We start from the raw sequence: 115343 nt of genomic DNA, 5'->3' as shown, positions 1-115343 counted from the left end.
TCATGCGCGACAGCCGGGAGCAGATTCTCTATATCGGCAAATCTAAGCGGCTGCGGAACCGGGTGCGGTCCTACTTTCGCGATACCCACCGCCACATGCCCCGCATTGCCCTGATGGTGATGCAGGTGGTGGATATTGAGTTCATTGTCACCGATACCGAAGCCGAAGCCCTGGCCCTAGAGGCTAACCTCATTAAGCAGCACCAGCCCCACTTCAATGTGCTGCTGAAGGACGACAAAAAATACCCCTACCTCTGTATCACCTGGTCCGAGGACTATCCCCGTATCTTTGTCACGCGCAAGCGGCGCAAGGGCAATTCTAAGGATCGCTACTATGGACCCTATGTGGACACTGGGTTGCTACGGCGCACCCTTAGCATCGCTAAGCGCATCTTTCCCCTGCGGCAGCGACCCCAACCCCTGTTCAAAGACCGTCCCTGCCTCAACTACGACATTGGTCGCTGTCCAGGGGTCTGCCAGCAGCTCATTACCCCAGAGGAGTACCAAAGGACGGTGCAGCGGGTAGCGATGGTGTTCCAGGGTCGCACGACGGAATTGGTGGATATTTTGACGGGCCAGATGGAGCAGGCTGCCGAAGCCCTGAAGTTTGAACTGGCGGCGCACCTACGGGATCAAATTCAGGGATTGGATCGGCTGACGGCCAATCAAAAGGTGGCGCTGCCGGATGACACTGTCTCTCGGGATGCGATCGCAATGGCCAGCGACGACCAGTTCGCCTGCATTCAGCTTTTCCAGATCCGCGCCGGACGGCTAGTGGGACGACTGGGATTCAACGCCGACGCCCAGGCAGGCACACCAGGGGAAATCCTTCAGCGGGTACTGGAGGAACATTACCAAACGGTAGATGCCGTAGAGGTTCCAGCGGAAATCTTAGTGCAGTATGAGCTGCCCGAAGCAGAAATTCTGGCGGAGTACCTCACCCAACGGCGGAGTCGGAAAGTAACGATCGAAATGCCCCAGCGCCAAACCAAGGCGGAGTTGCTAGACATGGTGGAGCGCAACGCCCAGTATGAGCTAGCCCGTACCCAAAGGGTGGCAGATCGCAATCTCCAAGCCCTGCAAGATCTAGCGGAAATTCTAGACCTACCAGACCTGCCAAAGCGCATCGAGGGCTACGACATCTCCCACATCCAGGGCTCCGACGCCGTCGCCTCCCAGGTGGTCTTTGTGGATGGAATGCCCGCAAAACAGCACTATCGCCACTACAAGATCAAAAACCCCGAGGTGCGAGCGGGGCACTCCGATGACTTTGCCAGCATGGCCGAGGTAATCCGCCGTCGTTTTCGTCGCTACGCTGCCGATCCCGATCTCCAGCGAGTGGGCAATCCTGACTGGCCCGATGTGGTCATGATCGACGGCGGCAAGGGGCAGCTCTCCGCCGTGGTGGCGGAGCTGCGGGAGATGAACCTGTTGGGGGATGTCTTCGTGGTCAGCTTGGCCAAAAAGCGGGAGGAAATCTTTCTCCCCGGCGAGTCCCATCCCTTAGCAACAGAAACAGAGCAGCCCGGAGTGCAAGTACTGCGACGATTGCGAGATGAAGCCCATCGCTTTGCGATCAGCTTCCACCGACAAAAACGCAGCGCTCGAATGCGGCGATCGCGCCTCTCCGAAATTCCTGGTCTGGGGCAGCATCGCCAAAAGGAACTCCTGGCTGCTTTTCGCTCCATCGACTACATCCGGGAAGCCAGCCCCGATCAGCTTGCATCGGTCCCCGGCATCGGCCCCCACCTAGCCCAACAGATCTACGACTATTTCCACCCCAGCGATGAGGCGGTCAGTCCTGCCCCTGAATCTGCGACTACGGGATAGAAGAACAGCCCTGGATCCACAACCCATAATCCAAATCCGCGCATTAATTCACTAGTCATAGGAAAATCTAATTGCTCTGGGGATCGCAGGAAAGATTTCGCAACATCCCTCAAGAATTATATTTTTATCTATCAAGGCTATTATTCGGGGATCAAGATACATAATTGCTTAATATTTCTAGCCATAAACTCTCCCTAGTCGTCTAAAACTCTTGCTACATATAGACTCAGTGGAGTTCGGGACCAGTGGGGATCAAGGAATCTGAGGGGGAATTCCAGAAAAATAAGCCCTATAGATGGTTGCACGCCTCCTTTTTTTTGAAATACCATTTTGAAGTGTTGACTGTTGTTTCCAATCGTTAATACTGTTGCGATCCCTCAGCCATTACCCCGCTCAGGTCGGAGTTGCAATGGCTGCGAGCGATCGCTTTTCTTATGGTTCGTCACCTTGTCTCAGAGGCCCAAGTTATGGAACGTGCTACCCACTCTACCTACACCGTGAATTGTCCCAACTGTGGCGGCGATGCTGAGCGCCACCATCTCGCTGAGAGTGGCGTGGTCCGCACCCAATGCCCCCACTGCGACTACTTGATGATCACCTGCCACCATACGGGCAAGGTGATTGAAGCCTACGCCCCCGGCATTTTTGCCTGCCGATAATGCACGGTTCTACACCCTGCCTCTCACCTTCCAAGAAAGGTGAGAGATTTTTCCATGTCCGAGCCGACACCCTTAAACGCAGGTCGCAGCGACTCCCTTGGGATCAGGGTTAAAATTGTATCTTGGAAGACTAAGGTTTTGCTCCTGCCTGCGACTCTCCGCTGCCCACACCAACCAGTTACAATCCTTGGGCGACGCTGACTTGTGAGGTCGCTTGCGATTGACATTGGGCACTTATGGTAGACCATCTTCCTTGCATTCCCCCTTGCACCTGGCACCACCCTATCGGTCAGGGCTGGGAACACCACTACATCGTTCGCTATGCCAGTAATCTAGATGACGGTCCCCACCATGGTGCTCCCCTGGGAGGCTTCGGCGCGGGCTGCATCGGGCGATCGCCCCACGGCGACTTCAATCTGTGGCACCTAGACGGCGGTGAACACACCTTTCAGACCTTTCCCGCCTGCCAGTTCAGTGTGTTTGAACAATGGGGCGACCAGCGCCAAGCCTATGCCCTGTCCACAGAAGCACCCACGGATGGAACCTTGGGGCAATGGCAATGGTATCCCGCAACACTTCAAAATTCAAATCAAAATTCAAAATTCAAAATTCAAAATTCAGAACTCCCCGCCTCTCCCCCACTCTCCACTGGCACCTACCACGCCCTCTACCCCCGCAGTTGGTATGTCTATGAGAACGTGTTCCAGGCGCAGCTCACCTGTGAACAGTTCTCCCCCATCTGGGCTCGAAACTACCAGGAAGCCAGCTATCCAGTGGCGGTGTTCCTGTGGACAGCCCATAATCCGACGGATCAGCCCATTACCCTCAGTATTCTGCTGAGTTGGCAGAACATGGTGGGCTGGTTTACTAATACTGCAAAGTCGCCCCAGGTGTTGCAGCGGGATGACGGCAGCCCCTATTACGACTATGTGTCGGCTATTGGTCAGAGTGCGGGCAATGCTAACCGGTTGGTGCAAACAGGGGCGGCGGTTGGGTATGTGATGAATGGGGCGATCTCACCGGGGATTACTCCGACCGAGGGGGAGGGACAATGGGCGATCGCGACCCTGACTCAACCCGGTGTAGAAGTCTTCTATCACACCCGCTGGAACCCAGTGGGGGATGGGGGTGATCTGTGGAATGGTTTTGCCATAGATGGTTCCCTGGTGAATAGCGGGGACGATCGCCCTGCGGCAGCGGGAGAACAGATCGGGGGCGCGATCGCAGTTCGCTTTACCCTCCAGCCAGGGGAAACGCGGCAGATGCCCATGACCCTGGTTTGGGATCTGCCGGTGACGGAATATGCGGCGGGGGTGGCAGACTATCGCCGCTATACGGACTTTTTTGGCCGGGAGGGGCAGAATGCGTGGGTGATTGCCCAAACTGCGTTGGCAAATTACACCACCTGGCGACAGCAGATTATCAACTGGCAACAGCCAATCCTTGACCAACCGGATTTTCCTGACTGGTTCAAGATGGCCCTGTTCAACGAACTCTATGACCTCACCAGTGGCGGTACCCTGTGGACGGCGGCGACCGAGACTGACCCCGTGGGCCAATTTGGGGTATTGGAATGTGTAGACTATCGCTGGTACGAGAGCCTGGATGTGCGTCTCTACGGCGGATTCGCCACCCTGATTCTGTGGCCAGAACTGGAGAAGGCAGTGATTCGCGCCTTTGCTCGTGCCATTCCTACGGCGGATGATCACCCCCGTATCATTGGCTATTACTACACCATAGGCGAAACCGACCATTACGCTCCCCGCAAGCTTCCAGGGGCAACCCCCCATGATTTGGGCGCACCGAACGAGCATCCCTTTGTCAAAACCAACTACACCAGCTACCAAGACTGCAACCAGTGGAAAGACCTGCCCAGTGATTTCGTCATCCAGGTCTACCGGGCTTACAAGATGACGGGGGCCACCGATGGGGACTTTCTGGCGGACTGCTGGCCGGCGGTGACGGAAACCCTCAAGTATCTGAAGCGCTTTGACACCGACAGCGACGGCATTCCCGAAAATGGTGGAGCCCCAGACCAAACCTTTGACGATTGGCAGCTCAAGGGCCTTAGTGCCTACTGTGGGGGGCTATGGATGGCAGCATTGGAAAGTGCGATCGCGATCGCCGATACCCTCACCGCCGCCGGACGTGCCCCCGGCAATACCCCCATCCTCGTCACCCAATATCGTCGTTGGCTAGAGCAAAGCCGCAAGGTCTACCATAAGCGCCTCTGGAACGGACGCTACTACCGCCTAGAAACCGGCAGCGACTCCTCCGTGGTAATGGCAGATCAGCTCTGCGGCCAATTCTGCGCCCGCCTAATGGAATTACCAGACTTGGTAGAAGAGAAATACGTGCAATCGGCCCTAGCAGCTATCTACGACGCCTGTTTTTTAAAATTCAACAACTACGCCGCCACCCAAGCCCGACCCCAGGAGCAAAAGTTCATCGGTTCCCAAACAGGCACGTTCCGGTCGGCCCAACCCGGCATCCCCATCGGCGCTGCCAACGGCGTCCTCCCCGATGGCTCCCCCGAAGACCCCGACGGCACCCACCAGCTCGAAGTGTGGACCGGCATCAACTTCGGCCTCGCCACGTTTTTCGCCCAAATGGGCCAGGTAGATAAAGCCTTTGCCATCACCGAAGCAGTAGTCCAGCAAATCTACACCCACGGCCTCCAGTTCCGCACCCCAGAAGCCATCACCGCCCTCGGCACCTTCCGCGCCTGCCACTACCTCCGCCCCCTCGCTATTTGGGGCCTGTATGGGGTTTTGCAGGGCTGGGAGTTAGGGTGTGAGGGTGAAGGGTGAAGGGGGGTTGGAGTTATTTCCGTAGGGGCAATCCCTTGTGGTTGCCTTTGTTGCTGGGTGACCGGTATTGGGGGTATTGGGGTGATCGCCGTAGAGGCGGGTTTGGCTCGTATGTACCAGGTAATTCAGGATGGGAGGCTCAAAACCCGCCCTGCCCAGTCGCCGGGTGATCGGTGTTGGGGTATTTGGGGTAGGGGCGCGGTTTCCGCGCCCAATGCAGGCGGTGATAGATAGATCCCGTAGGGCGGGTTTGGCTCGGATTTGGCGGGTAATGGGGGGATGGTCTTTCAAAACCCGCCCTGCCCAGTAGCAGGACTAGTGTTCTCTGAGAAATCTACTGCTGGTGAGAAAGGTGCTGGTTATGGGTAAACAAGATAGACTTATCGATAAATTTTGGGGCTATCGGTGCATAGGCAACTTGCAGAGGATTATCGAACCCTAGGGCTACGGGAAAACGCCGCCTTTGACGAGGTCAAGGCAGCCTATCGTCGTCTTGCTCGGCGTTACCATCCCGATGTCAATCCCGGCGATCGCAACGCCGAGGATCGATTCATTTGCATCACCCAAGCCTATCAACGGCTGGTGTCAACCCTCCCGGTTCGTCCAGCCCCCCGGCCCTCAACCCAACCCCCAATAACGGTAACGACTCCCCCGACCGTTGAGGTTCTCGTCAACCCCGACCTGTCTTCCGAGGAACATACCCTCAAACAGCGGGCCTACCGACAACTTCAAACTCTGTTTCAAACCCAGCGCTTTCCGAGAGCGATCGCACTGGTGGATGGTTTAGCCCAACGTTTGCCCCAGGATACAGAGGTTCGCCAATGGCGAGCCATTACCTATCAACGCTGGGGACGGCATCTCATTCGCCATGGCCAATATGAAAAGGCGCGTCATTCCCTTAAAAAAGCCCTCCGTATTGACCCCCACAACAAGGCACTATGGCAGGAGATTAACCGCGACTTCCAGCGTATTGAACATCTGGTATGGCAGCAGTCCCCCGCCGTAGCCCCTTAGTACACCTAGGCTGAAATAGTTACTATTCTGTCGCAGCAGCCCAACCTTTTCTGGCCCATAACAAGAAATCTGACTTTGATTTGCCACAACCCCTAGCGAAATTGCTCATCCAGGAAGGTCAAGAGCGCATCCCAGGATTTCAGATCGGCGCGGCCATCGTAACGGGAACTACCTGCATTCGCCCCCCATACCGTAAAGGAGTGAAGCACTCCGCCATAGAGTTCCATGTCAAAATCCACGCCAGCGGCAGTGAGATCCTCTGCCAGGGCCGCAACCTCAGCCATGGGGGCAACGGGATCATTTGCGCCATGGAGCACAAGGATCGGTCCTGTTGCTTGGGTATAGTCTTGTTCTTCGGGGGTGGCTAGGCCCCCGTGAAAGCTGACAAACCCCTCAATATCGGCTCCAGCACGGGAAAATTCCAGGACAGCAGCCCCCCCAAAGCAGTAACCGATGGCCACCACCCGCTGCGGATCGACCCCCGGCATCTGACGGGCTCGCTCTAGCGCTGCAAATAACCGCTCTCGCATGGCAGCACGATCGCGGTAAAGCTTGCCGCTCTCTGCCTGAGATTCCTCAGCATTGCTCGGGCGCACCCCCTGACCGTAGAGGTCCACGGCAAAAGCCGTATAGCCTCGCTCTGCCAACATCTGGGCACGGCGTTTCTCATACTCATCCAAGCCATTCCAGTCATGGACCAGCAACACTATGGGCTGCTGGTCTCCAAAGCCTTCATTGCGGGCAATGTAACCCTCGTAGGATTGGCCAGCGACGGAATACACCACGTCCTGGGTGACAATGCCCGCCCGAGCAGCGGTGGTCCAGCCCCCAAGTAGGAGCACGATAACCGCCGCGATCGCAAGTATTTTATTTAGCCCTAGTTTTTTTAGCACAAGCCTCATTTTCCAAAACATCAACAGACCGTTACCCGTGGGGCCAAGCCCTCTTCCCCGGTCCCCTTCTACGGTAATGCAGGAATATTGGGCAGGGGCCATCAGGGAGCCTTAGGAAGCGGGTTAAGACGAACAGCCATCCTCAGGCAATCACCCCGCAAGAGGCTGTTCAAGCGATGGAAAAAGGCGGTAGCCTAGTCAAAAGGTAAATTCCAACCCACGACACCCAGAACGCATTGGGCATCTGGTATCCAGGTAGGGACTTCCCTAAGAATTTTAATCTCCCTTTATTCGGAAGCAGCGCGTGCCCAAAGTCGGCATCATCTTCAATGACATCAAGCCAGCAGCCTGCGAAGTAGCAGACCTCTGGCGACAAAAACTCATGGACCTCGGCTATCCCGTACAAATGGCTACAGGGGCAGGCGGGCTCCTAGGCTATTCTCGGCCAGAGCGGCCCCTCTGCCACGCCTCAATTGAGAGCTTGGTGCCTACAGGTTTCGATGAAGGTATGCTCTTTGCAGTGGTTCTAGGAGGAGACGGCACCGTATTATCTGCCTTCAGACAGGTGGCCCCAGCGGGCATCCCTCTGCTCACCGTCAACACAGGTCATATGGGCTTTTTGACAGAAGCCTACTTGAACCAAATGCCCCAAGCCATTGAGCAGGTTCTCCAAGGCAACTACGAAATCGAAGACCGGGCCATGGTGGCAGTAAAACTCTTCCACGAAGAACGGTTGATCTGGGAAGCCCTCTGCCTCAACGAAATGGTGATTCACCGCGAGCCCCTCACCAGCATGTGTCACTTTGAGGTCACCGTAGGCCACCATTCCCCCGTAGATATTGCCGCCGATGGGGTGATTATTTCGACCCCCACAGGATCTACTGCCTATTCCCTTTCAGCGGGAGGACCGGTGATTACGCCAGGGGTACCCGTCACTCAACTTACCCCCATCTGCCCCCATTCACTGGCCTCAAGGGGACTGGTTTTTCCCGATACAGAGCTGGTGAGCATTACCTCCGCCAATCCCGACCCCTTGGTCATGGTGGTGGATGGCAATGCTGGCTGCTATGTGTTGCCGGGAGACCGGGTACAGACGCAGCGAGCACTGTATCCAGCTCGTTTTATTCGTCTCCGCCCCCCAGAGTTTTTCCGGGTATTGCGGGAAAAGCTGGGCTGGGGGCTCCCCCACATTGCCAAGCCCACATCGGTGGAGCTGCCCTAGGGGCTATAATCAACGGCAGTCTGATGGCGTCGCAGTAGTCTGGGCGATCGCCTGCCGTTGGTCTAGGATGCTGAGGTATGGATATCGACCCACTCGCGCCGCCGCCGCAGGTGTTAATCATTGCCACCAGCGATGACCTCACCACCCATCTGAGCCAGGATCTAGAAGAAGCCGGTTACGAAGCCGTTCTGGTGCGATCCGCTGGCGAGGGGGTGCAACAGGCCAAGCGCCTCAAGCCCGCCTTAGTAGTGGTGGATCGGCTCCTAGGTAACCAATCTGGGCTAACGGTGTGCCAAGACCTGAGAGGCACCGGATTTTGCAGCCCCATTCTGCTATTCATGGCCCGAGATACGCTAGAGGACCGTATTGCCTGTCTAGAGGCTGGAGCCGACGATTATTGCCTTAAGCCCTACCGCACCGATGCTTTTTTGAATGTGGTGCAGACCTATCTCCAGCCCGGTCAGGTGACGGCGGAGCAGTTGCGTTTTGGGGAACTCTCCTTAGATTTAGCCAGTCGTACGGCTAACCGTAACGGTCGCACTATCGACCTCACGATGAAGGAGTTTGAGCTGCTGCGCTATCTCATGGAGCACCCTCGGGAGGTCATGACTCGGGAGCAAATCCTGGAAAATGTGTGGGGTTATGACTTTATGGGGGAATCTAATGTTATCGAGGTCTATGTCCGCTACCTACGACTCAAGATTGATGGCAATGACGAAAAACGTCTAATTCAAACCGTCCGGGGAGTCGGTTACGTATTGCGGGAAAGCTAGGAGATACCCAGATCCATGCGTCTTTTGATCTTGTTGTGGCGGCGATCGTTAGCACTAACCCAACCCTCTTCCCCTGTCTATCCCTGGCATCCCAGGCGAAATCAGGTTCCCCTAGGGATAGTCGCCTCTGGAGCAACCGCCGGGGCACCAGATAAAGCGTCATTCCGATTAACTCGCCTTTGGGTCGGGGTTTTATCCCTAGGCTGCCTGACTTTAGCTGGGTGTCCTCAGTCACCTTTGGTTTCGTCAGTTGCGACAGAAAATGCCGTGTCTTCTCCCAGTACCTTTCCTACTTCGGCCCCTCAGTCTGCGCCTTTAGCGCAGGCATCTGCTGGGAATGTGCCCGCTGGCCAAGTGCTGCCAATTACGGCCCAGGTGCAATTAGGGACAGAGACCATTGGTCTAGAGGTGGCTAGCACTCCCCAGGAACAGGCCGTAGGGCTGATGTATCGACAAGAACTACCGGATAACCGAGGCATGGTGTTTCCCTTCAATCCGCCCCGCCCCGTCAGTTTTTGGATGAAAAATGTGGTGATTCCCCTGGATATGGTGTTTGTGCAGGGGGGAGAAATTGTCGGGATTGCGGAAAATGTGCCACCTTGTACAGCAAATCCCTGTCCGACCTATGGTCCTGGTCGTCAACTGGTCAGTTATGTAATCGAGCTACGGGGAGGACGGGCTGGAGAACTGGGAATCGCTGTGGGCGATACTGTTGATATTGAATGGCTGGCGACGGGAGAACCCGAAGCGGTGGAATCAGCACCACCAGAGACGGCAGATCCCCGATAGCTCCAAGGTCACAAGGTGTACTTTTGTCGCTTTACGTTACATTTAATATAAATTTCCCCTGGGGATCGCACCCTAAATCCCCACAAAATCGGGTACGCTAATCAGACTCTAAATCCTGCTGGTGTCCTGTGATGGGCGCATTTCATTGTTGGAAAAGCGACGATTGGAAACCGTATCCACAAAATCTCAACCAACGTTAGCGAAGCAATTCGCTAACGCGGGTTTCATGTCCATTAGTCTACTTAGGGCCTCGCAGGAAAATAACGCCCCATCCGTAGGGTGTGAGGGTATGTATAGCCTAACGGCATTCAAGAAAGGCGGAGCCTGCCCGTTGGCGATGGGCCTACCTTTGGCATAGGGCTTGGGTGTGTATAACCTAATGGTATTCAAGCAAGGCGTTGGCAAAGCCACTCCAGGGAGTTAGCCCGTCCAGAGGGCTCATAACCTTCCTTAGGTCGTTTCTGCCAAATCTTGGATACGCCCTCGAAGCCTAAATTCCTGAGGCTTTCAGAAATGCCGCCCTGTTTTCCTGTATCGGTTATCCGACCCGTGCAGGATAGACAGCCTTAGGTACAATCAGGCAAAACCATGAGCACACTACAAACAAGTCGGTATCGGTTCTACAGGATTAGCAAGCAACGGTGCAGCAAATGATGACACGACAAAATACCGGCTTGATTCAGTTTTTGCAGGATGAGTTGGCGGTGTCCCAAGCCTCCATCCAGGTGGCGCTCCGCCATTGTGAGCAGGATCCAGGGCCACTGCCCATGGTGCTATGGCAGTATGGCCTGATCACCTTGGAGCAACTAGAGAAAATCTATGACTGGATGGAAGCTGCCTAGGGGCTGGGGACAATCAAAGCCAGATTCCTGATTATGGGGAGGTTACAGCCCCTATCTTGATGCAGTAGGGCGGGCGTGGTCATGCCTACCCCGCAAGGTTTTCCTCATTAATTGTCCACGCGCCCTAAATGCCCTGTGCGATTAGAACAACGCAGGAGCGTGCCATTACCTGATATTTACTCTCTGCAAAAGGCGTACTCCCGTTAGGGGCAACAATATCTTCTGGTGGTGGCAGGGCCGTGTCGATAATGCGATGCCAGCGACTCTCGGTCAGGTTTTTGGGCAGATCAAAGGTCAGGGGTTCCCAGTAAGCATTGATCATGACGTGGAGTTTTTCCCGAGCGGCGGGATGGTACAGCGTAAAGGCTAGGGAATGGGAGTGGTCGCTCCAGTCTGGGTCATAAAGTTGAACGCCATGCCAGATCAGATGGGGGCCGTTGATGAAGCGATCACTCACCGCTAGCCAATGGGTTTGCTGAAAGATTTGGAGACTCTGGGTTAGCGCGATCGCATCTCGGGTAAAGCGCCAAATTTCCTGCTGTTCCATCAGAGTATCCCAGTTCATCCAAGATCGGGGACTGTTCTGACAGTAGGCATTATTATTTCCCATCTGGGTTCGGCCACTTTCATCCCCCATCAGCACCATGGGAGTACCTTGAGCCATGAATAATACCGTGATCAGGTTTTTCATTTGCCGCTGCCGTAGGGCTTGAATAGCGGGATCGTCAGTATTGCCCTCCACCCCGCAGTTCCAACTAAAGTTGGCATCGCTGCCATCCCGGTTGCCCTCGCCATTGGCCTCATTATGCTTTTTGTCATAGGACACCACATCCCTGAGGGTGAACCCATCGTGGCAGGTGACAAAATTAATGCTGCGGTTGGTTTCCCGATCGGGGTCATTAAAAATATCGGGGCTCCCCAAAATGCGGGCCGCCAGATGGCCGACAGTACCGTTTGCCCCCTGGATGAACTGACGCACATCATCTCGGAAAGGCCCATTCCATTCCGCAAAGCGATCGCCAATGAACGAGCCCACCTGATACAAGCCCCCCGCATCCCAGGCTTCAGCAATCAGTTTTGTGCGGGCCAAAATCGGATCCGACTCAATACTCCAGATGATAGGGGGATCCACTAGGGGCGTGCCATCCTTGTCTCGGGCCATCACCGAGGCTAGGTCAAAGCGAAACCCATCCACGTGCATTTCCGAAACCCAGTAGCGTAGGCAATCTAAAATCAAGCGCCCCACCACGGCATGGTTAGCCTTGACCGTATTGCCACAGCCACTGTAGTTAGCATAGTGGGTGAGATTGTTCTCATCCAGAATGTAGTACGTCAGATTATCCAAGCCCCGAAAGGAGAGGGTTGGCCCCCGTTCATCCCCCTCAGCAGTATGGTTAAAGACCACATCTAAAATCACCTCAATCCCCGCTCGGTGCAGGGCTTTTACCATGTCGCGAAATTCCTCAACTGGCCCCAGGGGATCTTGGCGGGAACTATAGGCTCGGTGGGGGGCAAAAAAGGCAACGGTGCTGTAGCCCCAATAGTTTTCTAACCCTAGAGGGGCGTCCCGCTCATCAAATTGGTGGATGGGCAGGAGTTCCACAGCGGTAATGCCTAGGGACTTGAGGTAGGGGATTTTCTCAATCACCCCGGCAAAGGTGCCTCGTTTTTCCGGGGAGACTCCGGAACTGGGATGGCGGGTAAAGCCCCCTACGTGCATTTCATAAATCACGCTGTTGGCGTAGGGAATCTCTAGGGGAATGTCACCTTCCCAGTTGTAGGCGCGACTGTCCATGACGACGCCCCGCAAGGCCCAGGGACAATTTTCCCCAGGGTGACAGGCAGCTTGGCGATCATAGTTACCTTGGCCTACGACCGCATGGGCATAGGGATCCAGTAATACCTTGGTGGGATCAAAGCGGAGTCCTTCCTCCGGTAGGTAAGGCCCTGCGGCCCGGTAGGCATATACTTGCCCTACCCCTATCCCCAGTACCAGGACATGCCAGTAGTGAAAGGAGCGATGTTCCTGGGGATTTAGGTGAATAGTATGGGACGGATAGGGGTCATCGGGGCTGTCGAACAGCAGCAGGTCGATGCCGGTGGCATATTTGGAATAGAGGCAAAAGTTGACGCCATCTTCGGAAATGGTTGCGCCTAATGGATAGCTATTGCCCGGTTGGACTGAAAGTCCCATGGCGGTTAATCCCAGTCAAACTCTAGAGGTTCGTCCCCTAGGTACTCTCGCATCGCCTTGCGAACAACATCTAACTCATCGGGGGTCAATTGGCCATCGGCAAATAGGGCGGTGCGCAACTGTTTAGCCTCTTCCCGAGAAATCTTGCCGTCAGCCATGACCCGCTGTACTAACGATCGCAGGTTGGAGAGATGGGCGGAGTCGTCTGTGGAGGGCGAGACAAATTCGGCGGGTTCGATCATGGTGGCAGGGCAACCCTGGTGGGGAGCGCGTAGAAAGACAGCAGCACGATTGCTCCTGGCATCATAGCGACTCTTGTCCCCCCTGAATCGCTTCCCTTAGAGGATTTAACATCCTGGGATCGACAGTCCCTTAACCGGGACACACCCCTGACCAGTTTTCCACCGTGTCACGGGCTTCCAAAAAGCCTGCGACCTCACCGCGATAGGTCACCAATTGGGCACGATCGAGGGAGTTGGGGGGGACTAGGGTAATCAGCTCATCTAAGGATGCCGCTGCACAGGCCCAGTCCCGGACATTCACCGCCCTGGTGAGTAGGCTCTGCAAATCCATAGCCCGTTGGCGTTTGGCGGCCTCTGCCCGTTGTTGGGCAATGTAGCTCTCCATATTCGCGATCGCGGCTAGGGCATAGCGATCACCCGGTCGGGCTTCTAGAGCTCGACGAAAGTTAATCAATGCGGTGTGATAGTCCCTGGCTTCGGCGGCGGCATAGCCGATCTCCATGGCACGGGTGTAGGATTCAGCCCTGGTATTGGCTTCCGTATTGACCCTAGGCGCGGCGTCCGATCCAGAATCATTGGGGGTGGCCGGGGCAGCTCCCGGCATTCCATCAGCGCGGACATATTGGAGACCAACGCCGCCGAATGCTACCAGGACGCTGAGTAAGAATGCCCCCATCAAACCCCGTACCGGATACCGCTTGTTCATTGCCATCGCAGTAATTTCATGCCTGAGGGCTAGGATACCCAAACCCCGACCAATTTGCGACCATTAGGCTTATTGCACCCATCTCCGTAAGCACTACCTTAGAGTAGAGAACACCTTTCCCCATACCGCTCATGAGTCAATCTGTGGAATGGACCCCTGAGGCTGAAGCCTGCCTTAAGGAGATCCCCTTCTTTGTTCGCCCTGCTGCCCGCAGAAAAATTGAAAAATTTGCCCAAGACCAGGGTCTTCAGCAAATCACCGCCGAGGTCTACGCCAAGGCCAAGGCCCAATTTGGTTAAGGGCTGTAACCGCCCCATACCAGGAATCTGGCTATGGGGCGGTTACAGCCTCTAGATTGACTCAGTAGGGCGGACGTGGTCATGCCTGCGCAGCATAGGTAATGACGCAGAAAGTAGCGCCCTGGGGATCTTGCAACAGGGCGAATTTGCCCACCGTCGGAATCTCCATCGGCGGCATCAGCACTTGGCCCCCCAACTCCTGGGCCTGGGCTGCCGTCGCGTCTACATCATCCACGGTGATATAGACGCCCCAAGCCGGCGGCATGTTGGGGCTGGAAGGGGGTAGTCCAGCGATACCCCCCTTTTCTGCCCCAGCCACTGAAATCGTCGTGTAGGGCATATCTTGAATATCCCCAGCCTGCATCGTCCAACCGAAGAGAGGACCGTAAAAGGCTTGGGCGGCAGTGGGATCTGAGGTCATCAATTCGCACCAACTGAAGGCACCATGCTGCTGAAAAGGGGTCATGAGGCAAACTCCAGGAATGGAATGGGCAAGTGATCATTTGCCCTTAGTCTACCAGAAGTAGTTCCTATGTTCTACCAATTATCCACAGCCCCTAGCCAACGGTGGTGCAGTCTGCGGCAGCCACCGCTGGCGGAGCCTCTCGACTAAAGGAAACCCCACAGCCACAGGTATGCTTTGCCAGAGGATTGGTAAAGCGAAAGTTGCCCCCCATGAGGTCTTCGGCGTAATCCACTGTCATGCCGTCGCACTGGGGCAAGGTTTCGGGGCCGACAACAACCTTGATTCCCTCAACCGTCAGGGTTTGATCCGCTGCGGTGGGTTGAACCTCGTCAAAGCTGAGATGGTACTGAAGTCCTGCGCAGCCTCCCGCCGCGATCGCAAGACGCACGACCCCATTGGGGAAAGCTTGGCGACTTTGGAGGCGTTTGATCTCGCGGAGGGCGCTTTGGCTGAACTGAATCATGACTCGATAGCAGCAACGCAACGATAGGGGCAGATATTGACCCCAGCCCTTAGCTTAGGTGGTTTTCTGGCCCTAAAGCGTTGAAGTCATCAACGCTGGCGGGATTATAGGTGCGATCGCACTCTCACCTACAATCCCTGGCACTCAGCTAAAACACCACCTTGAATAGGTGAAACAATTCCCCTGGCTGCTCCTTTTGAATCTTGACCTGAGATGACTTAAGTTGCGATCTCCAATCCTTAAGAGGCGTCAGATCCACCTCCGCCCCCAGATACATTTCCAAAATGGCCCAATCCTCCGCCAGAGGCTTATCCGGATCCAGCACATCAAACACAACAGAGCCCCCCGGCTTGAGCAGAGGCTTCACCCGAGTCAGCACCTGATCCCAATAGTCCAGCGAGTAGTAACAAGTCACCCCCGTCGAGATGACAAGATCGAACTGCTCCGGTTCGTAGTCTTCCAACTTATGGGCCGGAGCCTGCTTCATCCCCTTAAACAGCTTGGAATTAAGCTGAGGACCTCGGGAATTAACCATCTGACAGATGGCCCCACTAATATCCTGACCATAGAACCGTGCATCCCACTCTCGCCACGGATACACCAAAAAACTAGCCCCACAGCCCAGATCCAGACAGGTCTGACGTTTCTGGGGCTTCGCCAACGTCCAAAACGGAGAGGCGATCTGGGCAGACAGATGGCCCGTTGCCCAAGCTTGAAACACCGGCAACGTCTGCACAGAGTCAGGGATGTCCGGCACCTGTCCCCGATATTCACGGTCAAAGCGGTCAGCGACTAAACCCAATCGCTCGCTCCAAGAACTGGATGAAACGCTCAAAAACTTTTCCCTCGATAACCTGACCAGATCTGTACGGACATGGATAGGGCGAATGGGGCTCGACCTATTTACCAGAGGGAAACCCCTTGCGTGTCTTGGAATCCCCTTTTATCCTGCTACGCACGGGCACAGCCCTACATCCTTCTGACTCCTGGATTCTGAACTCCTGGATTCCGACTCCTGGATTCCGCCTTCCGCCTTGCGGTACTAGCCCTTCAGCGCCTTATTGAAATTTTGGCGGTAAGACTTGTTTACCACCAACAGGATTGGCCACAAGGCCGTCATGGTCAATCGTCCGCCGCTGAAATTGGTGCGGTGGAACCCTTTCCAAAACCGCCACGCACCCACGCCATAACCAATCAGCAGCACAATACCAATCAATTGAGGCATGATCTCCTTGCTCCTAAGCTGAGTGCTCGGTATCTCTACCTATTAAAATAACAACGTCAGGGTTTCTTTAGTCTTCTCAGGGTGGATTTACCAGGCGTCTCTGCTGTTTGGTAGATGTTCTATGCGCCATGTCCTCCGATGATGGGAGATAAAGTGAACGCTAAGAGCGGATATTGGAGGGTGCCAACGGTCACTCTGGAACATCCAGACGAAATGGCCCTACCGAGATCATCTAGATCATCGTGATGGATGACATCCCAGAAATGGCATCACTCTATTGAACAGCAGCATAAGGAGGTTGGAATGCGAGCAGTGCTAATGGCCGGGGGATCGGGGACTAGACTACGTCCCTTAACCTGTGATCTACCCAAACCCATGGTACCGATCTTGAATCGGCCCATTGCCGAGCACATTGTCAACCTCCTGAGGCGGAACGGTGTCAATGAAGTCATTGCCACGCTGTACTACCTACCCGACGTCATGCGGGACTACTTCCAGGATGGGCAAGACTTTGGCATTCGTATGACCTATGCCGTCGAGGAGGATCAACCCCTCGGCACCGCTGGCTGCGTAAAAAACATTGGCGATCTGCTGGACGACACCTTTTTGGTCATCAGCGGGGATGGCATCACCGATTTTGACCTCCAAGCCGCCATCCGCTTCCATAAGGAGCGCGGCTCCAAGGCTACCCTGATTCTGGCCCATGTGCCCAACCCCATCGAGTTTGGGGTAGTCATCACCGACGAAGATTGTCGTATTAAACGATTTCTGGAAAAACCCTCCTCCAGTGAAATCTTTTCCGACACCGTCAATACAGGTACCTACATCCTAGAACCGGAGGTCCTGGACTATCTGCCCACCGATCAGGAATGTGACTTTTCTAAAGACCTGTTTCCCCTACTCCTAGAAAAGGGAGAGCCCATGTTTGGCTATGTTGCCGAGGGGTACTGGTGTGATGTGGGCCACCTGGATGCCTACCGCGATGCTCAATACGACTCCCTATATCGCAAGGTTCAGATGGACCTGGATTACTACGAAGAAAAGTCGCCGGGGATTTGGATTGGGGAGAGGACCGACATTGACCCCACGGCCAAGTTGCAGGCTCCCCTAATGATTGGCAGCAATTGTCGCATTGGAGCCCGAGTCAATATTGAGCCCGGTACGATTATTGGGGACAATGTTACCGTCGGGAATGATGCGGACCTCAAGCGTCCCATCATTTGGAATGGAGCCATCATCGGTGAAGAAGCCCATCTGCGGGCCTGCGTGATTGGTCGCGGCACCCGCGTAGATCGCCGCGCCCATGTTCTAGAAGGGGCCGTCATTGGGGCACTGTCCACGGTGGGAGAAGAGGCCCAAATTAGTCCCGGTGTCAGGGTCTGGCCTAGCAAGCAGATTGAGTCGGGGGCAACATTGAATATCAATTTGATTTGGGGCAATACGGCCCAACGGAATCTTTTTGGCCAGCGAGGGGTTTCGGGGCTAGCCAACATTGATATCACCCCGGAATTTGCCGTGAAGCTAGGAGCAGCCTACGGCTCCACCCTCAAGGCGGGCTCCCACGTCACTATTTCTCGTGATCAGCGCACAATTTCGCGAATGGTATCGCGATCGCTGATTTCTGGCCTTATGTCTGTGGGCATCAACATTCAGAACCTAGATGCCACCGCCATTCCCGTCGCTCGGGCCGTGCTGCCCACCCTGGGCGTCGCTGGAGGCATCCACATGCGGCTACACCCCGATCGGGCCGATCACATCCTGATCGAATTCTTTGACGACAAGGGCATTAACATTCCCAAGGGTAAAGAGAAAAAGATTGAAGGGGCCTACTTCAAAGAAGATCTGCGCCGCGCCCAGATCCACGAGATCGGCCAAGTCACCTATCCCAGTCGCGTAATCGATACCTACAGCACCGCCTTCGAGAAGCACTTAACGGTGGAGGCTGTACGGAACAGCAAATCCAAGGTCGTGATTGACTACGCCTACGCGGTTTCTGGGGCCGTACTGCCCCAACTCCTAGGGAAATTTGGCTGTGATGCCGTGGTGCTCAACGCTAGCCTAGGACAAATCGCCCTCTCTATCCCAGAGCGAGAAATTATGCTGTCGCAACTGGGGCAAGTGGTACAAGCCCTCCAAGCGACCTTTGGCGTCCAGGTTGCTGCCAACGGTGAACAATTTGTTCTCGTGGATGAAGTGGGTACCCCCATTCGGGGAGAAAGCCTAACCGCCCTCATGGCCCACATGATCCTCACGGCCAACCCTCGGGGAACGGTGGTGGTGCCGGTGAACGCAACTGGAGCCCTTGAGCACATTGCCCGCCGCCACGATGGCCAGATCATTCGCACTAAGGTGAATCCCACCGCCCTGATGGAAGCCTGTCAAACCAACCCCAATGTGGTTTTGGGGGGCAGCAGCGACATGGGCTTTATTTTCCCCCAACTGCATCCCGGCTTTGATGCCATGTTCTGCATTGCCAAGCTGATTGAAATGCTGACCATTCAAGAGCATACACTGGGTCAGATTTGGTCGGAACTTCCCCGTGTTTCCCATCGATCTCAAACCCTACGCTGTCCCTGGACGGTGAAGGGGGCGTTGATGCGCCACATGGTTGAGAGCCATGCCCCTGAGCAGTTGGAACTGGTGGATGGTGTTAAAATTCTGGACCAAGACCGAGATAGTTGGCTGCTGGTGTTACCCGATGCGGGGGAACCCTTGGTTCACATTTTTGCCAGTAGCGAAGATCGAGACTGGGTGGAAACCACCCTCCGGGAATATCGCACCCGTGTTCAAGCCTTCATTGAGCAAGAACAGGGTATTCACTACGCCGAGGAGAGTATTCGATGAACCACTGCACTCTCATGGCGGAGTTGATCAGTGATCCTCAACTCCGCTATACCCAAGACACCCAAACCGCTATAGCGGAATTCACCGTCGTTTTTCCAGGGCTGAAGGCAGACGATGCCCCTCAGCAAATGAAGGTACTGGGTTGGGGCAATCTGGCTCAGGAAATTCAGCAGACCTATCACATGGGCGATCGGGTTTTGCTGGAGGGCCGTCTGAGCATCACCTCAATGGAGCGCCCAGAAGGGTTTCGCGAAAAGCAGGTGGAAATGACGGCCCAGCGGGTTTATGGACTCAATACTCTGGGGGCTCTGCCCATCGGCACTCCCCCCACCCCCCCGCCGATTGCGGCTTACTCGGCACCACCACCACCCGGATCACCGCCCCCATTGCCACCCCCCGTGGCGGTGGCCCCTCCGGTCCCAGCTCCGGTGGCACCAACACCGGAACCCGAGGTGGACTACGACGACATCCCCTTCTAAATGCTTCTGTTGAGGGGACGGGTTCCTAGATTACGGCCCTGCTCCGCAGCCAGCCTTCCACCTAGGAACCCGTCTCCTGGGAACCCGTCCTCTACTCACCCCAGGGTGGGCAAGGGTCGCAGGTTAGCCCAGAATTAGGCTAACCATCGTTACTGGGCAGGAGGCACCATGACCGATCCCATCACCGTCACCGCAATCGCAGCGATCGCCGCTAGCAAGTTCCTAGAGACCGCAGCCAGTAAGGCCGGGGAAACCGTCACCCCGGCGGTGCTGAAGCGGGCGGGGGCGCAGGTAGATGCCCTCTGGCAACGGATTAAGCGCCATTTTGCGGGCAACCCACGGGCCGAGGCCGCGATCGCACAGGTAGAGACCGCCCAATCGGAGGCGGCGCTCACGAAGTTGGCGGTGTACCTAGAGGATGACCTAGCGGCCCCAGAACACCAGGGATTGGCCCAGGAGCTGCAACAGTTGGCCCAGCAAATCATCAACATCGGCCACCAGACCCAGCAGCAAAACACCTTCAATATCGAGGCCAAGGACAGCGCCAAGGTCACCGCGATCGGGGAGGTACAGGGAACCACGATCAACTTTAATTAGGCCCCCGAAACCTGTCCCCCAACACGATAGTTTCGTAGGGTGCATCCGCGCCAGCGATGCACCGTCCCCCCAGGAGTACATCCCTATATGGTGCATTGCTTCGCGAATATATGGTGCATTGCTTCGCGAATAATAAATAATATATGGTGCATTGCTTCGCGAATGCACCCTACCGGATCCATCCCCTGAGGGAACTTCGATTGAATAAAATCTTGCTCCGGATGCCGATCTTACGGTGGGCGCTGCCTACACGACTCCTGGGCGGGTTGTGATGCAAGGGGGTGGGTATACTCAGGGGGAGCAGTGGGCACCTTGCATGAGCGACGAGACCCCAACACCAGAGCAGCCTTCCCAGACTACCCAGCATATCCAGGCACGGGACTCGGCCCAGGTAACTTTCGTGAACACCGTCAATGCCGAGACGGTGAACTTTGGCGGGGCAGGGCAGAAATTGCTGCCGAATATTGAACCCAGGCCGCCCTTGGGGCAGTTGGATCGGTTGCAGCAGGAGCACCTCTGGATCGATCGCGCCCAAGTCCAAGCCTTTTTGCAGCAACGGTTGAGCCCACGCCCGGTGCCCCTGGTGGAGTTGGTGGGGGCGGGGGGCTGTGGCAAGACTCTGGGGGCAACTTGGCTCTATGAGCAGGTGGGGGCGGCGGGGTTTGCCCAGGGGATTTGGCTAAATCTGAACCTCAAGCCATCGTTCCAGGAGGTGGGTCGCCATCTGTACCAGGAGATTAAGTCCCTGGCCCTAGAGGAGCAAACCGATGATCAACTCCTCCAGCGGTATTTGATAGCGGCATTGATGCAGCGGCCCTACCTGGTGGTGCTGGATCAAGTGGAGGCGGTGATGGCCACCGAGGGGTGGCCGACCCTGCGGGGATTTTTGGCGGCGTGGCAGCAACAGGGGTATGGCTCCATGGTGCTGTTGACCAGCCGGGAGCCGGTGCTGCCGGCTGGTACCCATCGGCTGGATCTGGGGGGGTTCACGGAGTCGGAGGGGGTGGCCTATCTGGAGCGGCGGCGGGTAGGGGCCACGGGGACGACTTCCCTGGAGGAAATTGTGCGCCTGACCCAGGGCAATCCCAAGGTGTTGCAGTTGGTGGCGGCGGAGTTGCGGTCTGCGGTGGATGGGGTGCAGGGGGAGGAGCCGCCCCCCCAAGGCCCAGTATTGGCGCGGGTGGTGGATCTGCTGGGGCAGCACTTGGGCAGTCCGGAGGCCCAGGTGGGGGCGGTGTTTGGGGTGTTGCTGGGGCGGTTGGAGCCGGGGCAGCGGGAAGTGTTGTTGCGGGTGGGGGTCTATCGGCGGCGGGTTACCCTGGCCATGGCCCAGGCGATGGTGGCCACCACGACGGCGGCGGATTTGGCGGTGTTGGTGGAGCAGGGGTTCCTGGAGGCCCAGGGGGAGCGGTGGACGCTGCATTCATTGGTGGCGGCGGAGGTGGGGCGGGCCTTGGTGGCGGCGGGCTGGGTGGCAGACTCCCACCAGCGGGCGGTGGCCTATTTCGTCTCTCGACTATCCCAAGCAACCATTGACCTAGATGACTTTTTGGATGGCTTTCACCACCACTGCGAGCTAGAAGAGTACAGTGCCGCCTTTGACTTAGTGGACAGGGGATATACCGCCTTAAATCGCCAGGGACGCTACCTCATCCTCGTCGATCTCTATAGCCGCTTAGGTGCTGCTTGGCAAACCCAGCCCCCCTCAGATCCCCAGAAACGGGGCCAGTTTGCCGAATCGCTGAACCGATTGGGCATTACCTACCGTTCCCTGGGGGAGTATGGGCGGGCCATTGAACTCCATGGACAGTCCTTAGCCATCAAAGAGGAAATCGGCGATCGTAACGGCCAAGCCAATGTCCTGAACAATCTGGGCGGTGCCTACCATTCCTTGGGGGAGTATGGGCGGGCCATTGACCTCTATGGCCAGTCCTTAGCCATCTCTGAGGAAATCGGCGATCGCAACGGCCAAGCCAACTCCCTGAACAATCTGGGCACTTCCTACAGTTCCCTGGGGGACTATGGGCGGGCGATTGACCTCTATGGCCAGTCCTTAGCCATCTTTGAGGAAATCGGCGATCGCAACGGCCAAGCCAATGCCCTGGGCAGTCTGGGTAATGCCTACAGTTCCCTGGGGGACTATGGGCGGGCCATTGACCTCTATGGCCAGTCCTTAGCCATCTTTGAGGAAATCGGCGATCGCAACGGCCAGGCCAGTACCCTGACCAACCTGGGCAGTACCTACCTTTCCCTAGGGGACTATCGGCGGGCCATTGACCTCTATGACCAGTCCTTAGCCATCAAGATGGAAATCGGTGATCGTAAAGGCCAAGCCAGTACCCTGACCAATCTGGGCCTTGCCTACTTTTCCCTGGGGGAGTATGGGCGGGCCATTGACCTCTATGGCCAGTCCTTACCCATTTTTGAGGAAATCGGCGATCGCAACGGTCAGGCCAATGCCCTGATGAATCTGGGCAGTGCCTATGATTCCCTGGGGAAGTATGGGCGGGCGATTGACCTCCATGGCCAGTCCTTAGCCATCTTTGAGGAAATCGGCGATCGCAACGGCCAGGCCAGTACCCTGACCAACCTGGGCAGTACCTACCTTTCCCTAGGGGACTATCGGCGGGCCATTGACCTCTATGACCAGTCCTTAGCCATCAAGATGGAAATCGGTGATCGTAAAGGCCAAGCCAGTACCCTGACCAATCTGGGCCTTGCCTACTTTTCCCTGGGGGAGTATGGGCGGGCCATTGACCTCTATGGCCAGTCCTTAGCAATAAAGGTGGAAATCGGCGATCGCCACGGTCAGGCTGATACTCTTTTCAACCAGGCTATTGTCCTGGCCAAATTAGACGATCACTGGGGGGCGCAGCGGGAGTTTGAGCAGGCCCGTGCCCTTTACCAGGGGTTGGGGTTGGCCCATCGGGTGGAGAAATGCGATCGGATGATTCGGGAGCGGGGCCGGATCATTGCTAGGGAGCGGCGGCAGGCTCCAGTGATCGGCCCTGACCCCACTGCCCCGCCCCGGCCCCGGGCGCGGGTGGCCCCCGCTCCCCCCCGACCCGCCGTTGCCCCGATCCAGCGGCGGTGGTTGCTCCTAGGGCAGGGGGTGTTTCTGGTGCTGGTGGGGGTGCTGGTGGTGGCCATTCTGCTGTGAGGGGCGAGTACAGAAAGGCAAATAGCACGGTGCTCATACAAGCAAAAGCCCCATCACTTATATAAAAGTGATGGGGCCTTTGAATAATAACCTGGCACCGAGCTATTTTCCCGTGGGGCGACCCCCAAAGTATCTTCGCCGCAGATGCGTTTCACAACCGAGTTCGGGATGGGTCGGAGTGGGTCCACATCGCCATGGGCACCAGGAAAGCTATAGAGCTATCAGCCACCTATGTTTTCACATTTGATAGAGAGAGCCCTGAGGACTGCATAGATTAAGAGTCATAGTACGAACTAATGATGGTAGGACAAGCCCTCGGTCTGTTAGTACTCCTCGACTTCATCCATTACTGGACTTCCATCTAGAGCCTATCAACGGGTGTTCTTCCCGTGACCTTACTGGGTTAACCCCATGGGAGCACTCATCTTGAGGTGGGCTTCCCACTTAGATGCTTTCAGCGGTTATCCGCTCCGCACTTGGCTACCCTGCGTTTACCGTTGGCACGATAACAGGTACACCAGCGGTGCGTTCTTCCCGGTCCTCTCGTACTAAGGAAGAATCCTCTCAATGCTCCTACGCCTGCACCGGATATGGACCGAACTGTCTCACGACGTTCTGAACCCAGCTCGCGTGCCGCTTTAATGGGCGAACAGCCCAACCCTTGGGACCTACTCCAGCCCCAGGTTGCGACGAGCCGACATCGAGGTGCCAAACCTCCCCGTCGATGTGAACTCTTGGGGGAGATCAGCCTGTTATCCCTAGAGTAACTTTTATCCGTTGAGCGACGGCCCTTCCACGCGGAACCGTCGGATCACTAAGGCCGTGTTTCCACCCTGCTCGACTTGTCAGTCTCGCAGTCAAGCTCTCTTATGCCTTTACACTCAATGGCTGATTTCCAACCAGCCTGAGAGAACCTTTGCGCGCCTCCGTTATCTTTTAGGAGGCGACCGCCCCAGTCAAACTGCCCACCTGAAACTGTCCCCTCGCCGGATAACGGCTGAAGGTTAGAATTCTAGCTTTGACAGAGTGGTATCTCACCAGTGACTCATTATTCCCCACAAGGAATAATTCACAGTCTCCCACCTATCCTGCGCAGTCAAAGCCCGAACCCAATTCCAGGCTACAGTAAAGCTTCATAGGGTCTTTCTGTCCAGGTGCAGGTAGTCCGTATCTTCACAGACAATCCTATTTCGCCGAGTCTCTCTCCGAGACAGCTCCCAGATCGTTACGCCTTTCGTGCGGGTCGGAACTTACCCGACAAGGAATTTCGCTACCTTAGGACCGTTATAGTTACGGCCGCCGTTCACCGGGGCTTCAGTCGTTAGCTTCATCCGAAGACTGACCAACTTCCTTAACCTTCCGGCACTGGGCAGGCGTCAGCCCCCATACATCGTCTTGCGACTTAGCGGAGACCTGTGTTTTTGGTAAACAGTCGCCTGGGACTCTTCACTGCGACCACCTCTCGGTGGCACCCCTTCTCCCGAAGTTACGGGGCCATTTTGCCGAGTTCCTTAGAGAGAGTTATCTCGCGCCCCTTAGTATTCTCAACTACCCTACCTGTGTCGGTTTCGGGTACGGGTGAATATGGATTATCGTGGTTCGGGCTTTTCTTGGAAGCTTGACGTCAGTCACTTCTCCGTCGTAACGGATCGCTCTCGTATCTCGGCTCAGAACGTTTTCGCCGCTCCTCATCACCTCATATACTTGGACCGGGTATTCCATCACCCGGATGACTTAGCCTTCTCCGTCCCCCGCCACAATCCATACTCAGTATCGGAATATTAACCGATTGTCCATCGACTACGCCTTTCGGCCTCGCCTTAGGTCCCGACTAACCCTCCGTGGACGAGCCTTCCGGAGGAACCCTTAGGGTTTCGGGGCATTGGATTCTCACCAATGTTTTCGCTACTCAAGCCGACATTCTCACTTCTGCCTCGTCCACGCCTGCTTTCGCTAACGCTTCTCACTACTACAGAACGCTCCCCTACCACTTATCGAAATAAGTCCACAGCTTCGGTAAAATGCTTAGTCCCGTTCATTTTCGGCGCAAGAGCGCTTGACCAGTGAGCTATTACGCACTCTTTTAAGGATGGCTGCTTCTAGGCAAACCTCCTGGTTGTCTGAGCACTCTCACCTCCTTTACCACTGAGCATCTATTTGGGGACCTTAGCTGGTGGTCTGGGCTGTTTCCCTCTTGACGATGGAGCTTATCCCCCACCGTCTTACTGGCAGTGTGTTCGATGGGTATTCAGAGTTTGACTCGATTTGGTACCGCTCTCGCAGCCCGCACCGAATCAGTGCTTTACCCCCCATCTATAATCACTACCGCTGCGCCTCAACACATTTCGGGGAGAACCAGCTAGCTCCGGGTTCGATTGGCATTTCACCCCTAACCACACCTCATCCGCTGGCTTTTCAACGCCAGTCGGTTCGGACCTCCACTTGGTGTCACCCAAGCTTCATCCTGGACATGGTTAGATCACCCGGGTTCGGGTCTATAAACACTGACTATCGCCCTTTTCAGACTCGCTTTCGCTTTGGCTTCACCATTCCCGGCTTAACCTGCCAGTGCCTATAAGTCGCCGGCTCATTCTTCAACAGGCACGCTATCACTCGTTTAATCGAGCTCTAACTGCTTGTAAGCTCACGGTTTCATGTTCTATTTCACTCCCCTCCCGGGGTTCTTTTCACCTTTCCCTCGCGGTACTATGCGCTATCGGTCACGTAGTAGTATTTAGCCTTTCGAGGTGGTCCTCGATGATTCAATCGGGATTTCTCGTGCCCCGACCTACTCGGGATTCAGCTAGTATCCTTGAACTTTCGACTACAGGACTTTCACCTTCTCTGGTGCAGTTCTCAACTGCTTCGTCTAGCCGCCGGATTCCATATCGCTGTCCCACAACCCCATTGGTAATAACCAATGGTTTAGGCTGGTCCCTTTTCGCTCGCCGCTACTGGGGGAATCGCTTTTGCTTTCTCTTCCTACAGCTACTAAGATGTTTCAGTTCGCTGCGTTCGCTCGCGCCATCCTATATATTCAGATGGCCGTATATTGGGTTGCCCCATTCGGAAACCTCCGGATCATTGCGTGCTTCCCACTCCCCGGAGCATATCGTCGGTAGCCACGTCCTTCTTCGCCTCTACGTGCCTAGGTATCCACCGTGAGCCCTTTATAGCTTGACCTTCCATCAACATTGATGTCTGTTCGTACTACCTTTTGACTCTCTTTCTATGCAGTTTTCAAGGTTCTTACTGGGTTCTCAGAACTCAGCATGATGTCTCTTTATCAACACTATGCTGAAATCTCTCTCGCGGTGGTGGAGGTTAGCGGACTCGAACCGCTGACATCCTGCTTGCAAAGCAGGCGCTCTACCAACTGAGCTAAACCCCCACGCAGTGGGCCATCCTGGACTCGAACCAGGGACCTCACCCTTATCAGGGGTGCGCTCTAACCACCTGAGCTAATAGCCCTTGTCCCTCGACCTATAGCTTGAGTGCCTTCTATCTCGAATCTCGAACGACCTTAGGATGACCTTCTCTATCTCGGTATATACTTCTTTTCCCGATGATAAAGATGGTTTGGTCTCCTTGAAAGGAGGTGATCCAGCCACACCTTCCGGTACGGCTACCTTGTTACGACTTCACCCCAGTCATCAGCCCCACCTTCGGCGCCCCCCTCCTCGAAAGGTTAGGGTAACGACTTCGGGCGTGGCCAACTCCCATGGTGTGACGGGCGGTGTGTACAAGGCCCGGGAACGTATTCACCGCAGTATGCTGACCTGCGATTACTAGCGATTCCTCCTTCATGCAGGCGAGTTGCAGCCTGCAATCTGAACTGAGCCTCGGTTTATGGGATTAGCTCACCATCGCTGGCTGGCTGCCCTTTGTCCGAAGCATTGTAGTACGTGTGTAGCCCAGAACGTAAGGGGCATGATGACTTGACGTCATCCACACCTTCCTCCGAGTTGTCCCCGGCAGTCTCTCTAGAGTGCCCAACTTAATGATGGCAACTAAAGACGTGGGTTGCGCTCGTTGCGGGACTTAACCCAACATCTCACGACACGAGCTGACGACAGCCATGCACCACCTGTGTCCGCGCTCCCGAAGGCACTCCCTCGTTTCCAAGGGATTCGCGGCATGTCAAGCCCTGGTAAGGTTCTTCGCGTTGCATCGAATTAAACCACATACTCCACCGCTTGTGCGGGCCCCCGTCAATTCCTTTGAGTTTCACACTTGCGTGCGTACTCCCCAGGCGGGATACTTAACGCGTTAGCTTCGGTACTGCACGGGTCGATACGCGCAACACCTAGTATCCATCGTTTACAGCTAGGACTACAGGGGTATCTAATCCCTTTCGCTCCCCTAGCTTTCGTCCCTCAGCGTCAGTTACGGCCCAGTAGAGCGCCTTCGCCACTGGTGTTCTTCCCAATATCTACGCATTTCACCGCTACACTGGGAATTCCCTCTACCCCTACCGTACTCTAGCTATACAGTTTCCACCGCCGTCTCACAGTTGAGCTGTGATATTTAACAGCAGACTTATCTAGCCGCCTGCGGACGCTTTACGCCCAATAATTCCGGATAACGCTTGCATCCTCCGTCTTACCGCGGCTGCTGGCACGGAGTTAGCCGATGCTTATTCCTCTGGTACCGTCAGGTCTTCTTCCCAGAGAAAAGAGGTTTACAATCCACAGACCTTCCTCCCTCACGCGGCGTTGCTCCGTCAGGCTTGCGCCCATTGCGGAAAATTCCCCACTGCTGCCTCCCGTAGGAGTCTGGGCCGTGTCTCAGTCCCAGTGTGGCTGATCATCCTCTCAGACCAGCTACTGATCGTCGCCTTGGTAAGCCTTTACCTCACCAACTAGCTAATCAGACGCGAGCTCATCCCTAGGCAATAAATCATTTCACCTCTCGGCCTACGGGGTATTAGCTACCGTTTCCAGTAGTTGTCCCCCTCCTAAGGGCAGATCCTCACGCGTTACTCACCCGTCCGCCACTAAGTGTCCGAAAACACTCCGTTCGACTTGCATGTGTTAAGCACGCCGCCAGCGTTCATCCTGAGCCAGGATCAAACTCTCCATGTTGTACAGGACTATAAATCCCATATATCGAAAAGTTAAACCCTGAATACTCTCGTATCCAGAATCTATCTGATTAGCTTTACTCGCAGCTCATCTCTGTGCTACAGTATTGCCAATTTAATTCTTGACGAGACCCAAGTTTTCTGGCTCTCAAGCTATATTCTTCTGTCGAGGTCCTCGCCTCAAGAAGTTCAGGTCGCAACCCGTTCCTCCCTCAGCGCTTTACTAATGTAACCCCTATCTCCCGATTGCGTCAACCCTTTTCCAGGAAAAAATTCCTGGGGCTCTGTCTGGCGCGCCGTAAGCGTTTCAGCGTCTCGGCAGGAGCATGGAAGATGCAGGGGCGAAGAAAACTTTTTCGTAGATCGGCCTAACTGAGGGACTTGCAGGAAAATAACGTGCCCGTAGATCCCTAAGCTCTGTTCATAGCTTTAGGGTGAGCGTCTAGCTAACGGAAGGGAGATCTACTCACGTCCTCACGATTGGCCAGACCAACAACGACGCTGCTTTTCAGACCAGGTCCTTAACCTCAGCAGGGCTGGCTACAGTTCTCTCTGGGATGGGCTCTGGTGGGAGAGAATAGGGCTGGGCCTGCGGTGACGACAGCCGTCTATGCCATGGGTCTAGATTGCCTGGATAAGCTATGGGGAGTGGTTCTGTGAATTTTCAATCGGTGATTGCGACGCTGCATGGGTTCTGGAGCAATCAGGGATGTTTGATTGTGCAGCCCTATGACACGGAGAAGGGGGCGGGTACGAAGAGTCCCCATACATTTCTCAGGGCGATCGGGCCGGAACCTTGGTCGGTGGCCTATGTGGAGCCCTGTCGCCGCCCTGCTGATGGTCGCTATGGCGAGAATCCCAACCGATATCAGCACTATTACCAGTACCAAGTGTTGATTAAGCCTTCTCCGAGCAATATTCAGGATGTGTATCTGGAGTCTCTGCGGGCGCTGGGGATCAAACCGGAGGACCATGACATCCGGTTTGTGGAGGATAACTGGGAAGATGCGGCAGTGGGAGCCTGGGGTGTGGGCTGGGAGGTGTGGCTGGATGGGATGGAGATTACCCAGTTCACCTACTTCCAGCAATGTGGGGGGATTGACTGTCATCCGGTGTCCATTGAGCTGACCTATGGGTTGGAGCGGCTGACGATGTACCTGCAAGAGGTGGATGCGATCGCAAAAATCCAGTGGAATGATCACATTACCTATGGGGACGTGCACATGCAGGGGGAGATCGAGCAGTCCACCTATAATTTCGACGCTTCTAATGCTGAGATGCTGTTCGGCCTCTTCAACTTGTATCAAGCTGAGGCGGAACAGCTCATGGATCGGGGGCTAGTGCTGCCCAGCTATGACTATGTGCTGAAGTGCTCCCACGCCTTTAATTTGCTGGATGCGCGGGGAGTGATTTCGGTGACGGAACGTACCCGCTATATCCGTCAGGTACGGGGGCTGGCACGACGGGTGGCCCAGCTTTATTTGGAACAACGGGAGGCTCTGGGTTTCCCGTTGCTGAAGGCGGCTCAGGAGGCGGCTGCGTAATCCCGTGGGATGTGGCACTTTAAGGAATGTTGAGCCTATTGCCTCAACTTCTTTGACGCTGACGGGAGGAGATCACGATGGCATCGCAGCTTACGGAATTCTTGGAACCGATTGCAGACTGGTTTGCCCAGTTTGGAACGCCGGAGCCCATCGTCCATTGGGGGCATCCAGCGATGATGGGTATTGTTATTTTTGTCATGGGAAGCTACACCGCTTGGGCGGGCTGGCGGGGCCGGACGGCTCAGGATGCTGAGGTTAAGACCAAAGCTTGGACCGATCACAAGAAGTTAGCTCCGCTGATGTTCCTCTTTATTACCCTCGGCTACACGGGGGGGATTTTATCTCTGGTAATGCAGGGACAATCTATCCTCGAAAGCCCACACTTTTGGACCGGATCTGCTGCGGTGGGGATCCTGGGGCTGAATGGGGTGATCTCGGGGACCAAGTTTGGGGGCGGCAAGGCGGTCTTACGGAGCACCCATGCCTACATTGGCAGTGCTGCTATGGTGCTGTTGTTCATCCATGCGGCTTTGGGATTGAGGCTGGGTCTCTCTTTATAGGATTTGTTAGGGATCGGTTGACAGCGATGATGACGGCAGTAAATTAGGGATGCTAGGGGCTGTGGACAATCAAAGCCAGATCCCTGGTTATGGGGCGGTTACAGCCCCTAGCCCAATTCAGTAGGGCGAGCGTGGTCATGCCTGCCCCGCAAGCATTTCTCCGTTAATTGTCCACAGGCCCTAGGGAGATGCATCTACCAATTTTCTCTGTCCTATGGCTCCCAAAAGTGGCGTCATCCTTTGTCTCGCCTATATTTCAGGGTTGTTGCTCTACGGCTTGCCCTTGGGAGAATGGGCGATACCCTTCACCGTTGCTGGGGTGCCGATCCCTATAGTCAGCGGGCTGTTTTTGCTGGGAGGCAGCCTAGGAGCAATCGGAATTGCCCGCTGGTGGCGGCGCGGCCCTAGACCAACCCTGTGGTTGGTGGCGGGGCTGGTGGCGGCATTGGCGGCGGTGCATCTGGCTTGGCGTACTCCGGTTCCAGGGCGAATGGACATTAGCCATCTGCTGAATCGAGTCGCGACGATTGGCTCAACCCAGGTATTGGAAGGGCGTATTGTCAGTGCAGATCCCCAGATTAATCGGCGCTTGAAGGGGCGTTTTTTAATGGGGGTAGAACACCTCCAGGTCCTCGATGAGGCGGGGGAGGTCACGTTCCAGGTACCTGTGGGAGGACGAAGCTATGTGACGGCTCCTCTTCTACAAGTGACGGGGTTGCATCAGGGACAACGGCTGCGGGTACAGGGAGAACTCTATATACCCCAGGCAGCTCTGAATCCCAATAGCTTTGATTTTCGGCAGCATTTGGCCCAGCGCCACACCTTTAGTGGCTTTGTAGCCAGGGAAGTGACGGCGTTGGAACCGCCGCCTTGGGGGCTATGGCAATTGCGTCAACGCATTGTCCGCAGCCATGTTGAGGCATTGGGCAGTCCCTGGGGACAGGTGGTGAGTGCCATGGCCTTGGGGCGACGGGCGGTGGATTTGCCCTTTACGATTCAGGATTTATTTACCCAGGTGGGACTGGCCCATACGGTAGCGGCGTCGGGCTTCCATGTGTCGTTACTGCTGGGGACAGTGCTGACTTTGGCACGATCGCAGTCTACTCGCCTACGGGTGGGGCTCGGGGGTCTGATTTTGCTGGGCTATATCACCCTGACTGGCCCCCAAGCCAGCGTCATTCGGGCAGCCCTGATGGGGGCAGCAGCTCTGAGTGGCATGGCCAGCGATCGCAAGGTGAATCCCTTGGGGGCGTTGCTAGTGGCAATCACGGTCATGCTGCTTTGGAACCCCACTTGGATTGGGGATATTGGCTTTCAACTGAGTGTGGCGGCGACCTTTGGCCTCATTGTCACGGTACCGGCCCTGATGCAGCGGCTGGACTGGCTGCCGATCCCTATAGCGGGGCTATTAGCGGTACCGACAGCGGCAACCCTATGGGTGATTCCGCTGTTGCTCTTCCATTTCAATACGCTATCACTGGTGAGTGTTGGGCTCAGCGCCCTGACTACGCCCTTGGTAATGGTAATCAGTCTGGGGGGCATGGTCAGTGGGGCGATCGCGTTGATTTCCCCCGCATTAGGAAGCTTGGTGGCTTGGCCTCTGATCTATCCTGTGCAACTCCTATTAGCTTTAGCCCAAGGCAGTCAACGGATTCCCGGCAGTGCGATCGCAGTGGGCCAACTGGCCCTCTGGCAACTGGTTATCCTCTATGGGCTGATGATCTTGGCTTGGCGTTATCCCCCCCTACAGAAGCGTCCCGGCTGGGTTGCTTTGGGGCTGCTGCTGCTAACTCTGGGGCCAATCTGGGGGCCAAACCTAACCCAAACCCGTATCACGCTTCTGGCAGCGGGCGGCAATCTACTGTGGGTCCAGCAGCACCGAGGTCACACCGCAGTCATCAGTACTGGCGATGACCAGACGGCATTTTATACCACGCTGCCCTTCCTGAAGCAGGGGGGTATGAATCGGATTGATGCCGCGATCGCACCTGCCATCCCTAACACCCAAGATGCCAGCGACACCGCCAACTCTCCGGTGCCGGGTTGGACTACCCTACTGACCAGCACCTCCATTCAGAATTTCTATAGTCCTGTCCCCAACAGCCCCCTGTCCAACTTTTCAGGACAGTACCATCCTCTCAGCATCGGCAACAGCACCCCCATCGCCAACCTGAACCTACAATTTCTGGGCACGGAGAATCCTATCTTTCGTCTCACAGCCGCCCAGCACGAATGGCTGTTTTTACCGACCTTAGATCTCGACACCCAGAATTATCTGGCCCAAGGGGCCGCATCGGTCTTGCCCAGTTCAGTCCTGATCTGGCCCGGCAATGACCTCAGCGAGTCCCTGCTGACCGCCATTCAACCCACCGTGGCCCTCTGCTATGGCAGGTTCTTGCCAGAATCCTTGGAAAATCAACTCCGACAAAGGGGAATTCAGGTGCACTGGACCGAGCGCGATGGTGCAATCTCATGGACCCGCTCGACAGGCTTCCGGAACTATCAACAACAATTCCACCGTCCCCAATTGCTGGATTAACGGTCGCTACCGTCAGGCGTTAAAATAGCCACACAACCGGGAGAGGTGGCAGAGCGGTTGAATGCGGCAGACTCGAAATCTGTTGAAGGGTCATACCTTCCGAGGGTTCGAATCCCTCCCTCTCCGTTAGGGCAGACTGGGGCTCAAAACCCTTCTCCCCAAGGAATCACTACTTTGGGGAGTCGCTGTCAACTCAAGATAGGGGCATAGCAATGCTATGCCCCTATCTTGGCCCATAGGCTCATGGATCCGTGGACTAGACCACCGGTTCCTTAGTGAGAATATTCTAAGACGGCTAACTCCGATGCCAAAGGTAGTGGGGATTGCTGCTCTAGGAGGACCAGTTCCTCTGTCCAAAGGGGTAGGGTTTCAAGGCTAGGTAAGGGACTTAAAAATACAGGAACGGCCAGAGGGCAGGGTTTCCAATTACCTTGAACAGGCACATTCAGTTGGCTGCAATGACCGCCTCGCCGACCTTCCGGAGTGTAATTACGGCAGCATCGACAGCTCGAAAGGCCCAATTGAGTTGCGTCCATTATGGCAATCCAAATATATTCAGATACCTTTCATTGTCAACCCTATTCCCCTTATCTTTCCCAAAAGTAAAATGAACGTAACCCTTAATGGCAGCGGCATTCGACTCCGATCCCAAGGTTTTTTCAAACTTTAGATTTTCTTTGGAATTGCGTTAAAAAGTTATACGCTACTGTTAAGTAGGAAAACGCTATAGAAAACTCTTGAATCAAGATAGGGATCGATTCCTGATTTCTGGTAAAGAAATACAAATCCGCCCTTAGCCCAGGGATTTCTTGGGAAGACTGGATATGGATGTTTCCGATTAAGAGATCTTTGGCTTGGAGCATCCACAGTTGTAAATCCTTAACTTTTGTAATCTCCACTAGACTGCACATTGTGTATCGTGATGGTTCGCGATCGGGGCGTATCGAGGATTGGGGAGAACGGTTTCCCAACGCTGCTCCCCCAGCAACGGAATGCGTCCATTTCTGATCACGTCTGCTGCCTGTGGTTGTGGGATTACGGTGGCCTCAGGTCCGGGGATCGTAACGTCCAGCACTTTGATGCTGCCATTGTTGGGTGGCACACAGTGCACAGACGGCCCAGCGCTGTAACTCTACTGCTGGACAGGGACAATGGCACTGGGGACAGACTGGTTGATGGGCTTGCTGCGATCGCAGTCGCTGCGACCAATCGTGAAAGGCCGCATCAGCCGTGGCAGGACGCTCCCGTTGGGACATGGGGGCAAGGGAAGTACCCGCTGGAAAAGGACCAGATTCCCTCGAAGACAGCGGGGTGCCCTGGGGAAAGGACGCCCAGCGTCCGGGACTAAAGCGTAAGTCCGAAACCCCATCGGTATTCAACAGATGGGGGTGCAGCTTTTGCAAAATGAATCGCCGCTCCAGGGTTAGGGTCTGGGACCAAGCCGCACTAGACACCGCTACCTGGAGGATCCCCTGACGTATTCCCGTGGGTCGGCTATGTTGGCTGACCGCTGGCCCCACTACTTGGGGCCAAACCGCTAGAATTTTCCGAAACTGGGCCTGGGCGTGCCATTCAGGGCTTCGCTCTAGCTGCCCCATAAGGTACTGAATCGATTGCATCTTCCATCAAAGCTTAATAGCAAAACTCGGTATACGAAGGTTCCAGCTAAGGACTTGTCCAGCATTTTTCTCAACGATCTAGGGACACAACCCCCTAGGGCAATAGGCTTAATCAACCCACGGGATGATTTTTTAGCTGGAATACTCTCAAGGCTCCATCAGCAGCGATGCCAAATGTTACACACCCATTCGCTAAAGGCTAGAGGTCCATGGGTACCTTTAGGAATAGACGGAGCAGCCCTAGATCCTTGAATTTCCGTCCTTCTCCCTCATCCTAATCCTTCACCTATCGGCTAAGGCTATGACAGACCTACCCTCCGTGGAAGATAACGCACCCGCCTTAGCCCCGGCCCTCCTCATATCCTTAATCGAGACCGGAGGGATCCAAGTCCAGCAGAATACCTCCCTACTAGAGGTGATTCAGTCCCTCGGATGCGAACAGATCGATAGCCAGACTTGCGCTTTGATTTTACAAGGAGACATTCTTGTCGGTTTGGTCACCGAGCGAGATATTGTGCGTCTGATTGCTCGCCAAGTTCCCCTAGACACCCCTATCTCCGAGGGCATGACCAACTCCTTGACTGTCCTGTCTGGGAGCAAGAACTTGGATGCCTTGGAGGTATTGGGACTGATGCGTCAACGCCAAATTCACCATATCCCCGTGGTGGACGAGGACGGGCGGCCCCTAGGGGTGATTACGGCCAACTCGCTCCAGCAAACTCTGACGCCGCCCCATGCCCTGAAATTACAGCCTGTGCAATCCCTAATGACCCAACGGTTGACTATGGCCCAGCCCACCGACTCCGCCAGCCATGTGGCTAACCTGCTCGCGGAATACCAAGTCAGCGGGGCTGTAATCGTGGATGATACCGCCCCGGAGGGGGGGCGCGTACCCATTGGGTTAGTATTCCGTCAGGATGTAGTCCGGTTTCAGGGCCGTCAACTGGATTTAACCCAACTTGCTGCCCAGACGATGATGCGAGAGGTCAAGTTTTGCCTCCAGCCCACCGATTCTCTCTGGTTAGCCTACAAGGAAATGCGCCAGCGGTGCTTACCCTGTTTACCGGTGGTAGATGCCCAGAATCAATTACTGGGGATGATCAACCAAACCGATATCCTTAACACCCTAGATGCCAAGGAGTTGCGGGCCTCTTTTAACCACCTCTGGCACCTGTTTCGCCAGTCTGATACGGAACAGGCAGAACATTGTAAAACCCACAATGCTGAACTGGAACGGTTGATGCAACTGCGCACCGATCAATTAGAGGAGCAGGCTAAGTGCGATCGCATCCTCACCACCCTGACCCAGCGCATTCACGAATCCCTCAATCTGCAAGACATTCTCTCCACCACCGTCTCCGAGGTGCGGCAACTTCTCCAGGCGGACCGTGCCATTATTTACCAGTTGAATAGCTACGATAGCGGCAGCATTGTAGTCGAATCCGTCAGCGCCCCCTGGCAGTCCCTCTTGGGCGAAACTGTTCAAGACAGTTGCTTTACCAAACACTGGGCAGAGGCATATCGCTACGGACACATCCAGGCTGTAGAAGATATTCAGCGGGCAGGGCTCAGCCCCTGTCATCAAGAAATGTTGGCCCAGTTCCAGATCCGGGCCAATCTCGTCGTGCCCATCGTCTGCGGTAGCCCTACCACCCTAGGGACCGACGATCGCCAACTTTGGGGGCTGCTCGTGGTCAACCAATGCAGCCAGTCTCGGCGCTGGCGTGATTGGGAAATTCGCCTCCTAGAGCAACTGGTCCGCTCAGTCGCGATCGCTATTCGCCAATCGCTTTTGTATCAGCAGCTTCAAACCGATCTAGAAGCCCGCAAACAGCTCGAAGCCCACCTCAAATGTCTCAATGACGACCTAGAACAACAGGTGGAAATTCGCACCGCCTCTTGGCGGCAAGTGACAGATCAACTGCGACAGGAAATTGTCCACCGTAGCGAGGCAGAACAGGCCCTAGCCACCACTAACAACCAACTTCAGGCGGTACTAGATGCGGTTCCCGGCATGGTGTCCTGGATCAGCGCCGAAGGAATCTATCTCGGCTGTAATCGTCAGCTTGCGACCACCTTTCAACAGATTCCCAAGAATTTCATGGGTCAGTCCATCGGTTTCCTGTTCCCAGATTCCCCCTTCAGTCAATTTGTCAGCAACTTTTTTGACCGTCCTATGGATACCGCCGTCGAAGAAATCAAAATGACGGTCCACGACACTTTTCGTCACTATTTACTTGTAGCTCAAAAGTATGAACAAGGAAGCGCAGCCGTCTTTGTTGGCCTGGATATTAGTGAACGTGAACAGGTCAAATCAGCCCTGCAAGAAAGTGAAACTCGCTTCCGGAGCTTGGTGGAGCAAACAAATGACTGGGTTTGGGAGCTCGATCAACAGTTAAAGTTTGTCTATATCAATCCCAGGGCCACCGAAATCATCGGTTATATCCCTGAAGCAATTCTCCATAGGGGATTTACTGACTTTATGACAGAGGATAAAGCCATACGATTTAGCACCATCCTGAATCATATTATTCAGAACCAAGAGTCCTTCACCCAACTAGAAGCAACCTGCCGACGTGCCAGTGGCGAAACTATCGTCCTAGAAATCAGCGGCTCTCCAATTTTCGGTCTCAAAGGAGAGTTACAGGGCTATCGTGGCATTACCCGCGATATTACAGAGCGGAAACAGGTAGAGATTGATATCCGTAAAGCCCTCACCAAGGAGAAGGAACTGAATGAGCTAAAAACTCGCTTTATTTCCATGGCTTCCCATGAATTTCGGACACCTTTAACCACAATTCTGGCATCCGCTGAAAGCCTAGAACGGTATCGCCATAAGTTTTCTGAAGACAAGCAGCGGCAAGTCCTGCAACGGATTCAAGACTCTGTACACCACGTCATTGGCCTCCTCAATGATGTACTAACGGTGGGCAAGGCCGAAGCCAAACGACTGGCCTGCTCCCCCCAGCCCATAGACCTCAAAGGATTTTGCCTGGGGCTCATGGATGAAATCCAATTCGCTCAGTCCTCCCCAGTTTCCAGGATTGAGCTGGTCTGCACTGGAGATCAATTCCAGGTCTTGGCTGACGAAAAACTGCTACGTCATATTTTCATTAACCTGTTGTCTAATGCGGTGAAATACTCTCCCAACCATAGCCCTGTCCTCCTAGAGTTAAACTGCACTCAGAAACACACCCTGTTTCGAGTCACCGACACGGGCATTGGTATTCCCGCTGCGGATCAAGCTAAACTCTTTGAGGCATTTCATCGAGCCAATAATGTAGGCAATATCTCGGGTACTGGTCTCGGACTGGTCATTGCCAAACGAGCGGTCGAAGCCCACCACGGTACCATCTCCTTTGTCAGCAAGACGGGGACAGGCACCACCTTTACGGTACTGTTACCCCTCACCCTTGTTTCGTAGCGTCACTACTATGGAAATCCATCATGCCTAAGATCCTAATCATCGAAGATGAAGCGGGCGTCCGCGACAGTATTATCGATATTCTCAATGCGGAAGATTTTATCGTCGATAGCGCCACGAATGGCGAAGAAGGACTCCGCCAAATCCTGGAATTTCGCCCTGACCTCGTGATCTGTGACGTGATGATGCCCGTGTTGGATGGCTATGAGCTGCTGAAACAGGTCCGTCAGACCCCAGATTTGGCTACCCTACCCTTTGTATTCCTCACCGCTAAGGCGGATAGGTCTGACTTTCGCAGTGGCATGGACTTAGGGGCTGATGATTATCTGACGAAACCCTTTACCCATAGCGATTTGCTGGGCATGATTCACACCCGCTTGGGAGCCCAGAACACCGCCCAGCAGCATACCCAGCAACAACTTGATGCTTTAAGAAGCAGCATTAGCACCGCCCTGCCTAGGGAGTTGGGAGCGCCGATGACGGAGATTTTGACCCTGGCAACGACCCTAGCGGAAAAGGCGGCAACCTCAACACCGGAGGAAGTAGCCACAACCGCCAGGGCCATTCACCGCAACGCCCAGCAGGTGGCACATCTGATTCAGAACATCGTGCTGTTTTCCCAACTGGAGCACCTCGATCCCGAGGCTCCTACCACCATAGCGATGCGTCAGGCCAAAACTGCAAACGCTGATCACCTAGTCAATGAGATTGCCCATCGCATTGCCGCTGAGTATCTCCGGGAGGATGACTTGGAAATTTCCCTTGAGCCCCTAGTACTACCCATGTCCGAGGTCAAACTCAAGAAGGTTTGTGAAGAATTGATCGACAACGCCTTGAAGTTTTCCGCCACCGGCACTCCGGTGAAGATCTTTGGCTCTCACCGAGACGGGATTTCGAGTCTATATTTCATCGACTATGGCCAGGGCATGACCGCCGATGAAATTGCCCAGTTGGGGGCTTACCAACAGTTTGTCCTAGAAGGTGAAGACATCCGGGGTACAGGGCTCGGGTTCACCATTGCCAAACGGTTAGTGGAACTTCACAACGGAGAAATCATTATCGAAAGCATTCCTGGACAGCAAACCATTGTGCGAGTCGCCCTAAAGGACTAAGGCCCAATCCAGCTCCCTTGCCAATCCCTGGAATATAGCAAGGGCTAAATCAGGAATTGGTTACTACCTGGGGCTACATATTGGGAATCCCCTGCTATAAATAGACGCAAGCCAGGGAATTGAATCTGGGGATGAGTGCCGCTCTAGGATGCCTGGTGCGGATTGAACTTACCAGGGTGAGACCGGCATTGACCCGTCATAAAACGATCCTTCCTGAATTGACAGAAGCAGAGTATTACTATGAATCGCCTAGCGCCCCCCCCGCCCACTGTTTCGCCCCGCCCGACGGCGTTGGATGATGTGCTGGCATGGCCTCTCCAAAATGCCCTCAATAGCTTAAATGTGCAGCTGGAGCGGGAACTGGCTCGATATCGCCAGGGACGCCGGGGGAGTTCTCTGACAGAGCGCTCGGTATTCCAACCGCGATGGTCAAAGACCGGCCCAAAGGGGCCATCGCGGCCCCTCAACCTAATTAGTGTGGGCACACGGCCTAGCAGCCCCACCCAGGAAAGCAATCGCCCCACGCCACCGCCCCCACCCCCCAATCCCCGACTCCAGCGCTCCCCAGCCCCGATCCCGGCTGCGGTACCGCCCCTAAACCTGGGAGTCGGAGCGATCATTCCTCAGCCTTCTGCCGCACCTCAGGACTATATGGCCTCCTCTGAAGCGCTGCTAGAGAGCCTGGGCCAAGGCTATGGGGGCCAAGGCTATGACACACCCTTCCATCCGACCCCAGAGCCTCCAGCATCCTCCCCATTTTGGAATCGCGTCCTGGGGACACCTCTGGGCCTAGGCGCTATCCTGCTGCTGCTCGTCGCTAGTGCTGGGTTGGGGTATCTGCTGGTCAACCCCGCCGCCATTGGCCACCTGACTGCCCAGATGCCCTGGGCCAATAGTGACGCCCTAGAGACCGATACAGAAGGGGACAGTCCCGTGGCCTTAGCGACACCAAATTCACCTAATCGCTCCTTCCAGCCTCTCAGCCCCGATTTGTCACGCCAGGAATTTACCCGGCTAGACCTGAGTACCCTGAGCACCTTGCCCGGAGCCACAGTTCGCCCATCTAATACAGCCTCCACCCCGTCCACCGGATTGGCTCCAGCAGCGTCTACCCCTGGCACGGTAGCAGTTTCTCCCGTAAGCCCAATTCCCCCAGTGAGCCCAGAGCGACCTCAGGCTGCTGCCCCATCCGTCGCGTCTGCCCCCCGCCCTACCCAGGCTCCAGCCCAGTCCGCCCCCCGCCCTGCTGCCCCAGCTCAGCAATCCAGCAGTCCAACTCCGGCGCCGGCTGCACCCACCCCCGCCTCTAGCCAGAATTACTATGTGGTGACGGACTACACAGGCGACCCCTCCCTCTATGAATCCCGGCAGATCGTGGGAGATGCCTACGTGCGAAACTTCCCAACGGGGGCGCGGATCCAGCTTGGCTCCTTTTCCTCAGAGGCAGACGCCGCCGCCCATGCGCAAACGCTTCAAGGTCAGGGCATCAATGCCCAGGTTTATCGCCCCTAAATCCCTAGTGAAGGAATGTCCCTGCTATCGTGACTAGCAGGGACTTGCATGGGGAAAGGACAACCATGGGCCTATGGAATCGCCTCAATCAGACTATTCGCGCCAATATTACCAGTTGGATCCAAAATGTTGAGGATCCAGAAAAGCTGCTGGATCAGGCTGTCGCCGACATGCAGACGGATTTGATCCAATTGCGGCAGTCGGTGGCTCAAGCGATCGCAACTCAAAAGCGTACGGAGCGCCAATGTAGCCAGACCCAGACTTTGGCCCAGGAATGGTTTAACCGGGCTGAGCTAGCCCTGCGCCATGGTGATGAGAACCGTGCCCGCGAGGCGCTGACCCAGCGGCAATCCTATCTCGACATGGTCAAGACCTTGGAGGGACACCTAACCCAGCAGGGGGAGGTGGTGGGACGCCTCAAGGACACCATGCGCGCCCTGGAGCACAAAATTACCGATGCCCGAACCCGTCGTGATATGTATATCGCCCGAGCACGATCGGCGGAGGCTTCCCAGCGACTGAATGAAATGATCGGCCAGTTCAGTCCGGGGAGCGCTCTAGGGGCTTTTGATCGCATGGAGGATAAGGTGTTGGACTTGGAGGCCCAGGCGGGTGCGATCGCAGATCTAAACCAGACCCTCCAGTCCAGCACCCTAGAACAACGCTTCGCGGCCCTAGAGGGAACAGGGACTGCCTCCGTAGAAGCAACCCTAGCCTCAATGAAAGCCAATCTCCTCAACCCCACAGACTCCCAAGACAACCCATCCCCCTAGGACACCCAGAGGTAAATTTGGACAGTTCCGTAGGGTGCATGGGCGAAGCAATGCACCGCAGAAAGCCCTGATACAACACCCGTTCAGGAAAGTTATCCGAATGGGATGTCACTCTTCCTCTGGCTTAGCGTGTAAAAGCACTTCACCATTCAACATCCGCTGAGCCGCATCCAGCAACGCTTCTTCCAGGTAAGGCTTAGTAAAGTAGCCATTAGCCCCCAGATCCAAAGCCATCTGGCGGTGACGATCAGCTCCTCGGGACGTCAGCATTGCAATGGGTACATGCTTGAGGGAGCTATCCTTCTGCATTCGTGACAGCAACTCTAAGCCGTCCATTCTCGGCATCTCAATATCGCAGAACACCAAATCACAGGGCAAACCCGATCTCAGTTTTTCCCAAGCCTCTTGACCATCGCGGGCCTGTTCCACTCGATAGCCCACCTTATTGAAACTCATGGACAGCAACTCCCGCACCGTAATCGAGTCGTCCACAATGAGAACCGTCGGCTCCGCCTTGAGAGGAAGAGCCTCCGTAGCGGGGGCACCCGTATCTTGACTCCAGAGAGAAGAACCACTTTCCCGCCGCACCCGTCCCTGGGCAATATCGATCAACTCCAAGACATCGGCAATCGGCATAACCCGCCCATCCCCCAACACCGTAGCCCCAGCAATACCTACAGGCTTGGGCACAGGACCTTCAAGCTGTTTGATCACGATTTCCTGCTCCCCCAACACCCGGTCCACCTGGAGACCAATATGGGTGTTGGCACTGCGCAGTACGACAATGGACACCATGTCATCATCCTGAGTCCCCCCATAGACTCGGCCTCGACCCAAGGTGCGATTAAACTGCAAGAGATCCGAAAGCGGTTGGAAGGAAAGATTGGTGTCCCGCCATAGAATACTACTCTGGCCTACATCATTGGTTTGCACCCGTTCCTTGGGCACATCGAACATATCCTCCACCCCATCCATAGGAAAGGCAATGCGAGCCTGATTGTTAAGACAACTCAGAGCCTTGGAAATACTTAGGGTCAGGGGCAGACGGATGGTAAAACTAGTGCCCTTACCCATTTCAGAATCAATAGTCACAGCCCCGCGAATCTCGGAAAGGGCCGTGCGGACTACGTCCATCCCCACACCCCGTCCAGCAAAGTCATCAGCCTTGTCTCGGGTGCTAAAACCAGGGCGGAACAGCAACTCATGGGTTTCCAACACCGACATAGATCGGGCTTCCGCCTGGGTAATCAACCCCTTCTTGATGGCTTGCTGCTTCACAATATCGGGGTTGATTCCGCCTCCATCGTCGGCAATGTAAATGACCGTTTGGTTCCCCTGGTAAAAAGCCCGCACCGTAATGGTGCCTTCTCGGGTCTTGCCCGCAGCAACCCGCTCATCCGGGGGCTCAATGCCATGGGTAATCGCATTGTTGACCAAATGGGTCATGGGATCGTAGAGACGCTCCAGAATCATTTTGTCGATCAGGGTGTCCCGTCCTTCCACTACCAGCCTTGCCTCCTTACCACACTTGAGAGAGATATCTCGCACGGCTCGGGGCAGGCGATCAGCGGTTTGGGCAAAAGGCACCATGCGCGCCTTATTCAGACCCTCTTGGAGTTGGGTGGTAACTTGCCGGAATTGGCGGGTGATCTGGTCGGAAGATTCAACGGTATAGCCAATATCAGAGGCCGACTCCCGCACCCGCACAATCAGCTCAATCATTTCCTGGGAAAGAGTATGAAAGCCCGTGAAACGGTCCATCTCCAAGGCATCAAAGGTAGCGCCTGTCGCATGGCCACCACCGCCATTCTCTTCATTACCACCCCGATGGCTAACTGTACTGCCTCCTGAATGAAACGCATGGCGGCTGGAAATCAGAGAGCTTTCCAACAGCGAACGCTCGTAGAGATCCCGCATCCGCTGACCGACATCATTAAGTTGTTGCACCTGGAAGAGAAGATTATCTAGGAACTGGCGTAGACGTTCCTGATCCTGCTCTAGGGAATTACGGTTGACCACCAATTCCCCCACTAAATTACTGAGGGTATCTAGGTGCTTCACTGACACCCGCATGGTCTGGTCCACCATAGCCCCTACTCGGCGGTTAATCCGGGCACCACCGCTGCCCCCGCGCATAGTAGGGGATGAGCCACCGAGGGACTTGTCGGCGGCCTCCAAGAGCTTTTCTAAATCGCCAAACTCATCATCAACGGCTGCACTGCCATCCCCATCGTCATCCAGGAGAGCATCCAACTCACCAAAGGCCATCTCATCGCCATCAGCACCGCTGAGGAAATCTTCCTCCTCTGAAAGAAGCGCGTCTAGATCGCCAAACTCCTCAGCAGCTCCCGTAGCTAGAGCCTCATCCTCCGCCAGCATCGCCTCCAAATCATCAAAACCCTCCTCCGATTCATCAGCATTGGCTTCGGCAGTGGCTGAGTCGAGATCTTCGTCCCCCAGTAAGGCATCGAGATCCTCAAACCCTTCCTCAGTGGCAGCAGTGGCTTCATCCTCTAGCAAAAAGTCCAGATTTTCAAAGTCTGGATCAGCGGTTTCTGAAGTCTCTGGAGATTCCGTAGGCTCTGGAGTGCCATGGTCTTCCTCTAAGCCAAAGAGGCTGTCCCCATCCAGGGGGTCCATATCCCCCAAGAAATCAGCACTATCTCCTAGAACATCACCGATAGCGACTTCGTCAGCACCATCTGTTGCCGCTTCTTCTCCAAAAAGGTCCAGATCACCTAAATCCCCTAAGTCGTCTGCATTGTCAGTGAACAGGGCAGAGGCATCATCCATAACGTCAGATAGGTCTGCCTCCTCGGTAGTGGGACGACTGCCCTCGGTGGGGGCGACAGCATCCATGAGATCGGCGGTGGACTCCCCTGGACTATCGGTGAGTTGAGCAGAGCTATCACCATCTATGCCAAAAAAGTCTGCAAGATCCTCATTAGCACTAGTGGCTTCCTCTGATTCCTCCTCCAAGAGGGAGAGGTCTGCAAAGTCTTCGAATAGGGAATCCTCGTCATCTCCAGCAGCAGTAGCTACAGGGGCTGCTGCTGGATGTTCTGCTTCCCATAGATTATCCAGGGCATCCAGGGCACTGGCATCATCAACGGCATCCTCGTCACCGTCTGATTGAGTAGACCAAGGGTCTTCCAGTGCTCCAATGTTGGCGGCTGCGGCCATGGAAGGGGGGGATGGAGGGGCTGGGATGACTTCAGCATCTCCCCAAAGATCTCCCAAAACCTCGGTAGATGTAGCGGCGGCTACCGCCTCAGAATCTCCAGGGGATATCTCTTCTCCACCAAATAGGTCGTCCATCAGATCATCGGCGTCCAATCCTGACAAATCCAGGTCTGATGTAGCGGCGGCTACCGCCTCAGAATCTCCAGGGGATATCTCTTCTCCACCAAATAGGTCGTCCATCAGATCATCGGCGTCCAATCCTGACAAATCCAGGTCTGTTGCCAGATCAAAAGCAGCAGGGGTCGGGATCTCGATCTCTTGATCCCCCCTTTGATTGACGGATGAAGTAGGACTGGGATCTAAATCCAGATCCCAATCTAGATCGGCATTATTTTCTGGAGGCACTTCGGAGGAGGCCAGATCCAGATCGAGTTCAGCTTCGGGAACATCAAACAGGTCAGCACCCACCCCCAAGTCTAGATCCAGTTCAGTCACGGCTGGCGCAGATTCGGCTCCATCACCATCGGTGCTAAATCTGTCCAAATCCAGATCGAAGTCTAAATCTCCTGCCTCTGCTAAGACTTCATTTCCAGAATCAAACGAGGGGTCAACGTCTTCTACCGCATCATTCGCCAGATTGAAGGCGGCATCCCAGCCTAGGTCCGTTTCATCTGCGATCGCTACATTCTGGCCAAAGTCCCCTGGCGGATCAAACAAGGCATCAAACTGATCATCTAAACCCTGGTTATCTTGATCATGGCCACTGGGATCATGGCCACTGGTGAGACCACCATCCTCGTCAGGGGAGAAGGTAAGGTCATCAAAGTTAAGTTCTCCACCATCTACTTGACTAGCATCAGCAATCGCTGCCGCCGCGTCGCCATTGAAGAGTCCCCCAAAGTCCAAGTCTTCGCTATCTTCGCTCGCCCCGTCTTCCACCCCGCCAAAAACAGCCTCAAAGTCTCCATCCCCATCTCCTGACTCAGGTTCAAGAGGGTCACTGGGAGGCTTGATCTCGGCCAAGGCATCCATGTCTAGGGCCGAGTCTAGGAAAAGATCGTCCTCAGCCACGTTGGCATCTGGGTCAGAGTCTAGAACCAGGCCGAAATCATCGGCAGTGGTGTCCATCTCCAGATCGGTGGCTCCAGTCTCAAAGAGATCACCCAGATCATCCGCAACAGCGGCTTCATCTGCGGTTGTAGGCTGATCTAGTGCCGGTTCAGTAAAAAAGGCATCTAGATCTACGGACGGTGTAGTGGCGGCGGCTTGACTGGCCTGTTCCAGTAGAGCATCTAAGTCATCGCCAGCGGTCACCTTAGGTAACGGAACGTCATCTTCGATGCCAAACAGATCGCTGAAGTCTTCTCCCTCAACCCCAGCTTCGGTCATCGAGTCTGCTTCTTCGCTGCCGTAGCCCCCTTCTAGGGCGGTGTCCCCAAACAGGCTGGCTAGTTCCTGCTGGGAGTCCATATCATCGCCATCGGGGCCACCAAAGTCGTCCTCTTCAGAGAGCATCAAATCCGAAAAGTCGCTGGGGATGTCAATATCCAGGGGAGTGCGATGGTCTCCGACCGGCCAAAGACCATCGCGATCTGTTAGTTCTTCACCAGTGTCCGCATCCTCCTGCCAGGTTTCTCCTTCAAACAAATCCGCCAAACTATTCAACTCAGCGGCCCCAACCTCTGGACCATGAGCAGGGGATGCCGACGGTGGCAGCACCGACTCCTCAGAAGTAGGAGTGGTCAGATCAGCGCCGGCAAAGGCGGCGGCAAAGTCATCGGTGAAATCCCTATCTAGATCTTCGCTCTCACGATCATCCTCGGGAGCAGGGGCAGAATCCAACCAGGTGAGGTCTTCGGCATCTTCCAGTTCCGCCACCGCTTGCCCCGCATCGCTGGCGAAGAGAGCGGCCAGATCGGATTCTTCCTCTGGAGCCGCCAAGGCGTCATCCAGAAGGGCCTCAAGATCAGCGTCGGTGGTGACGGAGGCGGGCTCCTCCATCGCAGGGGGCGGTAACAAGTCTTGCATGGCCGCAGAGGGGGTAATGTCGTTGGCCCGCCCACCCATCACCCGCTCTTGTCCCTGCTTCAGATCCTTGATAATCACCGGAGCCAGGGTGCGGTAGGTCTGCTCTGGATTCCCCACAGCACTGCGAGCTGCCTGCACCAGCTCACACCAAGGCACTAGTTCAAACTGTTCTCCAATCCGCAAAAGAGCATCACAGGTAGCCTGAAGAGAACTACGGCTGGTAGCATTGTCGGGCTGCTTGAAAAGACCCAACATTTCCCGCAGATGGCCTGGTACATCACTGCGGAAGACCAGCTTCAGGGCACTTTCTTCTGTATGGGGTGGAGCAGTTACAGCAGGCGTGGAGGGAGCCGTAGGCACCGCCACTGGGGCAACATTCTCCGCATTGGCCACTAGGGTATTGAGGTGCTTTTCAAGCTGACCAAAGACGGGCTCAATATCCGCCATAACCTCTTGGGCCTTTTCATCGGTCAGCCCAAAGGGGCCTTGGAGCTCCTCCACCAGGGATTGCAGCCCATCAAAAACCTGGAGAAACATGGATTCCAAGGTCCGATCGGTGCGGATCGGCGATTCCTTAATCACTTTGAAATAGTCTTCTAGGCGGTGGGAGGTGCGCTGCACACTCTCAATGCCCAACATGGCTGCCCCACCTTTGATGGAGTGGGCGGCACGGAAGACCTCGTTGACCATTTCCGAATCGCCGATGGTGGCCTGCAAATTCAGCAGTCCTTGCTCAATGGTATTGAGGTGATCCTTCGCTTCCTCAATGAAGTATCCCAGGATTCGCTGCTGCTGTTCAGGCATCATGGCGGATAACTCCCCCTCATGCTTGGTGAATAAACACGGCTGGCGGGGCCTTACCCGATTGACCGCTGTTTGAGTTACGGTAGCCCAGATTTCTCTGAACAGACCGTTATTGGCTGGTTCTATTCTGACTCACTGACTCAACACCCTGGCACCTGCCCCGATCACGGCTGGGAATATTCCATGCCAAAAGTCATCCCCCGGATTGGACCAAGGGTGTTGCTCTGGCCAATTCATGCTTTGACCTATGCTCAGGTCCGGGGCAGGGATTTAGCTGAAACAGGTTTAGGTTGGCCATTAGTTTCCTTGCCTCCTGCCACTATTGCCGTCTACCTTGAATCGCTCCACGGAGGTCAGCAGGTCTCGGGCAACCCCCACAAGGTTTTGTAGGGATGCGGACACGCGCTGGGATTCCTGGGAGGTTTCCTGGGCGGTTAGCTCAACGGATTGCATAACCTGGGCCACGGTACGGGAGGTTTCTGTTTGCTCAATGGTGTCGGCGGTGATGGACCGCACTAGGACATCAATGCGGTTAGACACTTGGATAATGTCTTCCAGAGAGCGCTTGGCCTGTTCCGCCAGTCGGGTGCCCTCGATCACCTGTTGAGTCCCTTCTTCCATGGCGGTCATCACACCACCGGTTTCACTCTGAATCTGGAGAACGATCTGCTCGATTTCCTTGGATGCCTTCGCGGCCCGATCTGCCAACTGCCGCACTTCATCCGCAACAATGGCGAAGCCGCGACCGGCTTCCCCGGCTCGTGCCGCTTCGATGCTGGCATTCAAGGCCAGAAGGTTAGTCCGGGAGGCAATGGATGAGATCAGGGCCACAATCTTGGAAATTTCCTGGGAAGACTCCGCCAGTCGCTTCACCTTACGGGTGGTTTCTGCTACCGTTTCCCGAATTTCTAGAATACCGGCCACGGTGCGTTCCACCGACTCGCCACCCCGTAAGGCGGTAGCGGATGCGGAACGGGCGACTTCCTCTGCTTCGCGGGCACTTTCTGCCACCCGTTGAATGGAGTCGGTCATCACCTGCACTGAGTTTAGGGTGACGGCCAGTTCTTCTGCCTGCCGTAGGGCATCCCCAGACAAGCTGCGGGCAAAGGATTCATTCTCGGTGGATGCCTTGCTAACCTGACGGGCGGCGACACTCACCTGCTGGACAATCTCTCGCAGGTTTTGAATGGTGAGGTTAAAGGAGTCGGCTACGGCTCCTAGCACGTCGGCGGTGACTTCTGCCTGCACGGTCAGATCGCCCCGAGCGGCCCCTTCTACGTCGTCTAGAAGGCGAATCACCTGACGCTGGAGGTCCTCTTTGGCCTGTTCCTGTTCTTGGGCTTTGCGCTGGGCTTCGCTGGTGGTGGTGAGGATCACTCGCGCCATTTGGTTGAAGCTGGAGGAGAGGTGGCCAAAGTCGTCGTCGGAGTAGACAGTGGCCCGAGCATTGAGGTTGCCCTGGGAAACAATGGTGAATTGGGTTTGCAGATCTTGAACGGACTGCTTAACCCGTCGATTGGCCAGATGGCCAACGCCCGCTGTGGTCGTAAACCCAGCTAGACCTGCCATTCCGGCCATGGCAGCATGGACACCCCGAGGAAGGTTATCCGTGGTCCGGCTGGCGGCGACGAAGCTGACAAGGGCAACTGCGATCGCAGAAACAATCCCCGTTGCCCCTGCCACCATAATTTGCTTGGTATCCAGCGAAGCATTTTCCAGAGGGGCTAGCCAGCCCTGGTCTACTGCTGGAGCCTCGGTGGAGCCTTCATCCATCTGGGCGAAAGCAGGGATAGACTCTGCTGCCCCCGAGATGCTGAAGATTTCCTCATCCCCCATGGTGGCATGGTCAATGGGGTCATTGAGGGAAAACCCAGAGTTATTGCCATTACCCATATCATCACTGGAGCCTATCCCTACGCTGCCCACCGAAGGACTGGTAAACCCAGCAGAACTGTCGGTGAGTTCAAAGTCAGGGAGGCTACCAAGATCATCAAAATCATCAAAATCATCGAGGAAATCGACATTGCTGCCACTGCCAGAGCCAGTATCTGCCATAGTCTCCGACCGGCCAAAGGCCATCGCACCAGCCCCAGAGTCCCCATAGTCGCTATCCCCAAAAGCATTGGCATAGGGATCATTGTTTAAGTCCGGAGGGCCGGGGGAAAAGACCGTCTGGTCATCATCCCCATCCATAGGACTAGAAAAGGCATCGGCATCAGCAAAGGCATCTGGGCTGGAACTTCTTTGTCCTCCAAAGGAACCAGACTCCGGCATAAAGAGAGTTTGATCTTCGCCAGGAAACTCATTAACTGATCCCAGGGTATCTGCCTCCTCACCAAACCCCTCCCTTGGCGGCATTGCTAAAGGGTCTAACCCATTCAAGGGTTCTCCACTACCGGCAGTCCCTAAACTGTCAAAATCCGAGAAGGGATCACCCGCTGACGGGGACCCAAAGACATCATCCGGCAAGGAATTTCCTGTAAAAGGATTGGCTACCGACTCCTCCTCCGGCCAATTTGGCTCCGACACACTTGGGGCGGCAAAGGGATCTGCCGCAAAAGGGCTATCCCCAGATCCATGCCCGAGATCATCCGTTGCCAATGCTTCACCAAAGGGATCACCATAGGCTGTGGGATCCTCTTCATTAGCGCCAATACCGGCACCCCCCTCCTCGTGCAGGCTCATATCAGGAAAGTCAAAATTGTCCGATGACGAGCCTGCCTGTCCATAGGACGCATCCGCTAAGGTCGCATAGAGATCGTCAGCATCAGAGGCGGAGGCACTACTGGCAGACCCGTTGCTGTCATCAGCAAATTGATCTGCGTAGGCCAAACCATTGTTGGCAAAATCTATAAATTCGGGATCTGAAGTAGTATCCAGCACCGCTTGGTACTGCTCTCGGGCCATTCGATAATCTTGGAGACCGTAGCAGTAGATATGCCCCCGTAACAGCAGCACACTCGGATCGGTCGGGTACTCGGCGGCGAGTTGATCGATGGCAGTGGCAGCTTCCTCGTAGCTCCCCTGCATATAGGCTCTCTCAGCTTTCTGATATGCTTGAGAGTAGTCGGTACTTGACGCCATTTGCTATCTCCCTGCCGATAAGAAGCGGTCTAATGTCTGTCAGTGAGTTAGGCAGCCCAGCGAGCTGAGCGCAGAACGGCAACGTGATCAAGTAAACGAAGCACGCGGTCGGAGTCTTTCTCCATGAGCCATTCTCCCTTCAAAAATGGAGCTGCCGTATCAGGCGTACTCCGAGAAAGCTGCAATTCTTCCACATCCATCCAATCAGTGCCAACGATCTGATTGACGGCTAAGCCTAACATAGTTCCCTGTTCTTCAACCGCAATGACGGGAATTTCAGGGCGATCTGTATTGAGTTGGGAAGGATATCCCAAAAACTGACCTAGATCTGCCACCCAAATTACCCGACCCTGCTCATTCAGGGTACCCAATAAGAGCGGAGATACGTTGGGAACAGGGGTAATTCGATCGGGGGGTTGCTCAATAATGCGCCGAATACCAGTTGCCGGTAGCGCAAATTCCTCGGCATCAGTGACAAAAAACCGTAGGTAAAGTTCACCCTCCGGAGTTTCGAGTTCCTGGAGTTCCGGTCCTTGGTCTTGACCTTTGCCAGTGAGAAAGTCAGGATTACCTACCATGCGTTTTACCTACGGATTAACCCCTGAGAAGTTGTTTTACAGTTCCCACCAGTTCGGTAGGTTGAAATGGCTTGGCGATGTAGGCATCAGCCCCCTGCTTCATACCCCAATAACGATCAAACTCTTCTCCCTTAGAAGAGCACATCACTACGGGCACATCCTGGGTCGAAGGGTCCGCCTTGAGACGGCGGCAGAGTTCATAGCCATTCATCCGAGGCATGACGATATCCAGCACAACGAGATCAGGGGGATGCCCGGACTGAATATGCTCTAGCGCCTCTACTCCATCGCTGGCGGCGGTCACGTCTAGGCCACTGCCTCGCAGGAGTTCTGTGATCATTTCCCGTTGGGGGATGCTGTCTTCCACCACTAAAACCATACTCATATATTTAATGACTCGCCAATCGGCTCCCCTGGGTCAAATGTCTGAGTAAAACTCAGTAATTTTAGGTCTTTTATGGGTGAGGGGGACAGCAGCCAGAACCCCCTACAGGCCATCCTGTGACTATTAAGGTACCCCTAAACCACCAAAACGCTGAAAGTTTGCACAAATTGCTTTACTTGGTTGACGAAACTCACCACAGGATATAGGTCCAAGCCTAATTGTACCTAGACCGTGACAAGCAGGGCCATTCTGGGCCAAGCTCGTTGGGAATGGGGCAGGCTACCTCAAGGGTGGGGTTGGCCCTGCCCCCATTTCAAGGTCATCTTGGATGGCCTCCGCCAACAGCAGCTCGGGCTCGGGCCGTTGCGGATTGCCGAGACCAACATATTTTTCCACCAGGGTCAGCAGCTCCTGAGCCCCGAAGGGTTTGGTAAGATAGTCTGTGGCCCCCGCCATACGGGCTTTGACGCGATCGATAAAGCCGTCCTTGCCCGTCAACATGACAATAGGGGTCTGGCGAAAGGCGGTGGACTGGCGCAGCATGGCACAGAGCTGGTAGCCCTCTAGTTCCGGCATGGCAATGTCACACAAAATCAGGTCGGGCTGAAGCTGAAACAGCAGGCTCAAGGCCCGGAGGGGATTGCCAATGGAGGTCGCTTCATAGCCCTGCTCCTCCAAAATTTGCTCCACGGTTTGGCGCACAGTGACTCCATCGTCTACGCACACCACACGGGGCACCCGAGCCGCATCCCACTCTTCCCGGTCAGGGTCCGGCTGGGTCGGCTGGGGAGGGTGGGGCAACTGGATTAAACCTCGACGGGCGTAGGGATAGAGCCCCTTGGCCAAAGTGACCACATCCCGTCCGAGATAGCGGGCAATTTGCTGCATTGAGGTCCGACCATCCATCCAGTTCAGGAGGCGGCTGCCCTGGGGTCCCGCCAACTCTGTGGCAATACCCTTGGCATCCACAATGGTGGGGCACTGGTGGGGCGACTGAATATGGGGATGGAATTGTTTCCACTCTTGAATCTGCTGGGTAATGGTGGTCACCAGCGGGCCGCTGTGGAAGGTGGTGAGTTGGGGACTGAGGGCAGTGCTGAGCTTAAAAACGAAGGCTCCTTGGTGCAGGCTGAGCAGATCAAACAGGGTTTCATGAACCATGCCACTGAGAATGGCGCGACCTTGCTCTGGGGTAAGGACGTGGTTTTCCATCAAGGCCCAGAGATAGCCATACTCTGGGGAGTTGAAGGGTGCGATCGCGGAGGCAGTCGTAGTATCTAGAGCACTATCTAGCTCATAGCGATGGAGATAGTCTCGCAGGCGAGTTAACTGCCCATCTGTCGTACCGGCATAGACAATTTGGCCATTCAGCAAAAATACGAGCCAAGACTGGGCTGTCCTGGGGATAGCTAGCCCCGATAACCCAGTATTCTCAGGTCCCGCATAAGCTTCTACATAAAGTTCCCCGGTTCGCTGACCCAACTCAATCAGTTGGAGAATACTGCGAATATCAATTTCACTGAGTTGACCCTGCATACGTCCCCGCCTGCCCCTGGCGCGATCGCCTGTATTTCCTTCAGATTGCCCATGGCGGAGAGGTCTTCATCCAATTCAGTTATCCTCAGCAATCAGGGCAGTCTAGTCTGCCCTTAGTATAGTTCTCTGGGTCTCCCTATCCAGACCCTACCCCAGTCCCTCTCCAGAGCCTCGCCCCCCAGGACTTTACCTTAGAAACGGAGCGAGACTAGGGCAAATCCTGAATCAGACCCCAGTGCCCCTTGAGCCGACTAGGGGGTGTGGACAATTAACGGGGAAACCCTTGCGGGGTAGGCATGACCACGCCCGCCCTACTAAATCAAGCTAGGGGCTGTCACCGCCCCTTATTAACCAGGAATCTGGCCTTGATTGTCCACAGCCCCTAGCGGTTCGGCAAACCACACTCCCCAGGAATTGTCCGAATTCCACCGGGCTCTGTACATTAACACCGAGAGAGGAAGAATGCTAAATTCCCTAGGATAGCGAGGGCCGCAAGGATTCGAGTTCATCCCGAGGGATGAACATTGGCCTCAATCGGACTCGATGTACCCGATCTCAATTCACACCCCACGGAGGACTAGCCATGGCCGCAATATCTCTCAACGTTTCAACCGTAAAGCCCTTAGGCGATCGCATCCTCGTACAGGTGAGTGATGCCGAAGAAAAGACTGCTGGTGGCATCTTGCTCCCAGATACCGCCAAAGAAAAGCCCCAGGTAGGGGAAGTAGTGCAGGTTGGTCCAGGCAAGCGCAACGATGACGGATCTGTACAAACCATTGAAGTCAAAATAGGCGACAAGGTGCTGTATTCCAAATATGCTGGCACGGACATCAAGCTGGGTACCGATGACTATGTGCTGCTGCGGGAATCGGACGTGCTGGCGACTCTGATCTAAACCTTGCCCAAGTCCAGCAGTAGAGTTTTCCCTACCGGGAAAACTCTACTGCTGGACTTGGTTATAGATATATCCGACCTAGATATAGCAATCCTATTTGATTTCTGAAGACCTTCGTAGCGTGGGTGAAGCGAAGCGTAACCCACGGAACAAGAGGTGTCCTCAAAGCTCATGCAGGATTGCTATATAGCTGTTGCCAATTTGCTTCAGCCACTGAGAACCTATGGGATGCCTAGAAAATTCCCAGAAAAGATAATCCCAGTTGGAACTCAGCGATTGCAGGTGCTTTCGGGCGGGCAATGCCCATCATTGGGAAAAATGTTTTCCAGAATTCGTTATCAGTTACCCCTAACCTCTGGGCTGGCAGCCCTATTATTCCTGGGCTGCACCCTTTCTCCTTCCGATCCTCCAGAGCCCGGTCCCCCCGACTCTGGGGACAGTGGTGAGTCTGTTTCCCAAGGAAATGCGACGCCTCCTGTTGTAACATCGGTGCGGCCCGTCACCTTGGTGGAGTCGCTTGAACATCCCTGGGGCATGGACTGGCTCCCGGACGGCAGCCTCTTAGTGACTGAGCGGCCTGGACGCCTGCGAATTATTCGTGATGGAGATCTAGACCCCACCCCAGTGCCTGGTATCCCGGAAGTTCTAGCCTTCGGACAGGGTGGGCTGCTGGACGTAGCAGTGCATCCAAACTTTGCAGAAAACCAATGGGTCTACTTCACCTATGCCCATGGCAGTCGCGATGCCAATGAAACACGGGTGGCGCGGGCACGCTTTGATGGCAACGCCCTGACGGACTGGACCGTCGTCTTTGAAGTAGGGAAGTTGAAACCTGATGGCCAGCATTTTGGGGCACGGCTGGCTTGGTTGCCCGACAATAAGCTGCTGGTGGCGATTGGGGATGGGGGTAATCCCCCCCTCCAGTTGGATGGGGAACTCAGTCGCAACCAAGCTCAGCGCTTAGACAGCCGTTTGGGCAAAGTGGTGCGGATCAATGACGATGGATCGGTCCCTAGAGACAATCCCTTTATTGGTACCCCTGACACCGATGAGCTGATATGGACCTATGGCCACCGCAACATTCAGGGGCTAGTCGTAGATCCCCTCACTCAACAGGTCTGGGCCACAGAGCATGGAGCCCGAGGGGGAGACGAGTTAAATCTACTGGAGGTAGGGGAAAATTACGGCTGGCCCCTGGTAACCCACAGTCGAGAATATAGCGGCGGTGAAATTTCCTCGGAGCGATCGCGTCCTAACATGGTGGATCCCAAATTGGTTTGGACCCCCTCCAAAGCCCCCTCAGGTCTAGTGGTCTATCGCGGCGATCGCTATCCCCAATGGCAAGGACAATTGTTTAGTGGCGGTCTTGTCTCTCAGGATATCCGGCGCATTGAAGTGGATGATACTGGGGCTGTCATTGCCGAAACCTCTATCGCTATTGGCCAGCGGGTGCGAGATGTACGGCAGGGACCAGACGGCTGGCTCTACGTCCTCACCGACGATGCCAATGGGCGTCTCATCCGTTTAGACCCTGAGTAATCACGGAATGCAGCTTCCACACCCCCGCTTCAGAACCGAAATCCCTGTGAAGGAGCACAGTTGTACAGCCAACTAATCGTGCGCCCAACTAATCGGAGGGAGAGGGCTCCTCTGCTGCTAGAGCCTCCAATTGGGATTGGAGGCTGCTATAACTCAGGGTGACGGGGGTAGAACTGGATCTGGAAGGAATGGTGACCGTTAGGGGTGTAGAGAGGGCATTAAGTTGAGTCAAAACTTGCGCCAGTTCCATCTGCTGCTCTAGATTTTGGGTGCTAGAGAGCAAATTGCTGAGGCCGTTGATCAGGTTTCGAAGATTATTACGTAGGACCGGATCTCCCGTCAGCTCATCCACATCTGAGAGGAGTTTTTGGGCTCCCTGGAAGACGGCGCGAGCTGACTCTAGGGTCTGCTGGATCAAGAGAAGATTAGTCGGGGTATTGAGGGTTCCGGTGATGGCGCGAACATCAGCAGAGGCCACGCGCAGGTTAGCAGATGCCTCTGCGGCGTTGGCGGACAGAAGCTCTAGATTGGCCATAAACTCCCCGTCATCCACAGCAGTACCCACCGTGTTCAGGAGGCTCAGCAGGCGATCGCTGCTGCGGTTGATATTCACCAGCGTCCCGGTCACATTGGCCTGATTGGCTCCAATCAAACTGCGGACATCTGTCGCTGTGAGCTGAATTTCCCGAGCTGCTTCTGCCGCATTATCCGTAGCCTGTCGCGCTGATGCGGCTAGGGGCTGTACCTCCGCCTGGGCGGTCAGCGTTAGTTCCGTGAGTTCATCTGTCAGGGTGCTCACCTTTTCCGTCAGGATCACCGCATTGGCCAGAGTAGCCTTAATACTCTCAATGATGGCGGGATCAGCGAATAGCGTTGCAAGCTTATCCGCTGATTTCAACAAAGATTCGTAGCTCACCCCCACTACCCCTGGCAGGGTATCACCATTGCAAAGGATGACCGCGCTGTCACAATCGGCGGCAACGGGATTGATGGCCTGCTGGGACTCGCTTAGGGTCGAGAGCGGGGTAATGTCGATGGTGGTCTCGCCAATGAATCCCGATTGGTTGGCCTCAATCACCACGTCCCGAGGAATCCGGAGGGTGGCATCAGTGATTTCAGCGCGGATCTCCACCTGATTACTGCTGGGCTGAATTGCCAATACCCGCCCGACAGGGACGCCCCGATAGCGCACGATAGTGCCAATTTGCATCCCCATGGTGTTGTCAAATTGCAGCAGAATGACGTAGTTGCGGCTACCGGGGTTGATCCCCCGCAACCACAGCACTAGGCCCCCAAACAATCCCACCCCAATGAGGATGAGTAGCCCTACCGATCCTTCCCGAATTGCCCGTGCCCGCATCTGGATATCCTCCCCATCACCAGCCCGCCTTGCCCCGGTAGTCTAAACCGTAATGGTTGTAGACTGGCCTCCGCTAAACTGTGTTAGCCGAGCCTGCTATCTCTGTCAATGGTCCTTCTGTTAATGGACTCGTCAATGGACCAGTTGAATTGGCCCTTCTACCCGACCACTAAAGAACTGACGCATATAAGGATTATCGGTGGTGTCGATGGTTTCTACGCTGCCATCCCATTGGATTTCGCCCTGATGCAGAAAAATGACCCGATCGGCAGTGCGGCGAATGGTGCTGTCTTGGTGGGTGACAATGACGTAGGAGCTACAGCCCTGACCTCTTTGAATACTCCGAATCAGGTCTTCAATGATGGTGGAGGCGATGGGATCTAGTCCCGCTGTGGGCTCATCGTAGAGGAGCAGAGCAGGGCGGTCGGTGGGATTTTGGGGGTTGGAGATGATAGCTCGGGCAAAGCTGACTCGCTTGCGCATCCCCCCAGAAAGTTGGGCGGGGTAGCTATCGGCGATGCCGGGGAGCCCGACCATATCTAGCACTTCTGAAACTAGGTGGCGGATTTCCTGGCCAGACAGGTCGGAGTGCTGGTATAGGAGAAAGCCCACGTTTTCTTCTACGGTGAGGGAATCGAACAGGGCCGCCTGCTGAAAGACCATACCAATGCCGACGGGATCGGGGGCATCTTCAATCAGTCCCTGTCGCCGGTGTCCATCCACCCAGATTTCCCCCCGATCAGCGGCCAGCAGTCCAGCTACGATGCGTAGGATGGTGGATTTCCCTGTGCCAGAGGGGCCGATAATGGCGATGGCTTCTCCCCGGTTCATCGTCAGATTAAGACCATCTAGAACACGGGTGGAGCCGAAATTTTTGCTGATCCCGCGCAGTTCTAGGAGCGGGGTACCGTCACCACAGTCTAAGGAAGGAAGGGAGGAATCATCTGCCATGGGAGAAGTTTGCTGATAGGTGCGCTGGATGAATCGGTTGAAACTGGGACAAGGAATGACCCAATGACTCAATGATTTTTTAAGGCCATCTTGGACGGAAATGGGACGGACTAGCGCTGTTAGGGGTGCAATAGCCCAAATGGGCCATGGTCAGAGACCGGCCCATTTGGGGCGGTCTCTGACCATCGCACTTTTTCTGAAGGTCTTCAACGGTGGCGTGATCCCGCTCTAACCTCGTATCCTTCCCAACAGAGCTCTTCATTTTCTTCTGCCCAGGATCGTTTTCTGCCCAGGTTTTCTGCCCAGGATCGTTACGACTAGTCTCATGGTTTTCAAGTTTTTGCTGAAATGGACCTCTCACTTTGCGCGGCGGGTCCGCCACGAAACCTTACTGTTGACGCCTACTCCCCCCCACCGGGTCCACCAGCTCGTCAAATGGCTAGCCCCTGGGCTATTGGTGAAGCGCTGGATTTTCTTGAGTGTGGGGGGAGTGCTGCTGATTGGGTTTGGTTTAATGATTGCCCTCAAGCTGACCCCGGTATTTTACACTGTGCAGTTTTTGGGGGCGACGCTGAGGTTCCTCACTAACCTAGTTCCCAACTACATCAGCGGTCCCTTGGTAATTTTGGGGGGGCTATGGCTGATTTTTTGGGGCCAGACCCGCACCCTAGGGGCGATCACCGAGGTGCTGATGCCGGGGGGCGACGCGGAACTGGTGGATGTGCTGATTACTCAGCGGCGGCTACTACGGGGGCCAAAGATTGTGGTGCTGGGGGGCGGCACGGGGCTCTCAACGCTGTTGCGGGGGCTGAAGCATTTCAGCTCTAATATCACTGCCATTGTGACGGTGGCCGATGATGGCGGCTCCTCTGGACGCATCCGACGGGAAATTGGCATGTTGCCGCCGGGGGATATTCGCAATTGCTTGGCGGCGCTGGCGGATGAGGAGCATCTAATGACGGAGCTATTTCAGTACCGCTTCCGAGCGGGGGCAGGGCTTGTGGGCCATAGCTTTGGCAACCTGTTCTTAACGGCCATGAATGAGGTGACGGGGGATGTGGAGCAGGCGATCGCGGCCAGTTCTAAAGTCCTAGCGGTGCGGGGACAGGTTCTGCCCTCTACCCTCAGCGATGTTCGACTCTGGGCGCAACTCAGTGATGGGCGTCGCATTGAGGGGGAGTCGAAAATTACGGAGGCCAAAGGGCGAATTGTAGCTATTGGCTGTGTTCCGGCGGATCCCCCCGCCCTGCCCCGAGCCATCCAGGCGATTCACGAGGCGGACTACATTGTCATGGGGCCGGGTAGCCTCTACACCAGTATTATTCCCAACCTGCTGGTGCCGGAAATTGCCGTCGCGATCGCGCAACGGCGAGTCCCCAGCATCTACGTCTGCAATGTCATGACAGAGCCGGGGGAAACCCAGGGTTTTACCGTATCTGACCATATCCGCGCCATTGATGCAGCCTATGATCGCCCCCTTTTTGATGCGGTGCTGGTACAACGTCGGCCCCCATCGCCCCTGGCTCAGCATCGCTATGCCCAGGTGGGCAGCGAACCTGTGACCCTAGACCGTGAGGCGGTGATCGCCTCGGGCCGACGCATTGTCCTGGCTAACGTGATTGAAGAAGAAGAAACGGGAGCGGTGCGTCACCATCCAGCACGGTTGGCGCGGGTGTTGATGCGGTGGTATTCCCGGACGGTGAGGTTGGTGTAGGGGGGTGATGGGGTGATGGGGTGTTGGGGGGTGAGGTCACCGTAGGGGCGGGTTTGGCTCGGATATACCGGGTAATGCAGGATGGGAGACTCAAAACCCGCCCTGCCCAGTCGCCGGGTGATCGGTATTGGGGTGTTGGGGTGATGGGGTGTTACCGAACCGTAGGGGCAATCCCTTGCCTGTCCTGTTCGCGTAGCAGCTCCGCAGGAGCAACGGAGCCGTATAGCCCTTCGGGCATGGCTCACGCTAGGGCGGAGCCTGCCCGGAGGGCATAGGATGGTTGCCCTTGTGGCGGGTGACCCGTGATGGGGTGTGGGCAGGGTTTCCACGCCCAATGCAGGATGTCGCCGTAGGGGCGGGTTTGGCTCGTATTTGTCGGGTAATCCGGGCTGGGAGGCTCAAAACCCGCCCTGCCCTAGTCTTGGCGCAGGGTGGCGAGTTTGTTGGAGAGCCAGCGTAGGACGCCGACCGCGATCGCACCTGCCATCAACAGTCCAATGGAGGGCTGAAACAGCGGAGTCCAAAGACTGTACCAGAGGTCTAGCCCCAAATCGACGTGGAAGCTGCGCCCCACAACGGAGGCGGCAAACCAAGCAAAGCTCAGCAAGACAAAAAATAAGTTGGCCACGAGGAGCCAGTTTAGTCCCCTCAAAATGCGATCGCCCATAACCCCGTTGACACCTCAGCGTCCCATGCGAATGTGGATTGTGGCACCAGTTTACAGCGCCTTAGCGACCCAGAGGACTCAGGACAATGCCCACAAAGGCCACTATCCCCAAGACCACCAGAACCCAAGCCACAACAAGGGAGGGAGATCGTCGGGGATTGTAGCTCAAATCATTGTGGCGAATGCGATGCAGTTGCCGCTGGCAATCCACTGTCGCCGCCACCATGGCCCCAGTCCCCAAGACGACAAAGGATAGCCCCAGGATGCGAGAGAGGCGTAGCGGCATGGGGGGATCACCAGCACTCTGGTGCAACACCGTCAAAATCCGCTCGATGCCAAAGCCAAAACTAATCAAGGCCAAACAGGTGCGGATCCAGGCCATCAACGTCCGTTCTTCCGCTGCTCGATTGCGTTCCTTGGCCAGTTCAACGGCGGGGGTGGGGGGATCAGACTGGGGAGATATCATGGGCTGTGCAACTGTTGAAACCTACACCCAGGGTATGCCCTGGAGAAAGCCCATGCGGTCCGTGGCAATATCGACTCAAACAGAATTGGCGAAAGCGCGGAATCAGAGGGCCGCAGAGCGCACCCTTCTAGCTTGGATGCAGAACTGTTTGGCGCTGATGCTGTTTGGTCTTGCCTTGGAACCTCTATTGGGTGCGACGGTCCTTAACGTAGCGGCCCCGCAGGGGCTAAACCAGCCCTTTAGGGCTAGCGCACCCAGCTTGTCCTGGCATCTATTTCCTACGGTTGAGCGGGAACTGAGCTTGGCCTTTATTGCCACGGGGGTTCTCCTGCTGTTGATCGCCATGGGCCAATATCGTCTGACAATGGCAGCCCTCGCTGGAACCTCTCCTCCCTTGTCAAGGGTGCAGTGGTTAAATCGCCTGACCATTGTCGTCATTATCATCCTAGGAGTTTGCGTCCTTGCAGCAGTCCTACTCCTCAGTGCGATGGCCCTTTGGGCCGGTCTCTGACCATCGCAACTCCCTAGGACTGTGCGGCGTAAGTACTCTGACCGTTCATCGGGGCACACCTCGGCCCCTCACCCTAGCCCTCTCCCACGGGGCTACTGTGTACACACATCTCTCTGAGCAGTCACATTTTGGCGAATCCCCCGCGATCGCCGCCCCCTTTTCAAGGGGGCTACTCCAATTCTGGATAGGACTGCCCCCCTTGAAAAGGGGGGTTGGGGGGATCAAACCCTAAACAAGACTCAACCGAAGACTTATGTATACACAGTAGCCCACGGGGAGAGGGAATCAGAAAATGTTGGGCTGGTGCGACAGAATAGTAAGCCTATTTCAGCCTAGGTGTACTAGGGATAAAAACTAATCCGGGGCAGCCCCAGTTGCTCGTCTAACCCGTGCATCAGATTAAAGCATTGCACCGCCTGCCCCGCTTGGCCCTTCATTAAATTGTCGATGGCGGCCATGACAATCACTCGCCCGGTGCGGGCATCCACCTCCACCGATAGGTAGCAACGATTGGTGCCCCAAGCCCATTTAGTTTGGGGATAGGTGCCGTTGGGCAGCACCGTTACCCAGGGAGAATGACGATAAAAGGCGGTGTAAATCGTGTTGAGATCATCGCGCACCAAACCGGGATCCCGAAGGTTGGCGTAGACCGTGGCCAAAATGCCCCGCACCATGGGGATTAGGTGGGGGGTGAACTGGACCAGCACCTCATTACGGGCAAGATCGGAGCAAACCTGTTCAATTTCTGGGGTATGGCGGTGCTTGGCAACGCCGTAGGCCCCTACAGAATTGTCCGCCTCCGCCAGCAACAGATGTTCCTTGCGCTGGCGTCCGCCGCCGGAGACACCGGATTTAGCGTCGATGATCAGGCTGTCGGGCTGGGCCAGCCCCTGCTTCAAAAGGGGGGCGAGGGCGAGGAGGCTAGCGGTGGGGTAGCAGCCGGGGCAACCGACCAAGTTACTGGTACGGATGCGATCGCGGTAGAGCTCCGGCAGACCGTACACCGCCTGGGCATTGGTTCCGCTATCACTGCGGGATTCACCGTACCAAGTGCTGTAGGTTTCCAGATTGCTAAAGCGATAGTCGGCGGATAGATCCAGTACCTTGCACCCCTTCACCAGGAGTGTGGGGGCAAGGGTACAAGCCAAACCATTGGGCAGGGACAAAAATACTGCGTCACAGCGATCCGCGATCGCATCCACATCCACCGCTTCCACTGTCAGCGCCATCTCCCCATGGGGATCCGCGCCAGTCAGATGGGGATAGATATCGGTATAGGGCCGCCCTGCACTGCTGTTTCCCCCCAAATAGGTGATCTGGACCTGGGGGTGCTCATTCAGCAAACGTACTAATTGAATGCCACCATAGCCAGACGCGCCAATAATGCCCGTCCGGATCCGTCTTGACTCACCCATAATTCCACAAAATGACTGCTCTTAAAGATGTCTGCGGGATGCACCAGCAGATCAACCCACGGGTCACAGGCCCACTTCAGCCCAGGTTCTAAAGGCAGCATTGTAATACTAAACTCCACCATTGACCCGCCGCGTTTAGCCACCACATTACAATCGTCATGGAGAGCAATGCAGGATAGGGCCGTGGACGATACCGAGACCCAGAGGAAAAGTTCCCATCAGAACATATCCCATCAGAACATAGGCAATAGCGCAGCAATAGAGGGTACAGCACCAGAAAGGACGGGAGATCCCTTCCTCTGTGACTTCGACGACTTCGACACCTGCAAATTTGACACCATCGAATCGGCCCTGTTGGATTTGGCGGCGGGGCGGGCCATTGTCGTCGTGGATGACGAAAACCGGGAAAACGAAGGAGACGTGATCTGCGCCGCCCAATTTGCCACCCCAGATCTGATCAACTTTATGGCGGTGGAAGCACGGGGGCTAATCTGTCTAGCCATGACGGGAGATCGTCTAGACGAGCTAGACCTACCCCTAATGGTGACCCAGCGGTCCTTTGAAGATGAAAACGAGCAAACCGCCTTCACCGTCAGCATTGACGCAGCCCTGCGCTGGGGCGTCACCACCGGCATCTCCGCTGAAGATCGTGCCCGCACTATCCAGATAGCTCTAAATCCCGAGGCTCGCCCCGAAGATCTGCGGCGACCGGGCCATATTTTTCCCCTACGGGCCAAGGAAGGGGGCGTGCTGAAGCGAGCGGGCCACACCGAGGCCGCTGTCGATCTAGCCCGGTTGGCGGGGCTATACCCCTCCGGCGTCATCTGTGAAATTCAAAACCCCGACGGCTCCATGGCACGGCTGCCAGAACTGGTGGACTATGCCCGCCAGCATGGGTTGAAGCTGATCAGCATTGCTGACTTGATCAGCTACCGTCTAGAACACGAGCGCTTTGTGAAACGGGAGGCGGTGGCAGAGCTACCCACCCAGTATGGGGAGTTTCAAATCTATGCCTACCGCAACCTGCTGGATGGGTCCGAGCATGTAGCCCTCGTCAAGGGGGATCCCGCCACCTTTGGCGACAAACCCGTAATGGTACGGGTGCATTCGGAATGTTTGACCGGCGATGCCTTCGGCTCCCTCCGCTGTGACTGTCGAATGCAACTCCAGGCAGCACTGAAGATGATCGCCTCGGCGGGGCGGGGGGTAGTCGTGTACCTACGTCAGGAAGGGCGAGGCATTGGTCTGGTAAACAAGCTCAAAGCCTATTCTCTCCAGGATCGGGGCCTAGATACGGTAGAGGCTAATGAAAAGCTGGGCTTACCCGTAGACCAGCGTAACTACGGCATTGGAGCCCAAATTCTCAACGATATTGGGGTGCAGCAATTTTGTCTGATCACCAATAATCCCCGCAAGATTGCTGGCCTCAAGGGCTACGGTCTGGACATGGTGGATCGGGTACCGCTAATTATTGAAGCCACCGCCTACAACTCTCATTACCTGGAAACCAAGGCCGAGAAATTGGGGCATTTACTGTTGCAAACCCACTTAGTCACCGCTGCCCTCCACTGGACCGGCCCCCCCCTAACGGCACAGCAGCGGCACGATCGCTTGGAAAAAATCCGCATGATGGCCCGCAGCCACCAACTCCTAGCCCAGGAAGAGGCAAGATCGGTGGCGGTAGCCCTCTTTGGGCGGGGCACGTTGATAGTGCAAATCGGGATGGATCGGCTCCAGGCAGTAGAACCCGATTGGTACACCCAACCCGAGCATCCCGCTATAGGCGCGATCGCACCTTTGCTAGATGACCTCAGCGACTGGCCAGACTTGAGCCAACTAGAGTTTCTAGTCTCTGCCGGCAGCGATCCCATCACCCGACTTCAGGTCCGCCTAGATCGGGAGATAATTCCCTTAGTGCCCCCCACTCAGTCCGGCGTGACCCGCCCCTCTGACCTAATGACCCGCCTAGAAACCCAACGCATCTACGTCCTCACCCGATCTTCGGACGTGTAAGCCAGACCCCTGATCACCTTCTTTTTGGAGCACCACAGAATAATTTTTCAGATGGAATGCTCTTAGAGTATTAAAATCCCATGAAAACCAAGCAGTTTATCCTTTTAGGACCTCCTGGTGTGGGGGTTAAAGCCCAAGCAAATGCCCTAGCTAAACGCTGGCATATTCCCCATATTTCTGTAGGGGATCTTTGTCGTGAGGCTATTGAAAAAGAAACCGCCATCGGCATCGAGTGCCGTCCCTACCTGGAAACAGGGAACTTAGTGCCCGATGAATGGGTGATGAAGCTAATCCGGAAGCGATTTGAGCAACCAGATACCATCCTCAAGGGCTGGGTTTTGGATGGATTTCCGCGCACCTTGACTCAGGCTCAGGCATTTGATGAGTGGTGCCTCGCGATGGGGCAATCAGCAGTAACGGTGGTTTATCTAAAGGCGATGACAGGGCTGTTGATTAACCGACTCTCCACTGAGAAAGGTCAAGCTGAATCCCTCTCTAGCATTCGTAATCGTTTGGCTCTCCATGAGGAAGAGACTGCACCTTTACTGGCGTATTATCGAGAGCAATCAAAACTGGCCACTGTCAACGCCAGTCTGTCGTTTGCTGAAGTCGCCCATGAATTAGCTCAGATGGGTCAAGAGAACACGGGGGCGGCTAAATTGATTAACGATGAAGCAGAACTCGATGCCCTCTTAGCCCATGAATCACGGCTGGTCGTCGATTGTATGGCTTCATGGTGTGGCTCTTGCAAACAAGTTACACCAATGATTGATCGCCTAGCCGAGACTTACGGGAATCAGGTCACCGTGATGAAAATCGACTTTGATACCAACCGACAGATCACCAAGCGATTTGAGCTAAAGGGAATACCAGCAGTGATGTTTTTTAAAGACGGTGAACGGATAGAGACCCTAACGGGCGTCAAGTCTTACCAAGAATACAGCGCTGCGGCAACTCGCTTGCTGGCAAGGTAAAGTGAGAGCCTTCTTCTCTATAGCAATCCCATTTTATTTTTGAAGATCTTCGTAGCGTGGGTGAGGCGAAGCGTAACCCACGGAACAAAACGCTTGCTCAAAGCTCATGCAGGATCGCGATAGGGCGGTTCCCTAATGTATGAGGGACACCTCAACTTAATGACACTTCGGCGAACAAGGGGCTTAAGCCCCTTGCCAGTCCTTAACCCGAGGGAAAACCGCTATATGGCTGAATTCTCATTTAAATGTGACCTCCAGACTGTCACTAAGTAGGTAGGTAGGCTCAATTATCTTGTAGATGGATTTTATGAGCTATGCTCATTTCTGGTGTATGGAGGGAAAAGGAGGAAGGGCGTATCCTGCTGGATGAAACCAAGCACCAGAGAAGGAATACACCATGAATAGCGACAATCTTATTTCATTACCCACGCCCCAGACAACGGAGACCTTCAGCGATGCGCTGAGCGATCTGATTCGACGAGGAGCCCGGCAGATCATCGCCCAGGCGGTGGAGGCAGAACTGCAAGAGTTTTTAGGGCAGTACCAAGACCGTCGAGATGAGCAAGGACGGCAGGTGGTGGTGCGCAACGGCTACTTGCCCGAACGGACGATTACGACTGGAGTAGGCGAGGTGGAAATTCAAGTGCCGAAAGTGCGAGACCGCAGTGGCAGTGGGATAAAGTTCACCTCCCAGTTGCTGCCACCGTACCTGAAACGTGCCCGCAGCGTGGAGGAACTGCTGCCATGGCTGTATCTCAAAGGGGTGTCAACGGGCGACTTTAGCGAGGCTCTGAGCGCGTTGTTAGGGAGTGAGGCCAAAGGGGTCTCTCCCGCCACGATTAGCCGGTTGAAGGCGAAGTGGAGTGACGAGCACCACGACTGGCAGCAGCGGTCATTACGACAGCAGCGCTACGTCTATATTTGGGCCGATGGCATTTATTTCAACATTCGTGCCGATGAACGGCAGTGCATTCTGGTCATCATCGGGGTCACCGATAACGGCCACAAAGAACTCCTGGGCCTCGATGCGGGCTATCGGGAGTCTGAATTGAGTTGGACATCACTGTTGTTGCGCCTTAAGGACCAAGGGCTCTCGCAGGCTCCTGAATTGGCCATCGGTGACGGAGCCTTAGGCTTCTGGAAAGCGCTACCTCAAGTGTTTCCAACCACCCAGATACAACGCTGCTGGGTGCATAAGACGGCTAACGTGCTCAACAAATTACCGAAGCGTCAGCAACCGGAGGCCAAACGAGCGATTTGGGAGATTTATCGAGCTGAGTCTAAAACAGAGGCGAATCAGGCCTTAGACCGCTTTAGCAAGACCTACCAGGCCAAGTATCCAGAAGCCGTCACCTGTCTGCTCAAAGACCGAGATGTCCTGCTCACCTTCTTCGATTTCCCCGCTGAGCATTGGGCGCATATTCGCACCACCAATCCCATTGAGTCTACCTTTGCCACCGTGCGCCTCAGAACCGATAAGACCCGAGGCTGTGTTTCCAAGGACACCATCCTGGCCCTGGTGTTCAAGCTGGTCGAGAGTGCTCAGAAAAGCTGGCTCAGAATTCGAGGCTTCAAATACCTCGCTGATGTGATTGAAGGAGTCCCATTCAAAGATGGCTGTCGAGCCGATGACAAGACTGATTTAACCCCACAGCAGGACGCCGCTTGATTTCCTGCCATACACCAGATTTGACTATATCTCGGATTTTATCCCTTTGGGAGAAAATCAGCGGCGGGTGTGACGTTTGATTAGTCCCGGCTACTTATAGCGTCCCATAAAATGCCGGGTAGACAAAGGCAAAAGCGGTTGTACTGGGAATCTCAGTCCCGTCTAGTTCCTCCACAACAACTGTGGATAAGTTCTGATCCCAACGAGCCTGGATGGTTCGTCCTGCCAATTCAACCGTAAGACTACCCACTTGTCTTAACTCTTCGTGAACGAAGAGCTGACTATCTCCGGAAAAACGATCATGGGGGGCTTGATCATCCACTTGCCAGACATAACTTACAATGTCCTTGGGATGTAGCTGCCGTTGATCTTGGTTGCGCACCGGAAAGATGATTTGCTCATCGGTATAGTAGGTTCCGTAGGGGTAGTCTTCATAATTGCGCACATGTCCAGTCTGGTTAGAGAGGACTTGACTATCAGGATGTTGAGCCAACCATTCTCCCAGGGTCGTTTTGACTGCGGGTACCCGCTCTAGGGCATGATTTACGGCTGGCCCCACTACCCCGATTGCCCAAGGCTGGGCGTACAAAGTATCGTCTGCTCGGTCATACATCACTAAGCAACTTTGGTATAACTTACCAGAAACACCAAAAGTAGTCTCGCCTCGCTGAAAGGCTACGATAGTATCGCAAAGGGGACAGTAGGATACCGTTACATTGATGCCTCCGACTGTATCATTGACAATTTCATGCCAGTTTAGAATATTAAAGGGATATGCCTTTGCCTCACCATTTATCACCATCCCTACGACTAAATCATCCGCATGAAATGGGGTGGTTGTAGCCGTGTCAAATTTTGGCTGATCAATGCTAGGAATACCATCTTTAGGAGGGCCTCCATCGAGCAATTGATCTAAATCAATACGAGTAACGTCTTCTGGATTTAGATTTTGCTCTCGTAGGTCATCTAATTCCTGACCTTGATCATTAAAAATCCGGGTCAAAGCATAATATTGCAGTTTAAAGTTTGACCAGCCCCCAGCTTGGACAATGGCAGAACTAATAAGAAGAATGGCAACTGTAGATGCTGACAACGTCCCAATCAAAAATCTTTTCAAAGTCATGACATCTCACCTCTTTCGACATGATTTCACTAACTAATCTTGTCCAGATCACAGTTAAAGCAAAATTTTATGTTGCCAACTAAATTCAGGCTAATAGCTTCAGAGGAGATGCAAGTTAAAGCCACATTAGAAAACCCTGAGTCTGACAAGACACAAGATACACGTCCTGCCTAGGGAATATTTTGGATGGATCTAGGATATGGCAGTCACCAGCCCGATTAGGGCACCCCTTTGAGGCCAATTGACTTTGCCAATAAGCATCAAATCGGCAAGACATCGTAGCTGCCGAAAACCCGAAGGGTTTCCGTGCAGTGCTGCAATTGCGCTAGGGCTACTTGGGTAACGGGGGATGCCACAGGAGCCTCCAGTTCTAGAAAAAACAGATATTCTCCCAGGGATCGCTTTGTCGGGCGCGACTCAATTCGACTCAGGTTGATGGGTGCATCTGCCAGAAGTTGCAGCGGCTTCAACAGGGCTCCCGGCTCATTGGCTGACAGACTAAAGGCTAGGGATGTATAGGTACCCTGATCTGAGGCGTGGTGGCCCAGGATCAAAAACTTGGTGCAGTTGTCTACCTGATCATTGATCTCCCAGGCCAAGATTGGCAGATCGTAGATCTGCGCCGCCCGCTGAGATGCGATCGCAGCAGCCGTCCGGTCCTCCGCTAGATACCCCAGCGCCTCCGCCGTAGAGCGAGTGGGCACTAAAACCGCTTGGGGGCAGTGGGTTTTAATCCACTGTTGGCACTGCCCTAGAGGCTGGGGATGGGAATAGAGGGTTTTGACCGCCGCCAAGTTAGTGGCATGGGTAATCAATGTATTAGCGATGGGCAGCACCAAGGCTTCCTGGATGCGGAGGGTGGGCCATTGCCACAGGGCATCTAGGGTAACCGCCACACTGCCCTCAATCGAGTTCTCCACTGGCACAATTGCCAGGTCTGTTTCCTCCGTAAAGACGGCCTGAATCGCCTGCAGAATACTGGGAAACGCCTTCAGCTCTACCCCGGACTCACCACGATGGTCAGAGACCGGCCCAAAGGGGCCATTGCGCAGCCGTTGGCTATAGGCTAAGGCCGCCTGTTCGGAATAGGTGCCCTGGGGACCGAGGAAGGCAAGGGACAAGGCCATAGTTGCGCCGGAATAACGGTGGATCGGATTCAGTTTCCTTACCATACCCCCCGCAGGTTTCGCAGACGCCTCTAGTTCCAAGACCCGTTCCATCTGAGAGATCCATTAAGATCTATTACGAGGTGTTAACCTGTTAGACAGACTTGTACAGACTTCCGCAAACTACGGCTAGCTCTCCATTGTCCCTGGGCTGAATTTGCCATGCTCCACCTCCATGCCTCCCAGTCCGTTACCTTAGTCGTGGCTCGGCAGCCCGTTCCCATCCAACACTATCTGCGTCAGCCCCGACGCTTGGTATCTGCCCTGATTAGTCCTTCTCAAGTGACGGAGTTGGGTAATGACGTATTTCGGCTGCACCTGCGGGCCTTGCAGTTTTTTACATTACGGATTCAGCCCGTAGTGGATCTTGTCATTCAGGTGGGGGACAACGGGCGACTGCACCTCCAATCCGTAGGCTGCGAGATCCGGGGCAATACCTTTGTCGATCAACGGTTTGACCTGAAGCTGGTGGGCTATCTCCACCCCTATCCCCAAGCTGACCAGACCCATCTCACCGGACGCGCCGACCTCAAGATTACGGTGGACCTGCCGCCAATTTTGGCCCTGACCCCACGATCGTTGCTAGAAACTACGGGAAACCAACTGCTGCGGGGTAGCCTGCTAACCATGAAGCAGCGCTTGATGCGGCAACTGGCGACGGATTACATCCGGTGGAGTGCAGAGCAGTCGGTGGAACCCACGGTTCCCCCCACCCTAGGCCGCATTTCCCCCCAGACCCCTCAGTAGACAAACTGGGCAAGAAAACCTTCACCACACGGCTGGTCGAAAGGTGGCATCATTTGCGATCGCAACGGTTTCCCCACTCTGCCGGATCACAAACAAGCCCCGTTGATAGGCATAGCGGTCTACCCCTGCATCGATCTCAATTCCCGCCACCGCACCATAGAGTTGATAGGCGCTGTAGTGGGGAAAGGCCAGTCGAAAACGGCCCATTTTCTCCAACACATCATCCACATCCCGTCGGGAGAGGCGAGATTTTACTTCAATGGCAACTGCAACATCCCCATTCACCGCAATGATGTCAATTTCCATCTGCGCCCCTGGACGCTGAGACTTAATCCGACGGGCCGTTTCCTGCACCTCAATGCCCCGCGCCTGGAACAGTTTCACCACCGCAGGTTCCACCAGGTTTTCTACAAACTGGCCCCAGCGGCTCGTCAACCCCGCCACCTCGCGACTGGTGTGGGCAGCGATGCGCTCTAATTTTTCCAAACGGCGATCTGCCTCTGCTGCCCGACGATCCGCCTCTGCCGAACGCCGTTCCTCGGCTGCCCTAAGTTCCGCAGTCTGGCGATCTGCCTCTGCAAAACGGCGATCCGCCTCCGCCTGGGAAGTGCGGAAGAGGTCATAGATATCTTCGAGGGTGACTGGCGTTGTCATTTTCGATTCACAGTTCCTGAACCCATACTAATCAATAGAGGGGTTGGGCTTTTCACCCAATCTCTTTTGATGTAATTCGTGAGGAATGACAATGGGACTCTGGCAGGACTGGGGCTTTTCTAAAGCCAGTTGGAAGGGGGAACGGGGGGAATATTGGGTGCTGGGGCAGGCCGTCCTGCTGGTGGGGTTTGGCCTCGTACCGCTGTGGCAACCAGCGATTCTGGACAGTTTGCCGATCTGGACCCGGTTGGGTACCCGTGCGATCGCAGTTGGACTAGCCCTGTTGGCCCTGCTGTTATTGGGCAAGGGGTTGGTAGATTTAGGTCCGAGTCTAACGCCGTTGCCCTATCCCCGTGAGGATGGCGAACTGGTGCAAACCGGAGTCTATAGCCTGGTGCGCCACTGCCTCTATAGCGGCTTAATTCTGGGCACCGCTGCCTACAGTTTTTGGACCCTAAGCCTGTCCCACTTTATGGTGACCCTGGCGCTGTTTGTGCTGCTGGATGCCAAGGCTCGTCAGGAGGAAATCTGGCTGATGGCGCGTTATCCCGACTATGAAGACTATCGCCACCGGGTGAAAAAGCTGATTCCCTGGCTGTATTAATCCCAATCAATCCCAATCAGGCAGATGGGTGCGATGGCCTTTGGCCGGTCAAAGACCATCACGGGAATTGTCACACCATACTGGCACAGGTTCCGAGCCCAGAGTTACTGTCGGAGCCATGGGCCTGACTGCCCCTGCTCCAACCCACCTGCTCCAACCCCAATGGTGTCCCATGTCCAGTGCCTACATCACCCATCTCGGTAAATGTCTGCCCGGTGCCCCCATTGCCAACGATGAGATGGAAACCTACCTAGGCTGCATCAATGGCAAGCCCTCCAAGGTGCGGCGGCGCATCCTAGCCAGCAACGGCATTCGCCAACGCCACTACGCCCTTGATCGCCATCAGCACACCACCCATCTGAATCACCAGATGGCCGCGATCGCAGTTCGCGATGCCCTGACCCAAAGCGCCCTCGATCCGGCCCAAGTTGATCTACTCTGCGCTGCCACCACTTGGCCCGATCTCCTAGTCCCTGGTTTTGCCAGCATGGTCCACGGCACCTTGACAGAACTGCCCCCCTTGGAAGCCACCTCCCACCAAGGGGTTTGCTGCGCCGGAGTGGCTGCCCTGAAATATGCCACCGCCCAAGTGGCGCGGGGAGAAAAGCAATGCGCCGTTACCGTCGCCTCGGAACTGGCCTCGCGCCTGTTCAAGCATCGCCAATTTGAAGCCCAACCCGAAATCCAAGCGGGGCAAGCCCTACCCTTTGACACAGAATTTTTGCGCTGGATGCTCTCCGATGGAGCCGGAGCCATGGTGGTGCGCGATCGCCCCCAGCCCCAGGGTCTGAGCCTCAAGGTGGAGTGGATCGAGCTGGTGTCCCACGCCAGCACCCACCCCCTCTGTATGTACGCAGGAACCACCGATGGCCAGGGGGAAAAGAGTTGGATGGACTACCCCAGTACCCTACAGGCCGCCCAAGCTGGGGCCACCCATCTACGCCAAAACATTCGTCTCCTAGACAAGGTGATCAAGCTCGGCGTCGAAGGCTGGCTGCGCCTGATTGACCAAGGCCGGGTGCAACCCGACCAAGTGGACTGGCTGCTGTGCCACTACTCCTCCCACTTCTTTCGCAGTCAGATTGTGGAGTTGTTGGAGAAGGCCAACTGCATGATTCCCGAGGAAAAATGGTTCACCAATCTCTATACCCGAGGCAATACAGGCTGTGCTTCGATTTACCTGATGTTGGAGGAACTGTTCAACTCGGGCAAATTAGAACCAGGACAAACGATCTTTTGCTTTATCCCCGAAAGTGGCCGCTTCACTACCGCCTACATGATGCTACGGGTGGTAGAGGGCCGGGGGCATCAGGCTAGGGAAGCGTCAAGTCCGACAATCCAGTCCTCCGCCCCCGCAATGATTCAGGATCCACACCTCCCCCCAGCGCCAAGCGCTGCGCCCAAGGGTGCAGAGCCCCCGGCCAGGGAATCGATGGAGCCCCCCAACCCCGCTGCCCTCTCAGATGCCCCAGAAATTGGGCCGGAACTCCTGCGGCAACTGATGTTGACCTGGCTAGATTTTGAGCGGCGATTGCAGGGCGTCCCCCTAGTGCGGCGGCTGAATCGCAGCGAATTTACCCTAAAAGACTACCAAGCCCTGCTGCGAAACCTACGGCCCCAAGTCGTTGAAGGAGCCCGCTGGATCGCCCGCGCCGCCTCCAACATGATGGAGTTTGAAATGCGATCGCTGTTCATCGGCCACGCCCAGGATGAACACCGAGATTTCCAAATGCTGGAGCGCAATTATGTGTCCGTCGGCGGTGCCCTAGCGGACATCACCAACGCCGAGAAGAACATTGGCAGCGAAGCCCTCTCCGCCTTTATCTTTCACCAAGCCTCCCAACCTAACCCCATCGACCTCGTCGGCAGTATGTTCATCATCGAAGGCTTAGGCAACCGCCTCGCCGGTCAATGGGCAGAACAGATCCAGCGGACCCTGAACCTACGGCGAGATCAAGTCTCCTTCCTGGCCTACCACAGCGACAACGACGAGGCCCACATCGGCAAAATTGAAGCCATCTTGAATGCTGACTGGATGACCCCCGCGATCGCGGCCCGTATTCTCAAAACCGCCCAAGTTACCGCCCGCCTCTACCTCCTACAGCTCGAAGAGGTCCGCTAATTGCCCCCAAATACCCTAACAGTCCATCACGGGTCGTCCTCCACAGGGCAGGTGTTGATAGATCAATACGAATCACCCGGCGACAGGGCAACCACAAGGGATTGCCCCTACGGAGGACGCGAAGCCCCTACCCCAATACTCCCTACCCCAATACCCCAATACCCCAATACCCCAATACCCCAATACCCCAACACCCCCACTCCCCATGACCCCCTCCCCCCTCAAACTCCATCCCTACAATCGCCGCGATCCCAATGGTTGGGACGTGCTGTATCTGGATCAAGCGATCCCCGTAGACCCCGTAGCTAAGGCCCACATGATTCGCGACCTCCGCAGTTGGAGTCGGGTTTACCTACTCAACCCCATCCGCATGGTGGCGAACCTACTGCTGGCAATCATCCTAGTGGTCAAGCGGCTGTTGCCCTTTGAGTTCAAGGGCTACTGGCTCATGCACCAAGCCGCCGCCTGGTTTCTCAAAACCTGGGTGCGTCCCGAAGCCTGCTACCTGATCGTGCGTCATCTGGGCCTAGGGTCCAATATCGTCAACTTTCTGATCGACAATGGCCCCGACCCCACCATCCCCAAATCCGGTCTGTATCCCAAAACTGAGGCAGATCTGGCGGATAACGCATTTTTAGAGCATGACCTAATTCTCTACAACTTTGTCTACGACTATCACCAGGCCCAGACCGCCAATCCCCATTGGATTGACGCGGTGCACCAGAGAGGTGTCACCTTCGATAGCGTTCGCCCGGTGGAGATCAACATCGACTTCACCCCTCGCTGGCATCGCATCCTAGATCTGGAATCCGCCATCGAGCTGTTCAAGGTGTTCTATTCGCTGCTGTTGACAAACCAGGAATTTGAGCGGGCAGTGCTGTCTCTCCAGTTCGACGAAAACTTTGGCTGCTATGTCAGCGCCGTGATCAACGACTACCGCTGGAATCACCTAATCACCAATCGTCATCCCCTAGCCCCCACCAGTCCCTTTGGGGCAGCGCGGGCACTGCTGCTCCACGGGATCACAACGGAGTATCTGCATCGATATTTGGAATTGACACAGGAGGCCGTGGGCGAGAGGCGAGTGGGGGAATTAGCTAACCCTGGACAGCATCGCAGGTCTCCGGGACAAGGATGATGTGTTACATTTCGGGCGATCATGATTTATTTGCTTCAATCCACTCTAGAATCAAGCTAGTTCAAATGCACCAATGACATGGTTCAGTACACCCTAGCCCAGAGCCCAGAAGTGATTCTGGCGGTATCAGGCAAAGATTCCCGTAAGGCGCGAGAAAAAGCGATGGATCAGCTTGTGGAACTGATGGATGATGGCAAGTTGCCTACAAACCTTGCCGATGGTTTTGGCCCCCACCAATTTATTGAAGTGAAAGAACCCGAATCTACCCCCGATCTCAAGGAAAAGGAAGACGCCGTTGTGGAAGCGGTGCAGGTGCTCAGTCATCTGGCTACGCTGAAGGTCAAAACCCAGGAGTCTCGCGGGGAAGCCCTAGAGGTGCGGGAATTGGTGGATCTCCTCTTTACTGATGAGCCCATTACGGAAGAGCAGATCGCCAGCCTCAAGGATGGCTTCAAGAGCCTCAAGAATTTCGCCCAGAGCAATCTCAAGTTCCGGGAAGCGCGATCGCAGGCAGAAGCAGCCCGTCAGGTGCTCGACGAAGCGCTGAAATCCTAATCCATCACCCTCTAACGTCTCTGGGCCAGGACAAAACGGTCGATCCCCGCCAGATCCCGCTGGGTCTGGATTGGGTCATAGTGGCCATTTTGGGCCAGGGCGGTTGCTACGGCGGGGGCTTGGCCTGCCATGAGTTCCACGGCCCAGAGTCCCCCGGACTGAAGGAACTGGGGGGCGTGGGTGACGAGATGGCGGAGACTGGCGAGGCCGTCTTCGCCGCCATCTAGCGCGATCGCGGGTTCATGGTGCGCCACTTCTGGTTGCAGCGTGGGGAGCATCGCCGAGGGGATGTAAGGGGGATTGGCCACCACCCCCACCAATTGGCCCGCCATGGCTAACCGTTCCAACGGTTCAAACCAGGTACCCTGACGCAGGAGAATGCGATCGCTGAAGCCGTTCAGAGCAACATTGGCTTGGGCCACCTTCAACGCCTCGGGGCTGATGTCGATGGCGACGATCAGGGCTTCCGGAAAAACTGCGGCAAGGCCGATTGCGATCGCGCCGCTGCCCGTCCCCAGATCGGCCCAGACACCCCGCCGCAGCACCTCTGCATGGGGACTCAGATCCACCGCCGCCACCAGATAGTCAATGATTAATTCCGTCTCGGGGCGAGGAATCAACACCGCTGGCGAAACCCGCAGGGTAAAGTCTCGCCAAGGGGTTTGGCCCACAAGGTATTGGATCGGCACCCGATCCTGGAGCCGCCGCTGCCAGCGCTGCTCCAATTCTGCCAAGGAGAGTTTAGCGGGAACCTCTCCCTGGGTTGCCAGAGTCCCTAGGCGTAGCGCCAGACGGTCTACAGGGTAGATCTGTTGGAGTAGCCAGTCCACCTCGGCATCGTCAATGCCATGGGCTTGGGCAGACTCGCAGGCCCGCTGTCGCCATGCCCAAAGGTCTCTACCGGCAACACTGCGGCGGGTAGGGTCGGAAGATTCGGAAGGCAAGGAAGCCATTGACACCGTCCTGGCTACAGCACCCGTAGGACACTGGGAACCGATTGAATATCGGGGTAGCTCCGCAGTTCATCCAGGGCGGATTGAATATTGGCCTCCCGCACCTCGTGGGTGACCACCACAATTTCCGCCACATCTCCCCGCATATCGATCTGCACCACAGACTCGATGCTGACCTCGTGGTTGCCAAAGCAGAGGCCCACTCGACCAATGACTCCCGGCTGATCCTTCGCCAGCAACCGCACGTAGAAGCGGCTGACGATATCTGCCATGGGGCTGACTTTGCAGTAGTGCTGGTGGCTACAGGCCAAGAGAGGATTGGCGGAGGGCGTAGCAGTGCTGCCCTGCTGAGACTGCAAGGTGGCGGCAATATTGATGATGTCGGAAACCACCGCGCTGGCGGTGGGGCCAGCCCCTGCCCCTGGCCCGAAGAACATCACCTGACCGATGGGTTCCCCTTCCACCAGAATGGCGTTGTACACGTCGTTGACGCTGGCTAGGGGATGGTGCTTGGGTACCAGAGTGGGGTGGACGCGGAGCTGGAGTTGATCTAGCACTTCATTGGAGATGGGGCAGGTGTCCCGGCGCGCGATCGCAAGTAGCTTGATCACAAACCCCAGCCGTTCGGCATAGGCGATATCCGCCGCTGTAACGTGGCGAATCCCTTCGCTGTAGACCTCGGATAGTTTAATCCGGCCCCCAAAGGCCAGGGAAGCCAGAATGGCAATCTTGTCGGCAGCGTCCAGTCCATCCACATCCGCTGACGGGTCTGCCTCGGCATAGCCCAACCGCTGGGCGTCCGCCAAGATCGCCTCAAAATCGCCCCCCTCCTGTTGCATCCGCGTCAGGATGTAGTTGGTGGTGCCATTGACAATGCCCGTCACCCCATGGATGCGATTCACCCCTAGGGCTTGCTTCAGGGGTTGAATGACTGGAATGCCGCCCCCCACCGCCGCCTCTAGCATCACGTACACGCCCGCTTTGTTGGCGGCGGTGAAAATCTCGTCCCCATAGCGGGCAATCACGGCCTTGTTGGCGGTGACAACGTGTTTACCCTGGTGGATGGCTTTGAGAATTAGCGATCGCGCTGGCTCTAGTCCCCCCAGCAGTTCCACCACAATGGCAATGTCAGGATCGGTGACGATGGCCTCCAAGTCCGTGGTGAGGCAGTCAGGGGGAAATTCCACTGCTCGGGGCTTGTCCAGCGATCGCACTCCCACCCGCGCGATCGCAATTTCCTTCACCAGCGGATGCCGCTCCGCCGGATCCAGCAAAATCTGCGCCGTCCCTGTCCCCACCGTTCCAAGCCCTAGCAGGCCAACCTTAACTGCCACGTTTCTGTTACCGAGTACGTCTAGCTCCCAATTGTAGGAGCTTCTGAAGACGGCAAACGTTCTCGGTACGCTTGAGACAGTTCTAGAGAAAGTCCTGGCCCGGATCTGAATCAGGGGTCAAAGCCAGAGGCTACAGCAAGAATCCGCCAGAGCGACGCCTTTGTCTAACCCAGGGGGCAATTTTTGAGCGGAAATTCTGAGGGGGAATAGGCAATGAGGTGTCATTGTTCTAAGCCTGGGGTTGGCGAAGCGTTATATCATCAAGCCAAAGTACAAGGAGAGACTATGACCCGCGCCATTATGGAAACGGATAAGGGCACCATCACCCTGGAATTGTTTGACCAGGATGCTCCCAACACCGTGGCCAACTTTGTCAAGCTGTCCCAAGATGGCTTTTACGACGGCCTCAACTTTCACCGGGTCATCCCCAACTTCATGGTTCAGGGGGGCTGTCCTCAGGGCAATGGCACAGGCGGTCCGGGCTACAAGATCAAGTGCGAGATCAACGCCAACAAGCATGTGGCGGGCACCCTATCCATGGCCCACGCGGGACGGGATACCGGGGGCAGTCAGTTTTTTATCTGCCATTCTCCCCAGCGCCATTTGGATGGCGTCCATACGGTCTTTGGTCAAACCCAGGATATGGACGTGGTGAATGCTCTGCGCCAGGGAGACAAGATTGTGTCCGTCAAGATTGAAGCCGACGCCTAACCGTGACTGCCGAGTACCAACCCTCTCTGCTCTCCGGGGCGGATCTGCGGGCCGCTGAGGTGTCCTGGGCCTACAACCAGACTCCTCAGCAGAGTCCCTTTACCCCGGCGGAGTTGCAGGGGTGGAAACAGCGGATTCACACCTTCCAAACCACGGTGTCGGTGGCCCAACCCCCGACCCAGGGGTCGCTGTTTGACCCTGCTCCCGCCGCTAGTCCAGTAGATGCGATGGCCCCTTTGGGCCGGTCCCTGACCATCGCACCCTTTGACTTGCCCCAGCGCAATGCCGAATTTTGGCGCGAGCAGTTCAGCGACGCGGGCAATGCCGCCCTATATTTCGTAGTGGACCATGAAATTCCCCTGCTGCTGTACGTGGGGGAAACTATCAAGGCCAACCAGCGCTGGAAGGGCACCCACGACTGCAAGCGCTACATCCTGAACTATGTCGCTATCCACCGCCAACACGACCTGCCGGTGCAGGTGAATATCGGCTTTTGGCCCCATGCCCCAGAAGATCGTCAGGCCCGCCAAGCTCTAGAGTCAGCCCTGATCTACAAATGGCGATCCCCCTTCAACAAGGAAAACTGGCGCTTTTGGGGCACCCCCTTTGTCTGAAACGACCTGAGTGATGCTTAAGCCAGAATCCGTGGGTTGCACTTCGTTTCACCCTGCATTGGGCGCGGAAACCGCGCCCCTACGGGATCAATTCAAAATTCAAAACGAAAGGACTGGATTACCCGGTACGGGGGCACTGTCAGCTTAGGGGGTGAGAGCTAGACTGTAGATGCAGCAAGCCTTAAGCCCAATGCACTGTATTTATTGCCAGAGTGAAGAGGTCGTCAAGAACGGTAGCAAAACCTTGAAGAGCGATCAAGTCGTGCAACGCTACCTCTGTAAGACGTGTGGCCGTCGCTTCAATGAACGTAGCGGTACCCCGATGGCCCGCCTACGAACGCCAGCAGCCACGGTAGAGATGGCCCTGAATGCCAGAGGCGAAGGTCTTGGCATCAGAGCCGCCGCTAGGGTCGTGGGGACATCCCCGAGCAGTATTAGCGCTTGGGAAGAGCGCTTATCATCTCATCTGCCCGCCTGGTCTCCCCCTGCACCTGAGGGCGGAGAAGTCACCATAGAGGGCGATGAACTCTATACCCGGGTGGGAGAGAACCTTCCCCCCGAAGCCTCAGAAGGCTGGACGATCAGCTTCATTGAGCGAGAGAGTCGTTACTGGCTAGAAGCCAGTGCGGGACTCAAGGCGGCTCAGTTGTTTGAGCAGGGGGTGGAGCGGGCCTGGCAGTGGGCTGTGTCCAGTGCTTGGATTCGATGGTTTACCGATGGCGAGCGGCGCTATGGCAAGGAATTGTGGAAACTGGCCAGCGTCTATCTACCGAGCCACCTGACCTCAGAGGCATATCCCTATCAGAAGGTCTGGCGTGAAGGTTTAGAAGTGGCCATCAAGATCAAAGGCTCTCAAGGCAAGGCCCGGGTGGAGTGGCTCCAAGTGGAGCATCCCTGGACAGCGATGAGTTCCATAGCAGAGGTTCATGCCAATCACCTTGAAGCCTTTAACAGTGCCTTGAGGCGTCGAGCAACGGCCTATCGAAGACGTCAGAACCACTACGCTAAGCAGTTAGAAGGATTGCAGCGGGCTTTAAATGTACAGCGCCTGATTCACAACTGGGTGCGGCCCCATTGGAGTTTAGGCAAAGCCAGAACACCAGCAATGGCAATGGGATTCATTCAGCGCCCACTGAAAATCTCTGAGATCCTCTTATCCAGAGGATTTGAATGGATCACCCCTTAACAGGACAGTGCCGGTACGGGGCAGGGCGGGTTTTGCCAGCCCATTCCTGAATCACCCACCCAATCCGGCTAAACCCGCCCCTACGAGACATTCCATTCAAAATTCCCAACACCCCATCACCTACCCATCAATAATAAGTACCAACCTTCCGGTGATGAATGGCGGTGACGGCATCGGGATCCGACACCTTGCCGTCCTGGACCGTGCAGTACACTACCCAGTGATCGCTAACCTCCATGCGACTGGTGACGATGCACTCCAGGTAGGCCAAGGCGTCCCCCAGCAGGGGAGAGCCATTGGTGGCAGGACGGGTACGGACCCCGGCAAAGCGGTCGGCTCCAGGGGGGAAGCGCTTTAGGAAGTGCTTCATCAGATCGCTGTAGTTCCCCTCTTCCAGAACGTTGAGGACAAACCGATCCCCCACCTGCATGAGAGACTCAATGGCCCGATCTTTCGCCACTGATACGGTGAATCCTAGGGGTTGGAAACTGGCTTGAGCCACCCAGGAGGCCACCATGGCTCCAGTGAGTTCCCCCTTCTTGGCGGTGATGATGTAGAGGCCGCTGCTGAGACGCCCCAATGCCTTTTGCAGGTCAGCGTCGAGGGCCTTAATTTTCTTCAGCTTTTTGGACTGGCTCAGGAGTTGTCCCAGATCTACCCCCGCTTCTTCGCAGAGTTGGTAGGTGGTTTCGTGGGGGGTGTCTTTGATGCGAATGGGGGTAAAGGCAGCGCGCAATTCCAAGTCTTGGAACCGGGTGGCCAGGGTATCGATGGGTTCATCATCCCCCCCGTAGGACTCAAACAGGCCCACGGTTTGCTTGTCCTTTACCGCCGCCAGAATGGTGCCAATGGCGGCCTGAGCGGTGGGATTACCCTGGGAGGGCGGCATCCCAATCACCAACCCAGTGGCTCGCCCCACCAGTTCGTTCACCTCCTGGGGGTCGGCGGAACGCAGGTCCATCATCTCGACGGTGATGTCGGTTTTGGTGATGCCGTGGGCAATGGCTTGGGAGAGGCGATCGCTATAGCCATAGTCCGACATATAGAACAATGCGACCAGGGTTTCCGACTGGCTCTTTTCTTGGCTCCAGCGGCGATAGCGCCCGGTCAGTTCCGTGACATTGTGGCGCAGTAGGGGACCGTGGCCCGTGGCCACGGTTCTCACCTCCGGTAGGGCATCCATGCGCTTCATGGCGGACAGGACCGAGCGGGCATTGGGAGCCATCAGACATTCGTAGTAAAAGCGAAAGTCGGGGGCGATGACCTCTAGGTTTTCGTCGTAGGTGGCCTCACTGCAAAAGTGCATCCCAAAGGCGTCGCAGGTGAAGAGAATCTGGCTCTGGTGGTCGTAGGTGAAGATGGTGTCGGGCCAGTGCAGGTTGGGGGCACTGATGAATTCCAGCCGATGGCCTTTGCCCAGATCCAGAGTGTCACCGTTTTTGACTTGGATGCGCTCGAAGGGGCGGTGGACCAGATCTTCGAGAAATGCGATCGCAACTTTTGCTCCCACAACAGTTGCCTGGGGAGCCAGGGCCAACACATCGGCCACCAACCCACTGTGATCCGGTTCCGTATGGCTGATGACGATGTAGTCAATAGTGGCGGGATCAATCTGTCCCGTCAGGGCATCTAGATAAAGCTGGCGAAACTTGGCGTGGGAGGTGTCCACCAAGGCGACCTTTTCACCACGAATGATGAAGGAGTTGTAGGTGGTGCCGTTTTGCAGCCCAAACTCAATGTCAAAGCGATCGCGATCCCAATCCAGGGAACGGATGGTGGTGGTTGTGGGAGCGATATCCTCCACCTGAATCGTTAAGCGTTTTTGAACCGTGGGTGCGGCTGCGACCATCGGAGCCTCCTAAAAAAATGGTGAAAACAAATGATTGCTAATCGTGCTGCCGTCACACGGGAGCAATAGCAACGTTTCTTAATCTTTGTCTTCTTAATCTTTGTCTATTGTGCCTTGTTTGCCCGCCACCAGGATCGCACCCAGGCCCAATCCGCCTCCGACAGTGGAGGCACAGGCATGGAATCGTAGTCAATCACGACCCCATATCCAGCTCGGTCATAGACCTGATTCAGCAGCGCCTGCCCCTTCACCAGGGGTTCCGGATCATCCCCCTTCAGGGGCAGGGGAAAGCTAGGCAGGGGCTGGGGAAGGTTGAAGGCATAGAGATCGGCCTGGGGACGCTGATCCCCCCGGCTGACGAGGATGCGGTAGTGGCTGCTGACGTGACCAGACTGCAACGCCATGGGTTCGCCGTGGCGAAGAAGATCCAGTTCTACCAAATGAGTCGCACTCGCCAGCACCTGCCGCCGCTTTTCGATATAGGCTGTGCGACCTGGTCCAGGTCGCTTGTTGCTGGGGGAGAGTACTTCCACCACCGTCACCACATCTCCTGTGGCCCGATCTCGCACCTGGAGATAGCTTTCTCGAATCTCCAGAGGCATCGGTACCCGCACCTGGATGGGCGTAGCCGGGGGAGCCAACACCGCCACGGGCGGGGTCGTCGGGGTAGGACGTACCGCCACGGTGACATCGGGGATGCCCACCAGTAATGCCTCTGAGCTATCTTCTGAGTTCTCTATGGTGTAGATCCGCTGCTCGATCGCGGCCCGATATTTGGGCAGGATCTGGGGGTTGAGGGCATCTGCGATCGCGACGATCAGACGACTGTGAACCTCTGGCCAGATCTCAGGATTTTCCAGATAGGGATTCATCCCAGGGAAGGGCGATGCCATGGCAGCCTACCTCGATGACTGTCTCTAGCTTAGAGCCTATCCAGAAGGCCCCTCAAAGCCTTGGTTCCCCCTAGGGGATCTGCGGGTTAATCGTGTACCCAGTGGCCAGGTTTTCTCCCGAAGGGAGAAAGACCGATCAGCGGAGCGGGTACGTTATTTTCCTGCGAGTCCCTAGGCTAAACGGAAGGTGGGGTGGGATTGTTACTGGCTCAGGAGTTCGGCAATCTCATGGTGCTCGATGGGGGGTGGGTCAGGGAAGGCTTGGCGGGTGTCAGTGATGAGCCAGTTGAGGGCTGCTGCCTGCATATCAATAGAGGCCCCGGTTTTATCAACGCAGTAGCGGCCAAACACCAGCTTGTCCACTAGGCGGACGCCGGAGCCGATGCGGGAATATTCAAAAATGACACTGCGATCGACGATGGCATTACTGCAAATGGAACAGTTGGGGCCAATCATGCTGGGACCAAGAATGGTGGCTCCATCCTCAATTTCCGTCATGCCACCGATGTAAACCGGGCCTTGGATATTGATCTTGTCCCAATTGGCCTTGACATTCATGCCCACAAACACACCGGGTTGGACTTCGTAGCCGGGGATCGTGACCAGATTCACCTTGCCTGTGAGGACATCCTGAATCGCCTGCCAGTAGTCGGGCACCTTGCCGATATCCACCCATTCAAAGTCCATGGAAATGCCGTAGAAGGGAGCCCCCGCTTCCACCAGCTTGGGAAACAGGTCGCCGCCGATGTCAAATTCTTGACCGGAGGGAATGTAGTCAAAGATCTCCGGCTCAAAGACGTAGATCCCCGTGTTGATGTCGGTGCTGAGGGCTTCTTCGACCTTGGGCTTTTCCTGAAAGGATTTCACCCGACCATCACTGTCTGTGACCACCACCCCGTAGCTGGGCACCTGCTTAATGGGCACAGACTTCATGACAATAGTGGCGATGGCACCTTTTTCCTTGTGCTGGCGAACTGCCTCGGTTAAATCTAGGTCGATCAGGGCATCGCCACAAAGCACCACAAAGGTATCGTCGAAAAAGGGATAGAAGTCCTGAATCTTCCGCATTCCCCCCGCCGAGCCTCGGGCCTTACCCACCAGTTCCCCATCAACAATGTGCCCCTCAAAGGAGTAGGCCAGTTCCACTCCAAACCGTTGACCATCCCGGAAGTAGCCTTCAATCTCGTTGGCTAGGTGGCTGACGTTCACCATGATTTGGTCAAACCCATGTTGCCGCAACAGCTCCAGCAAGAACTCCATAACGGGTTTTTGCAGGATGGGAATCATCGGTTTCGGAGTCGTATAGGTGATGGGACGAACCCGAGTTCCCTTACCTGCGGCCAAAATCATGGCTTTCATGGAGTGTCCTCGCTTTAACACGTCAGTGGATGTATGGATAAAGACACATGGGCTGACCAGTCCATGATTCCTAAAGAAAGGTTACTCCTGATGGTCAATCCCTGGATCAAGGGATATCGCCCGCTACAGGAAACTTTTCCAGAAGAAATGTCCGCTGAAATATTCCGCTGAAATCCAGGGAAAACGGAAAGGGCCTGGTATTCAACCATGGGTATGCTATCAGAGGATGCCCGGAGAAAAGGGTGAGGTTGCAGCAGATGGTGCGATTGTGAAGCGGCTGGACTGCCCTTAATCGGCAAGATCTAGGCAGACGTGTTACATTTCGCAACAGATGATAGTGGGTGGATGGGTCACCGAAATGGAACTGCAAACCGGAATACAACGGGTCATGTTAGGGCCGGAAGGGACAGAAATTCCCGCCTTGGGGGTGGGGACTTGGGCCTGGGGCGACTCCCTGTTCTGGAGCTATGGCAAGGACTATACCGAGGCGGATCTGTGGGCTACCTTTGAGGCTGCGATCGCAGCAGGCATTACCTTCTTTGATACCGCTGAGATCTATGGCTGGGGGGAATCTGAGCGGTTGCTAGGGCGGTTTCAGCAAGCTACAGATCAGCCCATTGCGATCGCAACCAAGTATTTTCCCCTACCCTGGCGATTTAATACCCAGGCAGTGACTGATACCCTCACCGCCAGTTTAGAGCGGTTGCAGTGCGGCACCATCGACCTGTACCAAGTGCACTGGCCCTTTGACTTCCTCATGGGGCAACGGACCTTAATGCAGGCCCTGGGGCAAGAGGTAAAGCGGGGCCGGATTCGGGCCGTAGGGGTCAGCAACTATTCCGCCCAGCAAATGCGCGCAGCCTACGACTATCTCGCGGATTTAGGGGTGCCCTTAGCCGTGAATCAAGTGCAGTATTCCCTACTCCACCGCAAAATCGAGACCAATCATGTCCTGGCCACGGCACAGGATTTAGGGGTTCTTATCCTGGCCTATTGCCCCTTAGCCCAGGGCCTTTTGACCGGCAAGTATCGCTTCAAGAATTCAGAACAGCCCAAGGGAGCACGCCAGTATAGCTCCCGCTTTAGCCAAAAGGGGCTGGCCAAGATTGAGCTGGTGCTGGCAACCCTGGGCGTGATTGCCGCCAATCACAATAAGACCCTGGCCCAGGTTGCCCTCAACTGGCTGGTCTGTCATGGCAATGTTGTCCCTATTCCCGGCGCAAAAACAGCGGACCAAGCCCGTCAAAATGCAGGAGCGTTAGGGTGGGCCATGACACCCGAAGAGCAAGCCCAACTGAGCCGCGTCACCCAGGCTTGGCTGTAGATGACCCCTCCACCCCCTACAAACGCAACTGAACCGGAGTACGGTTAGGACGCACGTCGAGGGCGGCGGGGCGAAGCATAGACTGCCCGGTCATTTCCTCTGGCTGAGGAAGATTCAGAATATCCAAAATAGTGGGGGCAATGTCCGCTAGGCGGCCCTGCTCGCGGAGTTGCACGTCGGTCCCAAAACCCGGAACCTTCAGCCCTTCCCCCTCCACCAAGATGAAGGGGACTGGATTAGTAGTGTGGGCGGTCCAGGGCTTACCATTTTCATCCCACATGCGCTCGGCGTTGCCATGGTCTGCAATCAAGATCGCGGTGCCTCCGGCACGCCCCACGCTGGCTAAGAGACGACCAATCTCTGCATCTACTGTTTCTAGGGCCTGAACCGTGGCCTCCATATTGCCCGTATGACCCACCATGTCAGGATTGGCGTAGTTAATAACGATGAGGGTATAGATTTGCTTCTCGATGGCTGCGATCGCGGCATCGGTCACCTGAGAGGCAGACATGGGGGGAGCCTTGTCGTAGGTAGACACCATGGGACTCTGGATCAGCTCTCGATCCTCTCCCTCTAGGGGATCCTCCAGACCACCGTTGAAAAAGTAGGTGACATGGGCATACTTCTCTGTTTCAGCGGTGCGGAACTGTTTCAAGCCGTGATTAGCAATCACTTCCCCCAAAATATTGCTCAGGTTCTGGGGCTCAAAGGCGACCTTGACCGGCAGCATACTGTCGTACTGGGTCATAGAAACAAAGGCCAGGGGTTCGATCTGGGTCCGTTCAAAGCCTGTGAACTTGGGATCGACAAAGACCTGGGTGAGCTGACGAGCCCGGTCTGGACGGAAGTTGAAAAATATAATGCCATCCCCCGGCTCTACAGCACCGGGAGCCAAACGCACTGGGTTGATAAATTCATCGTTAATGCCCTCCGCATAGGCGGCCTGCATGATTTCCACCGCCGATCGTTCAGTACCCTCGCCATCCTCCGTCATGACACGATAGACCCGCTCCACGCGATCCCAGCGGTGATCGCGGTCCATGGCATAGTAGCGTCCGCTGAGGGTGACCAAACGGCCACAGCCCAAGTAATCGAGGTGATCCTGGATTGCCTGAATAGAGGCGTGACCCGCCGTCGGTTTGGTATCCCGGCCATCGGTAATGGCGTGAATGCAGATATCCTCAATATCCTGGGCTTTGGCCATTTCCAGGAGGCCAAATAGGTGCTCAATATGGGAATGAACACCGCCATCGGAGCAGAGGCCAATCAAGTGCAGTTTGCTGTTGCGGTAGCGTACCGTCTGGCAAATTTCTAAAAGAGCTGGGTTTTCCTGAATGCTGCCATCGGCGACGGCATCAGAGATACGAACGAGCTCCTGGGGCACGACCCGCCCCGCACCAATGTTGAGGTGACCGACTTCGGAGTTTCCCATCTGGCCGTCGGGCAATCCCACATCCTTTCCCGAAGTCTGAATAAGCGTGTGGGGATAGACATCCCAGAGGCTATCCATCACAGGGGTTTTGGCTGCGGTGACTGCATTTCCATCCGTGTCGGCACTATATCCCCAGCCATCGAGAATAACGAGCACCATAGGCGAGACTGATGCTTTTGCCATGGGGTAAAAGAGTCCTTACAAGCTAGACACAGATCGCAGCGATCATACCACTTTGAATTTATGCGGCTGATGGCGGCTCAATTAATGGCATATCTACCTGATTTCTGCACCTTTGACAAGTGCAGAATCCGTGAGATCAGGATGGGGGGGGTGACCCCTGTCTCCAGCATCAAAGACTATTAAAGCGATGCTTGGGCAGAATCAATTTTGTCCCTCAGCAATCCTGGGGAGATGTCTTGGGAGCGTTATGAGCAGCTCCGTCACGTTTGAGCATACTTTATCCGCCTGTATCTAATTTCCTCGACCATGGCATCTGGAACGGGTATTGGATCTGCGATCGCGCTCCCTACCCATCTGACTTCTAGGTAGCGATAGAAAGAGGAACAGCACTGCAATCGATCTCGGGGATCAACTAATTCGGATTAAAAATGGGAGTAATCAGGATTGGGATCATGATCTTCCCTTTTCGGTATGTCCGATGGACCCTCGGTCTTAACCCTGTCCCCCAGTCCCCAGCCCCTGGCTCAGCATACCCTGACAGTACTCTCTAGCGACTCTGCGGCTTTCTGCTTCAGAGGAGCCAAGAGGCCATCGTAGCCCTGGCAGAGCGTAAGGAAATAAGAAAAAGGAGAGGTGTGATCTGTGCACAACAGCCCCCATAAAGAGGATCCACCACGCTCTCTGAGGGTAGACCTATAGCCGCTCTCTAGGCTCGAGTAGCCTTACGGGTCTCAGCTTTGGCTTTTTGCTTTTCCTTATCCTTTTGCCGACGGGCCGCCGCCTTGGCCGCCTGCTCTGCTGACAGCGCCGCCTGACGAGCCTGCTCCCGCTCCTCCTCTACCTTGTCTAGGTAGTAGTGATAGTCGCCACGGTAGAGGCGCAGTTCTCCCTCCCGAACCTCAACAATTTTATTCGCCACCTGGGAGATAAAATAGCGATCGTGGGACACCAACAACACCGTGCCGTCATACTGGCATAGGGCGGCCTCCAGGGTTTCCTTCGCGGGGATATCCAGGTGGTTTGTCGGCTCGTCTAGGATCAGGAGATTGGCTGGACGCACCAGCATACAGGCCAAGGCCAGACGAGCCTTTTCGCCACCACTGAGGGCCGCCACAGTTTTGTAGGCCATCTCTCCGCTGAATAAAAACTGCCCCAGTAGCGTGCGGACCTCCTCCATTTTCCAATCGGGAACAATGCTATGAAGCGTATCTAAGACCGTTTTTTCCAGGTCTAGGGCTTCCGCCTGATTTTGCTCGAAGTATTGGGGTAGAACATTGTGTTGCCCCAACGCCACCTGACCTTCCACTGGTTTCTCGCGGCCTAAAATCATTCGCAGCAGGGTGGATTTGCCGCAACCATTGGGGCCTAAAAAGGCAATGCGATCGCCGCGTTCAATCTCTAGATTGGCATCGAGAAAGAGAATTTTATCATCGTAATAGTGGGTCAGGTTAGAGATGGTCACCATCTCGCGACCGCTGCGGGGGGCGGGGGGAAACTGAAACCGCAGGGTGCGGACATCGGCGATGGGGGCCTCAATGCGCTCAATTTTTTCCAGTTGTTTTTCGCGACTCTTGGCTTGGGTACTGCGGGTGGCACTGGCCCGGAACCGATCTACAAAGGTTTGCTGCTGGGAAATCTCCTTTTGCTGCCGTTCGTAGGCGCTCAGTTGCACCGCACGGGTTTCCGCCTTTTGAGTCAGGTAGGCGCTGTAGTTACCCAGGAAGGTAGAGGATACCCCCCGCTCCGTTTCCACAATTTGGGTACAGAGGCGGTCTAGAAACTCGCGATCGTGGGAGACGATCACCATAGGCGTATTTACGCCCTTGAGGTAGGTCTCCAGCCATTCAATGGTTTCTAAATCTAGATGGTTAGTGGGCTCGTCCAGCAGCAAAATATCAGGCTCTTGCAGCAGCACCTTGCCGAGACCCATCCGCATCTGCCAGCCGCCGCTAAATTCACTGACGAAGCGATCGCCCTCCTCGGCAGTAAACCCCATCTCCGGCAAGATTTTCTCAATGCGGGATTCTAGCCCGTAGCCATCTAGGGCTTCAAATTTGCGCTGTTGTCGATCCAGCTCGTGGATCAACGTATCCAATTCTTCGGGATCCGCCACCTCCATCCGGTGAGGCAAATCCATTAGCTTGTGATGGATGGCATTAGCTTCATGAAAGACGGTCCAAAATTCCTCCCGCACTGTGCGGGCAGTTTCCACGTCAAATTCCTGGTTCAGATAGCCAATACGCAGGCTATTGGGACGCACCACGGTCCCCGTAGTGGGCTCGACTTCGCCCAAAATAATTTTGAGCTGGGTAGATTTTCCCGCCCCATTTACCCCCACTAGGCCAATGCGATCGCCGGGTTTCACCTCCCAGTTCACGTTTTTGAGAACTTCCCCGGTGGGGTAGATCTTGCTGATATTTTCCAGACGTAGCATGGGCAGGGTTTCCGTTGACTGTCGCGAGGGGGTGTGGCCCTTGAGAACCGGGGCCAATCCAGTGAACTCAGCCCGGTCCGAGGCTAGAACCGGGTTAGCCCCAGGAAGCGGCTGCAAAGATCGAGATGAACTGGATCGAGATGAACTGGATCGAGATGAACTGGATCGAGATGAACTGGATCGAGATGAACTGGATCGAGATGAACTGGACTAGGGCCACTTTAACAAATGTTACGGCGTGGTGGTCCCTCTGCACCGCCCCCAACTCCATTCCGGAGTTGTGGAAATGGCGAGGGCGCGGAGAATCAATATATTTGGGTGTGTTTAGAGAATAATGTCATCAGGATCTATGCCTTGCGATCGCAACAGTTCCGCCAGTTGGTCTGCACGGCGACGTTCCTGTTCAATCTGCTCAACCGCCCAGGGGAGCAGATTACCCGCTTCATCCCACCACCGTAGCCAGTAACCACTGCGGCCTTCCTTTTTGCCCTGCCATACCCCCAAGCATAGGCCCATCTCCGCTAGCCAATAGCCCTGGCCTGCATTGGGGACAACAAGCTCGTACCGATCATCTTGCAACTGATGTACCTCTAATGTGCCGGTAGACGGAGCAAAGATTGCGTACACCGGTACTCGCAAAATCTGTTCATAGAAAAACCATTTGCCCAGGGGAAATGTGCGCTTGGAGGAATATTCACCCCCGTCAGTTTCCGAGAGAAATTCCATCACCACCTTGGGGGCTTCACCCTCCAGATACGGCGTGTAACTGCGCCGATCATGGCCTTCAGGGATTGGTAGTACAGCGGTAACGCAAAACCAATCTGGGGCTTTAATGACTAACGTGCCATTGACCGTGGCACAGATGCCGAGATTGGAGGCAATCAGCATGTCAGAGCGAAGGTAGCCCGCAAGTTCTAGGGACTCTCGCAGCGCCCCAGCGATCAAAGGCTGACTCGTATTCTCCACAGGCTCATCTGCCAGGGGAAAGTCATCCGGCAGCGCTTTCCAGGTAACGGTCGGGGAGAACAGGGATTGTGTTAGTACGTCGACGGAAAGAACCATCCTGTCTCCTCCACGATTGACCGACAGAATTTTCTAACCATACATTCTTTGGGGCAGGAAACCTGCCATCCACGTTGCACAGCATCTTGGAGCGTTCTTATAGGGTAGCGATCTCAATGTTCTTAGGGCTTTGTTTTCAGAAGCAGAGTTATGGGGCGATTGGGGGCTGGAGGAAGTGCTGTAGGGCGCTGAGGCTCACCTCCGCCAGCAGCGCCAGCAGCGCCACGGGCACCGCCCCCACCAGCAAAATGGCGGAATCGTAGGCGGCAAATCCCAGGACGATAAATTCCCCCAGTCCCCCCGCCCCGACAAAGGCGGCCAGGGTGGCGCTGGCGATCACCTCCACGGTGGCGGTCTTGATACCAGAGACTACCACCGGAAGCGCTAGGGGAATTTCCACCCGCCGCAGAATGTCGCTACCAGACATGCCCATACCCTTGGCAGCTTCTTGCACCGCCGGGTCAATGGTGCGGAAGGCTACGTCAGTGCCGATCAGAATTGGGGGCATGGCCAGTAGGGTCAAGGCGATCGCAGCGGCGTTGAAGCTGAGTCCCAGTACCGGAATGGCCAAGAACAAGATTGCCAAGCTGGGAATCACTCGCAGAATGTTGAACCCATTGATCACGAGGTTGGAGACCCGTTGCGATCGCGCACTCCAGAGGCCCAGGGGTAACCCCAGCAGCAAACTCACCGCCAGAGGCACCGCCACCAGCAACAGGTGCTGCTGACAAGCGGCCCAGAACTTATCACTATTGGCCAGAGCATAGCCATAGGCTTGGTGGAGGAGTTCCATCGGCTGCCAAAGTTATATGCCAAAGGGGCATCAACGTAAGCCGAGACAATATGGGCTCCGAGGAATTCAGGAGTCATGAGCTAGGAGTCAGAATCCAGTACTTTCCTAGATTCTGGCTCCTAACTCCTCCCCACGAGAGTTGTCCCACTTTGAGTTGATACCCCACTAGTCGGCTTCAGCAGGAACCGTCACCCCCGCTAACTCAGTGCCGCCCAAGGTTTTGACCGTCAAGACCTGGGGCGGGGTCGCATCTGGAGGATAGATTAAATCCACCTCCACCAAGCTATCCGCCTGGGGAGGAATGCGAACTTGCACCAAGGGCTCGCCCTCTTGGCCCCGCCGCTGGACCACGTGAATATAGCGATTCCGCCTTCGTCCCAGCAAGTTACCTACATGGCGAATCCGCACTGTACCCCGGAAAAAGATGCGGTCCTCCGGGGGTTGACGAAACCGCAGGCCCTCCGTCAGCGCCTCATCCTGCAAGGGGGTTTGCAGTTTGACAACGACAGTTTGCTCCACATCGGTAGGGTTTTTCAGCGGCATCGACACCTGGTAATGGATGCCATAGTTGCCATGGGCGCGGTAGGCGGTGTCGGGATAGCGCACCAGCATCTCGGCACTTTGCACCTGACCCGTGCCCAGGGTGTTGCGATCCACCGTACTCAGCACATAGGAGAATCCCTGCCCCGGATTGGGAATGGTCAAGTGGTTGGCGTTTGGCCCCTCCGTAACGCGGGCAGTCCACTTCGATCCCTGGGCCACCCCTGCCACACGACCGTAAAAAAAGCGCCCCGTCCGATAGGTGCTAGGGTCACTGGGGGGTAAATCCCGAGGTCCGGCTACACCCTGGTTGACGAGCATATTCAGCCACTCCCGCAGGGTAGGAGCCCGCTCTTCGCCCCGGTTGGTGCGGGGGGCATACATGGCCATATTGGCCACATACACTGGGCCGCTACTTTCCATATACAGCAGGGCCGATCGGCCATTGCTGGGCAAGGGTCGGTCGGGGGCTACGGAGGGCAGGTTTGCCCGCAGAGCTTCGGCGGAGGCAATAAATATCCCCGTTTCTCGGACTGAGGCTAGGGGGAGCACCGATCCGGGGGGCAAGGTGGCGTCTACGGGAAAGGGCAGCCGCCGCAGGGGAATGGGGGCATTCATCAACAGGTATGCCTGCTGGGGCGGAATCTCCACTGATTCTGGCCACTGGTTTTGGTTGCGGCCCTGCAAAATATCCGTCGCTGTACGGCTTCCCGGCCCTGCAAAAACCTGCCCGTAGGGGTTCAAAACGTAGGGAGGGAGAGCGTTAAAGGGGGCCTCTTGGCTCAGGTAGCTGACCCCCTGCAATACCCGAAGGGTGATCGGACGATTGGTGGGGTTATAGACCACGGTGCCCATGAATAGGGTGCGTCGATCCTCATGGGTTAACCCCCGTGCGACGTGGTGGGCAAAGATATCGAAGCGACCTTCAAAGGGAAAATCCAGGTGGGCCTCGGGGTTACCCATGCCCTCGGCGGGAAAGGTGGAGAGGAGAATGCCTTCCCGTTGCACCAGTTCGGGACTGTTGCTATTAAAAACGGGGACTGAGTCTAATTGTCCCGGTAGGGGACGGATCGGTTGTTGACGAATGACCTCAGCGTACTGTTGTGCTTGGGCTAGCTGGGGCGGAGCCGTTGCCGCCTCGACCGGAAGGGCTGGAGTTGCCAGAGTTATGTGGGCAAGGGACAGCCATGAAAATGCAGTCAACATAGGGTATTCAGTCTCAGGGCCAGTCAGGGATCCAGACGGGTAGGGGGAATCTGCGATCGCGGTTTCAAGATCCTTATTCAAGACCCTCAAAACCCGATGCACCCTACAACAAACACGGACACACAATCGTCCCTATTACAGAGTGTCAACAAACATATCATTGACTGCCCTAGGCGGCTACCGGGGACGGGATCAAGAAAGCGATAGATCCGGTCTGAACCCTGCCCCTAGGCCCACTCCAGGATTTGGGAGAAACATTCGGCTATTGAAGTGCAAGTCCCCTACAAGGCAATAGGGGCTTTAGTGGCGTAGGAATAGGCGTCAAAATTTCCAACGTAGGCCGTGTGGGTCACCAGCCCCGCCTGGGGATGCCACAGATGGAGTTGAAAGGCGGGGGGCTCCATGACAAAGGCATTCTCCCGCGCTGGAGGGAAGCGGAGGGCCACCTGATGGGCGACGCTGGGGGCAATGCTACCCAGGGTGCCTGCCCACCGCAGTTGAATCGGGCGGTGGAGGTGGCCACATAGAATTCTTTCCACGGCGGGATACTGGCTCACCAAGGCCGCTAGGGGCTCTGCTCCCCGGCAAAACAGCTTGTCCATGCCAGGAAGCCCAGTAACAAAGGGAGGATGGTGCATACAGATCACCGTAGGCCGATGGGGTTGTGCTGCAAGCTGCTGCTCTAGCCAAGCGAGACGGTCCGCATCCAGTTCCCCATGGCTAGCCCCCGGCACCAGGGTATCCAGCACCAGCAACCGCACTGGATAGTCCTCCACGGCGTACTGGAGAACCCCTTCGGCAGGCACGTAAGGCAGATCACCAAAGATCTGACGAAAGGCATCGCGATCGTCATGGTTGCCCAGGGCCAAGTAGAGCGGGGCGCGGAGGGGAGCCAGGAGATCTGCCAGAGTCTGATATTCCGCCACCGTCCCTTCATCCACCAAATCCCCCGTGGCGATGACCAGATCGGGCTGGGGATTGAGGCGGTTCAGATGCGCGATCGCGGCGGCCAAAAAGCCTGGAGTATCTACCAGACCATAGACCTTCTGACCCATGACCCCCACATGCAGGTCCGTAATTTGGGCAATCAGCATGGATTCCTCCCGAGGGTGACCGTGGCGCGCCCCCTAGGGAGCCGGACTGGCCTCGGTCCCCGAGGCTAGCCCCTTGCGCTTGACCCAGCGTAGCCAAATCAGCCACATTTCAGCAGGTTTGCCATAGAAACTGAAAATATCGCCAAAGGCCCGGTAGCCATAGCGATGGTGAATCCAGTGGCGCTCGGGGGTAGTAATGCCGATCCAGCGACACAGGATTTTCAGCCAGTCGGGGGTGCAATACTGGGGAGGGAACCGATGCCGCCAGATCACATGGCCCTCCGCTAGCAGCAGCCCCAGGGCAATGCCCCAGGGGGAGAGAAGCCACAACAGCGGCACAAAGGCGAAGTAGGGCAGAGCGCTGCAAAACCCATCCAGAAGGGCAAGGGGCTGACGGGTCCGCAGGGCGTAGCGGACAAAGCTGCGGCGGGGACTATGGTGGACAATGTTATGAAACTTACCAAATACGTGCTCGGGCACGTGGTAACAAAATGTGGCGACAAAATCTCCCAACAGCAGCAGTAGTCCTGCCGCCGCTAATGCTTTGATAACGTCCAAGGCATTTTCTCCTCACGGCCTGGGGCCACGCTATCAATCGAATGTTAACAAGACCTTAATTTGGGATTTAAACCCTGTAGAGTCTGGCTTAAGCTCTTGCCAAAGACACGACGAGATCGCCCGTGACCCTAAATCTCCGCTAAGGTATTCAACTAGCCCTTTGCCTTATCTCCCGGCCTCATGGGGGCCATCGGGATGGGGTTGGTAGCGCTAGTTTTCCAGGACTGGTTTCTCAGGAAAATGTGAATGCCTCGTCCCTGCTGCGGGACGGGATGCTCCATAGCCGAAGTGTTTGCTTTCTATAGGTGTATGTATACCCTCAGCCCCCTTGCCTGTGCTCGCCTCAGTCGTCTGCCTAAACTCCCCGTAGTTTGGGAAGGCGACCGCCGCCCCATCGCCCATGGCATGCTGAGTGCCTTTGGCTATGACAGCGAAGTAGAGGAAAATGACGCCAGCGACTGCATCATCTGGGTAGATGGCACCGAGGGGGTCCTGCGGGCAGTCAGCATTGTCCCGGCGGATACTGGTCCGGAAGCAGTAGCCCGTACTCTGCTCCAAGCCATGGAGCATCCCCAGGGAGCTATGCCCCCCGCTCGTCCCCACAAATTAGTGGTGCGCGATCGCGAAATTCAGTTTTTTCTGCGGGGAGCACTCCAGAACCTGGATGTGGCCATCGACCATACCGCCCATCTACCCCTAATTGATGACATTTTCGACAGCCTAGAGCAGCAGGAAATGGTGGCCGAACCCGAACTACCGGAGGGTTGGCAGGAAATTCTGAATAAACTGGCTCAGGATATGTGGGATGTTTCCCCCTGGAATGAGCTGAGCGATCACCACATCATTACCATCACCCTCAACCGCTGGGAACTAGACACCCTCTACGTCTCTGTTCTGGGGATGCTGGGGATGGAATACGGTCTGCTGCTGTATCGTTCCGAGGAGTCTCTCAAGAAATTCCGGGAGACAGCCCTGATGAAGGGGCGCAGCACCCAGCAAATGCAGCAGGCGTTTTTGTCCCAGGATTGCCTATTTCTGAACTTTGAACTCTTCGAAGACGAGGAGGATACCCCCCCCATTGCCTTACCCTGGATGAAGGCAGCCCCCTCGGCAGTGGAGCCAGACTTTGGCAGCATCCATCCCCTAGAGGGGTTGCGCCACGGTCTAGAAGTAGAGGAGGCAGCAGCCCTTCGGGTCAGCCTCACGGCGTTACATAAGTTTTTTAGCGCCCATGAACGAGCGCTCTCTAAAGCGGTCTTCCCGACCCTCAGCGCCAACTATACCCTCCCCGATCCCCTGGATGGGAGTTCCATCTCGGTGACCGTAGCCACCCACCCCCAACTGACCCAGACCCTGGAGGATATGGATGCCGAAGTTTCCGACGATGGCATCGCTCCGGACCTGAGCCTCTTCCCCACCTTTCGCGATGACTACATCCCAGAGGGGGCACTGATTTTGTTGACCCACTTCCCGGCTTCTGTACTGAATGGCTGGCGCGAGCTACGGCATTACTACGGGGCGGAGCACCAGCCTCCCTTGGTAAATGAGGTGCCTATGGTGGTGATTCAGACCTCTCGACCCAAGGCCAAAAAACTGGCAGAACAGCTCCAATCCGCCCAGGCAGTGACGGCGGTGTGCTTCAATCCGGGCCGTGACCCCATGACCGGGGAGCAGTTTCACCTGGGACTCTTGCAAACTGGGGATGGGGAGTTTCATCTATTCGTGGAGTTCTCTGAAGAAGATCCCGAAGAGCGTCGCATTGTCCAGAACTGGCACAAGTGGCAAGACACCTATGGCGACCGCTGCGTTGTCATGATTGCCAGCGGTGTCACCGGAGCCTTCCGAGGTAAACCCGGCGTTCGGGAAAGCGTCGCCTTCTTTGAAACGCGATCGCGCACCCCCGCTGACTTGAGCTTGCCGCCGTTGCAGATGACCTATGCGTTGGATTGGGAGTGATGGGGTATTGGGGTATTGGGGTATTGGGGTGATGGGGTATTGGGGTGATGGGGTATTGGGGCGGGTTTGGCTCGTATTGACTGGGGCATCCAGGATGGGAGGCTCAAAACCCGCCCTGGCTCGTATTGACTGGGGCATCCAGGATGAGAGGCTCAAAACCCGCCCTGCCCCGTGCCGGGTAACCTGCCAGAACAGGATGTCAGCGAAATAGGCGGCGAAATATTAAAATAAGTAAAGCCATTCTGAAAGGATCATTAACGGCCCATGCGAGTTGCGATTGTTGGAGCGGGGCTGGCCGGGTTATCCACCGCCGTTGATCTGGCGGATGCGGGTCACGAGGTCGAGATTTTTGAGTCGCGTCCCTTTGTCGGGGGCAAGGTCGGCAGTTGGGTAGACCAAGACGGCAACCATATCGAAATGGGCCTGCACGTCTTCTTCAATAACTACACCAACCTCTTTGCCCTGATGCAACGGGTAGGGGCCTTTGAGAACCTGCTGCCCAAGGACCATGTCCACACCTTTATCAATCGGGGTGGCGAAATTGCCACCCTGGACTTTCGTTTCCTCCTCGGGGCTCCCTTCCATGGCCTAAAAGCCTTCTTCACCACCGGACAACTCACCCTCCAAGACAAGCTGCAAAACGCGATCGCACTCGGTACCAGCCCCATCGTCCCCGGCTTAGTCAACTATGACCAAGCCATGAAATGGATCCGCGCCCTAGACAAAGTCAGCTTTGCCGACTGGTTTCGCCGCCACGGCGGATCCCAAAACAGCCTCAAACGCCTGTGGGATCCCATTGCCCTAGCCCTAGGCTTTATTGACACCGAGAACATTTCCGCCCGCTGCATGCTCACCATCTTCATGATGTTCGCAGCAAAAACCGACGCCTCCCGGCTGAACCTACTAGCGGGCTCCCCCCAGGAACATCTCCACCAGCCGATTTTGAACTACCTGCAAGCGCGGGGAACCAAGATTCACACCCGCCGCCAGACCCGACGTATCCTATTTGAAGACATCGACGGTAAAACTCAGGTAACGGGATTAGTCATCGCCCAGGGGAGCACCGAAGAAGTGGTCACCGCCGACGCCTACCTAGCCGCCTGTGATGTTCCCGGCATTCAGCGTTTGCTGCCGGAAGCTTGGCGGCAATGGCCCCAGTTTGACAACATTTACAAACTAGAAGCAGTCCCCGTAGTCACGGTGCAGCTCCGCTTTGACGGCTGGGTGACAGAAATGGTAGATGAAGCCCAGCGTCGCCAAGTACAACAGGCAGCGGGCATCGACAATCTGCTCTATAGCGCCGATGCCGACTTCTCTTGCTTTGCCGACTTAGCCCTAGCCAGCCCCAAGGACTACTACCGTGAGGGCCAAGGCTCCCTGATGCAGGTGGTGTTGACACCGGGGGATCCCTTCATCGCGCTTAGCAGCGAGGCAATTGCCCAGCATGCCCTGAAGCAAATCCACGACCTCTTCCCCAGTTCTCGGGAACTGACGATGACCTGGTTCAATGTGGTAAAGCTGGCCCAGTCCCTCTATCGGGAAGCACCGGGAATGGACCCCTATCGCCCCAATCAAATTACCCCGGTGGGGAATTTCTTCTTGGCCGGCAGCTACACTCAGCAGGACTACATCGATAGTATGGAGGGGGCGACCCTGTCGGGCCGTCAAGCCGCCAAGGCTATCCTGGCCATCCTTGACCCTATTCCTGTACCCGTGTAGCCCATGGCCGATTGGTTAGAACACAGCGTATTCGTCGAAGTAGACGTGCCCATCGATCTGGCCTGGAGTTTGTGGTCAGACCTAGAACAAATGCCCAACTGGATGAAGTGGATCGAGTCGGTGCGCATTCTAGAGGAAGATCCCGAACTGTCTCGCTGGAAGTTAGCCACTGGGGGCCTAGAGTTTAGCTGGCTCTCCCGCATTGTTAAGCTGGTGCCCCACCAGATCATCCAATGGGAGTCAGTGGATGGCCTACCCAATCGTGGGGCAATTCGGTTCTATGATCGCAAGGGTCGCAGTACGGTAAAAATGACCGTGGCCTATTCGATTCCCAGTCTCCTGGGCAAGCTGATGGACAATCTTTTCCTCGGTCGAGTGGTGGAGTCCACCATTCAAGCCGACCTAGACCGCTTTCGCGACTATGCCCTCGCTGCCCAGCGGCGGCAGTAGCGGCACGGGTGGGCGCAACCCCAACCACCGCCATGGCCCTGGGGACTGACCTCCAGCGGCATACCCAAGCCATAGAAGCGGCCATTGGGATGGGCCTGAGTGAGCCTCAGCGTCGCTACTACGCCCATTTGCTGATCTGTCGGTTACTACTCATTCACGTATTGCAACGGGGGGGATGGCTACCGGGGGCCGATCCCTGGTATCTGCAAACCCTGCTGGGCTATAGCCAGGAGCAGGGTCGCGATCGCTTTTTTTCCCAAGTGATCCTACCCCTATGCTGCCAGGGGTTTGGCCTGCCTCCCCCAGAACGGCCCCCGGCCCTAGGCCCCCAACTGGGGACGCTCCCCTACCTGGGTTCTAGCCTATTTGAACCTCAGCCCTGGGAATTGCGCCCTGACCTCCAGATGGCCGACGAGCCCTGGGAAGCGCTGCTGGCCTGGTTGGCAGAGCAGCCCGATGTCATTCCCCTAGATACCCTTGCGATCGCCTTTGAGCAGTGGCTCGCCTCTGCCCCGATGACTTCGGAGAGTCCTGACCCTGGACTCACTGCCACCGTGGAAGCGGTAATTGGGGACGCGATGCTCTCCGCCCTAGCCCAGGAGACAGGCCAGACCTTTCCTGACCTGGAGTCCTTGATCGCCGATCTGGGGGATGATCTCTGCCAGCGGTTAGTCGAGACCATCCTGCCCCGGACCACGGTGCTAGACCCCGCCTGTGGCTCCGGGCGACTACTCCGGGCCGCCCTGCCGCCCCTGTATCGCCTCTATGACGCCTGCTGGCGCTATGCCCGCCACAGTTCCAGTCTGGCCCTAGGGCGCTGGGCAGAGGCCCTCCACCCCCAGGGGCCAAACCCCGCTTGGCGCTTGACAGCCCACATCCTGACGCGCCACCTCTACGGGGTGGATCTACGGCCCGAAGCCGTGGCCGCTACCCGGTGTCAACTGTACTGGGCGCTGTTGGCGACGACGACCCCCGCCCAAGGGCTAGCTCCCTTGCCCTCCCTTGCCTTTACCGTGTTGGAAGGGAATGCTCTGGTCGGGCTGATTCGGGTGGATGCGGCCAGCTTTGACCAAACGCTAGTACCGACATCGACCGCGAAAACGACCGCAGAAACGCCAACAGCCATGCCAGTAGAAACGGTCGTACAGGGAAGTCTCCTTCAGCCCCTAGCGGCGGAGAACTACCGATCGATCCGCCAAGAGAAACACATTCGCATTGAGCATTACCAGGCTCAAAATCAAGTACTGGAGGAAGGAAATCCCCTGCCCCAGTATGCCCAGGCGACATTTTTGCGCGATGGCAAAAGGCCAGTCGAAGACCATCGCATTTCCGACCTCAACCAAGTGGCTCAGGCCAAGCTCAACCAACTGCTGCTGGATGAATTTAGCCAAACCCTGGGAATTCGTCTGCGAGAACCCAGGCCCGATGGCCGCCACCGCAAACGGCTGCTGACCCTGGCAGATATCGACGCCCTCAACCCCTGCCACTGGGGATTTCATTTCAGCGATGCCATTGAAACCGAGGGGGGGTTTGCCGTCATCCTCACCCAGCCCCCCCAAGGCACCCTGCGCCCCAGAATGGAGCCCTTCTATCGCGACCATTGCGATCGCTTCCAAGCCTTGGGGATTGATCTCAAAACCTTTCGCAAACAGCGTCAATCCCTATTACAGCGATACCCCGACCTAGCTGCCGCCTGGAGTCAATACGCCAGCCATATTTTCCTACTGGGGGACTATTGTCGTCGCAGTCGCCACTACAGCCCTCCCCAACGGGGTACCCTCCCCCGCGCCCTCTACCAGTCGGCCCTATTTGCCCGCCGCTGTGAAAGCCTTCTCCGCCCTGGAGGCGTGTTGTTAATCTTGCCGCCAAAGACAGTGCCGCGCTGCTGCTGAAGCTTTTGCTGCAATTTAGAAGGTGTCTGAGCCTGAATCTCAGCGACTAACCTTTCCCCAGCTCGGATATCAGCCTGAATCGCTTCCCGATGGTCGTAATAATACGCCAGCGCCGCATAGATATCCGCCAGGGAAATGCTGGGATGGTGATAAACAATTTCATCGGGAGAAAGGCATCGGGAGAAAGGTTCATCTGCTCATGCCAAGCCGCGATATCCTGTACCCGGATCCGGTGCCCAGCAATGCGGGGCTTGCCGCCGCACACACCTGGGGTAATCTCAATATGTTCAGCAATGGTTGAAACAGTATCCATTAATAATCCTCCTAAGAAACCCGGATCCTTATAATGTGAAATTCTTGTGGGTCAGGCATCTTGCCTGACCGTGGACAGCCGGGACGGCTATCCACGCAAGACCTGAGTGAGCCCCTGCTCTACCACCTCAACCCCAGCTCCTGGCTTGGAAGACTGCTCCGTCAGAATTTGTCGCCAACGGCGGCTGCCCGGTTGGCCATGGAACAGCATCAGCAGGTGTCGAGTGATTTTGTACAACTTAAGCCCCCGGCCTGTCCAGTAGTCGATGTAGGGCAGCATGGTGGCTACCACCTGCGCCCGTGAAGGGGGAGACATATCAGCGCCAAAGAAACGCTGATCCACCTCCGCAAAGAGGTAGGGGGTATCGTAGGCGGCGCGGCCAATCATGACCGCATCTACCGCCTGGAGTTGTTGCTCGACTTGGTCCAAGTCGGTAAACCCACCATTGATCTCAATCCATAGCTGGGGAAAGTCCTGCTTGAGGCGGTGAACCTCGCCGTAACGGAGAGGTGGCACCGTGCGGTTCTCCTTGGGGCTTAAGCCCTGGAGCCATGCCTTGCGGGCATGGACCGTAAACCGCTGACATCCGGTGGCGGCGACGGTAGCCACAAAGCTGAATAGATGCTCATAGTGGTCCAGATCATCAATGCCGATGCGGTGTTTGACACTAACGGGGAGGGGGCTGGCCGCCATCATTGTCGCCACACAGTCCGCCACCCGCTGGGGCTGGGCCATGAGACAGGCCCCAAAGTGGCCACTCTGAACGCGATCGCTAGGGCAGCCCACATTCAAGTTGATTTCGTCGTAGCCATAGTCCGCCGCAATCCGGGCACAGGCGGCTAAATCCTGGGGATCATCACCGCCCACTTGCAGAACCAACGGCTTTTCATCCGGGGTAAAGCTGAGGAGATGATCCCGATCGCCCCGAAGAATGGCTTGGGAGGTCACCATCTCTGTATACAGCAGCGTGTGACGGGTGATCTGACGCATCATGTAGCGAAAATGGCGATCGGTGCGGTCCATCATTGGGGCCACACTGAGGGGAAACCCCTGGACGACTTCTGAAGAGCCTCCCTGCTGCGGAGCTAGGGGATGGGTCAAAGGGGACAGAGCGGGCCGAGACATGGAGGTGAGATCGCGCAGGCGAACAGGATGAAAATCTTCCCTAGCCTATCTCACCCCAGGTTAGTCCTAGGGTTCTTGACCGGGTCGGGCAAGGCCAGTCCAAGGGAATAGAGCCACCCCAGAGCATGATCTGGATTTCCCCGTTGTAACTTCAAAGCAACTTCACAGTAGATGCGTCACTTAATATGATGATCATGCGCTAGCTTAAAGGCATTATGGATGTGGAGCCTAGGGTGCATCGCTCCGTTTTGGTCTGGGGAAAGTCGCAGGGCAAAGGTAGCGATTGCTGTAGCCGCATCGGTCGGGTTACTGTGGAGCCACCTTTGGTAAGCCTACGGTTTTCTGGCCTGGTGACTATCGCAATGGGAGAGGACGACCGGCGTGCTTTATCTGGCTGAAGTTCAAAAGAAAAGTGGAGTCTTTGGCAGTGGCAAGGCTGAGTTTAAGCTTTTGACCTGCCAGAGGGGCGAGACGTGGACAACGGTACCGGGCGATGAAGTCGTCGCTGCCCCTGATGACGCGACCTATAACGCCGGAGCCTTAGTCATGCTGGAAATGGGGGGAAACCGCCAGATTCAGCGTCACTACGATGCCGGTCGTCCCCTAGTGGGCATTCTGCAAAACTTTTCCAGCCAGAGCAAAAAATTCAAGGCCCAGGAAGAGGAGATTGAACAGTGGAAGCAGTCCCTCACCTTCCAAAGCCAAGCCCTGAATCAGCGGGAGTTAGAGCTAGAAACCCGTCAAGAGCAGGTAGAGCAGGCGGAATCAGACGCGGAGCAAATCGATGCCCAGCGCCAAGAATTAGAAGCCTCCCAGGCCGAGATGGAAACGTTGAAGCAGGAGCTAGAACGTAAAACCCAGGAGCTAGAGGGAGCTTGGGCGCACCTGAATGGTGAGATTCGGCGCTTTGAAGAGCGCCAAGCGGATGTTCAACAGCAAGCGGGTCTAGACGAATCCCAAATGCAGCAGATCCAAGATGCCCTAGATCGCCTCATGGGGGCGGTTGCCCCTACGGAGGAGGTACGAGAGCAGTTCAACCTAACCTACGAGGCGGTAGATCAGCAGAATGGAACTCTCACAACCCAGGAGCAGACCCTTGCGGATCAACAAGCAGCTCTAGCGGACAAGCAGGCCCAAATCCAGCAGGAGCAAGAAGCCATTCAGGCCCGTTGGCAAACCTGGCAGGAGGGGGAAGCGACCCTAGGTGAGACTAAGGCCAACCTTAAATTCCAGCGGCAGCTCCTCAGTGTCAAACAGGATCGGGTCCAGCGCCTCTCCCTCCATCTCCAGACCCAGAGCAGCCTGTATCAACAGGTCTATGAATTGCTCAACACCTCTGATAAGGTGCGCCTCAGCAACAAGGTTGATGTGGCAGCCCTAGAGGCTATGGCCCTAGATGCCCTGAAAAGCACCGTCAGCGAGTTAGAAAAGGATCTGGAGAAGGTCTCCCGGTTTGTCAGCGACCAGGAAGAGGAGCTCAATTTTGAGCTGGAGGCTATTGATGAACTGAAGCAGAAAATTGCGCAGGCCAGTGAATACGACCGACTCCAACTGGAAACGGAGTTGGTGGATGAACAAGATCGCTACCAGATGTTGAATGAGACCCTAGTGGGTCAGCGGCGTAACCTCCTAGAGCGGGAAGAAATCCTCAGCCAACATCAGGCGGTTTTGCGCCGACGCCAGGGGATTACTGCTGACGAAACTCCTGCCAGCGCGGTAGATCTAGAACCTGTGATGGCACAAATTGATACTCTCCGGGGACAAACCTCTGAGGATATTAAGGCGCTAGAAACGGAGATTAAGGCGATTCAAGCCACCATCGAGCAGCTCAAGCAAGAAGTCGAACAGCAGACGGGAACTCAAGCAGCGGCTCGAACCGAAATTCTGGCTCTAGAGGCGGAACTTCAAACCAAGCGAGATGAGGTGGCGGCCCTAGGGGGGCGGGCTGTCCTTCTAGAGGAATTGGTGGTGCCAGTGAAGGAGGGCATTGCCACCCTACGACAAAAACTGGATGAGACGGCGGCGTCCATCGCGAAGTTTCAGGAAGCCAGTGATTATCAACTTCAGGCGATCGCGGAAATGCGGCAGATTATCACCAGTTTCTCTGGAGATGTCTCCCAAGCGACGGCAGCATCCTAGCTATGGCTGATCCTGTGATTTGGGTCAACGAGCAGATTGATCCCTCTGGTATTCTTTACTCCTGCATTGCCTGTAGCGATCAGGCCCAAGCCCAAGCTTGTCACGAGTCTTTCCAGGCCAATCTGACGGAAGCTCAACGACAGTCGGGGTGGGTTGCCCGTCTTCGCACGGTGGCGTCGTGGGACGAGGTGCCGGTGAATGCCCTGAAGCTGAATTAGCGAATTAGCTGAATTAGACGGCGGGGATTTTGCTGCGATCGCTAGCCAAGACGACCCCTACGGCCCCACAGTAGAAATGTTCGCCTGTATGGGATTTGAATAGGACCAGCTATGCCTACGGAATTGAGGACGAGATCCGCTGTTGAACGTTTTCGCCAGGATCATTTTCAGCTTCGACCCCATCTAGAGCGGTTTCTGGCCAATCCCGATACGTGCCTTGACACTCGCCTGAAGGGGGCAACCGACAATCTGGCGGCGTTGAGTCGTCAGGCGTTTTCTTGGCAGACGGTGGAGAGTTTCTACCGCGATACCGTGGGAGATGAGTATCTCTTTGATCTGGCGGACTGGCACATGACCAGCGAGGATTACATTGCCGATACTCTGGAACTGGTGCAGGACTATGCCCAGGGGACGGTGTTGGATTTTGGCGGAGGAATTGGCACCCACACTCTGGCAGCAGCCCTCTGTCCAGCGGTGGAGCGGGTGGTCTACTGTGACATTAATCCCTTTAACCGGGCTTTTGTGGAGAAGCGGGTGGAATGGCTGGAGCTCACGGACAAAGTTGAGATCGCAGCCACTCTCGCCCCTGAAGCCCGCTTTGACACCGTGGTCTGTTTTGATGTGTTTGAGCATTTACCCGATCCCGTTGCCCAACTACACCAGTTCCACGCCCATCTACACCCCCAGGGCAAGCTGATTGGCAACTGGTATTTCCATAAGGGCCGAAACAACGAATATCCCTTCCATCTGGATGATCCCCTGGTAATTCGGCGGTTTATGGAGACGCTGCCAAGCCTGTTTATTGAGGAGTTTCACCCCTATCTGGTGACGGCCCGCTGCTACAGCCGGAGCAGCCAATGACCGGGGTGATGCCTGTGGCGCTGATTGGCCTGGGAACGATGGGGGCACCCATGGCCCTGAACTTGCTCAAGGCGGGATATTCGGTAATCGTCCATAATCGCACCCGCGATCGCGAAATTCCCTTAGCAGCAGCGGGAGCCCAGCGGGCGGAGTCGCCCCAGGCAGCAGCGGCAGCCGCAACGGTGGTGATCACCTGTGTCAGCGACACTCCCGACGTGGAATCCGTCCTCCTGGGAGAGCAGGGGGTGATCCACGGAGCCGCAGTGGGGACGGTGGTGGTGGATATGTCCACCATTAGCCCCACCGCCACCCAGCGCATGGCAGCAGTGCTGGCAGAACGGGACATTGCCTTTCTCGATGCCCCCGTTTCCGGCGGCTCCGAAGGGGCCAAAAACGGAACCCTATCGATCATGGTGGGGGGCACAGCGGCGGATCTGGAGCGGGTCCGGCCACTGTTGTCAGCCCTGGGTAACACCATCACCCACATTGGCCCCACGGGGTCGGGGCAGTTGACCAAGGCCATTAACCAAATCATCGTGGCGGGCACCTACTGGGCCGTGGCGGAGGGCATGACGCTGGGCATGAAAGCAGGACTGGATATGGAGCAGGTCGTGCAAGCCGTGGGCAGCGGTGCTGCTGGATCCTGGAGCCTCACCCATCGCTCCGGCAATATGATCGCCAATGAATATCCCCTCGGCTTTCGGATGCGTCTGCACCAAAAGGATTTGAAGATCGCCCTAGACGCTGCCCGCGAATTGGGGGTGACGGTGCCCATGGCAACCTATGTGGATCAGATAGAAACGGGCCTGATCGCCCAGGGGTATGGGGATGAAGATTTGTCTGCGATCGTCCGTAGTGTGCGGCAGCAGGCGGGGTTGGAATTTTAAGTTTTGAGTTTTGAATTTTGAATTTTGAATTTTCAGGTTTGAATTCTATGACGATTGACTTGATTTGTTTGCTAATTCTGGCCCTATGGACGGTGCCACTGAACCATGGCCCCGCGATCGCACGGGTGCAGGCCGGTGGGGTGAAATGGGCGCTGAGTAATCGAGAGACGCCGGTAGAGGTTCCCCTCTGGGTGGGACGGGCAGATCGGGCGCAGCGCAATCACCACGACAATTTGGTGATGTTTGCAGTGGTGATCTTAACGACGGCGGTGACGGGGCAGGCGGATGACATTACCGCGATCTCAAGTATTGTCATCGTGGTGATGCGGATTCTCCATGGGGTGTTTTACGTTCTAGGGATTCCCACCCTACGATCCCTCACCTTTTTCGCCGCATTTTTTGCCCTGTGGGTCATTGTCTGGCGACTGGTGATCTAAACCCTGCATTAGGCACGGAAACCGCGCCCCCAAGAGGCTTGCAACTCAAAATTCAAAACTCAAAACCCAAAACTCTCTCACCCATCACTCCCGACAAATATCCTCCAATCCCGTGCGATTGGTGTGCAGGTAGTCCACCAGCCAGTCACAGCTACTGGCCAGCAGGCTATCCAAGGTATCCATATTGGTCAGGTTCCAGATCAGGACCGTGCGATCGCGGCTGGCGGAGACCACATAGCGCCCCAGGGGATCAACCGCCACATCATTGAGGGCCATCCTATGGCCAGATAGGGTGGACTGCAAGGTACCCTCCAAATCCCAGAAGCGCATGGTATTGTCGCTGCTGGCGGTAACGATCCCATCACCATCGGCGGTAAACACCGCCGACTGCACACTGTCGCGATGACCCTCTAGGGTGGTCGTAGGTTGCCCCGTAGCCACATCCCACAGACGTACCGTGTTGTCGTGGCTGGCGGAAGCCAGCAGAGTACCATCGGGGCTGAACTGCACATCAAAGACCCAGCCCTGGTGACCCGTGAAGGTTTTCAACCGCTCCCCCTCCACCGTCCACAGATGTATGCGGTGATCCCAACCGGTGGTGGCCAGGGTGGTGCCATCAGGGCTAAAGTCCACACTTATAACCCCATCTTGGTGGCCTTCCAGGGTTTGAACTTGCGTACCTTCCAGGGTCCACAGGTAGCTGCGATTATCATCACTGGCAGAGGCGATCAGGGTGCCATCGGGGCTAAAGGCGACCCCATTGACATTATCCTGGTGCCCCGTCAAGGTCTGGAGCAGGCGTCCATCTCGATGCCACAGGTAGAGATTGCCATCCGCACTGCCCCCTATCAGACGTTGACCGTCGGGGTGAAACTCTACCGCCAAGATGCGATCCTGGGGGCCTTCCAGGGTATTGATAAGGGTGCCGTCTCTGCCCCACAAGCGCAGTTTTTGGTCGTCACCGACGGAGGCCAGGGTGTCGCCATCGGGGGAAATCGCCACACTGTTAACCCCCTCTTGGTGGTCCTGAAGGGCAGTAATGTGGGGACGATTCAGATCCCAGAGACGTAGGGCGCGATCACCACCGCCACTGATCAACACTGAGGCGGTGGGATGGACAGCGACGGCAAAAATCTGGCCCGTATGCCCCAACAGGGTGGTTTGAAGTTGACCGTTGCGATTCCAAAAACGGATGGTTTTGTCCGAACCCGCCGTGACCAGTTTCTGGCCATCGGGGGTGAATTGCACCGCATTGACCGGCCCCTCATGGGCTGGAAATTGCTCTAGGGCCGTCAGATCGGGGGTATTTTGCCCCACTTCCCAGAGGGAAACTTGGCCCTCTTCACTGGCTACTGCCACGGTTCCTAGCCGTAGAGCCAGGGACAAAATCGGACTTTGGTGGGCTTGGACCTCAGCCTGGAGTTCCCCAGTAATGGACCAGCGGTAGAGCCAACCCTGATAGTCTCCGGCAATCAGCGTATCCCCATCGGGGCTAAAGACTAGGGCTTGAATACCGTTGCGGTGCTCACCCAGGCTGCGAATCAGTTGCCCATTTTCAGTATTCCGCAGGTCAATACGGCCATCCGCCCCTGCCGTTGCGATCGCACCTCCATCAGGGGAAAACTGCACCACCCAGGCAGATTGGTTCCCCTCACCTTGCCACTGGTGCTGAAGGCGTCCCTCCAGATTCCAGAGATAGCCATTCCCCTCCAGATCCACCGCCGCAATGCTCTGGCCATCGGGAGAGATAGCACCATCATGGAAAGACGCGCCGGGACTTTCAAACAGTTGAATCAGGGTGCCGTCGGGGTGCCATAGCCGCAGGGTGCCATCGGCACTGGCAGATAGAATCTGGCTACCATCCCCATTAAAGGCCACATGCCAGATCGTAGCGCTGTGACCTTCAAAGCGATTCCGTTCATGAACCCAGACCAACGCCTGTCGCAGGGCACTGGTGACAGCGGCATAGAGTTTAGGATCCTCCACCGCTGGCGTGATGGTTTTCAGGAGATGGCCCGCCTGGGTAGCGGTAATCAATGCCTCAAAGCGCTGGTCCGAGAGAAATAATGCCTCCGCCGAACGGCTCAAAGCTTCCAGGTGCGATCGCTCCGCCGCCCGCTGGGCCACCGCCGTTTGGCGATAGAGCCCCAAACTGGTCAATCCCAAGGCGATCGTCAGCACCGACACCGCCGACACCAACCGCAACCACTGGCGCTGAGACGCCAACGTGGATGCCTGGTGCACCATTTCTGCTTGACGGGCCGCCGCCTCCACCTCCGCACTGGCCAACACATATTGGTGGTGCAGAGGAGTCGGCTTGGGTTCCTCTTCTCGACCCTGAACCAAGTATTCATTAGCCCGATGGAGATCCTTCCCCCGGAGTAGATAGCTGGCATCCCGCCCATTGTTATCCCACTCCAAGGCTCGCAATAGGAGCCGCGTGTGGGTGCGCACATAGTCAATATTCTGGTCTAGGGCCGCCAGCAGCCCCCGTAATCCCCCATCAAAATCGTCCTCTGGACGCAGAAAAATCCAGTTGAGCCGCGCCAGTTCGGGGTGGACCTGATCCGGTTGGACATCCTGATAGACCACAGGCACCAAGCGCTTGTTATGTTGCACCGCATGATCAATTTCCTGGCGGCAAACCTGAGACTGGACCGAGTCAGGACTCAGCACAAAAATAAAGGTATCCGCCAGCTCAATCCCCAATTCAATCTCCTGCCACCAGTCCACCGCCAAGGGAATATTCTCCCAATCTACCCAGACCTCCCGATCCGTAGCGCTGAGGGCAGTGTAGAGTCGTTCCACAAAGGGCTTGTTCCGGCGGGAATAGGAAATAAAGACATTGGCCTGTTCGGAGGCGTTATCCAGAACCTTAAAGATGTCCTTGGGCATTTGTCGCCCAGTCTTAGGGGCGAGGTTAACCCGATACACCAGTCCCTGTTCACCTTCTACCGCCTTCAACAAGCCCCTGTGTATGAGGGCGTCCAAGGTAGCCTGCACCGCAGCAGGCTCTTGATCTATACGGTCGGCAATTTCCTCCAGGGTGGCTTCATACCGTCGCATCAACCAGTTGGCTAGGGACTGGTGAGCCGAGGGCATCAACAACAGGTCCGCCATCTTCAGCCCTTGGCTGGTAGGGACGGGGGATGAACCTTCCGATTTATTCTTCGATCGTCGGGATGGCCCTTTTAGCAACTCGTCTAGTGACCGATCCTCTCCCATTCCCCAACTCCGATAGATGACGACCCTGATGGCATGACCGCTCCGCCCTAAGGCTGTTTCCCGAAAAGAAAGTCCTATTTGGCCCTACAGCCCTAGGAAAAGGCTGACCAGGTGATGGGGCTATCTTTAGCAGACCATCGTCTCGGGGAAAAGTAGGGGGTTGGATGACATCCGTAAAACTCCTGAAAACATCCTAGCTTCTCTGGATGATATCCGTACTAATACAGAGCATCAGGGTCGTGGCTTACGCCGATCGGGCGGAACTTGGGGGTTGGGTGGGGGCATTGGGGGGCGACGGTAGGAATCGCGCAGACCCTCTAGGTGGGGGTCAATGGCAATAGCATCAGGATCGTTGGGCTCCAGGGGCTCAATCTCAGTGGAGGCAGAAACCCCAGCAAAAAATCCACTACTCAGGGGACTTAAGGGATGGGGACTACTAGGCATCTTGTCGTTAGAATCGTCATCCTCCCGCTGTTGTTCCTTGGCAATTTCCGACAGGTAGGTTTGCACATCTCGTCGGATGATGCGCTCAACTCGGGTGGAAAAAACAGGATAGGCTTGCAGATGACTACCGGCTTTGCGATAGGCCCCACTGATCTGGAAGTATTGCCATCCCTCGCTCTTGAGGCTTTCTGCGGTGGTTCGATACTGTCGCCACCGCACGCCGTATTGAAAAAACTCCTCTATGGCGGTGCAGACAGCAACCACCTGGGTAAAGCCAAACAGAGCCAGGGGAAAGATACTTCTGACGTACTGTTCACCAGCACTCTCAAGGCCAAAGTTGTTGAAGGCGACCAACGCCGGAATAATTACTCCACCAATGACGGTGGTCAGGCGGAGGGCATAGTAGCGTTTTTGGGACTGGCTTGCTTTTTGATCGGTCCAGATGACTTGGTCGAGCCAGCGGGCTTTCATGGATTGTTTGTAGAGTTCCGGTAATTCCAGCGAATCTACAATGGTGGACATTTCTGCCCGCAGCATTTGATGGTAGGACATCTGAGATTTAGCCATGGGGACTAGAAAATGGGGGTGGCAGTGCTTCTAATATGTTTATATAGCTTTGGCCAATTTGCTTCAGACACCGAAGCCCTCTGGGATGGTGAGGGCCACAGCAAATTGACTCGCAATCTTGCCTTAATTCGACTGGCGACTGCTATGGCGATCCTGCATGAACTGTGAGCAAGCATCTTATTCCGTGGGTTTTCTCTTGGCGGAGACGCTACGGGAATACAGGGCTCAACCCTCACTACGATGGCCTTCGGAAATCAAATAGGATTGCTATGTGAGGTTTCTATGTACCCAGGACTGTATCGCTGGCGAGCATTGGTCATTAGTGTGGGGGTGATTGTGCCCTTTGGCCTGATCACAAAGTTCTATCGGGGCTGGGGCCAGTCCTGGCTGAATGACAGCTTTGGTGGCATTCCCTACGAGATTTTTTGGATGTTGGTGGTGGCGATGGTGTGGCGGCGGGGACGGCCCGAGGCCATTGCCTTGGGGGTTTTTCTGGGCACCTGCGCCTTGGAGTTTCTGCAACTGTGGCAACCCTTGTGGCTTCAGGCCATCCGCGCCACATTACCGGGAAGACTGGTGTTGGGCAACACCTTTAGCTGGGGTGACTTTCCCTACTATGCTCTGGGCTGTACCCTAGGCTGGCTCTGGCTGAGGGCACTGCCGCGTCAACTCAAAGCGGGATAAATCTTCTGGGGAGGAGTTAGGAGTTAGAATTCAGCACCCTCCTGGCTTCTGGCTCCTAACTCCTGAATTCCTCGGAACCCATATTGTCTCGGCTTACGTTGATGCCCTTGTCTAGATTACAGGCGGCTCTGGGGTATTCATTTAGGCTTTCAATACAGGAACGATCGCCACCTGAAAAAGATCTTCAAACCAGACCTTCTTGTCCTCTAGATTCCAGAGTTCCGAAGCGCAGTCGTCCCCAGGACGGGCGGGGGTGAGTTCTAGTTGTAGGGTCTGGCGATCGATAAAGTGGTAATTGACAGCAGAGATCACGCCAATGCCACGGCGGTCTAGGGCCACCGCCACCCGCAGGATAGCACTGAGGTGAGCCACCAGTTGGCGATGGTATTTGCTGGGCAGGTTCTTGTAGTTTTCGTGTTTTTTCTTCGGTAGGCTCTTGCGGTGGTAACGGGCTACGTTGGCAATGACTTCAATTTCCACCTCGGTATAGCCCAGCAGTTCCCCATGGCGAATCAAGTAGTAGGAATGCTTGTGGTGACCAGAGTGGCTAATGAAGTGGCCGCAGTTATGGAGCACGGCTGCCGCCCAGAGCAGTTCTCGCTCTGGATTACCCCAGTTATGGAGGGTGCCCTGGATGGCATCAAAGAGGTTGAGGGCGTAGCGGGCAATGCGATCGCACCGATCCATCGGCACACTATACTTCTGGGCCGTATTGAGCACATAACGCTCCCGTACCGAACTTTGGAACTGCATCCGGTCTTCGATCAGACCATGGGTGAGCATCCAGTCCACGACCACCCCTTCCCGTAGAGCCCGTTCGCAGATGGTGAGGGTTTCAGTACCCAACAGCGCCATCGCCTCTTGCAAAATGATGGCCCCCGGCAGAATGATTTCTGCTCGACGGGCCGCCATATCCGGCAGGGCAAGGCGCTCAGCATAGGACATCTTGCGTAGTCGCTTGATCCACTGATCTAGCTCTTCCCGGCTGATCTGAAAGCCATTTAGGGGGTCGGGGACAAACCCGAGACGATCATGGGCGGTGAGGGTGGCTAGGCATTCAATTGTGCCGGAGGTGCCCACCAGTCGCAGGCGTTCCTCCGGTTCCAGATGGCGTTTGAGATCTTCCACTGGCGGTTCTAGGCGACCCCGCACATAGGCTCTCAGGTAGGTGAATTCTTCGTCGCTGAGGGGATCGGTGGTGACAAATTGGGACATCAGGCGCACTGCGCCCACCTTGGTGCTGCTGAGAAACCGATGAATTTCCCCTGTGCCTAGGATCACTTCTGTCGATCCGCCGCCGATGTCAATGATGGCGTGGGGGCGATTGTGAAACTCCATGCCCGATAGCACCCCTAGGTAGATGCGACGGGCTTCCTCGGTGCCGGAGATCAAACTGACGGCTAGACCCACCTCCTGTTTGACCCGTTCCAGAAAGGCGGGGCCGTTATCGGCCTCCCGCACCGCACTGGTGGCCACGGCAATGATGTCCTCGGCTTGGAAGCTTTCGGCAATGGACCGACAGCGCTTCAGGGCGCGGAGTCCGCGTTCGATGGCCTCCTCCGACAGTTCCCCGGTGCCTTCACTGAAGTTACCTAGACGGACGGTCTCTTTTTCTCGGTCGATGATGGTGAAGGTGGGAAATTGGGGCTGAATTTTGACCACCACCATGTGGATGGAGTTGGTGCCCACATCAATCGCCGCCAAAATACGGTCATGGCGTAGGGGGTCTCGCTCAAATCGGGCGGGATATGCGATCGCAACAGGTTCAGGAGCAGCAGTCTCAACCATAGCCAGTTCAGGGAAGTCTTTGCTTCAGATCCTACAGGGGGATGCGAACTCGTCGAGATGAACTCGTTGATATAGAGATCCCTAATTAGAGATCCCTAACACTCCGATTGGACTATGGCCTCAATCTCGCTGGCAAGGGTGGGGAGATCGGCAGTCAGTACCTCGGCCCCGGTGGCGGTCACCAATACATCATCTTCGATGCGGATGCCCCGTACATCGCCAAAGTCCTCTAGGCGATCCCAGTTCACACAGTCGCGGTAGCGATCGCGGCGATCGGGATCCTGCAAAATGCCGGGGACTTGGTAAAAGCCCGGTTCAATGGTGACCACCATCCCGGCCTGAAGGGGACGATCGAGGCGGAGATAGCCCAACCCAAAGCGATCGCTGCGTTGGCGACCGGGGGCGTAGCCCGCCATGTCGCCCAAATCCTCCATGTCATGCACATCCAAACCCAGTAGATGCCCCACCCCATGGGGAAAGAATAGGGCATGGGCATCCCGTTCTACCAACCCCACGGGGTCACCCTGAAGGATACCCAAGTCCACTAGCCCCATCGCCAACACCTCACAGGCGAGGAGGTGAATATCTCGGTATTCCACCTCGGGGGCGGCTTTGGCAATGCAGGCGTCATGGGCGGCCAGCACCACGTCATACACCGCCCGTTGGGTGGGGGAAAACTGGCCGGATACGGGCCAAGTGCGGGTTATATCCGAGGCCCAGCCTGTGGGAGCCTCTGCCCCCACATCCGCCAGCAGTAAATCCCCCCGCTGGAGGGGATGGTGGTACTGCTCGTTATGGAGCACTTCCCCATGAACGGTGACGATGCTGTTGTAGGCGCAGGTCAGGTTGTGGCTGAGGATTACCTGCTCCATTGCCGCCCGTACTTGGGCTTCCGTAGTTGCCGTTCCTGTTGCCGCCATCCCCGCCCGGTGGGCTTGAACAGAAACGGTGGCGGCAGTGCGGATATCTGCGATCGCAGCGGCATCCTGTTCCAATCGTAGGGCAATTACCGCTAGGGCCAGAGCCTTATCCTGAGCGGGCTGAATGATGCCACGAATTGGCAACTGCTCGGCAGCGGTAGCGGCATCCTGCACCGCCAGGGTCGCCACCCCCGAGGCAAACCGAGGCAGTTCTGCCAGGGGATAGGCGGCATCGGCCCCCAGGGTTGCGGCTAGGTCTTCCCGACTGGGGGTGGGGCCATGCCACAGGGCCGCACTGGGACTGGCCTCGTCTAGGAACAGAGTCAGCCGTCCCCCGTCTAGCCGAATCGCCGCATTGGGTAGAGATATCCCCGCAAAGTAGAGAAAATGGCTGCTGGCCCGAAAGGGATAGGTCAGTGCAGGGAAATTACGAGAGACGGGCTGACCAGACCACAGCACCACCGGGAAATCAATCCGTTGCGCCAGCCGCTGTCGGCGCTGCCGCAGGGTTTCAACAAGGGCGGAGGGGGCCACGGTGGAGGTCATGGATTCAGTAAGGGGGAAACAGTTATTTCATGCTACGAGGGGTTTGGGGTTGTCGTCATCTGTCTGGGGGTGGGAGTGGGGGGGTGAGGGGGTG

The 115343-nt window shown here is 55.9% G+C and carries 88 protein-coding genes, 3 tRNA genes and 3 rRNA genes (1 of these 94 running past the window's edge); 48 read left to right on the top strand and 46 right to left on the bottom strand.

Annotation, left to right across the window (positions count from 1 at the left end; translation table 11 throughout):
- The 4 genes from uvrC to LEP6406_RS0203020 form a co-directional block, all read left to right on the top strand.
- On the top strand, positions 1 to 1829 hold the 3' portion of the coding sequence (uvrC, locus tag LEP6406_RS26385) for an excinuclease ABC subunit UvrC (RefSeq protein WP_008317880.1). Its footprint begins 151 nt before the window's first position; only the last 1829 of its 1980 coding nucleotides appear in the window; its start codon lies beyond the left edge, outside the window; the stop codon is at positions 1827 to 1829.
- Positions 1830 to 2296: 467 nt separating this feature from the next.
- The gene (locus LEP6406_RS0203035; RefSeq protein WP_008317882.1) at positions 2297 to 2488 is read left to right on the top strand and encodes a hypothetical protein; all 192 of its coding nucleotides are present in this window, start codon (positions 2297 to 2299) and stop codon (positions 2486 to 2488) included.
- 236 nt (positions 2489 to 2724) lie between these two features.
- The gene (locus LEP6406_RS0203030) at positions 2725 to 5298 is read left to right on the top strand and encodes a GH116 family glycosyl hydrolase (RefSeq protein ID WP_008317884.1); all 2574 of its coding nucleotides are present in this window, start codon (positions 2725 to 2727) and stop codon (positions 5296 to 5298) included.
- A gap of 405 nt (positions 5299 to 5703) precedes the next feature.
- Complete coding sequence (locus LEP6406_RS0203020) at positions 5704 to 6312, top strand: J domain-containing protein (RefSeq protein WP_008317886.1); 609 nt, start codon at positions 5704 to 5706, stop codon at positions 6310 to 6312.
- A 92-nt stretch (positions 6313 to 6404) separates the two neighbouring features.
- On the opposite strand, the gene LEP6406_RS0203015 is transcribed toward LEP6406_RS0203020, so the two are convergent.
- Positions 6405 to 7214, bottom strand: a complete 810-nt coding sequence (locus LEP6406_RS0203015) for a dienelactone hydrolase family protein (RefSeq protein ID WP_051463606.1) — start codon at positions 7212 to 7214, stop codon at positions 6405 to 6407.
- A 295-nt stretch (positions 7215 to 7509) separates the two neighbouring features.
- Between LEP6406_RS0203015 and LEP6406_RS0203010 the strand changes: the two genes are divergently transcribed.
- The 4 genes from LEP6406_RS0203010 (at position 7510) to LEP6406_RS0202995 (ending at position 10831) form a co-directional block, all read left to right on the top strand.
- The gene (locus LEP6406_RS0203010; protein WP_008317891.1) at positions 7510 to 8427 is read left to right on the top strand and encodes an NAD(+) kinase; all 918 of its coding nucleotides are present in this window, start codon (positions 7510 to 7512) and stop codon (positions 8425 to 8427) included.
- Between the two features lie 77 nt (positions 8428 to 8504).
- Positions 8505 to 9200, top strand: a complete 696-nt coding sequence (gene nblR, locus LEP6406_RS0203005) for a response regulator transcription factor NblR (protein ID WP_008317893.1) — start codon at positions 8505 to 8507, stop codon at positions 9198 to 9200.
- A gap of 267 nt (positions 9201 to 9467) precedes the next feature.
- On the top strand, positions 9468 to 9989 hold the full coding sequence (locus LEP6406_RS0203000) for a DUF192 domain-containing protein (RefSeq protein ID WP_225886402.1): 522 nt from the start codon (positions 9468 to 9470) through the stop codon (positions 9987 to 9989).
- A 650-nt stretch (positions 9990 to 10639) separates the two neighbouring features.
- Entirely contained in the window at positions 10640 to 10831 is a 192-nt protein-coding gene (locus tag LEP6406_RS0202995) for a DUF2949 domain-containing protein (protein WP_008317896.1), read from the top strand.
- Between the two features lie 124 nt (positions 10832 to 10955).
- Here LEP6406_RS0202995 and glgX read toward each other — a convergent pair whose 3' ends face one another.
- From glgX to LEP6406_RS26380, 3 genes are all read right to left on the bottom strand, one after another.
- Positions 10956 to 13025, bottom strand: coding sequence for a glycogen debranching protein GlgX (gene glgX / locus LEP6406_RS0202990; RefSeq protein WP_008317898.1), 2070 nt, complete (start codon positions 13023 to 13025; stop codon positions 10956 to 10958).
- A gap of 5 nt (positions 13026 to 13030) precedes the next feature.
- On the bottom strand, positions 13031 to 13267 hold the full coding sequence (locus tag LEP6406_RS0202985) for a hypothetical protein (RefSeq protein ID WP_008317899.1): 237 nt from the start codon (positions 13265 to 13267) through the stop codon (positions 13031 to 13033).
- A 130-nt stretch (positions 13268 to 13397) separates the two neighbouring features.
- On the bottom strand, positions 13398 to 13979 hold the full coding sequence (locus LEP6406_RS26380; RefSeq protein WP_051463604.1) for a hypothetical protein: 582 nt from the start codon (positions 13977 to 13979) through the stop codon (positions 13398 to 13400).
- A 137-nt stretch (positions 13980 to 14116) separates the two neighbouring features.
- Here LEP6406_RS26380 and LEP6406_RS0202975 point away from each other — a divergent pair, with 137 nt between their 5' ends.
- Complete coding sequence (locus LEP6406_RS0202975; protein WP_036029091.1) at positions 14117 to 14272, top strand: protochlorophyllide oxidoreductase; 156 nt, start codon at positions 14117 to 14119, stop codon at positions 14270 to 14272.
- Positions 14273 to 14351: 79 nt separating this feature from the next.
- Here LEP6406_RS0202975 and LEP6406_RS0202970 read toward each other — a convergent pair whose 3' ends face one another.
- From LEP6406_RS0202970 to LEP6406_RS0202955, 4 genes are all read right to left on the bottom strand, one after another.
- Positions 14352 to 14738 (bottom strand): VOC family protein, encoded by a 387-nt coding sequence (locus tag LEP6406_RS0202970; protein WP_008317906.1) that lies wholly within the window; start codon positions 14736 to 14738, stop codon positions 14352 to 14354.
- Positions 14739 to 14829: 91 nt separating this feature from the next.
- Positions 14830 to 15201, bottom strand: coding sequence for a HesB/IscA family protein (locus LEP6406_RS0202965; protein WP_008317908.1), 372 nt, complete (start codon positions 15199 to 15201; stop codon positions 14830 to 14832).
- Positions 15202 to 15349: 148 nt separating this feature from the next.
- Positions 15350 to 16003 (bottom strand): class I SAM-dependent methyltransferase, encoded by a 654-nt coding sequence (locus tag LEP6406_RS0202960; protein WP_008317909.1) that lies wholly within the window; start codon positions 16001 to 16003, stop codon positions 15350 to 15352.
- A 240-nt stretch (positions 16004 to 16243) separates the two neighbouring features.
- Positions 16244 to 16426 (bottom strand): hypothetical protein, encoded by a 183-nt coding sequence (locus LEP6406_RS0202955; protein WP_008317912.1) that lies wholly within the window; start codon positions 16424 to 16426, stop codon positions 16244 to 16246.
- Positions 16427 to 16675: 249 nt separating this feature from the next.
- On the opposite strand from LEP6406_RS0202955, the gene LEP6406_RS0202950 reads away from it, so the two are divergent.
- From LEP6406_RS0202950 to LEP6406_RS34650, 4 genes are all read left to right on the top strand, one after another.
- On the top strand, positions 16676 to 19270 hold the full coding sequence (locus LEP6406_RS0202950; RefSeq protein WP_317133810.1) for a sugar phosphate nucleotidyltransferase: 2595 nt from the start codon (positions 16676 to 16678) through the stop codon (positions 19268 to 19270).
- Positions 19267 to 19749 (top strand): single-stranded DNA-binding protein, encoded by a 483-nt coding sequence (locus LEP6406_RS0202945; RefSeq protein ID WP_008317915.1) that lies wholly within the window; start codon positions 19267 to 19269, stop codon positions 19747 to 19749. Before LEP6406_RS0202950 ends, LEP6406_RS0202945 begins: the two co-directional genes overlap by 4 nt.
- A 168-nt stretch (positions 19750 to 19917) precedes the next feature.
- Positions 19918 to 20346 carry a hypothetical protein gene (locus LEP6406_RS0202940; protein WP_008317917.1) on the top strand — a complete coding sequence of 143 codons (429 nt, stop codon included), beginning with the start codon at positions 19918 to 19920 and terminating at the stop codon, positions 20344 to 20346.
- A gap of 316 nt (positions 20347 to 20662) precedes the next feature.
- Positions 20663 to 23506, top strand: a complete 2844-nt coding sequence (locus tag LEP6406_RS34650) for a tetratricopeptide repeat protein (RefSeq protein ID WP_051463603.1) — start codon at positions 20663 to 20665, stop codon at positions 23504 to 23506.
- A gap of 89 nt (positions 23507 to 23595) precedes the next feature.
- Here LEP6406_RS34650 and rrf read toward each other — a convergent pair.
- The 5 genes from rrf to LEP6406_RS0202910 form a co-directional block, all read right to left on the bottom strand.
- Positions 23596 to 23712 (bottom strand): 5S ribosomal RNA (rrf, locus tag LEP6406_RS0202930).
- A 97-nt stretch (positions 23713 to 23809) separates the two neighbouring features.
- A 23S ribosomal RNA gene (locus tag LEP6406_RS0202925) occupies positions 23810 to 26689 on the bottom strand.
- Between the two features lie 132 nt (positions 26690 to 26821).
- A tRNA-Ala gene (locus tag LEP6406_RS0202920) sits at positions 26822 to 26897 on the bottom strand.
- Positions 26898 to 26903: 6 nt separating this feature from the next.
- A tRNA-Ile gene (locus tag LEP6406_RS0202915) sits at positions 26904 to 26977 on the bottom strand.
- Between the two features lie 120 nt (positions 26978 to 27097).
- Positions 27098 to 28590 (bottom strand): 16S ribosomal RNA (locus tag LEP6406_RS0202910).
- The 16S, 23S and 5S rRNA genes sit together here with 2 tRNA genes alongside, the layout of an rRNA operon.
- A 640-nt stretch (positions 28591 to 29230) precedes the next feature.
- Between LEP6406_RS0202910 and glyQ the strand changes: the two genes are divergently transcribed.
- The 4 genes from glyQ (at position 29231) to LEP6406_RS0202890 (ending at position 33358) form a co-directional block, all read left to right on the top strand.
- A complete protein-coding gene (gene glyQ, locus LEP6406_RS0202905) occupies positions 29231 to 30133 on the top strand; it encodes a glycine--tRNA ligase subunit alpha (RefSeq protein WP_008310288.1) in 903 nt (300 codons plus the stop codon).
- Between the two features lie 77 nt (positions 30134 to 30210).
- On the top strand, positions 30211 to 30693 hold the full coding sequence (locus LEP6406_RS0202900) for a DUF4079 domain-containing protein (RefSeq protein WP_008310287.1): 483 nt from the start codon (positions 30211 to 30213) through the stop codon (positions 30691 to 30693).
- Positions 30694 to 30907: 214 nt separating this feature from the next.
- Positions 30908 to 33232, top strand: a complete 2325-nt coding sequence (locus LEP6406_RS26370; protein ID WP_008310285.1) for a ComEC/Rec2 family competence protein — start codon at positions 30908 to 30910, stop codon at positions 33230 to 33232.
- A 39-nt stretch (positions 33233 to 33271) separates the two neighbouring features.
- Positions 33272 to 33358 (top strand) — tRNA-Ser (locus LEP6406_RS0202890).
- A gap of 920 nt (positions 33359 to 34278) precedes the next feature.
- Here the strand turns inward: LEP6406_RS0202890 and LEP6406_RS0202880 are convergent.
- Positions 34279 to 34851 carry a DciA family protein gene (locus tag LEP6406_RS0202880; RefSeq protein WP_008310281.1) on the bottom strand — a complete coding sequence of 191 codons (573 nt, stop codon included), beginning with the start codon at positions 34849 to 34851 and terminating at the stop codon, positions 34279 to 34281.
- A 301-nt stretch (positions 34852 to 35152) separates the two neighbouring features.
- Here LEP6406_RS0202880 and LEP6406_RS0202875 point away from each other — a divergent pair, with 301 nt between their 5' ends.
- From LEP6406_RS0202875 to LEP6406_RS0202860, 4 genes are all read left to right on the top strand, one after another.
- Positions 35153 to 38275, top strand: coding sequence for an ATP-binding protein (locus LEP6406_RS0202875; protein WP_008310279.1), 3123 nt, complete (start codon positions 35153 to 35155; stop codon positions 38273 to 38275).
- Positions 38276 to 38298: 23 nt separating this feature from the next.
- Positions 38299 to 39387 carry a hybrid sensor histidine kinase/response regulator gene (locus LEP6406_RS0202870; protein WP_008310276.1) on the top strand — a complete coding sequence of 363 codons (1089 nt, stop codon included), beginning with the start codon at positions 38299 to 38301 and terminating at the stop codon, positions 39385 to 39387.
- Between the two features lie 240 nt (positions 39388 to 39627).
- A complete protein-coding gene (locus LEP6406_RS0202865; RefSeq protein ID WP_008310274.1) occupies positions 39628 to 40899 on the top strand; it encodes a hypothetical protein in 1272 nt (423 codons plus the stop codon).
- Between the two features lie 65 nt (positions 40900 to 40964).
- A complete protein-coding gene (locus LEP6406_RS0202860; RefSeq protein WP_008310272.1) occupies positions 40965 to 41672 on the top strand; it encodes a PspA/IM30 family protein in 708 nt (235 codons plus the stop codon).
- Positions 41673 to 41780: 108 nt separating this feature from the next.
- Here LEP6406_RS0202860 and LEP6406_RS0202855 read toward each other — a convergent pair whose 3' ends face one another.
- From LEP6406_RS0202855 to LEP6406_RS0202835, 5 genes are all read right to left on the bottom strand, one after another.
- Positions 41781 to 47690 (bottom strand): hybrid sensor histidine kinase/response regulator, encoded by a 5910-nt coding sequence (locus LEP6406_RS0202855; RefSeq protein WP_027268787.1) that lies wholly within the window; start codon positions 47688 to 47690, stop codon positions 41781 to 41783.
- A gap of 294 nt (positions 47691 to 47984) precedes the next feature.
- A complete protein-coding gene (locus LEP6406_RS0202850; RefSeq protein ID WP_008310151.1) occupies positions 47985 to 50771 on the bottom strand; it encodes a methyl-accepting chemotaxis protein in 2787 nt (928 codons plus the stop codon).
- A gap of 47 nt (positions 50772 to 50818) precedes the next feature.
- Positions 50819 to 51349, bottom strand: coding sequence for a CheW domain-containing protein (locus tag LEP6406_RS0202845; protein ID WP_008310153.1), 531 nt, complete (start codon positions 51347 to 51349; stop codon positions 50819 to 50821).
- Positions 51350 to 51365: 16 nt separating this feature from the next.
- Positions 51366 to 51734, bottom strand: a complete 369-nt coding sequence (locus LEP6406_RS0202840) for a response regulator transcription factor (RefSeq protein ID WP_008310155.1) — start codon at positions 51732 to 51734, stop codon at positions 51366 to 51368.
- A 279-nt stretch (positions 51735 to 52013) separates the two neighbouring features.
- Positions 52014 to 53270: a response regulator gene (locus LEP6406_RS0202835; protein ID WP_008310157.1), complete on the bottom strand. Its 1257-nt coding sequence runs from the start codon at positions 53268 to 53270 to the stop codon at positions 52014 to 52016.
- A gap of 583 nt (positions 53271 to 53853) precedes the next feature.
- Between LEP6406_RS0202835 and groES the strand changes: the two genes are divergently transcribed.
- Both groES and LEP6406_RS0202825 read left to right on the top strand, forming a co-directional pair.
- Positions 53854 to 54165, top strand: coding sequence for a co-chaperone GroES (groES, locus tag LEP6406_RS0202830; protein ID WP_008310159.1), 312 nt, complete (start codon positions 53854 to 53856; stop codon positions 54163 to 54165).
- 318 nt (positions 54166 to 54483) lie between these two features.
- Positions 54484 to 55704: a PQQ-dependent sugar dehydrogenase gene (locus LEP6406_RS0202825; protein ID WP_008310161.1), complete on the top strand. Its 1221-nt coding sequence runs from the start codon at positions 54484 to 54486 to the stop codon at positions 55702 to 55704.
- A gap of 88 nt (positions 55705 to 55792) precedes the next feature.
- Here LEP6406_RS0202825 and LEP6406_RS0202820 read toward each other — a convergent pair whose 3' ends face one another.
- Both LEP6406_RS0202820 and LEP6406_RS0202815 read right to left on the bottom strand, forming a co-directional pair.
- Positions 55793 to 57064 (bottom strand): MlaD family protein, encoded by a 1272-nt coding sequence (locus LEP6406_RS0202820; protein ID WP_008310162.1) that lies wholly within the window; start codon positions 57062 to 57064, stop codon positions 55793 to 55795.
- Positions 57065 to 57196: 132 nt separating this feature from the next.
- Positions 57197 to 58015, bottom strand: coding sequence for an ABC transporter ATP-binding protein (locus LEP6406_RS0202815; protein WP_008310163.1), 819 nt, complete (start codon positions 58013 to 58015; stop codon positions 57197 to 57199).
- Positions 58016 to 58340: 325 nt separating this feature from the next.
- Here LEP6406_RS0202815 and yvcK point away from each other — a divergent pair, with 325 nt between their 5' ends.
- Complete coding sequence (yvcK, locus tag LEP6406_RS0202810) at positions 58341 to 59729, top strand: gluconeogenesis factor YvcK family protein (protein ID WP_008310164.1); 1389 nt, start codon at positions 58341 to 58343, stop codon at positions 59727 to 59729.
- A 415-nt stretch (positions 59730 to 60144) separates the two neighbouring features.
- Here yvcK and LEP6406_RS0202805 read toward each other — a convergent pair whose 3' ends face one another.
- On the bottom strand, positions 60145 to 60396 hold the full coding sequence (locus LEP6406_RS0202805; RefSeq protein WP_008310167.1) for a hypothetical protein: 252 nt from the start codon (positions 60394 to 60396) through the stop codon (positions 60145 to 60147).
- A gap of 61 nt (positions 60397 to 60457) precedes the next feature.
- Positions 60458 to 60862, bottom strand: a complete 405-nt coding sequence (locus tag LEP6406_RS0202800; protein ID WP_008310169.1) for a YidH family protein — start codon at positions 60860 to 60862, stop codon at positions 60458 to 60460.
- Positions 60863 to 60914: 52 nt separating this feature from the next.
- Between LEP6406_RS0202800 and LEP6406_RS0202795 the strand changes: the two genes are divergently transcribed.
- Complete coding sequence (locus LEP6406_RS0202795; protein WP_008310170.1) at positions 60915 to 61373, top strand: YidH family protein; 459 nt, start codon at positions 60915 to 60917, stop codon at positions 61371 to 61373.
- A 341-nt stretch (positions 61374 to 61714) separates the two neighbouring features.
- Here LEP6406_RS0202795 and argC read toward each other — a convergent pair whose 3' ends face one another.
- Positions 61715 to 62788, bottom strand: a complete 1074-nt coding sequence (gene argC / locus LEP6406_RS0202790; protein ID WP_008310457.1) for an N-acetyl-gamma-glutamyl-phosphate reductase — start codon at positions 62786 to 62788, stop codon at positions 61715 to 61717.
- 183 nt (positions 62789 to 62971) lie between these two features.
- Between argC and ribBA the strand changes: the two genes are divergently transcribed.
- The 3 genes from ribBA (at position 62972) to LEP6406_RS0202775 (ending at position 67444) form a co-directional block, all read left to right on the top strand.
- Positions 62972 to 64801, top strand: a complete 1830-nt coding sequence (gene ribBA / locus LEP6406_RS26360) for a bifunctional 3,4-dihydroxy-2-butanone-4-phosphate synthase/GTP cyclohydrolase II (RefSeq protein WP_225886400.1) — start codon at positions 62972 to 62974, stop codon at positions 64799 to 64801.
- A gap of 80 nt (positions 64802 to 64881) precedes the next feature.
- Positions 64882 to 65775, top strand: a complete 894-nt coding sequence (locus tag LEP6406_RS0202780) for a nucleoside monophosphate kinase (RefSeq protein WP_008310460.1) — start codon at positions 64882 to 64884, stop codon at positions 65773 to 65775.
- 397 nt (positions 65776 to 66172) lie between these two features.
- Positions 66173 to 67444 carry an IS256 family transposase gene (locus tag LEP6406_RS0202775; RefSeq protein ID WP_008310463.1) on the top strand — a complete coding sequence of 424 codons (1272 nt, stop codon included), beginning with the start codon at positions 66173 to 66175 and terminating at the stop codon, positions 67442 to 67444.
- Positions 67445 to 67538: 94 nt separating this feature from the next.
- Here the strand turns inward: LEP6406_RS0202775 and LEP6406_RS0202770 are convergent, their stop codons facing one another.
- Positions 67539 to 68567: a DUF3179 domain-containing protein gene (locus LEP6406_RS0202770; protein WP_008310465.1), complete on the bottom strand. Its 1029-nt coding sequence runs from the start codon at positions 68565 to 68567 to the stop codon at positions 67539 to 67541.
- Positions 68568 to 68827: 260 nt separating this feature from the next.
- Positions 68828 to 69787, bottom strand: coding sequence for a prephenate dehydratase (gene pheA, locus LEP6406_RS0202765; protein ID WP_008310467.1), 960 nt, complete (start codon positions 69785 to 69787; stop codon positions 68828 to 68830).
- A gap of 108 nt (positions 69788 to 69895) precedes the next feature.
- Between pheA and LEP6406_RS0202760 the strand changes: the two genes are divergently transcribed.
- Positions 69896 to 70480 (top strand): DUF1997 domain-containing protein, encoded by a 585-nt coding sequence (locus LEP6406_RS0202760; RefSeq protein WP_008310469.1) that lies wholly within the window; start codon positions 69896 to 69898, stop codon positions 70478 to 70480.
- A 21-nt stretch (positions 70481 to 70501) separates the two neighbouring features.
- Here the strand turns inward: LEP6406_RS0202760 and LEP6406_RS0202755 are convergent, their stop codons facing one another.
- Complete coding sequence (locus LEP6406_RS0202755) at positions 70502 to 71134, bottom strand: YraN family protein (protein ID WP_008310471.1); 633 nt, start codon at positions 71132 to 71134, stop codon at positions 70502 to 70504.
- A gap of 91 nt (positions 71135 to 71225) precedes the next feature.
- On the opposite strand from LEP6406_RS0202755, the gene LEP6406_RS0202750 reads away from it, so the two are divergent.
- The 4 genes from LEP6406_RS0202750 to LEP6406_RS0202735 all read left to right on the top strand — a co-directional run bounded on the left by LEP6406_RS0202750 (position 71226) and on the right by LEP6406_RS0202735 (position 75553).
- Positions 71226 to 71738: a methyltransferase family protein gene (locus LEP6406_RS0202750; RefSeq protein WP_008310472.1), complete on the top strand. Its 513-nt coding sequence runs from the start codon at positions 71226 to 71228 to the stop codon at positions 71736 to 71738.
- Positions 71739 to 71856: 118 nt separating this feature from the next.
- On the top strand, positions 71857 to 73860 hold the full coding sequence (locus tag LEP6406_RS0202745; protein WP_008310474.1) for a StlD/DarB family beta-ketosynthase: 2004 nt from the start codon (positions 71857 to 71859) through the stop codon (positions 73858 to 73860).
- Positions 73861 to 74065: 205 nt separating this feature from the next.
- A complete protein-coding gene (locus LEP6406_RS0202740) occupies positions 74066 to 74998 on the top strand; it encodes a DUF6999 family protein (protein ID WP_008310476.1) in 933 nt (310 codons plus the stop codon).
- A gap of 78 nt (positions 74999 to 75076) precedes the next feature.
- Complete coding sequence (locus tag LEP6406_RS0202735) at positions 75077 to 75553, top strand: hypothetical protein (RefSeq protein ID WP_008310477.1); 477 nt, start codon at positions 75077 to 75079, stop codon at positions 75551 to 75553.
- Between the two features lie 11 nt (positions 75554 to 75564).
- Here the strand turns inward: LEP6406_RS0202735 and prmC are convergent, their stop codons facing one another.
- Both prmC and LEP6406_RS0202725 read right to left on the bottom strand, forming a co-directional pair.
- Positions 75565 to 76506: a peptide chain release factor N(5)-glutamine methyltransferase gene (gene prmC / locus LEP6406_RS0202730; protein WP_008310478.1), complete on the bottom strand. Its 942-nt coding sequence runs from the start codon at positions 76504 to 76506 to the stop codon at positions 75565 to 75567.
- A gap of 14 nt (positions 76507 to 76520) precedes the next feature.
- Complete coding sequence (locus LEP6406_RS0202725; protein WP_027268781.1) at positions 76521 to 77840, bottom strand: homoserine dehydrogenase; 1320 nt, start codon at positions 77838 to 77840, stop codon at positions 76521 to 76523.
- Positions 77841 to 78125: 285 nt separating this feature from the next.
- On the opposite strand from LEP6406_RS0202725, the gene LEP6406_RS0202720 reads away from it, so the two are divergent.
- The 3 genes from LEP6406_RS0202720 (at position 78126) to LEP6406_RS31845 (ending at position 80351) form a co-directional block, all read left to right on the top strand.
- The gene (locus LEP6406_RS0202720; RefSeq protein WP_008310480.1) at positions 78126 to 78551 is read left to right on the top strand and encodes a peptidylprolyl isomerase; all 426 of its coding nucleotides are present in this window, start codon (positions 78126 to 78128) and stop codon (positions 78549 to 78551) included.
- Positions 78552 to 78553: 2 nt separating this feature from the next.
- Complete coding sequence (locus tag LEP6406_RS0202715; RefSeq protein WP_008310481.1) at positions 78554 to 79165, top strand: hypothetical protein; 612 nt, start codon at positions 78554 to 78556, stop codon at positions 79163 to 79165.
- A 190-nt stretch (positions 79166 to 79355) separates the two neighbouring features.
- A complete protein-coding gene (locus LEP6406_RS31845) occupies positions 79356 to 80351 on the top strand; it encodes an IS1/IS1595 family N-terminal zinc-binding domain-containing protein (protein WP_081748042.1) in 996 nt (331 codons plus the stop codon).
- A gap of 127 nt (positions 80352 to 80478) precedes the next feature.
- Here LEP6406_RS31845 and LEP6406_RS0202700 read toward each other — a convergent pair whose 3' ends face one another.
- From LEP6406_RS0202700 to LEP6406_RS0202690, 3 genes are all read right to left on the bottom strand, one after another.
- Positions 80479 to 82200, bottom strand: a complete 1722-nt coding sequence (locus LEP6406_RS0202700) for a diflavin flavoprotein (RefSeq protein WP_008308174.1) — start codon at positions 82198 to 82200, stop codon at positions 80479 to 80481.
- Between the two features lie 104 nt (positions 82201 to 82304).
- Positions 82305 to 83093 (bottom strand): DUF4058 family protein, encoded by a 789-nt coding sequence (locus LEP6406_RS0202695; protein ID WP_008308175.1) that lies wholly within the window; start codon positions 83091 to 83093, stop codon positions 82305 to 82307.
- A 201-nt stretch (positions 83094 to 83294) separates the two neighbouring features.
- Positions 83295 to 84452: a nucleotidyltransferase family protein gene (locus LEP6406_RS0202690; protein ID WP_008308177.1), complete on the bottom strand. Its 1158-nt coding sequence runs from the start codon at positions 84450 to 84452 to the stop codon at positions 83295 to 83297.
- A gap of 358 nt (positions 84453 to 84810) precedes the next feature.
- Here LEP6406_RS0202690 and LEP6406_RS0202680 point away from each other — a divergent pair, with 358 nt between their 5' ends.
- Positions 84811 to 85776, top strand: coding sequence for an aldo/keto reductase (locus LEP6406_RS0202680; protein ID WP_225886398.1), 966 nt, complete (start codon positions 84811 to 84813; stop codon positions 85774 to 85776).
- A 16-nt stretch (positions 85777 to 85792) separates the two neighbouring features.
- Here the strand turns inward: LEP6406_RS0202680 and gpmI are convergent, their stop codons facing one another.
- Together gpmI and LEP6406_RS0202670 are read right to left on the bottom strand one after the other, a co-directional pair.
- Complete coding sequence (gene gpmI / locus LEP6406_RS0202675; RefSeq protein WP_027268779.1) at positions 85793 to 87391, bottom strand: 2,3-bisphosphoglycerate-independent phosphoglycerate mutase; 1599 nt, start codon at positions 87389 to 87391, stop codon at positions 85793 to 85795.
- A gap of 706 nt (positions 87392 to 88097) precedes the next feature.
- On the bottom strand, positions 88098 to 89825 hold the full coding sequence (locus LEP6406_RS0202670; RefSeq protein ID WP_008308183.1) for an ABC-F family ATP-binding cassette domain-containing protein: 1728 nt from the start codon (positions 89823 to 89825) through the stop codon (positions 88098 to 88100).
- Between LEP6406_RS0202670 and LEP6406_RS0202665 the strand changes: the two genes are divergently transcribed.
- Positions 89824 to 90039 (top strand): hypothetical protein, encoded by a 216-nt coding sequence (locus tag LEP6406_RS0202665; RefSeq protein ID WP_027268778.1) that lies wholly within the window; start codon positions 89824 to 89826, stop codon positions 90037 to 90039. The two genes, LEP6406_RS0202670 and LEP6406_RS0202665, sit on opposite strands and share 2 nt — an antisense overlap.
- 110 nt (positions 90040 to 90149) lie before the next feature.
- On the opposite strand, the gene LEP6406_RS0202660 is transcribed toward LEP6406_RS0202665, so the two are convergent.
- From LEP6406_RS0202660 to LEP6406_RS26350, 5 genes are all read right to left on the bottom strand, one after another.
- Complete coding sequence (locus tag LEP6406_RS0202660) at positions 90150 to 90887, bottom strand: Uma2 family endonuclease (protein ID WP_008312117.1); 738 nt, start codon at positions 90885 to 90887, stop codon at positions 90150 to 90152.
- A 148-nt stretch (positions 90888 to 91035) separates the two neighbouring features.
- Positions 91036 to 91680, bottom strand: coding sequence for an ABC transporter permease (locus LEP6406_RS0202655; RefSeq protein WP_008312119.1), 645 nt, complete (start codon positions 91678 to 91680; stop codon positions 91036 to 91038).
- A gap of 165 nt (positions 91681 to 91845) precedes the next feature.
- Positions 91846 to 93426 (bottom strand): DUF3370 domain-containing protein, encoded by a 1581-nt coding sequence (locus LEP6406_RS0202650; RefSeq protein WP_008312121.1) that lies wholly within the window; start codon positions 93424 to 93426, stop codon positions 91846 to 91848.
- A 281-nt stretch (positions 93427 to 93707) separates the two neighbouring features.
- On the bottom strand, positions 93708 to 94520 hold the full coding sequence (locus LEP6406_RS0202645) for a phosphodiesterase (protein ID WP_008312123.1): 813 nt from the start codon (positions 94518 to 94520) through the stop codon (positions 93708 to 93710).
- A gap of 33 nt (positions 94521 to 94553) precedes the next feature.
- Entirely contained in the window at positions 94554 to 95078 is a 525-nt protein-coding gene (locus LEP6406_RS26350) for a sterol desaturase family protein (RefSeq protein WP_008312125.1), read from the bottom strand.
- A gap of 309 nt (positions 95079 to 95387) precedes the next feature.
- Here LEP6406_RS26350 and LEP6406_RS0202635 point away from each other — a divergent pair, with 309 nt between their 5' ends.
- The 4 genes from LEP6406_RS0202635 to LEP6406_RS0202620 all read left to right on the top strand — a co-directional run bounded on the left by LEP6406_RS0202635 (position 95388) and on the right by LEP6406_RS0202620 (position 101095).
- A complete protein-coding gene (locus LEP6406_RS0202635) occupies positions 95388 to 97034 on the top strand; it encodes a DUF6930 domain-containing protein (RefSeq protein ID WP_027268776.1) in 1647 nt (548 codons plus the stop codon).
- A 264-nt stretch (positions 97035 to 97298) separates the two neighbouring features.
- On the top strand, positions 97299 to 98753 hold the full coding sequence (gene zds, locus LEP6406_RS0202630; RefSeq protein WP_008312128.1) for a 9,9'-di-cis-zeta-carotene desaturase: 1455 nt from the start codon (positions 97299 to 97301) through the stop codon (positions 98751 to 98753).
- A 3-nt stretch (positions 98754 to 98756) separates the two neighbouring features.
- Positions 98757 to 99203 carry an SRPBCC family protein gene (locus LEP6406_RS0202625; protein WP_008312130.1) on the top strand — a complete coding sequence of 149 codons (447 nt, stop codon included), beginning with the start codon at positions 98757 to 98759 and terminating at the stop codon, positions 99201 to 99203.
- A gap of 8 nt (positions 99204 to 99211) precedes the next feature.
- Positions 99212 to 101095, top strand: coding sequence for a hypothetical protein (locus tag LEP6406_RS0202620; protein ID WP_155834615.1), 1884 nt, complete (start codon positions 99212 to 99214; stop codon positions 101093 to 101095).
- Here the strand turns inward: LEP6406_RS0202620 and LEP6406_RS35565 are convergent.
- The 3 genes from LEP6406_RS35565 to dusA all read right to left on the bottom strand — a co-directional run bounded on the left by LEP6406_RS35565 (position 100996) and on the right by dusA (position 102533).
- Complete coding sequence (locus LEP6406_RS35565; RefSeq protein ID WP_263971235.1) at positions 100996 to 101232, bottom strand: DUF433 domain-containing protein; 237 nt, start codon at positions 101230 to 101232, stop codon at positions 100996 to 100998. The genes LEP6406_RS0202620 and LEP6406_RS35565 overlap by 100 nt on opposite strands.
- A complete protein-coding gene (locus LEP6406_RS31835) occupies positions 101142 to 101408 on the bottom strand; it encodes a DUF433 domain-containing protein (protein WP_008312135.1) in 267 nt (88 codons plus the stop codon). The genes LEP6406_RS35565 and LEP6406_RS31835 overlap by 91 nt, the downstream gene beginning before the upstream one ends.
- Before the next feature lie 87 nt (positions 101409 to 101495).
- Positions 101496 to 102533 (bottom strand): tRNA dihydrouridine(20/20a) synthase DusA, encoded by a 1038-nt coding sequence (gene dusA / locus LEP6406_RS0202610; protein WP_008312136.1) that lies wholly within the window; start codon positions 102531 to 102533, stop codon positions 101496 to 101498.
- A 381-nt stretch (positions 102534 to 102914) separates the two neighbouring features.
- On the opposite strand from dusA, the gene hmpF reads away from it, so the two are divergent.
- The 5 genes from hmpF to LEP6406_RS0202585 all read left to right on the top strand — a co-directional run bounded on the left by hmpF (position 102915) and on the right by LEP6406_RS0202585 (position 107075).
- Positions 102915 to 104672 carry a pilus motility taxis protein HmpF gene (gene hmpF / locus LEP6406_RS0202605; protein ID WP_008312137.1) on the top strand — a complete coding sequence of 586 codons (1758 nt, stop codon included), beginning with the start codon at positions 102915 to 102917 and terminating at the stop codon, positions 104670 to 104672.
- A gap of 2 nt (positions 104673 to 104674) precedes the next feature.
- Entirely contained in the window at positions 104675 to 104890 is a 216-nt protein-coding gene (locus tag LEP6406_RS0202600) for a hypothetical protein (RefSeq protein ID WP_008312138.1), read from the top strand.
- 111 nt (positions 104891 to 105001) lie between these two features.
- Positions 105002 to 105751, top strand: coding sequence for a class I SAM-dependent methyltransferase (locus LEP6406_RS0202595; RefSeq protein ID WP_008312139.1), 750 nt, complete (start codon positions 105002 to 105004; stop codon positions 105749 to 105751).
- On the top strand, positions 105748 to 106638 hold the full coding sequence (locus LEP6406_RS0202590; protein ID WP_008312140.1) for an NAD(P)-dependent oxidoreductase: 891 nt from the start codon (positions 105748 to 105750) through the stop codon (positions 106636 to 106638). The genes LEP6406_RS0202595 and LEP6406_RS0202590 overlap by 4 nt, the downstream gene beginning before the upstream one ends.
- Before the next feature lie 47 nt (positions 106639 to 106685).
- A complete protein-coding gene (locus LEP6406_RS0202585; protein WP_008312141.1) occupies positions 106686 to 107075 on the top strand; it encodes an MAPEG family protein in 390 nt (129 codons plus the stop codon).
- Positions 107076 to 107159: 84 nt separating this feature from the next.
- Here LEP6406_RS0202585 and LEP6406_RS0202580 read toward each other — a convergent pair whose 3' ends face one another.
- Positions 107160 to 110195: a TIR domain-containing protein gene (locus LEP6406_RS0202580; protein WP_027268774.1), complete on the bottom strand. Its 3036-nt coding sequence runs from the start codon at positions 110193 to 110195 to the stop codon at positions 107160 to 107162.
- A 336-nt stretch (positions 110196 to 110531) separates the two neighbouring features.
- Positions 110532 to 111311 (bottom strand): DUF4231 domain-containing protein, encoded by a 780-nt coding sequence (locus LEP6406_RS26340; protein WP_008312143.1) that lies wholly within the window; start codon positions 111309 to 111311, stop codon positions 110532 to 110534.
- A 282-nt stretch (positions 111312 to 111593) separates the two neighbouring features.
- Between LEP6406_RS26340 and LEP6406_RS0202565 the strand changes: the two genes are divergently transcribed.
- Positions 111594 to 111995 carry a ribosomal maturation YjgA family protein gene (locus tag LEP6406_RS0202565; RefSeq protein WP_008312145.1) on the top strand — a complete coding sequence of 134 codons (402 nt, stop codon included), beginning with the start codon at positions 111594 to 111596 and terminating at the stop codon, positions 111993 to 111995.
- Between the two features lie 141 nt (positions 111996 to 112136).
- Here the strand turns inward: LEP6406_RS0202565 and LEP6406_RS0202560 are convergent, their stop codons facing one another.
- Both LEP6406_RS0202560 and LEP6406_RS0202555 read right to left on the bottom strand, forming a co-directional pair.
- Positions 112137 to 113783: a Ppx/GppA phosphatase family protein gene (locus LEP6406_RS0202560; protein WP_008312146.1), complete on the bottom strand. Its 1647-nt coding sequence runs from the start codon at positions 113781 to 113783 to the stop codon at positions 112137 to 112139.
- Positions 113784 to 113878: 95 nt separating this feature from the next.
- A complete protein-coding gene (locus LEP6406_RS0202555) occupies positions 113879 to 115249 on the bottom strand; it encodes an aminopeptidase P family protein (protein WP_008312147.1) in 1371 nt (456 codons plus the stop codon).
- Positions 115250 to 115343: the final 94 nt, after the last annotated feature.

Source organism: Leptolyngbya sp. PCC 6406, assembly GCF_000332095.2.
GTDB lineage: Bacteria > Cyanobacteriota > Cyanobacteriia > Phormidesmidales > Phormidesmidaceae > PCC-6406.
The sequence above is the reverse complement of the archived record's forward strand: the minus strand, read 5'-3'. Positions and strand labels throughout refer to the sequence as shown.

Bases quoted from the DNA above. Each gene is read 5' to 3' on its own strand.
- pheA (WP_008310467.1), bottom strand. From the start codon at position 69,787: ATGGAACGGGTCTTGGAACTAGAGGCGTCTGCGAAACCTGCGGGGGGT.
- LEP6406_RS0202720 (WP_008310480.1), top strand. From the start codon at position 78,126: ATGACCCGCGCCATTATGGAAACGGATAAGGGCACCATCACCCTGGAA.
- LEP6406_RS0202970 (WP_008317906.1), bottom strand. From the start codon at position 14,738: ATGACCCCTTTTCAGCAGCATGGTGCCTTCAGTTGGTGCGAATTGATG.
- LEP6406_RS0202670 (WP_008308183.1), bottom strand. From the start codon at position 89,825: ATGCTACGTCTGGAAAATATCAGCAAGATCTACCCCACCGGGGAAGTT.
- LEP6406_RS0202870 (WP_008310276.1), top strand. From the start codon at position 38,299: ATGCCTAAGATCCTAATCATCGAAGATGAAGCGGGCGTCCGCGACAGT.
- LEP6406_RS0202745 (WP_008310474.1), top strand. From the start codon at position 71,857: ATGGGCCTGACTGCCCCTGCTCCAACCCACCTGCTCCAACCCCAATGG.
- LEP6406_RS26380 (WP_051463604.1), bottom strand. From the start codon at position 13,979: ATGGCAATGAACAAGCGGTATCCGGTACGGGGTTTGATGGGGGCATTC.
- LEP6406_RS0202750 (WP_008310472.1), top strand. From the start codon at position 71,226: ATGGGACTCTGGCAGGACTGGGGCTTTTCTAAAGCCAGTTGGAAGGGG.
- LEP6406_RS0202680 (WP_225886398.1), top strand. From the start codon at position 84,811: ATGGAACTGCAAACCGGAATACAACGGGTCATGTTAGGGCCGGAAGGG.
- LEP6406_RS0202595 (WP_008312139.1), top strand. From the start codon at position 105,002: ATGCCTACGGAATTGAGGACGAGATCCGCTGTTGAACGTTTTCGCCAG.
- LEP6406_RS0202775 (WP_008310463.1), top strand. From the start codon at position 66,173: ATGAATAGCGACAATCTTATTTCATTACCCACGCCCCAGACAACGGAG.
- LEP6406_RS34650 (WP_051463603.1), top strand. From the start codon at position 20,663: ATGAGCGACGAGACCCCAACACCAGAGCAGCCTTCCCAGACTACCCAG.
- LEP6406_RS0202740 (WP_008310476.1), top strand. From the start codon at position 74,066: ATGACCCCCTCCCCCCTCAAACTCCATCCCTACAATCGCCGCGATCCC.
- glyQ (WP_008310288.1), top strand. From the start codon at position 29,231: ATGGGGAGTGGTTCTGTGAATTTTCAATCGGTGATTGCGACGCTGCAT.
- LEP6406_RS0202955 (WP_008317912.1), bottom strand. From the start codon at position 16,426: ATGCCTCAATTGATTGGTATTGTGCTGCTGATTGGTTATGGCGTGGGT.
- LEP6406_RS0202580 (WP_027268774.1), bottom strand. From the start codon at position 110,195: ATGGCGGACCTGTTGTTGATGCCCTCGGCTCACCAGTCCCTAGCCAAC.
- LEP6406_RS0202665 (WP_027268778.1), top strand. From the start codon at position 89,824: ATGGGCAGGGTTTCCGTTGACTGTCGCGAGGGGGTGTGGCCCTTGAGA.
- LEP6406_RS0202635 (WP_027268776.1), top strand. From the start codon at position 95,388: ATGTATACCCTCAGCCCCCTTGCCTGTGCTCGCCTCAGTCGTCTGCCT.
- LEP6406_RS0202985 (WP_008317899.1), bottom strand. From the start codon at position 13,267: ATGATCGAACCCGCCGAATTTGTCTCGCCCTCCACAGACGACTCCGCC.
- LEP6406_RS0202690 (WP_008308177.1), bottom strand. From the start codon at position 84,452: ATGAAAGCCATGATTTTGGCCGCAGGTAAGGGAACTCGGGTTCGTCCC.
- LEP6406_RS31845 (WP_081748042.1), top strand. From the start codon at position 79,356: ATGCACTGTATTTATTGCCAGAGTGAAGAGGTCGTCAAGAACGGTAGC.
- gpmI (WP_027268779.1), bottom strand. From the start codon at position 87,391: ATGGCAAAAGCATCAGTCTCGCCTATGGTGCTCGTTATTCTCGATGGC.
- LEP6406_RS0202655 (WP_008312119.1), bottom strand. From the start codon at position 91,680: ATGGAACTCCTCCACCAAGCCTATGGCTATGCTCTGGCCAATAGTGAT.
- LEP6406_RS0202590 (WP_008312140.1), top strand. From the start codon at position 105,748: ATGACCGGGGTGATGCCTGTGGCGCTGATTGGCCTGGGAACGATGGGG.
- LEP6406_RS0202660 (WP_008312117.1), bottom strand. From the start codon at position 90,887: ATGGTTCTTTCCGTCGACGTACTAACACAATCCCTGTTCTCCCCGACC.
- LEP6406_RS0202805 (WP_008310167.1), bottom strand. From the start codon at position 60,396: ATGGGCGATCGCATTTTGAGGGGACTAAACTGGCTCCTCGTGGCCAAC.
- LEP6406_RS0202645 (WP_008312123.1), bottom strand. From the start codon at position 94,520: ATGCTGATTGCCCAAATTACGGACCTGCATGTGGGGGTCATGGGTCAG.
- LEP6406_RS0202795 (WP_008310170.1), top strand. From the start codon at position 60,915: ATGCGGTCCGTGGCAATATCGACTCAAACAGAATTGGCGAAAGCGCGG.
- LEP6406_RS0203015 (WP_051463606.1), bottom strand. From the start codon at position 7,214: ATGAGGCTTGTGCTAAAAAAACTAGGGCTAAATAAAATACTTGCGATC.
- LEP6406_RS0202875 (WP_008310279.1), top strand. From the start codon at position 35,153: ATGACAGACCTACCCTCCGTGGAAGATAACGCACCCGCCTTAGCCCCG.
- LEP6406_RS0202735 (WP_008310477.1), top strand. From the start codon at position 75,077: ATGGTTCAGTACACCCTAGCCCAGAGCCCAGAAGTGATTCTGGCGGTA.
- LEP6406_RS0202995 (WP_008317896.1), top strand. From the start codon at position 10,640: ATGATGACACGACAAAATACCGGCTTGATTCAGTTTTTGCAGGATGAG.
- LEP6406_RS0202600 (WP_008312138.1), top strand. From the start codon at position 104,675: ATGGCTGATCCTGTGATTTGGGTCAACGAGCAGATTGATCCCTCTGGT.
- LEP6406_RS0202695 (WP_008308175.1), bottom strand. From the start codon at position 83,093: ATGGCATCGCCCTTCCCTGGGATGAATCCCTATCTGGAAAATCCTGAG.
- LEP6406_RS26340 (WP_008312143.1), bottom strand. From the start codon at position 111,311: ATGGCTAAATCTCAGATGTCCTACCATCAAATGCTGCGGGCAGAAATG.
- LEP6406_RS31835 (WP_008312135.1), bottom strand. From the start codon at position 101,408: ATGGATACTGTTTCAACCATTGCTGAACATATTGAGATTACCCCAGGT.
- nblR (WP_008317893.1), top strand. From the start codon at position 8,505: ATGGATATCGACCCACTCGCGCCGCCGCCGCAGGTGTTAATCATTGCC.
- LEP6406_RS0202555 (WP_008312147.1), bottom strand. From the start codon at position 115,249: ATGACCTCCACCGTGGCCCCCTCCGCCCTTGTTGAAACCCTGCGGCAG.
- LEP6406_RS0202820 (WP_008310162.1), bottom strand. From the start codon at position 57,064: ATGCGGGCACGGGCAATTCGGGAAGGATCGGTAGGGCTACTCATCCTC.
- LEP6406_RS0202815 (WP_008310163.1), bottom strand. From the start codon at position 58,015: ATGGCAGATGATTCCTCCCTTCCTTCCTTAGACTGTGGTGACGGTACC.
- zds (WP_008312128.1), top strand. From the start codon at position 97,299: ATGCGAGTTGCGATTGTTGGAGCGGGGCTGGCCGGGTTATCCACCGCC.
- LEP6406_RS0202755 (WP_008310471.1), bottom strand. From the start codon at position 71,134: ATGACAACGCCAGTCACCCTCGAAGATATCTATGACCTCTTCCGCACT.
- LEP6406_RS0202770 (WP_008310465.1), bottom strand. From the start codon at position 68,567: ATGACTTTGAAAAGATTTTTGATTGGGACGTTGTCAGCATCTACAGTT.
- LEP6406_RS0202855 (WP_027268787.1), bottom strand. From the start codon at position 47,690: ATGATGCCTGAACAGCAGCAGCGAATCCTGGGATACTTCATTGAGGAA.
- LEP6406_RS26370 (WP_008310285.1), top strand. From the start codon at position 30,908: ATGGCTCCCAAAAGTGGCGTCATCCTTTGTCTCGCCTATATTTCAGGG.
- dusA (WP_008312136.1), bottom strand. From the start codon at position 102,533: ATGTCTCGGCCCGCTCTGTCCCCTTTGACCCATCCCCTAGCTCCGCAG.
- LEP6406_RS0202860 (WP_008310272.1), top strand. From the start codon at position 40,965: ATGGGCCTATGGAATCGCCTCAATCAGACTATTCGCGCCAATATTACC.
- LEP6406_RS0202835 (WP_008310157.1), bottom strand. From the start codon at position 53,270: ATGCAGGGTCAACTCAGTGAAATTGATATTCGCAGTATTCTCCAACTG.
- LEP6406_RS0202945 (WP_008317915.1), top strand. From the start codon at position 19,267: ATGAACCACTGCACTCTCATGGCGGAGTTGATCAGTGATCCTCAACTC.
- LEP6406_RS0203035 (WP_008317882.1), top strand. From the start codon at position 2,297: ATGGAACGTGCTACCCACTCTACCTACACCGTGAATTGTCCCAACTGT.
- prmC (WP_008310478.1), bottom strand. From the start codon at position 76,506: ATGGCTTCCTTGCCTTCCGAATCTTCCGACCCTACCCGCCGCAGTGTT.
- LEP6406_RS0202900 (WP_008310287.1), top strand. From the start codon at position 30,211: ATGGCATCGCAGCTTACGGAATTCTTGGAACCGATTGCAGACTGGTTT.
- LEP6406_RS0203030 (WP_008317884.1), top strand. From the start codon at position 2,725: ATGGTAGACCATCTTCCTTGCATTCCCCCTTGCACCTGGCACCACCCT.
- LEP6406_RS0202585 (WP_008312141.1), top strand. From the start codon at position 106,686: ATGACGATTGACTTGATTTGTTTGCTAATTCTGGCCCTATGGACGGTG.
- LEP6406_RS0202700 (WP_008308174.1), bottom strand. From the start codon at position 82,200: ATGGTCGCAGCCGCACCCACGGTTCAAAAACGCTTAACGATTCAGGTG.
- LEP6406_RS0202825 (WP_008310161.1), top strand. From the start codon at position 54,484: ATGTTTTCCAGAATTCGTTATCAGTTACCCCTAACCTCTGGGCTGGCA.
- LEP6406_RS0202625 (WP_008312130.1), top strand. From the start codon at position 98,757: ATGGCCGATTGGTTAGAACACAGCGTATTCGTCGAAGTAGACGTGCCC.
- LEP6406_RS0202865 (WP_008310274.1), top strand. From the start codon at position 39,628: ATGAATCGCCTAGCGCCCCCCCCGCCCACTGTTTCGCCCCGCCCGACG.
- LEP6406_RS0202880 (WP_008310281.1), bottom strand. From the start codon at position 34,851: ATGCAATCGATTCAGTACCTTATGGGGCAGCTAGAGCGAAGCCCTGAA.
- LEP6406_RS0202565 (WP_008312145.1), top strand. From the start codon at position 111,594: ATGTACCCAGGACTGTATCGCTGGCGAGCATTGGTCATTAGTGTGGGG.
- LEP6406_RS0202965 (WP_008317908.1), bottom strand. From the start codon at position 15,201: ATGATTCAGTTCAGCCAAAGCGCCCTCCGCGAGATCAAACGCCTCCAA.
- LEP6406_RS0202760 (WP_008310469.1), top strand. From the start codon at position 69,896: ATGCTCCACCTCCATGCCTCCCAGTCCGTTACCTTAGTCGTGGCTCGG.
- yvcK (WP_008310164.1), top strand. From the start codon at position 58,341: ATGGTTTTCAAGTTTTTGCTGAAATGGACCTCTCACTTTGCGCGGCGG.
- LEP6406_RS0202560 (WP_008312146.1), bottom strand. From the start codon at position 113,783: ATGGTTGAGACTGCTGCTCCTGAACCTGTTGCGATCGCATATCCCGCC.
- glgX (WP_008317898.1), bottom strand. From the start codon at position 13,025: ATGGGACTTTCAGTCCAACCGGGCAATAGCTATCCATTAGGCGCAACC.
- LEP6406_RS0202650 (WP_008312121.1), bottom strand. From the start codon at position 93,426: ATGTTGACTGCATTTTCATGGCTGTCCCTTGCCCACATAACTCTGGCA.
- LEP6406_RS0202780 (WP_008310460.1), top strand. From the start codon at position 64,882: ATGAAAACCAAGCAGTTTATCCTTTTAGGACCTCCTGGTGTGGGGGTT.
- LEP6406_RS0202800 (WP_008310169.1), bottom strand. From the start codon at position 60,862: ATGATATCTCCCCAGTCTGATCCCCCCACCCCCGCCGTTGAACTGGCC.
- LEP6406_RS0202850 (WP_008310151.1), bottom strand. From the start codon at position 50,771: ATGGCGTCAAGTACCGACTACTCTCAAGCATATCAGAAAGCTGAGAGA.
- argC (WP_008310457.1), bottom strand. From the start codon at position 62,788: ATGGGTGAGTCAAGACGGATCCGGACGGGCATTATTGGCGCGTCTGGC.
- LEP6406_RS0202840 (WP_008310155.1), bottom strand. From the start codon at position 51,734: ATGAGTATGGTTTTAGTGGTGGAAGACAGCATCCCCCAACGGGAAATG.
- LEP6406_RS0202845 (WP_008310153.1), bottom strand. From the start codon at position 51,349: ATGGTAGGTAATCCTGACTTTCTCACTGGCAAAGGTCAAGACCAAGGA.
- LEP6406_RS0202940 (WP_008317917.1), top strand. From the start codon at position 19,918: ATGACCGATCCCATCACCGTCACCGCAATCGCAGCGATCGCCGCTAGC.
- groES (WP_008310159.1), top strand. From the start codon at position 53,854: ATGGCCGCAATATCTCTCAACGTTTCAACCGTAAAGCCCTTAGGCGAT.
- LEP6406_RS0202950 (WP_317133810.1), top strand. From the start codon at position 16,676: ATGACATCCCAGAAATGGCATCACTCTATTGAACAGCAGCATAAGGAG.